This window comes from Pseudonocardia petroleophila (genome assembly GCF_014235185.1).
Lineage (GTDB): Bacteria > Actinomycetota > Actinomycetes > Mycobacteriales > Pseudonocardiaceae > Pseudonocardia > Pseudonocardia petroleophila.
Map to the genome: position 1 here is coordinate 5,251,992 of NZ_CP060131.1, position 111,460 is coordinate 5,363,451.

The window sequence follows — 111,460 nt, forward strand, 5'->3', positions numbered from 1 at the left end:
GAGCGCCCTGCTCGACCGGCTGGCCGCGATGCCCGAGGTCGTCCAGGACGGGCCGGGCGACCCCCGCGTCGGCGTGACCGGGGCGTCCTACGGCGGCGCGCTGTCGCTGCTGCTCGCCGGGTACGACCCCCGCGTCGACGCCATCGCCCCGGTGATCACCTGGAACGACCTGGGGCAGGCGCTGTTCCCCAACGCGGCCGCCACGACCGCACCGCCTGCCGACACCGCCGCCCGCGGGGCGTTCGCCCCCGACGGCGTCTTCAAGCGCGGCTGGGCGGGCGTGTTCTTCTCGGCGGGCCTCGGGGCGGGGTCCGCGGGCGCCGACACCGGGTCCGACGCGACCACCGGGTCCGACTCGACCACCGGGTCCGACGCGACGGGCCCCGCCCCCGGGGCCGGGGCGGCCGCACCCGCGGGGGCCGACCCCGTCTGCGGCCGCTTCACCGCCGAGGTGTGCGCCGCCTACACCGACGCCGCGACGACCGGGCGCCTGTCGACGACGACCGCGGCGCTGCTGGAGCGCTCCTCCCCCCGCACGGTCACCGACCGCATCACCGCCCCGACGCTGCTCGTGCAGGGTGAGCGCGACACGCTCTTCGGCCTCGACCAGGCCGACGCCAACGCCCGCCAGATCGCCGCGAACGGCACACCGGTGCAGGTGCGCTGGTACGCGGGCGGCCACGACGGCGGCGCCCCCGACGACGGCGTGCGCACGGCCGTCGGCGACTGGTTCTCCTGGTACCTCACCGGCACCGGCGAGGACCCCGGCACGGCGTTCCCCTACGCGGTGGAGAGCGGGATCCGGGCGGGGAGCAACACCCCGACCGGGCGCACCGTCGTCGCCGCCGGCTACCCGGGCCTGCCCGGCACCGGGGCGCTCGGCACGCAGGTGCTCCCGCTCGACGGCGACCCGGCTGTCGTCGCCACCCCGGCAGGCGGCAGCCCCGCCGCGATCACGGCCCTGCCCGGGCTCGGCGGCGCGCTCGGCAGCCTGAGCGGGCGGATCTCCTCGCTCACCTCGGCCCTGCCGGGCCAGTCGGCGCAGTTCACCTCGGCCCCGCTCGCCGACCCGCTGCTGGTCACCGGCGCCCCGCGGGTCGACCTGACGGTCGCGCGGGTGGCGGGCCGGCCCGGGCCCGCCGACGCGATCCTGTTCGTCTCCACCTCCGAGGTCACCCCCGACGGCACCCGGACCCTGCTCGGCTCCGCCGTCGCCCCGGTCCGGGTCGCCGTGCCCGCCGACGGCTCCGCGGCGACGGCCACCGTCACGCTTCCCGGGGTCGTCGCGCCGGTCGAGGCGGGCAACCGGCTCGTCGTCACGGTCGCCACCACCGACCAGGCCTACGCCGGGGGCACCGAACCGGCGGCGTGGACCGTCGCCGCCGGGGCGGACCTGACCGTGCCCGTCGTCCCGGGCGAGGCCGTCACGGCGAGCACCGTGCCCGTCGGCCCGGCGATCGGGATCGGCGTCGTGCTCGCCGTCGCGCTGCTGGCCTGGGGCGGCGCGGCGCTCGTCCGCCGCCGGGGGGCCGCCGCGCACGACCCGGACCCGACCGCCCCGCCGCTGGAGATCCGCGACCTGGCCAAGACCTACCGCGGCGGGTTCTCCGCCGTGCAGGGGGTGTCGTTCCGCGTCGAGCCCGGGCAGGTGCTCGGGCTGCTCGGCCCCAACGGCGCGGGCAAGACCACCGTGCTGCGCATGCTCATGGGCCTGATCCGCCCGACCGCGGGCACGATCACCGCGTTCGGCGAGCCGGTCGGCCCCGGGGCGCCCGTGCTGGCCCGGATCGGCGCGTTCGTCGAGGGGCCGGGGTTCCTGCCGCACCTGTCCGGGGCCGACAACCTGCGCCTGTACTGGGCCGCCACCGGCCGCCCCACGGCCGAGGCGCACCTGCCCGAGGCCCTGGAGATCGCCGGGCTCGGGGCGAGCGTCGAGCGCCGCGTCGGCACCTACAGCCAGGGGATGCGCCAGCGCCTGGCCATCGCGCAGGCCATGCTCGGGCTGCCCGAGCTCCTCGTGCTCGACGAACCGACCAACGGGCTCGACCCGCCCCAGATCCACGCCATGCGCGAGGTCCTGCGCCGCTACGCCGCGGGCGGGCGCACCGTGCTGGTGTCCAGCCACCTGCTGGCCGAGGTCGAGCAGACCTGCGACCACGTCGTCGTCATGCACCACGGCAAGGTCGTCGCCGACGGCTCGGTCGACGACATCATCGGGGGCGGCGGGGCGGCCACCTTCGCCGTCGACGCCCCCGACCGGGCCGCGGACGTCCTGGGTCGGCTCGACGGCGTCCACGCCGTGGAGGTCGACGGGGCCTCGGTGCACGCCGAGCTCAACGGCACCCCGCGCGCGTCGGCGGTGCGGGCGCTCGTCACGGCCGGGGTCGACGTCGCGTCGGCCGGGCCGCGGCGGCGCCTGGAGGACGCGTTCCTGCAGCTCGTCGGAGAGGACTCGGGGTCGTGACGGACAACCGCTCCACCGTGACCGGCACCGTCGGCGCGCTCGCCGCCGGTCCGCCGCCGTCGCAGTACCGGCCGGGACGCACCCTGCCGCTGCGCGTCGAGCTGGTGCGCCAGCTCAAGCGCCGCCGCACCCAGGTGACCTTCGGGCTGGTCGCGCTGCTCCCGGTGATCCTCTGGATCGCGTTCGCCCTCGCCCCGGACGGCCCGCCCACCGGGTCGCTCAACCTCGTCGACCTGGCGAAGGCCGGCGGCGCCAACTTCGCGGTGTTCGCCCAGTTCGCGTCGGCGTCGTTCCTGCTCGTCGTGGTGGTGGCGCTGTTCTTCGGCGACACGGTGGCGGCGGAGGCGTCCTGGTCGAGCCTGCGCTACCTGCTCGCCGCCCCGATCCCCCGCGCCCGGCTGCTGCGGCAGAAGGCGGTCGTCGCGGCCGGGCTGTCGCTGGCCGCGATCCTCGCGCTGCCGCTGGTCGCGCTGCTCGTCGGCGGGCTGGCCTACGGCACGGGCAACCTGGTGAGCCCGACGGGCGAGTCGCTGCCGTTCTGGACGGGGGCGGGCCGGCTGCTGATCGGCGCGCTGTACGTGGCGGTGCAGCTGAGCTGGGTGGCGGCGCTGGCACTGCTGCTGTCGGTGTCCACCGACGCCCCGCTCGGGGCCGTCGGGGGTGCGGTGATGGCGTCGATCGTCAGCCAGATCCTCAACCAGATCACCGCGCTGGAGGACCTGCGCGACGTCCTGCCCACCCGCTACGCGACGGCGTGGTCGGACCTGCTGGCCACCGACGTCGACTGGGGCGGCATGACCCGCGGGGTGTTCTCGTCGCTGACCTGGGCGCTCGTCCTCGGGGCGGCCGCGGTGTACCGGTTCGGTCGCAAGGACGTCACGAGCTGAGTTCCGCGTGTGCCCGGTCACCGGGCCGGGTATCCCCGCGGACCTGCCCGTGACCGACGGGCGTGACGAGGGAGAGCCTCATGACGTCCGGAACCGACCACGGCCCGACCACCCCGATCGCCCCCGTCGAGCAGACCCCGCCCACCGCCCGTGAGCAGCGGCGCGCCGCGAAGCAGGAGCAGCGGCGGCAGTTCGGCGGCACGAAGTGGGGCTCGGCGTTCTTCGGCTGGCTCACCGCCCTCGGCACCGCGGTGCTGCTCAGCGGCATCGCCGCCGCGGTCACCCAGGGCTACGGGCTGACGGCGGTGCCGGGCGGGCCGCCCGCCGGGGTCGTCGCCGGGATCGTGGCCGCCGTCGTGCTGTTCGTCGCCTACTTCTGCGGCGGGTACGTCGCGGGCCGGATGGCGCGGTTCGACGGGGCGCGGCAGGGCGTCGCGGTGTGGCTGTGGGCCGTGCTCGTGGCCGTCGCCGTCGCCGTGCTCGTCGCCGTCTCCGGCACGCCGGTCGACCTCACGCCGCTCGCCGCGCTCGTCGGGGGCGTCCTCGACCCGGCGTCGCTGACCATCGGCGGGCTGATCCTGCTGTCCGCGGTGCTGCTGGTCGGGCTCGTCGGCTCGGTGCTGGGCGGGCTGGCCGGCATGCGCTTCCACCGGCGCGTGGACCGCGCGACGGCCCCGGTCGTCCCCACCGTCTGACCGGCTCCGGGCGCGCACCGTGCCCACGGCGGTCAGCGGGAGCTGGGGCGGCGGCCGGTGGACGGCGGCGCAGCGCCTCGATGCGCGTGCGCAGGGACCGCTGCAGCAGGACCGGGTGCACGTGGATCGCGAGGCCCAGCAGCACGGCCCCGGCCCCTCCGCGGCGGGCCACCAGCAGGGTCCCGGCCACCGCACCGGCCAGGTGCGTCACCTCGCTGAGCCGGGTGTGCCGGTCCAGGGCCGCCAGGCCGGCGCGGGTGCCGTCGAAGGACCGCCAGCGCGTCACCACCGGCTCCCACCCGGCGGCGCGCAGCAGCCGCCGGTACCCGTGGACCCCGGCCCGCCGGTGCAGCGTCCGCTCCCCCGCCCGGACGCGGAACCACGGCCCGTCGAGCGGCGGGCGCAGGGCGCGCAGCAGCAGCGACACCACGACCGTCGCGACGGTGTGCCGGACCAGCACCGCGACCGCCGCGGCCGCCCGACCGCTCACCTCAGGCGCGCCGCCACCGCAGGAACAGGGCGATCATCAGCAGGACCGTGAACCACACGTAGGTGCTGCCGACGACCTGCTGCCAGACCGACCAGCCCAGCTCGACCTCCCCCGCACGCGGCAGCCCGAGCCGGTGCGGGGCGACGACGAACACCGTGCCGGCCAGCAGCGTGACCACCGTCCAGCCGACGGACCGCGCCCGCCACGCCGAGGCGGCGGCCACCAGCAGGGCGGGCGCGACCCACACCCAGTGGTGCGACCACGACGTCGGCGACGCGAGCAGGGCGACCCCGGCGACGGCGACGAGCGCGAGCGGCGCGGGCGCGCGGCGGACCACCGGCACGGCGATCGCGAGCAGGGCCGCCGAGAGCAGGACCCACGTCACCGTGCGCGCGGTGCCGTCCACCCCGGCGCGCACGAGGACCGCCTCCAGGGTCTGGTTGGTGAAGAACGGCGACCCGCTGACGCCGCCGGTCGGGTTGCCCAGCCAGAACGCGAGCGACTCGCGCGGCGCGACCGCGAACCCGATCCCGGTGGCGACGATCCCGGACACCACCGCGACGACCGCGGCCCGGACGTCGCGGCGCAGCAGGAAGAACAGCACGAACGCCGCCGGCGTCAGCTTGATCGCCGCGGCGATGCCGATGAGCGCCCCGCGGGGCCAGCGCGGGTGGTCGACGAGGCAGTCCAGCGCGACCAGCGCCATCAGCAGCAGGTTGATCTGGCCGAACTCGATGGTCTGCAGCACCGGGTCGAGCGCGAGCGGGACGGAGTCGGTGGGGGTGTCGAAGTCGATCGGGCTGCCCGGGGTGACGGCCAGCGCGAGCGGCAGCGCGATCGACGCCGCGGCCAGGGCCCCACCCGGCCCGCCGGAGGGCCACAGCCGGCGCGCGACGACGTACAGCGTGGTGCCCAGCGCGAGCACCGACAGCACGAGCAGCGCCACCCACGCGACGGTCCACGGCACGAGGGCGAGCGGGGTCATCAGCAGCGCGGCGAACGGCGGGTAGATGAACGGCAGGGCGATGTGGCCGGAGGTCTCCGGGAGCGGGCCGTACATGTCGCCGCCGGACAGCCACGCCTGCACGCCGAACCGGTAGACCTCGAGGTCGATGTGCCGGCCCCCGGTGTGCACCACCAGCCCGGCCAGCACCAGGGCCAGCAGCGGCACGGTGACCGGCAGGACGCGGCGCGGGGAGCGCAGCCACGCGGGCACGCGCCCCGGGGATGCGACGGGGTCGGCCGTCGACGGGCTGGTCACGCCGTTCCCCCTCCTGCTGGACGCTCCACGGTAACCGGCCCGGCCCGGTCCACCGCGCCCGGCCGGGACGTCGTGCCCGAGCGGGCGCCCGATCCGGGACCGGCCTAGCGTCACCGTCCGTGGACGACGACCGACAGCAGCCCCGGTGAGGGCCCGATGGATCACGGTGCGCGACAGCTTCTGGCTCCTGCCGGGGTTGCTGTGCCTGCTGGCCGCGGTGCTGGCCGAGGCGCTCATCGCCCTCGACCAGCAGGTCGACGAGCTCGATCTGGGACCGTTCGCGGTGCTCGCCACCCGGATCGGCGAGTCCGGCAGCCGCGACGTGCTGGGGGCGATCGCGGGGTCGGTGCTGGGCGTGGCCGCCACGTCGTTCTCCATCACGATCGCGGTGCTGGCCACGGCGTCGTCGACCTACGGTCCACGGCTCGTCCGCAACTTCATGACCGACCGCGGCAACCAGTTCGTCCTGGGCGTGTACGCCGCGACGTTCGTGTACTGCCTGCTCACCCTGCGGTCGATCCGCGAGCCGGGCGGGGCCGACGAGGTCTTCGTGCCGCACCTCGCGGTCAACGTGGCGGTGCTGCTCGCCGTCCTGTCGATCGGGGTGCTGATCTGGTTCATCAACCACATCGCCGACTCCGTGCAGGTCGGGACCCTGTCCCGACGGGTGCGCGCGGAGCTGGTCGACACCGTCGACCGCCTCTACCCCGAGCAGCTGGGCCGCGCCCCGTCGGAGGTGCCCCGCGGGGCGGGCGCCCACGACGTGCCCTCCGGTCTGCGGTCCGAGGGCGTCGAGGTGCGCGCGGACACGATCGGCTACGTGCAGGGCGTGGCCGAGGACCGGCTGCTCGACCTCGCCACCCGCCACGACGTCGTCATCTCGCTCCGGGTCCGGCCCGGGTCGCACGTCGTGGAGGGCGACGTCGTCGCGCTGGTGTGGCCGCCGGACCGCGTCGACGACCGGCTCGGCCCGGCGGTGCGCTCCGGGCTGACGGTCGGCCGGGCCCGCACCCCCGACCAGGACGTCGACTACGCCGTGCTGGTGCTGGAGGAGATGGCGGTGCGGGCGCTGTCCCCCAGCACCAACGACCCGTACACGGCCGTGAACGCGCTGGACGACCTCGCGGCCGGTCTCACCCACATGGTCGGCCGGGACGTGCCCTCGCCGTACCGCTACGGACCGGACGACCGGCTCCGCGTGATCGCCCCGCGCACCGGACCGGTGGAGCTGGTCGACCGGGTCTTCGACGCGATCCGGTGGCACGGCACCGGACACCCGCCCGTGCTGCACCGGATGTGCGGGCTCGCCGAGCAGCTCGCCGGGGCCGCCCGGGACCCCGAGCTGCGGGACCGCCTGGTGGCCCACCTCGAACGGCTCCAGGAGGCGTTCGAGCGGACCGCGCCGCAGCGGTGCGACGCGGCGGAGCTGCGCCGGCGGGCCGCGCAGTCGGTCGCCGCCGTCCGGGCGAGCGCCGACCCGACCGGCGCCCGCCCTAGCTGATGCCCGCCGCGTCCATCCCGCGCAGCTCCTTCTTGAGGTCCTGGATCTCGTCGCGCAACCGCCCGGCCAGCTCGAACTGCAGGTCGCGGGCCGCGGCGAGCATCTGGTCGGTGAGGGACTGGACGAGGTCGGCCAGCTCCGCGCGCGGCATGGACTTCGTGTCGCGCCCCGACACCACCCCGCTGCTGGCGCGGCCCGGCTCCCCGGCCGCCCGCTTGCCGCGGGACTGGTTGCGTCCCGACCCGCCGATCGGCACGACGTTGGAGTCCTCGGCCTCCTGGTAGACCTGGTCGAGGATGTCGGCGATCTTCTTGCGCAGCGGCTGCGGGTCGACGCCCTTCTCGGTGTTGTAGGCGATCTGCTTCGCCCGGCGGCGATCGGTCTCGTCGATCGCGTGCCGCATCGAGTCGGTGATCTTGTCGGCGTACATGTGGACCTCGCCGGAGACGTTGCGCGCCGCGCGCCCGATCGTCTGGATCAGCGACGTGCCGGACCGGAGGAAGCCCTCCTTGTCGGCGTCGAGGATCGCGACGAGCGACACCTCCGGCAGGTCGAGGCCCTCGCGCAGCAGGTTGATGCCGACCAGCACGTCGTACTCCCCCAGCCGGAGCTGGCGCAGCAGCTCGACGCGGCGCAGCGTGTCGACCTCGGAGTGCAGGTAGCGGACCCGGATGCCCAGCTCGAGGAGGTAGTCGGTGAGGTCCTCGGCCATCTTCTTGGTGAGCGTGGTGACCAGCACCCGCTCGTCGCGCTCCGCGCGCTCCCGGATCTCGTGCACCAGGTCGTCGATCTGGCCCTTCGTCGGCTTGACGACGACCTTCGGGTCGACCAGGCCCGTCGGCCGGATGACCTGCTCCACGAACTCCCCGCCGGTGCGGCTGAGCTCGTAGGGGCCGGGCGTGGCCGAGAGGTAGACCGTCTGGCCGATGCGGTCGGCGAACTCCTCCCACGTGAGCGGCCGGTTGTCGACCGCGGACGGCAGCCGGAACCCGAACTCGACGAGGTTGCGCTTGCGGGACATGTCGCCCTCGAACATGCCGCCGATCTGCGGCACCGTGACGTGCGACTCGTCGATGACCATGAGGAAGTCGTCGGGGAAGTAGTCGATCAGCGTGGCCGGTGCGGTGCCGGGGCCGCGGCCGTCGATGTGGCGCGAGTAGTTCTCGATGCCGGAGCAGAACCCGACCTGGCGGATCATCTCGATGTCGTACTGGGTGCGCATCCGCAGCCGCTGGGCCTCCAGCAGCTTGCCCTGGCCCTCCAGCTGCGCGAGGCGCTCCTCCAGCTCCTTCTCGATGTCGCGGACCGCCTGCTCCATCCGCTCCGGGCCCGCGACGTAGTGGGTGGCCGGGAAGATCTGCAGCTCGTCGACCTGGCGCACGACGTCGCCGGTGAGCGGGTGCAGGTAGTACAGCGACTCGACCTCGTCGCCGAAGAACTCGATGCGCAGCGCCAGCTCCTCGTACGCCGGGATGATCTCCACGGTGTCGCCGCGGACCCGGAACGTGCCGCGGTTGAACGCCATGTCGTTGCGCGTGTACTGCACGTCGACCAGCAGGCGGAGCAGCTGGTCGCGCTCCACCGTGTCGCCCACCTGCAGCTTCACCGACCGGTCGAGGTAGGACTGCGGGGTGCCCAGGCCGTAGATGCACGACACCGACGCGACCACGACGACGTCGCGCCGGGACAGCAGGTTGTAGGTGGCGGAGTGCCGCAGCCGCTCGACGTCGTCGTTGATCGACGAGTCCTTCTCGATGTAGGTGTCGGTCTGCGCGATGTAGGCCTCGGGCTGGTAGTAGTCGTAGTACGAGACGAAGTACTCGACCGCGTTGTTGGGCAGCATGTCGCGCAGCTCGTTGGCCAGCTGCGCCGCGAGGGTCTTGTTGGGTGCCATCACCAGCGTGGGCCGCTGCAGCTTCTCGATCAGCCAGGCCGTGGTGGCCGACTTGCCCGTGCCGGTGGCCCCGAGCAGCACGACGTCCTGCTCACCGGCGTGGATGCGCCGCTCCAGCTCGGCGATGGCCGCGGGCTGGTCGCCCGCGGGCTCGTACTCGCTGACCACCTCGAACCGGCCGCCGGTGCGGGGGATCTCCCCCACCGGACGGTGCTCGGAGTGCGCCAACGGCATGCCCTGCTCGCTGTCGCGGGCGGAGCCGGGGACCTCGGTTGCGAATGCCACGTACCCCAGGGTACGAGCCCGGTCTGACATCCTCTGGAGGATGCACCCGCCGAAGACCGCGACCTTCGACGTCCCCGCCCGGACCAACATCGACTCCAAGGGCCACGAGCGGGCGGTGGACGAGTACCGCGTCACCCCGTTCGGCCTCTACATGAGCCGCGCGATGGTGGGCCGCCCGACCGCGCACTGGCTGCAGACCTGGCTGCTGCCCGACCTCGGGCTGGCCGTCACCGACTTCGCGTGGAACCCCGGGCACGAGCGCGACCAGGACTTCTACCTCGACGTGTGCGAGATCGCCCGCGACGGCGACCGGTGGCTGCTCACCGACCACTACCTCGACATCGTGGTCCGCAACGGGCGCGACGCCCGCGTGATCGACGTCGACGAGTTCGTCGGGGCGGTGGCGTGCGGGGTCCTCGACCCGGCTGCGGCGGAGGCGGCGATGCACGCCACCCACCGCGCCGTCGACGGTCTGGCCGCCCACGGGCACGACCTCGACGCCTGGCTCGGCGGCCTCGGCGTGGCGCTGACCTGGCGGGAGCGGCCGCAGGGTCAGGCGACGCCGGCCTGACGGCCCGCCTGGCTGCCGGGGGCGACCGACTCGGCCTCGGCGGTGGTGGTCGTCGGCTCCGTCGTCGTGGAGGACGGCATGGAGCTGGTCGTGGTGGTGGGGGTGGGCCGCGTGGTCGTCGTCTGCTCCGGCGGCTCGGGGTCCTGCGTACCCTCGTCGATCGGCGGGTTTGTCGTCACCGGCGGCCGCGTGGTCGTCGGCGGCGCGACGACGGGCGGCGGGGCCACGGGCGGCGCGACCGGGGCCGCGGTCCGGGACGGGGCGCGCTCGGCCGTCTGCCGCCGGGTCGTCTCCGACCGTCGCGGCCGCTCGGCCGGCGCGGCCTCCGCCGGCGTCGGGACGACGGTGGTGGTCGGGGCGACCGACTCCGGCAGCACCGGCACGACGTCGGGGGTTCCCGACGCGGCCGGGGCGACCTGCGCGGCGGACGCGGCCGGGGCGTTCGCGATCTGCGCCACCGCGGTGACCCCGCCGAGCGCGCCCACCGCGATGACGGCGACCGCGGCGGCGGTGCTCGCGCGGTTGGCCGAGCCGGTGTGGCGGATGACGTCGTCGACCGACGGGAGCGTGACGGCGGCCGCGAGCTCGTCGTCGAGCCGCCGGAACTCGTCGGTGACTCGGGTCAGGGCGTCCATCAGTACTGCCTCTCCGCACCCGCGTGGGGTGTGTAGGGATCGTCGTAGGCCGGGGCCACGCCGAGAACGCTCGGCAGCTCGTCGGCCATTCCTTCGGTGACCACCTGGTGGGCGCGCCGGAGCCGGAGGCGGACGGTCTCCTCGGGGACCTGCTCGAGCGCCGCGATGTCGCGCCGGGAGGTGCCGACCATGTGGAACAGGACCACGGCCCGGCGCTCGGCGATCGTCAGCCGGCCCAGCGCGGCGAGCAGCGCGGCGGTGCGCGGGTCGCCGTCACCGACGGGGCGCGCCTTCGCGAGCCCGACCCGCTCCAGCACCCGGCGCCAGCCCCGCTGCGTGGACCGGACGGCGACGCGGCGGACCCAGCCCGTGGGGTCGGGACCGACGCTGATCTCCGCCCACTTGCGCCAGGCGCGCGAGTAGGCCTCCTGGACGACGTCGTGCGCCTCGCCCGGGTCGAGCGTGATCGCGTAGAGCTGGGCGACGAGCCGCTGGTAGTTGGCCTCGAGGTGGGCGCCGAAGTCGACGCGCAGCGAGGCCGGGGATGCCGACGGGGCGTCCTGGACGACGACGGGCGCGGACGGCTCGGCGTACACCGTCGGCCCGCCGTGCACGGGTGGTCCGGCGGGAGCGGGCGGTTCGGCGGGAGCGGGGGGCTCGGCGTAGGCGGGCGCGCCGATCACCGTCTCCGCGTACGCGTCCTCGTGAGCGGGGACCGCGTCGCCCTTGACCAGGCTGACGCGGGCGTCCTGCCCCACCTGCGCGCTCACTCCCCCACCCCGTCCCGATCCGTTCGTGGCTCTCCTGCTCACCCCATCGTGGCGGCGTCGCTCTGCGTTACCGCAGGGTCCGTCCACTCAGCCCAACGAGGGCGCCCACCCCGACGATACTGCCCATGCCTCGGCACGGGCCGCCGCCCCGTCGAGCCAGGGCTCCTCGACCGCGGCGTACCGCGCGGCGTCGCCCCCCGACTCCGCCTGCGCCCGCCGCGTGACCGCGAGGTACTCGTCGCGGGCCGCCCGGTCGGCGCGGAGCCAGTCGCGCAGCAGCAGCGCGTACCGCCACCCGGGTGACCCGGTCTCGCGGACGTGCAGGTGGACGGGCCGTCCGGGGTCGGCGGTGCCGTGGCACTGCTCCGGCCGGACGGGGCCGGGCGGCGTCGGGTCGTCGTGGTCGATCTCCGGGCGCCACGGGAACCCGACGTCGGCCAGCGCGTCGCGGAACCCGGCGGCGTCGGCCAGCGCGTCGACCGAGAGCTGCAGGTCGATCACGTCCCTCGCCGGCAGGCCCGGCACCGCGGTCGATCCGATGTGGGTGACCTCACGCCCGCCCGCCGCCGCGGAGATCCGGGCCGCGAGCCGGGCGGCGTGGGCGGGCCAGGCCGGGTCCGGGTCGACGAGGACGGCCCCGGCGGAGCGGGCGGGCTCGCGGCGGCGCAGGTTCGCCTCGAACGGCACCAGGCGCCCGTCCCACAGGGCGTCGACGGCGGCGTCGAGGTCGTCGGGCGCGCCGCCGTTGTCGAGCCAGACGTCGGCGGCGGCCCGGCGGGCGTCGTCGTCGGCCTGGGCGGCGATCCGGGACCGGGCGTCGGCCTCGGGCATCCCGCGCTGCCCGACCAGCCGCCTGACCCGTTCCTCCGCGTCGGTGTGCACGACGACGACCAGCGGGAACAGCGGCGCCATCCCCCCTTCGACGAGCAGCGGCACGTCCTGCACGACGATCGCGTCGGCGGGCGCCCGCGCGATCAGCTCGTCGGAGCGGGAGCGGACGCGGGGGTGCACGATCGCGTTGAGGCGGGCGCGGGCGTCGGCGTCGCCGAAGACGACGGAGGCGAGCGCGGGGCGGTCGAGGTCGCCGTCGGCGGTGAGCACCCCGTCGCCGAACGCCGCGACGATCTCCGCGAGACCGTCGGTGCCGGCCGCGACGACCTCGCGGGCCAGCGCGTCGGAGTCGACGAGGACGGCACCCCGGCCGACGAGCCGGCGGGCGACCGTCGACTTGCCCGATCCGATCCCACCGGTCAGCCCCACGCGCAGCATGGCCGCGACGCTATCCGGCCGCGACCGCCGGGTCCTCGCCGGGGACGGGTTCGGCGGGTGCCGCGGTGCGCGGCGGGCCGACGACCGGCAGCACGCGCAGCGCCAGGTCGACGAGGACCTCGCCGCGGGGCCGGTCGCCCGGTCGCGGACCCTCCGGCAGCACGAACGTCAGCGTGTCGTCGTCGTAGGTGACCATGAGGACCGACTCGCGGGCCCGGTCGAACAGGGCGGCCGGGGCGGCGCCGATCGACAGGTCGCGCCGGTCCCCGTCCTCGACGCCGGTGTTGGTGGTCCACTGCTTGGTCGCCGCGGCGGCGTCGGTGTAGCGGGCGACGTTGAGGTCGAGCAGGACGCCCCGGGAGCTGCCGGTGCCGCTGTAGCGGCAGGCGACGCGCTCGGTGCGGCCCACCGACGGCTCGGCGACGCCGATCGTGGTGCGCACGGTGACGCTGTCGAGCGGGCGGCCCAGCAGCGCCCCCAGATCGGCCGCGGACAGCATGTCGCCGCACTCGGTGGGGATGGCTCCGTCGCGGTCGGCCTCCCCCGGTGCCCCGGCGCCGGTGGCCGAGGGCGCCGCGAACGTCGGGACCGGTGTGGTCTCCGCGTCCGCCGTCGCACATCCCGCGCTCACCAGGAGTCCCACGAGCACCACCAACAGCCGCGTGCCGCCCGACCGTGTTCCCCCACCCACAGCACAAGGGTAGTGCGCTCCGCCCGGTCCGGGACGCCATGGAGCGGCGCGTTCGCAGAACGGCGCGGAACCGTAACCGGAAGTGGCTCCCGGACGCCGAACGGCCCCGGCGACCGTGGTGGTCGACGGGGCCGTTCGGGTGTGGATCAGCTGATCAGGCGCCGCCCGACAGCTTCTCGCGCAGGGCCGCGAGCTGCTCGTCGCTGGCCAGCGAGCCACCGGACTGGGCCGGCGCGCCGCCGCCACCGGTCGAGGCGCCCTCGGCCGCGTCGGCGGTGTCGGACGAGTAGCTGGTGCCCCCGCCGTCGGCAGCCGCCTCGGCCTCGGCCTCGGCCGACTTCTTGATCTGCGTGATGTGCTGCTCGTAGCGGACGTGGGCCTCCGCGTACTCCTTCTCCCACGCCTCGCGCTGGGCCTCGAAGCCCTCCTGCCAGTCGCCGGACTCGACGTCGAAGCCCTCGGGGTAGATGTAGTTCCCCTGGTCGTCGTACTCCGCCGCCATGCCGTAGCGCGTGGGGTCGAACTCGGTCTCGGCCGTCATGCCCTCGTTGGCCTGCTTGAGCGAGAGCGAGATGCGGCGCCGGTCGAGGTCGATGTCGATGACCTTGACCATGGCGTCGTCGCCGACCTGCACGACCTGCTCCGGGATCTCCACGTGGCGCTCGGCCAGCTCGGAGATGTGCACCAGGCCCTCGATGCCCTCCTCGACGCGCACGAACGCACCGAAGGGGACGAGCTTGGTGACCTTGCCCGGCACGATCTGGCCGATCGCGTGGGTGCGGGCGTAGAGGCGCCACGGGTCTTCCTGCGTGGCCTTGAGCGACAGCGAGACGCGCTCGCGGTCCAGGTCGACGTCGAGGACCTCGACGGTGACCTCCTGGCCGACCTCGACGACCTCGGACGGGTGGTCGATGTGCTTCCAGGACAGCTCGGAGACGTGCACCAGGCCGTCGACGCCACCGAGGTCGACGAACGCACCGAAGTTGACCACCGAGGACACGACGCCCTTGCGCACCTGGCCGCGGGCCAGCTGGTTGAGGAACTCGCTGCGCACCTCGGACTGGGTCTGCTCCAGCCACGCGCGGCGGGACAGGACCACGTTGTTGCGGTTCTTGTCCAGCTCGATGATCTTGGCCTCGATCTTGCGGCCGACGTAGGGCTGCAGATCGCGCACGCGGCGCATCTCGACCAGCGAGGCCGGCAGGAAGCCGCGGAGGCCGATGTCCAGGATGAGACCACCCTTGACGACCTCGATGACGGTGCCCTCGACCGGCTCGTCGGCCTCCTTGAGTGCCTCGATCGTGCCCCAGGCGCGCTCGTACTGCGCGCGCTTCTTGGACAGGATCAGGCGGCCTTCCTTGTCCTCCTTCTGGAGGACGAGGGCCTCGACGAACTCACCGACGGACACGACCTCTGCGGGGTCGACATCGTGCTTGATGGACAGTTCGCGCGAGGGGATGACGCCCTCGGTCTTGTAGCCGATGTCGAGCAGGACCTCGTCGCGGTCGACCTTGACGATGGTGCCCTCGACGATGTCGCCATCGTTGAAGTACTTGATCGTCTTATCGATGGCGGCGAGGAAGTCCTCTTCCGACCCGATGTCGTTGACGGCGACCTGAGGGGTCGTGGAGATCGGGGCGGCGGTGGTGTCGGTGGACATGTAGTGGGGTGCTCCGGTGATGGATGTCGGCGTGGTGCTGGTCTGGTGGAGTACGGCTCGTGACGTGGTGCTGTCACCCTTGATCTGATCGGTGCGAGAAGCCCGTGGTGGACCCGCGGCGCGGACGCCGCGACGTTGACCACAGTGCTTTCACCATGCTACGCGTGCCGTGAGCGCGGGCACAACGCGGGTCAGGTGCCGCGAGCTGCGACGATGAGCCGGTGAGTGCCGAGGAGGAGCTGAACACCGTCGGGGTCGCCCGGCGGGCCGTCGACGGGGCCGAGTCGCAGCGCGCGAGCCGGGCGTGGTGGGACGCCGACGCCGACGACTACCTGGCCGAACACGCCTCCGACATCGGCGATCTGGACTTCGTCTGGTGCCCCGAGGGGCTGCGCGAGTCCGACGCCGGGCTGCTCGGCGACGTCGCGGGGCGGGCGGTGCTGGAGATCGGGTCCGGGTCGGCGCCGTGCGCGCGCTGGCTCGCGCTGCAGGGGGCGCGGGCCGTCGCGCTCGACCTGTCCGGGTCGATGCTCCGGCACGCCGCGGCCCTCGGCGCGTCCACCGGCGTGGCGGTCCCGCTGGTGCAGGCGGGCGCGGAGCGGCTGCCGTTCGCCGACGCCTCCTTCGACGCGGCCTGCTCGGCGTTCGGCGGCGTCCCCTTCGTCGCCGAGCCGGACCGCGTCATGCGCGAGGTGGCGCGGGTCCTGCGGCCCGGCGGGCGGTGGGTGTTCGCGGTGAACCACCCGATGCGCTGGATGTTCTCCGACGACCCCGGCCCCGAGGGGCTCACCGTCGTCCAGTCCTACTTCGACCGCACGCCCTACGTCGAGGTCGACGAGGCCGGCGACGCCACCTACGTCGAGCACCACCGCACGATCGGCGACCGCGTCCGCGACGTCGTCGCGGCCGGGCTGGTGCTCGACGACGTCGTGGAACCGGAGTGGCCGGAGGGCCGCGAGCGCGTGTGGGGCCAGTGGAGCCCGCTGCGCGGGGCCCTGTTCCCCGGCACGGCGATCTTCGTGTGCCACCGGCCGTGGACCTGACCTGGCGGCAGGTCCGGCGGTGGCGGATCCGCCGGCAGCTGCTGCTGTCCCCCGCTCCGTCCGCCGTGGAGGCGGCCCGCGCACTCGGCGGGATCCACGCCCAGGTGACCTCGTGCAGCGCGCTGATCGCCGGGATCCGGTGCGGCGGCCCACCCGACCTCGCCTCCGGGCTGGTCCGGACCTGGGCCGCGCGCGGCACCCTGCACCTGCTGCCCGCCGACGAGCTGGACCTGTGGGTCGGCGCGCTCACCGCCCGCGACGCGCGCCGGAGGTTCCCGCCGTCCTGGGAGCGGGAGCACGGCGTCACCGCGGCGCAGCTGCACGCGGTCACCGACGCGATCGGCGCGGTGCTGGGGGCCACGCCGCTCACCCGGGCGGGGCTGGCCGACGCCGTCGTCGCGCACCTCGGCGACCCCGCGATCGCCGGGCCGCTGTCGACGGGCTGGGGTGCGCTGCTCAAACCGGCCGCGGCGCGCGGGCTGCTGTGCTCCGGACCCCCGACGGACGACGGGACGGTCACCTTCGTCTCCCCCGCGGCGCGGCTGGGCCGCCCGCTCGATCCGCTGCCCGCCGGGGAGGCCGAGCGCGCGGTGCTGCTGCGCTTCCTCGCGGCGAACGGGCCGGCCACCGCCGTCGACGTCGGGCGCTGGTGGGGCGAGCAGCCCGCCCCGGCGAAGCGCACGATCCGCGCCGCGGGCGACGCCGTGACCGCGGTGACCGTCGCGGGCGAGGCCGGGTACGTCGTGCGGACCACGGACGTCGACGAGCTGGCGGCGGTCCCCGACGGCGGCACCGACCCCGCCGACGCCCCGCTGCTGCTCCCCGGCTTCGACCCGTGGGTGATCGCCCCGCTGAGCCACCGCACCCGCGCGATCCCGGACGGCCGCACGGCGGAGGTGTCGCGGACGGCGGGCTGGATCTCCCCCGTCCTCGTCGTCGACGGGCGGGTGGCGGGGGTGTGGGAGCACGACGGCCCGGCCCTCACCGTCCGGCCGTTCGCGCCCCTCCCGGCCGCGACCCGGCAGGGCGTCGAGCGGGCGGCGCAGCGGTACGGGCCGCTGCTGGGCGCGGGGTCGGTGGACGTGACCTGGGCCTGACCGCGACCCGGCAGGGCGTCGAGCGGGCGGCGCAGCGGTACGGGCCGCTGCTGGGCGCGGGGTCGGTGGACGTGACCTGGGCCTGACCGCGACCACCGCGCCGCCGCACCCGGCGAGCGGCCCGTCGCTCAGGCGCGCGACGCCCGGGCCAGGACCGCCGCCAGCTCCCCGACCGCCGGCGCCTCCGCGGCGTGCACCGCGTGCAGCCGGGCGCCCAGATCGGCGAACAGGGCGTCCCGGTCGTCCGGGGTGAGCGGCGGAGCGGCGTCCAGCCGGGCCCGCAGCTCCCACAGCTCGGCGGCGGCCGCCGCGGCGGCCGGCGCCCCGGCGTCGCCATCGGCCTGCACCGCCTCCTCCACGGCCGCGGTGAGCTCGCGGAGCCGGGCGAACTCCGGGACGTCGACGGGCAGGGCCGCCTCGGCGACCGCCGCCCACGCCGCCCCGGCCTCCCGCCAGGCGGCCGCGGCGGCCGCGGTGGGGACGTCGAGGACGGGGGCGGCGGCGTCGAGGCAGTCGGCGGTGAGGTCGCGCAGGTGCCCACCCGTCGACCCGGCCGGGGAGGCGCCCTCCCAGACCGACGCCAGCGCCCCGGCCAGCCCGCGGCCGTCGGCGAACACCCGCGGCCAGCCCTTCGCCGCCCTCCCGTCGGTCACCAGCCGCGCCCACTTCCGCCAGGCGGGCAGGGCGAACGACGCGGACGTGCCGCCGAGCCGGTCCGCCGCCTGCGACAGGCCCGCGACCAGCGCCGACCGCAGCACCGCGGGCGCGAGGTCCCCCGCGGGTTCCGGGACGACGAGCAGGTTCCGGTAGGACCCGACCCGGGCCCGCGCCGCGTCGAGCACCGGGACGGGCACGGTGAGCGGGGCGAGCGAGCGGTCGTCGACGAGGTAGCCGTCGCCGGCCCGGCCGTGGACCACGACCACGTGCCCGCCCATCCCGTCGAGCGCGGCGGGCAGGTGCCGGTACCCCAGCCCGTGGCGGTCGGGCCAGACCAGGGCGGGCCGCCCGCCGTCGACGGCCCCGGCCAGCGCGCGGGCCGCGCCGGCGGCTCCCCCGGTCCGCTGCACCGACGCGGCCACGCCGAGCCGGTCCAGCGCCGCGAGCGTCGCGCGGCCGGCGTACTGCCAGTCGGCGGAGAACCCCAGCACGACGGGCCGCGAGCCGTCGTGGGCGAACTCCCACAGGATGTAGCCCGCGCCGGGCCCGCCCGCGGCGCCGAACAGCAGCGCCTCGGACAGCTCGGCCCCGGCGCAGCGCACGCCGTGGTGCGCGAGCACCCCGGCGAGCGCGGCGGAGTCCGGGTGCTGCCCGCCGCGCAGCCGGTAGCCGGCCGAGGTGGCGGGGGCGGGTGCGGGACCGGCGACGTGCCGGTGCGCGGTCGTGTAGCTCTCGCCGGTGCGGGCCATCCGCGCGCGGATCCGGGCCTTGAGCTGCTTGCGACTCGTCATGACTCTCCACGGCCACGCGACGGCACCCGGCCCCACGCCCCGTGCACCGCCCGGCCGGGGTCACGGCGGGTAGCCACGATCACGGTGGGGGTCACCGAGGCTCACGAGGTCCCCTGCGCCCCCGCACGGCCGGGCCGCGTGGGTGGCCCGATCAGGAGGTCCGGCGTGGTGATCGCCGGGAGCGAGTCTGCCATAGGGTGCGCTCCGTGCCCATCGATCCCGCGGACCTCCCCGCGATGCAGACGACCGAGCAGCTCGCCGAACGCATGGGCATCGAGCTCGTGACGCTGAGCCTCGAGGAGGTCGTCGGCCGCATGCCGGTGGCCGGCAACAAGCAGCCGTTCGGGCTGCTGCACGGCGGCGCGAGCGCGGTGCTCGCCGAGACGCTGGGCTCCACGCTCTCCGCGCTGCACGCCCTGCCCGAGCGGTTCCCCGTCGGCCTGGAGCTGGCCTGCACCCACCACCGGTCGGCGACCGGGGGGTACGTCACCGGGGTGGCGCGCCCGATCCACGTCGGCCGCAGCACCTCGACGACCGAGATCGTGATCACGGGCGAGGACGGCCGGCGCACCTGCACGGCCAAGCTGACCTGCCTGCACCGCGACACGCAGCCGTAGCCCCCCGGATTGCAGCATGGCCACCTTCACGCAACCTGGTGGCGTGAAGGTGGCCATGCTGCAACGGCCGGGACGTCAGTTCGCGACGCCCTCCCCCAGGTACGCCTCCTGGACGCGCGGGTCGGCGAGCAGCTCCGGCCCCGTGCCCGAGAGCGTCGTGCGCCCCAGGTCGATCACGTACGCCCGGTCCGACAGCGCCAGCGCCGCCAGCGCGTTCTGCTCCACCAGCAGCACGGTGGTGCCCTCGGACCGCAGCTCGCGGACCGTCGAGAAGATCTTCTGCGTCATGATCGGCGAGAGCCCCATCGAGGGCTCGTCGAGCATCAGCAGCTTCGGCCGCGACATCAGCGCCCGCCCGATGGCCAGCATCTGCTGCTCGCCCCCGGAGAACAGGCCCGCCTTGTTGCGGCGGCGCTCCCCGAGCACCGGGAACAGGTCGTAGATCCGGTCGAGGTCGGACAGGATGCCCGGCTCGTCGGAGCGGGTGTACGCGCCGAGCCGGAGGTTCTCCTCCACCGTCATCCGCGCGAACAGCCGCCTGCCCTCGGGGCTGTGCGCGACCCCGAGCCCGAGGATCTCGTGCGCGGGCAGCGCGTGGATCGGCTTGCCGTCGAGCAGGACCGTGCCGGCGACCGGCCGCAGCAGCCCCGAGATCGTCCGCAGCGTCGTGGTCTTGCCCGCGCCGTTGCTGCCGATCAGGCTGACGATCTGGCCCTGCTCCACCGAGAACGTGACGCCGCGGACGGCCTGGATCGCGCCGTAGGCGACCGTCAGGTCGGTGACCTCGAGAAAACTCACGGTGTCTGCTCCCCGGCGTGGATCTGCGCTTCGACTTCCTCCGGCGGCGCCCCGAGGTAGGCCTCGACGACGCGCGGGTCGCCCCGCACCTCGTCCGGCGTGCCCTCGACGAGCAGCTCGCCCTGCACCAGCACCAGCACCCGGTCGCACAGCGTGAAGATGAACTTGGTGTCGTGCTCGATGACCACGACCGAGATGCCCAGCTCGCGGATCGCGAGGATGAGCTGCCGGGTCGCCTCGGTCTCCTGGGCGTTCATGCCCGCGGTGGGCTCGTCGAGCAGGAGCACCGACGGGTCGGTGGCCAGCGCCCTGGCGATCTCGAGCCGGCGCTGGTCGCCGTAGGGCAGGTTGCGCGCGAGCTCGTCGGAGAACTTCGTCAGCCCGACGAACTCGAGCAGCTCCGCGGCGCGCCCGGCCGCCTCGGCCTCGCTGCGCCGGAAGCCCGGCCCGTGCAGCAGCGAGGAGAACGGGTTCTGCTTCATCCGGCAGTGCCTGCCGACCAGCACGTTCTCCTGCGCCGTCATCGACGGGAAGAGGCGGATGTTCTGGAACGTCCGCGCGACGCCCAGCTCGGTGACCTTCGCCGGGTCCTCGGGCAGCCGCTCGCCGCGCAGCGCCACCTCGCCCGCGGTGGGCGAGTACAGGCCGGTCAGGCAGTTGAACAGCGTGGTCTTGCCCGCGCCGTTCGGCCCGATCAGCCCGATGACCTCGCCCTCGGTCAGGTCGAAGGAGACGTCGTTGAGGGCGGTGAGCCCGCCGAACCTCATCGTGACGCCCGTGGCGGCCAGGATCGCGTCGGTCACGGCTTGTGCTCCTTCGCCTCGGCGGCGACCTTCTCCTCGGCGGCCACGATCGCGGGGTCCGTCTCCGGCGCCAGCTCGGCGCGGCGGTGCGCGTCGGGCAGGATGCCCTGCGGCCGGAACCGCATGATGAGCACGAGCGCGATGCCGAACAGCAGCAGCCGGTACTCGGAGAACTCGCGCAGCTTCTCCGGCAGCACGAACAGCACCGACGCCCCGAGCACGGCACCGGGGATGGTGCCCATGCCGCCGAGGATGACCGCCGCGAGCAGCGTCACCGACTCGAGGAACCGGAAGCTCTCGTAGGACACGGTGCCGAGCTTGTGGGCGTAGAACGCCCCGGCCAGCCCGGCCAGCATCGCCCCGATGAGGAACGCCAGGATCTTGATCGGGCCCGTGCGGATGCCCATGGCCCGGGCGGCGTCCTCGTCCTCGCGGATCGCGATCCACGCCCGGCCCAGCCGGGAGAACTTGAGGTTCGCGAACACCACCATGACCGCGGAGATGATCAGCACGATCAGCACGTAGTAGAGGAAGCCCGGCGGCAGTTCCAGCCCGCCGATCTGCAGCCCCTCGTTGAAGTCGTTGCCGAACAGCGACACCGCCGGGATGTTGGGGATGGCGTTGGAGCCGCCCGTCAGCCCGCCGATGTTGTTCTGCGCGCTGCGGACGAAGATCTCGCCGAACGCCAGCGTCACGATGGCCAGGTAGTCCCCGCGCACACGCAGCGTCGGCGACCCGACGATGGCGCCGAAGATCCCGGCCACGATCGCCGAGATGATCATGACCAGCGGGAACGGGAGCGCGATCCCGATCTGCGACGCCGCCGCCCCGGACAGGTTCGCCGCGACGAACGCGCCGATGCCGAGGAACGCGACGTAGCCGAGGTCGAGCAGGCCCGCGAGCCCGACGACGATGTTCAGCCCGATCGCGGTCGCCGCGTACACGCCGATCGTCGCCGCGACCGTCATCCAGTACTCGGTGCCCGCCGACGTCAGCGGCAGCAGCAGCGCCGTGACCAGCAGCAGCACGACGCTGTAGATGCGGTGCCGCTCGGTGAGCGCGGTGATCCACGCGAACAGGCCCGACGCCGACAGCGCGGCCATCAGCCCGCCGACCGCGCCGAGGAAGGACAGGAAGATCGCGCCGGCGTAGGCCGCCCCGCCGCCCTGGCCGCCGCTGGTCAGCACGGCGGCGACGAGCAGGAGCAGCAGCAGGAAGATCACGATGAGCAGCGCCCGCTCGACCCAGGGGTTGAGCCGCCAGGTCCACACCGGCTGGCGCTCGATCCCCCCGGCGTTGGCGCCGACCACCAGCAGCGCGCCGCCGAGCAGCGCGACGATCGCGCCGAACGCGACGCCGTCGGCGACCGTGATCGCGCCCAGCCCGCCGCCCTCGGCGACGATGTAGAGCCCGTTGACGACGCTGATCGCGAGGACGCCGATGCCGACCGCCCGGAGGATCCGTCCCTTGGCGGGCACGGCGGCCAGCGCCACCACGATCGACGCGATGCCGAACAGCAGCAGGTGCAGCCGGAACCCGGTGACCCCGAAGGGCACCGTGAAGAACTCCAGCGTGGCCTGCTCGGGGTAGGCGCCCTCGTTGAGCACGAACGTGGCCCAGGGCAGGTAGGCGCCGACGACGGTGAGCACGCCACCGGCCACGCGCAGCGGCGTGGCGTAGGCGGCGAGCCCGGCGAGGCGCCCGGTCGGCACCGGGGCCGGGGCCGCCTGCTCCTTCTCGATGGTGGTCATGCGCGCACCCGCTCGGTCTCGCCGAAGAAGCCCTGCGGCCGGAAGACCAGCACGGCGATCAGGACCACGAAGATCCAGACGTAGTCGTAGGGGCTGCCGCCGGGCAGGTACTGCCCGCCGAGCGTCTTGACCAGCCCGATCACCAGGCCGCCCGCGACGGCGCCCTTGATGTTGCCGATCCCGCCCAGCACCGCGGCGGTGAAGGCGAACAGGCCGTTCTGCAGGCCGATGTTGATGTTGATCAGGCCCAGGTCGGCGCCGTACAGGATGCCCGCGACGCCGGCCAGCGCCGCGCCGAGGACGAAGGTCAGGACGATGACGCGGTCGGGGTCGATGCCCATCAGGCGCGCGACGTCGCGGTCCTGGGAGGTGGCCCGCATGGCGCGACCCATCCGCGACCCGTTGACGAACGCGTTGAGCGCGAAGGCCAGCACCAGCGACACGACGATGATCAGCACGCCCGTGTAGCGGATCGGCACGATGCCGTCGCCGACCGGGACGGCGAGCGTGCCCTCGACGAAGACCTTGGGGAACGGCACGGCGGCGGTGGCGTTCGGGTAGAACACCCGCACCGCCTCCTGCAGCGCCACCGAGACGCCGAGCGCGGTGATCAGCGGGGCCAGCCGGGGCGCGTTGCGCAGCGGCCGGTAGGCGAAGCGCTCCATCAGGACCGCGACGATCACCGCGATCCCCGCACCGGCGACGAGCAGCAGCGGCAGCGCGAACCACCACTGGTTCTGGATCGCGGTGGGGAGCAGGTAGGTGAACATGGCCAGGCCCCCGTAGGAGCCCACCATGAAGATCTCTCCGTGGGCGAAGTTGATCAGCTGGATGATCCCGTAGACCATCGTGTAGCCCAGGGCGATCAGCCCGATCAACGATCCCAGGATCAGGCCGTTGACGACCTGGGACAGGAACGTGGACAGCAAGAGGGGTCCCTCCTACGCCGCAGTGGGGGTGGGCTCTTGGCCCACCCCCACCGCTCGGCTCAGACGCGTCGGTCCCGATCGGGACCGAGGATCAACTGGCTCTGATCAGCCCTCGTACGTGCCCGTCTCCAGCGGGACGAAGGCGTCACCCTCGACCGTGTAGACCGTCAGCAGCTTGTTGGTCGTGTCGCCGAACTCGTCGAACGTGACGGGACCCGCCGCGCCCTCGTAGTCGGTGGCCTGCACCGCGGCGACGACCGCGGAGCGGGTGTCCTCGGACCAGTCACCACCGTTCAGGGCCGTGACCAGCGAGTTGATGATGATGTTCGTCGAGTCGTAGGTCAGCGCGCCGTAGGTCTCGTAGCCCTCGACGTAGTTCGCCGCCTCGTAGTCGGCGATGAACTGCTGCGCGCTCTCCAGGTCCTCGGCCGGGGCGCCGACGCTGGTGCCCAGGTCGCCGACCCGGCCGCCCAGCGGGACGTACTCGGCGTTGATCAGGGCGTCGCCGCCCATGACCGGGATGTTCAGGCCACCGGCGGCGATCTGCGCCGACAGCGGGCCCGCGGCGGGGTACTCGCCGCCGTAGTAGACCGCGTCCGGGTTGGCGGCGCGGACCTGGGTGACGACGCCGGAGAAGTCGGTGTCGTTCTCGCCGACCTTGCCGGTGAAGACGATCGTGGCGCCCAGGCGGGTGGCCTCGGCGGCGAACGCGGCCGCGAGGCCCGCACCGTAGGTCTTGCCGTCGTCGATGACCGCGATGGCCCGCTTGCCGGCGGTGTTGACGAGGTACTGGGCGCCGAACGGGCCCTGCACGGCGTCGGTGGTGGCCACGCGGAAGTAGTTGTCGAAGCCGCGTGCCGGGGCCGTCTCGTACGCCTCGCCCTGGGTCAGGGTGGGGTTGGTGTTGGCCGGCGAGATCTGCACGATGCCGCGCTGCTGCAGGATCGGCTGGACCGTCTGGGCGGTCGAGGAGTTCAGCGTGCCGACGACGCCGACGACGTTGGGGTCCGACGCCAGGCGCGTGGCCGCGTTGGCCGCGATGGCCGGCATCGACTGGTCGTCCTCGGCCTGCAGCCGCAGGGCGTAGCCCGGGACGGTGCAGTTCTGGTTGGCCTGGTCGACCGCGAGGTCGGCCGAGTTCTGCATGCCGAGGCCCAGGGCGGAGAGCGGGCCGGACAGCGGGGCGACGAGGCCGACCACCAGGGTGCCCTTGCTCGTGTCGCAGGCCCCCGCGGCGGCGCCGCCACCCTCTTCCCGGTTGGTACCGCAGGCCGAGAGCGCGAGCGCTCCGGCGAGGATCGCGGCGGTGACGACTGCGCGCCTCCGACTCATCTTGATGTCCTTCCCGTACTGCACGTCTTCGGTGTGCGGTGCCCGATCACCGCGCCGCTCCCGCCTGTCGAGAGCGACGGGGACGTTAGACGGACGCCCGTCACCGCGTCACCACCTCGCCGCCGTCCTTTACCGGACCGCAACTCGGACACAGCGGTCCGTGAGCGGGTGGACAGCCGTACGTGAGGGGAAGATCAGGCCCTGGGCGGGTTGAGACCCTCGACGACGGCCTCCGCGACGGCCTTCATCGTCGTGCGCCGGTCCATCGCGGTGCGCTGGATCCAGCGGAACGCGTCGGGCTCCGACATCGACTGCCGGCTCATCAGCAGGCCCTTCGCCCGGTCGACGAGCTTGCGCGTCTCCAGTCGGTCGGTGAGCGTGGCGACCTCGTCCTCGAGCGCCTTCTTCTCGGCGAAGCGGGACACGGCCAGCTCGATCGCGGGCACGAGCTCGTGCCGGGCGAACGGCTTGACCAGGTACGCCATCGCGCCGGCGTCGCGCGCCTGCTCGATGAGCTCGCGCTGGCTGAACGCCGTGAGCATCACGACGGGCGCGATGCGCTCCCCCACGATCTCGCCGGCCGCGGCGATGCCGTCGACCTTCGGCATCTTGACGTCCATGATCACGAGGTCCGGCGTCAGCTCGCGGGCCAGCTTGACCGCCTGCTCCCCGTCACCCGCCTCACCGGCGACGACGTAGCCCTCCTCGCGGAGCATCTCGGTGAGGTCGAGGCGGATCAGCGCCTCGTCCTCGACCACCAGCACGCGCAGGCCGGTGGTGTCGCCCACGGGCTTGCTCTCCTCGGAAACCGACTGGGTCACCGTTTCTCCCTTACACCGGACGGGGTCGAACCGGAAGGATTCAGAATAGCCGGAGGCCGGGTGGCGACGCGCTGTGATCTCGGGTGAGCCGGTATCGTCATTCTCACGGCTCCCGTATCCCAACGGCAGAGGAAGCGCTCTCAAACAGCGTCAAGTGTGGGTTCGAATCCCACCGGGGGCACCATGCCGACGGGGACGCCGGACGGATGGCACGGTGGACCGATGACGAGCCGCGACCGCGACGGGGCCGGCCGGGCCCGCAGCGCCCGCCCCCGGGACGTCACCGGGCGCCCGCTGCCGCACGGCGCCGCCGGGGTGGAGCGGGTGCCCGAGGACCAGGTGCTCACCGCCGACGAGGCCGTCACCAAGGCGCAGCGCCTGCTCGACGGCGGCAACCCGTTCGGCGCGCACGAGGTGCTGGAGGGCGCCTGGAAGGCCGCGCCGGAGCCCGAGCGGGAGCTGTGGCGGGGCCTCGCCCAGGTCGCCGTCGGGCTGACCCACGCCCAGCGCGGCAACGCCCGCGGGGCCGTCGCGCTGCTGGAGCGGGGCGTCGACCACGTCCGGCGCTGGGTCGGGGACGCCCCCGCCGGCCTCGACCTCCCCGGCGTCGCGGACCACGCCGAGGGCCTCGCCGCCCGCATCGCGGGCGGCGCCACCGCGACCCCCGACGACCTGCGGCCCCGCCTCCGCGCGCCTACCGTCGGCCCGTGACCGACGCCGTGTTCCCCCCGGGCTTCTTCGACCGCGACGACCCCTCCCCCGACGCCGGGTTCTACGGCCCGCCGCGGCTGGTCACCCACATCGACGACCGGGCGATCGCCGCGGTCGGGGCGCTGTACGCGGAGCTGGGCGTCGACGGGGACGTGCTCGACCTGTGCTCGTCGTGGATCTCGCACTTCACGACCCCGCCGCGCCGGCTCGTCGGCCTCGGGATGAACGCGGCGGAGCTCGCCGCCAACCCGGCGCTCGCCGGGCACGTCGTGCGCGACCTCAACGACGACCCCACCCTGCCCTTCGACGACGCCTCCTTCGACGACGCCGTCTGCTGCGTCTCCGTCGACTACCTCGTCGAGCCGGTGGCGGTGTTCCGGGAGGTCGCGCGGGTGCTGCGGCCCGGCGGGCGGTTCGTCGTGACGTTCTCGAACCGGTGCTTCCCGACCAAGGCGATCCGCGGCTGGCTGCACACCGACGACGAGGGGCACCTGCAGATCGTCAACGCGTTCTTCGTGCTCAGCGAGTGCTTCGGCGAGGTGCGCGGGGGGCGGCGCACGCCGCCGGGCCCCGGTGACCCGCTCTACGCCGTGTGGGCCGCCCGCCGCTAGCGGGGCATGCGGCGCCACAGAGCCCGGGGCGCGTGCCGCAGCAGCCCGAACAGCGGGCGCAGCACCCCCGGCACCCACACCTCGCCGCGGCCGGAGCGCAGCGCGCGGACCGTGGCGTCGGCGACCTGCGCGGGCGTCGAGGAGAACGGGGCGGGCGTCATGCCCGCGGTCATCCGGCCGGTCACGAACCCGGGCCGGACCAGCAGCAGCCGGACGCCGGAGCCGTGCAGGGCGTCGGCGAGGCCGGAGGCGAACCCGTCGAGGCCCGCCTTCGCCGACCCGTAGACGTAGTTGGCGCGCCGCACCCGGGCCCCGGCGACCGAGGAGAACACGACGAGGTCCCCGCGGCCCTGCCCCCGCAGGATCTGCGCGAGGTGGGTGAGCACGGAGACGTGCGCGACGTAGTCGGTGTGCACGACGGCCAGCGCGTGCTCGACGTCGCGCTCGGCGCGCGCCTGCTCGCCGAGTATCCCGAACGCGACGACGACCGTGTCGAGCGCGCCGTGCGCGGCCACCACGGAGTCGAGGACGGCGCGCTGGCCCGCCACGTCGTCGGCGTCGAACCCCACCCGGTCGACGGCGGCGGCGCCCGCGTCGGTCAGGGCCGCCTCCTCGTCGTCGAGGTCGTGCGGGCGACGCGCCGCGAGGACCACCGTGGACCCGGGCGCGAGCCGGCGCGCGACCTCCAGCCCGATCTCGCTGCGACCGCCGAGCACCAGCACCGTTCCCATGGCGCGAGCATGCCCTAGCGTGTCGGGGTGCCGGAGATGCTGTTCGAGGTGCGGTGGCCCGACGGGGCGCTGCAGACGTTCTACTCGCCGTCCCTGATCGTGCAGGAGTACCTGGAGGCGGGCCGCGAGTACCCGCTCGCCGACTTCGTCGACCGCGTCCGCACGGCGATGGGCGTCGCCGAGGTGCGGGTGCGCGCGAAGTACGGCATGGGGTGCTCGATGGCCCCGGTCGCGGTGGCGCAGGTCGAGGCGGTGCAGGCCGAGCTGGCGGCCGCCGGCCTCGCCGACGGCGCCGTGCGGGTCGAGCGGTTCCGGACGTGAGGCGGGCCGCCGTACTCGGCTCCCCCGTCGCCCACTCCCTGTCCCCCGTCCTGCACACCGCGGCGTACGCGGCGCTGGGGCTGGACGACTGGCGCTACGACCACCGCGAGTGCACCGAGGACGGGCTGGCGTCCTTCCTCGACGGTCTGGGGCCGGAGTGGGCGGGGCTGTCGCTGACGATGCCGCTGAAGCGGGCGGCGCTGGACCTGGCCCACGGCGCGTCCGAGCTGGCCGTCGCCACCGGCGCGGCCAACACCCTCGTCCTGCGCGACGGGCGGCGGTTCGCCGACAACACCGACGTCGCGGGCATCGTCGCCGCGCTGGGCCCGGTGTCGGGGCGGGCCGTCGTCCTCGGGGCGGGCGGCACGGCGCAGGCCGCGCTGGCCGCGCTGCGCGGGCTGGGGATCGACGACGTCACCGTGCTCGTCCGCTCCGCCGCCCGGGCCGAGGACCTGCGGGCGGCGGCGAAGCGGCTCGGCGTCGACCCGCTCGTCGACGACGCACTGGCCGACCCGGCCCGGGCGAGCGCCGTGCTGGACCGCGCCGACGTCGTCGTCTCGACGCTGCCGGCGGGCGCCGCCGACGACCTGCGCGGCGCCGCGGGCGTCGTGCTCGACGTCGTCTACGCGCCGTGGCCCACCGCGTTCGCGGCGGCGGCGCAGGCGGCGGGGGCGCGGGTCGTCAGCGGGCTGGAGATGCTGCTGCACCAGGCGGTCGCGCAGGTGCAGCTGATGACCGGCCACCCCGGACCGGTCGACGCCATGCGCGCCGCACTGGACGACGCGGTGGCCGCCCGTGCCTCCTGAGCCCAAGGCGTGCGTCGCCTGCGGGCGGCGGATCACCTGGCGCAAGAAGTGGGAGCGCGACTGGGACGAGGTGCGCTACTGCTCCGCCGGGTGCCGCCGCCGCGGGGTCTCCGACGTCGACCGGGACCTGGAGAAGGCGATCACCGACCTGCTCGGCGCGCGGTCGGGCACCATCTGCCCGTCCGACGCCGCCCGCCGGGTCGCCCCCGACGGCTGGCGCGAGCTCATGGAGCCGGCCCGGCGCGCCGCGCGACGGCTCGTGGAGGCGGGCGAGGTGGAGATCACCCAGGGCGGCCGGGTGGTGGACCCGTCGACGGCGAAGGGGCCGATCCGGATCCGCAGGCGCTGACGTCGGCCGCCGCGACCCCGGCGCGCACGTGCACGGCGACCACGTAGTCGCCGCCCTCGTAGGGCAGCCGGTCCCAGGTGGACCAGCGGGCGTGCGGGCTCAGCCCGGCCGCGGCGCACCAGCCGTCGTACTCGGCCAGGGTCGGCCAGCCGTCCTGGAGCTGGAAGCCCGCGACCAGCCGCCCGCCCGCGACGAGGTGCCGGGCGCACCCGGTCACCACCTCGGCCCGGCGCGTGGCGTACGGGATCACGTTGCCGGCCAGCACCGCGACGTCGAACCGCTCGGGGCGGTCGAGGTCGGCGAGGTCCAGCTCCAGCCACTCGACGCCGGGCGCCTTCTGCCTGGCCGCGGCGACCATGTCCGGGTCGGGGTCGACGCCGAGCACCGCGATGCCGTGGCGGGCCAGCTCGATGCCGACGCGGCCGGTCCCGCAGCCGCCGTCGAGGACCGAGCGCGGGCCGAAGGAGCGCACGAGGTCGGCCTCGCCGTGCGGGTTGCCGCCCTCGGCCTCGATCCGGGCCCAGCGCTCGTCGTAGCCGTCGAGGTCGACCTGGTCGCGCCACTGCGACCAGTCGGGGGGCAGCGTCACGGGGCCACCTCCGCCGGGGGCGCCGGGCTGAGGGCCGTCAGCGCGCGGACGAACGCCTCCGCCCGCGCCGACTCGGTGACGGTGAACGGGGCCCACTCCCGGCGCGCCACCAGCCAGCCCTCCCCCGGCGCCGGCACGGCGAGCTCGTGCGGGTCGGTGTCGGGTTCGGCGTCGACGGTCTGCACGGAGTCGGCGTGCAGCAGGGCGGCCAGCGCGGCGCCCGGGTCACCGTTCTGCACGGCCTGCGCGGCGAGGTCGAGGGCGCGGGTCTGGCCGTCGACGAGGTCGTGCGGGTCGGCCTCGGTGACCAGGACCGCCCCCGCCGCCCTCCCGACGGTCGCGCGCACCGAGCCGGCGAGCAGGTCGCGGTCGGTGGCCCCGCTGACCACCAGCTCGTCGACGACGGACTCCGAGTCCTGCCCGTGCACCGAGAACGCCACGATGTTGCCCCCGGCGGACGCGACGGCCTCGGCGAGGCGGGCGAGCGCACCGGCCTCGTCGGGCACCCGGACGCGGACCCGGTGCAGCGCGGCCGTCCCGGCGGGGCGCGCCAGCAGCGGTGACGGGTCGGGGACGGCGCGCAGGTGCGGGCCGCGGGCGGCGTCGCTGGCGATCAGGCGCTGGCCGGGACCGAGCGCGCGCACGCCGATGGCCTGTAGCGCGGCCCACATCGTCACCTGGTTCGCGGTGAGCACGGGCTTGCCGAGCTCGCGCTCCAGCGGCGCGATGACGTCGTAGGTGGCGAGGTTGGTGCAGGAGATGAACACGGCCTCGGCGTCGGGGTGGTCGGCCGCGCGGGCGGCGGCGACCACCTCGTCGTAGGACACGCGCCAGATCTGGCCGAGCAGGCCGAGCCCGACCGCCGACGTCGAGGTGATGCCGTGGGCGGCGAGGAACGCGCCGAGCAGCTCGGTCAGCGTGTCGACGTACGGCGTCACGATCGCGACCCGGCTCGCGCCGACCGCGCCGAGCGCGGAGACCAGCGCCCCGGCGGTGGTGAGGGCATGCCGCGCGCCCGCCTCGTGCATGACGTCGATCAGCGCCCGCTCGCCCGCGACGCCGTCGACGAAGCTGCCCGAGGTGCACGCGTAGGCGACGATCCGGGTGCCCGGCTGGAGCAGGTCGCGGGTGGCGCCGCGGACCGGTTCGGGGTCGCTGATCGCCCGGGCCATCTCGGCCGTGACCGGCGACGGGACGAACGGCGTGCGCGTCAGGTGGAGCTCCACGGGCTCCGGCACCCAGCGCCACAGCTCGCGGTCGAGGGCGAAGTCGAACGGGACGATCACCCCGATCCCCCCGGCCGGGTCGGGGGGCGGGACCACACCGGTCTCCTGCTGCATGGCGACACGGTAGGGCCCACTCCATTTCGGGGGTGTTGCGAGGGGGTAAGGCACGATCGGGTCGTGGACGTCCATCAGTCACTGCTCGACGCCGTCGGCGCGACGCCCCTGCTCCGCCTGCGCCGCGTGACGGCCGGGCCGGGCCCCGCCGTGTACGTGAAGCTGGAGTTCCTCAACCCGGGCGGGTCGGTGAAGGACCGGGCCGCGCTGTCGATGGTGCGGGCCGCCGAGGCCTGCGGCGACCTGCCGGCGGGCGGCGGCGGGGTGATCGTCGAGGGGTCGTCCGGCAACACCGGGGTGGGCCTGGCGATGGTGGCCGCGCAGCACGGGCACCGGGCCGTCGTGGTGGTGCCCGACAGCATCGCGGCGGAGAAGATCGCGCTGCTGAAGGCGTACGGCGCGCAGGTGGTGCCGACCGAGCCCAAGGTGCCCCTCGAGCATCCCGAGCACGTCAACAACCTGGCGCGGCGGATCGCCGCCGAGACCCCCGGCGGCTGGCACGCGAACCAGTACGACAACCCGGCCAACCCGCGCGTCCACGAGCTGACCACCGGTCCCGAGATCTGGGAGCAGACCGGCGGGCGGGTGACGCACCTCGTCGCCGGGGTGGGCACCGGCGGCACGATCAGCGGCACCGGCCGCTACCTCAAGTCGCGCGGGCCGGTCACGGTCGTCGCGGCCGACCCGGAGAGCTCGCGCTACGGCGGCGGGGACGGCAGCCCGTACTACGTCGAGAGCGTCGGGCACTACCTGCACCCCGGCACCGTCGACGACCTGTGGCCGCAGTCCTACGACCGGGGCGTCGTCGACCGGTTCGAGCGGATCCCGGACCGCGAGTCCCTGGAGGTGGCCCGGCGCCTGGCCCGCGAGGAGGGCCTGCTGGTGGGCGGCTCGGCCGGGACCGCCGTCGCCGCGGCGCTGCGGGTGGCGGCCGGGCTCGGCCCGGACGACGTCGTCGTCGTGATCGCGCCGGACTCCGGCCGCAACTACCTGTCCAAGTACTTCGACGACGGCTGGATGACCCGGCTCGGCTTCCTGGACTCCCCCACCGGGCCGCGCGTGCGCGACCGGGTGCCCGCGCGCGGGGTCGCGGTGGCCCCGGCCGGGACGACCGTCGCCGAGGCGCTCGCGGTGCACGGCGCGGGGCCGGTCGCGGTGGTCACGCCGCGGCAGTCCGACCGGCCCACGCGGTCGGCGCCGGAGGTGCTGGGCGTGGTCGCGCTGGACGCGGCCCTCCCGCCGGGCGACGACGTGTCCGCGCACGTCGGCGGCCCGCCGCCGGCCGTCGGGGACGGCGAGGAGGCCGCCGCGGCGCACGCCAGGGTGCCCGACGGGCCGGTGCTGGTCCTCGTCGACGGGCGGGTGGTGGCGCTGGCCGACCGGACGGACCTGGAACACGATCCGGCCGCCGGTGGTTGACCACGCACATGCAGGTGGAGATCTGGTCCGACGTCGTCTGTCCCTGGTGCGCGATCGGCAAGCGCCGGTTCGAGGCCGCACTGGCCGAGTTCGAGCACCGTGACGAGGTGACGGTGCGCTGGCGCAGCTTCGAGCTCGACCCCACCGCGCCGCAGGAGCGCGAGGGCACGCTCGTGGAGCACCTCGCCGAGAAGTACGGCACCGCGCCCGACCAGGCGCAGACCATGATCCGGCAGATGTCGGACACCGCGGCGGCCGACGGCTGGGAGTTCGACCTCGAGCACGCCCGCGGCGGCAACACCGTCGACGCGCACCGGCTCATCCACCTCGGCGCCGAGCACGGCGTCCAGGACGCGGTCAAGGAGCGGCTGCTCCGCGCGTACGTCGCCGAGCGCGAGCCGATCGGCGACCACGCGACGCTGACCCGCCTCGCCGTGGAGGCCGGGCTCGACGAGGCGGAGGTCCGCGACGTGCTCGCGGGCGACCGCTTCCTCTCCGCCGTCCGCGCCGACCAGCGCCAGGCGCAGGCCTACGGCATCAGCGGGGTGCCGTTCTTCGTGGTGGACGCGAAGTACGGCGTGTCCGGCGCGCAGCCCGCCGACGCGCTGCTCCACGTCCTGGAGACGGCCTGGGCCGACGCCCACCCGATCCAGGTCCTCACGCCGGCCGGCGGGGCGGGCGAGACCTGCGCCGACGGCAGCTGCGCCGTCTGAGCCCCCCGCGGCCCACCCGCCGGGGCCGGTGGCGACCGGCGCGCCGACCATCGCGAGCTCGGTGCCGGCCCGGGGGCTGGCCCCCGGTGGACCGGGCGCCTCGTCCGCAGCGGGGTCATCGCACGAGGCGCAGGTGCGGGCGTCCGGGCACGGGCGGGCCGACGGGGTGGTCGGCCCCGCGGCACCGGCCCAGGGCCAGCCCGACCACGAAGTCGGCGACGACCCCGGCGTCCGGGAGCAGGTCGGGACGGAGGTGGCGGGGACCGGAACCGTCGTCGAGCCGGACGCTCCAGCCCTCCTGCTCGTCCCACACCGCGGCCACGGGCGTCGGCTGCCCGGGACCGACCGCCCCGCCGACGGGCGGCACCCGCGGCCCGGCGGTGCGGACGGCGCTGCAGTCCAGGACGACGGAGCCGACCAGCCGGTCCGCGGCGTCGGTGCGTTCCGGGGCCCCGGTGCGGACGCCCCGGTCGTGGAGCGCCGCGACGACGCCGTCGAGGTAGGTGTCGAGACGGCCGCCGACGGCGCTGGGGTGGCGGGCGGCCGACCCGGCGGGCGTGTCCGCCGCGGGTGACGGGACGGGGCGCGACGGAACGGCGTGCGGTCCCGCGTCACCGGGGACGATCGTCACGGTCTCGGCCGCCGGTCCCGGGGCGTCGGGACGGACGGCGGGGTCGGGTCGGGTCGGGTCGTCCGTGGTCGGTGCTCATGCGGTGCCGCCGCTCCCGCCGGTCGGCGGAGCCCGTACGACCGGCGTTCGTGGATCGATGACCGCCGAGGTCCGAGGCGGAGGACGTGCCCATCATGCGCCTCCCCGGGCGATCCGGTCGGTCGGACGGGTTCGGGCCGGGCTCGTTGCGGAGCGGGCGGGGCCGCGCCTAGTGTCGCGGCCGCCCCACGGAGTGCTCGCCGAGCGGGACGGGGAGGGCCATGGCCGGGTCGTTGATCGCGTCGAAGATGCGTGTCCCGGTCGTCCGGGGCGGGTCGGTGCGCCGCGACCGGCTCGACGGACCGCTCGACCGGGGGGTGGCGGGCCCGCTGACGCTCCTGTCGGCCCCCGCGGGGTTCGGCAAGACGACGCTGCTCGCCGACTGGCTGGCCTGCACCGGCCGGACGTCCGCGGCCTGGCTCTCGCTCGACGAGCGCGACGGCGACCCCGTCCGCTTCTGGACCTACCTGGTCACCGCGCTGCGCACCGCCCCCGGGTCCCCGGCCGGCTTCGGCGACGCCGCGCTCGCACTGCTGACCGCGCCCCGCCCGTCGACGGAGGCGGTCGTCACCGCCCTGCTCGACGACCTGGCCGCGCTGCGCGACGACGTCGTCCTGGTCCTCGACGACCTCCACGTCGTCGACGCCCGGGAGATCCGCGACGGGCTCGCCCTCCTGCTGGAGCACCTCCCCCCGGCGCTCCACCTGGTGGTCGCCTGCCGGGCCGACCCCCCGTTCCCGCTGGCCCGGATGCGCGCCCGCGGCGAGCTCGTCGAGGTCCGGGCCGCCGAACTGCGCTTCACCCCCGACGAGGTCGCCGCGTACCTCGCCGACGCAGCCGGGCCGGGCCTCGCCCCCGCCGACGTCGTCGCGCTGGAGGAGCGGACGGAGGGCTGGATCGCCGCGCTGCAGCTCGCCGCACTCTCGCTGCGGGGGCGCGCGGACGTCGGCGGGTTCATCGCCCGCTTCGCCGGTGACGACCGGTACGTCGTCGACTACCTCGTGGAGGAGGTCCTGCGCCACCTGTCCCCCGACGTCGGTGACTTCCTGCTGCGGACGGCGGTGCTCGACCGCTTCACCGCCCCGCTCTGCGACGCCGTCACCGGCCGCGACGACGGCGCCCGGACACTGCCGGCGCTGGAGCGGGCCAACCTGTTCCTCGTCCCGCTGGACGACCACCGCGAGTGGTACCGCTACCACCACCTGTTCGCCGACGTGCTGCGCGCGCGCATCCCCGCCGGGCGGCTCCCGCTGCTGCACCGCCGCGCGGCGGACTGGTTCGAGCGTCACGACCTCGTCGAGGAGTCCGTCGAGCACGCGCTGGCCGCCGGTGACGTCGACCGGGCGGCGCGGCTGATGGAGCGGGCCGTGCCGGCGATCCGGCGCTCCCGCCACGACACGACGTTCCGTGGGTGGCTCGCCCGGCTGCCCGACGAGGTCCTGCGGCGCAGCCCGGTCCTCGGCGTCTTCCGCGGGTGGTCGCTCATGGTCGCCGGCGACCTCGAGGGGTTCGCGGCCCGCCTGGACGACGCCGAACGCGCGCTGGCCGCCGTGCCGCCCGGGTCGGAGCCGCCCTGGGCCGACACCGAGGAGCTGCACACGCTCCCGGCGACCATCGCCGTGTACCGCGCCTCGATCGCGCAGGCCCGGGGCGACGTGGCCGGCACGGCGGCGCACGCGCGGCGCGCCCTCGACCTCGCCCGGCCCGGCGACCACCTCTCGCTCGGCAGCGCGTCGGGCCTGCTGGGGCTCGCCTCCTGGGCGGAGGGGGACGTCGCGTCGGCGCTGCGGACCTTCGGCCGGGCCGTCACCAGCCTCCGGGCGGGCGGCAACGTCGTCGACGAGCTCACCTCCACCGCCGTGCTCGCCGACATGTGGCTCGCGGCCGGCCGGCCGCTGACCGCCCGCCGGGTCTGCGAGCGCGCGCTGCGGCGGGACGGCGGCGCACCGCCCGCCGCGGCGGCGAGCCTGCACGTCGCGCTGAGCGGGCTGCACCGCGAGGCCGGTGACCTCGGCCGGGCCCGCGAGCACCTCGGAACCGCCGACGCGCTCGACGACCGCGGGTCGGTGGTCGAGGGCCGCCACCGCCGGCACGTGGCCGCGGCCCTGCTCGCCGCCGCCGAGGGCGACCCCGACGCCGCGGACGTGCTCCTGGACCGGGCCGAGCAGGACCACCTGCCGGGCTTCCTACCGGACCTTCACCCGGTCCCCGCGATCCGCGCCCGCATCCTCCTGCGGCGGCAGCGGCCGCTCGAGGCCGCCGACCTGGTCCGCGGCCGGGGCGTGACCCCCGACGACCGGGCCGACCCCCTGCGCGAGTACGACCACCTGACGCTGGTGCGCCTGCTCCTCGCCCGGCGGCGTCCCGACCGGGCCACCGGCCTGCTGGAGCGGCTGCTCGACGCGGCGCAGAGCGCGGGCCGCGCCCGCAGCGTCCTGGAGATCGGCATGCTGCAGGCCCTCGCCCTCGACGCGCGGGGCGACCGGCCACGGGCCCGCGAGACGCTCGACCGGGCGCTGACCGGGGCCCCCGAGACGGCGGGCCACGTGCGGCTGTTCCTCGACGAGGGCACCCCCGTGACCGATCTCCTGCGCGACGTCGAGCGCCACGGCACCGCGAGCGAGCAGGCGCGCCTGCTGCTCGGCCCGTCCCCGGACGTCGCGCTGACCGGACGGGAGATCCAGGTGCTTCGGCTGCTCGACGGCGAGCTGACCGGGCCGCAGATCGCCCGGGCGCTGTACGTCACGCACAACACGCTGCGCACCCACACCAAGCACATCTTCACCAAGCTCGACGTCACCACCCGCCGGGCGGCCGTCGCGCGGGCCCGGGAGCGCGGCGTCCTGTAGCCCCGTGGGTCACATCGTCGTGTGACGCGCCCGCACCCCCGCCGTTCCTACCGTTCGGGACAGCCCGCGGCACCCCGCCCGGGCACCCGACACCGGGAGCCGTACATGACCGTCACCACCACGAAGCTGACCCGGGCGGCCGGCCTCTGCGCCGTCGCGGCCGGCCTGCTGTTCATCGCCGTCCAGATCGCCCACCCGCCGGTGGACGCCGCCCTCGTCACCACGACCGAGTGGGCGGTCCGGCAGAGCGCGAAGGTGCTCATGGCGGTCCTCGCGCTCGCCGGCATCACCGGCATGCACCTGACCCAGGTGCGCCGGGCCGGGCTGTTCGGCCTCCTCGCCTACCTGGTGTTCGCCGCCGGGTACCTGGCGATGCTGGGCGTCGAGCTCATCGGGCTGTGCGTCCTGCCGTCGGTCGCGTCGAGCGCACCCGGTTGGGTCGACGACGTCCTCGCCGCGGCGACGGGCGGCACCCCGGCCGGGGACATCGGCCTGTTCGCGACGCTGAGCCTCGTCTCCGGCCTCACCTACATCGGTGGCGGCACCCTCTTCGGCATCGCCCTGTTCCGCGCGGACGTCCTCGCCCGGTGGGCCGCCGCGCTCCTCTCCGCCGGCGCACTCGCCACCGCCACGATCCCGCTGTTCCCCGGGGTCAACCAACGCCTGTTCGCCGTGCCCGTCGCCGTCGCGCTGATCGGACTCGGGATCTCGCTGTGGCGGTCGCCACGCGTCGCTGCCCTGCCGGCCCCCGCCCCGCGGCTCGACCCGGCCCCCGCGCCGTGACCCGGCCGACCGGCTACCGGATCCGGGTCGACGGGCACCTCGACGACCACTGGTCCACCCGGCTCGGCGGCCTCGACCTGGTGCGCGAGCAGGACGGGACGACGACCCTCGGCGGGGAGGTCCCGGACCAGGCGGCGCTGCACGGGCTGCTCGCCGTGCTCCGGGACCTCGGCGTACCGCTGATCTCGGTGGCGGCCGTCGGCGGGGGGCCCGGCCCCGGGCGCCCGCGGCACCGCTGACGCGGTGCGCCGCCCGGTGGGTCCGGTCCGCGCACCGACCGTCGCTGTGACCTGCGTCGCCTCCGCTGGAGCATGCCGCGGCGGCACAGCCCACGGTGGTGCCCACACCGACCGGCTCCCGAGGAGACACCGTGACCACCGACCTGCCCGCCGCCCACCCCGACCGCGGAACGCGGCCCGGGCCGTTCGGCAGGGCGCTCCGGACCGTCCGCGACAACCTCGGCGCCTACCTCGTCGTCAACGCCGTGATGTACGGCCTGTCGATCGCCGGGTTCGTCACGGCACTGGTCTTCCCCGAGCTCAACGCCGCGCAGGTGGCGTCCCTGCAGGCCGACGGGACCGCCGACCTGGTCCTGTCGCTGCTCGGCAACGTGTGGTTGTTCGCCCTGGTCATCCTGGGGGTCAACACGGTGACGGTCGGTGCGCTGTCGATCCTGCTGCCGTCGATGATCGTGCCCTTCGCCGGCATCGCCGTGTTCGCCTACCGGGCCGTCGACATCGGCCTGACGCTCGCCCCCGCCGACCGGACCGGCTGGGTCGTCCTCGTCCCGCACTCCCTGACCTACCTCATCGAGTTCCAGGCCTACGTCCTCCTCGTCCTCGGCGCCTACCTCCTCGGGAGGTCCTGGCTCCGCCCCGCGTCCGTCGGCGCCCCGAACCGCCGGGCGGGCTACGTCAGCGGGCTGCGGCAGATCGGCCGGCTGAGCCTGCCCGCCCTGGTCCTGTTCGTCGTCGGCGCGGTCTACGAGGCGTTCACGCTCAGCTACCTGGTTCCCGTGCTGGTCCAGGCCATGAGCTGAGCACCGGCTCGACGTCCCGCCCTCCGGAGCCCTGACCCACCTGGAGCCACGATGACCACCGGCACGAGCGCGGAGACCGTCGCCGGCCCGGCCCGGTCGCCCTGTACCGGACCCCGCGCCGGTCGGGCCGCACGCGCTGTGAAGCGCTGGTTCGACCGGTCGTCCGCGGCCCTACTGCTGGTCCTGCTCCTGCCGCTGCTGCTCGGGGTGGCCGTCGCGGTCAAGCTCGACGGCGGGCCGGTGTTCTTCCGCCAGATCCGCGTCGGGCGCCACGGCGAGACGTTCCGGATGGTCAAGTTCCGGTCGATGGTCGTGGACGCGGAGAAGCTGCGCGCCGACCTGGTCACCATGAACGAGGGCGCGGGGCCGCTGTTCACGATGCGCCGCGACCCGCGGGTCACCGCGGTGGGGCAGTGGCTGCGCCGCTACTCCCTCGACGAGCTCCCGCAGCTGTTCAACGTGCTCGGCGGGTCGATGTCGCTGGTCGGGCCGCGCCCGCCGCTGCCGGCGGAGGTCGAGGGCTACTCCACCGAGACCCACCGGCGCCTGCACGTGCGTCCGGGGCTGACCGGGCTGTGGCAGGTCAGCGGGCGCAGCGACCTGTCGTGGGACGAGTCGATCCGGCTCGACCTGCGCTACGTGGAGAACTGGTCGCTGGCGCTGGACGCGCTGATCCTGTGGAAGACCGTCGGGGCCGTGCTCCGCGGCGACGGCGCCTACTGACCCTCCCGGCGCAGGCCCACCTCCGGCCCGACGCCACCACCGCCCACCCGACGAGCGAGGAGAACCGATGAGCACCCCACCACCCGACGCAGCCGCACCGGCCCGGACCCTCGCCGGCCCGCACCTCCTCGACGGGCCGGCGTCGTGACCACCCGCACCCCGGCGGGGTCGACCACCTCCACGACGCGGGGCGGGACCGGCGTGAGCGGCCGCGACCTGCGATCCATCGGGGTGTTCACCGCCGTCGCGTTCGCGCTCTCCTGGCTGCTCGCGCTGCCGCTCTGGTTCGGCGAGGGGCTCGCCTCCCCGTGGTTCCCGCTGGTGTCCGTCTCCGTCATGGCGACCCCCGCCGTCGCCGCTCTCGTCGTCGTGTTCGTCGTGGAACGGCCGCGGCACCGGGCGAGGACGCTCGGGCTGTGGCCGTTGACGCCGGTCCGGAGGCTGCTCGGCTTCGCCGCACTGGGGATCGTCGTGCCCATCGCGCTCGTCCTGGTGGCGCTCCCGATCGGTGCACTGCTCGGCGTCTACCCGGCCGACGTCGTCGGCTTCTCCGCGTTCCAGCAGCTCCGCGACGAGCAGGCGGCCGCCGCAGGTGCGGGCGGGCTCCCGATCTCGACCGGTGCGCTCGTCGCCCTCCAGCTCGCCGTACTCCCGGTGGCGGCCGTCATCAACCTCGTACCGGCCCTCGGGGAGGAGCTGGGCTGGCGGGGCTGGTTGCTCCCGAAGCTGATGCCGCTCGGCCCGGTGCCGGCGATCCTGGTCTCCGGCGTGCTGTGGGGCGTGTGGCACGCCCCGCTCGTCCTCCTCGGGTACAACTACCCGACCGCGCCGGGCTGGCTCGGCGTGACCGCGATGGTCGGCACCTGCATCCTGCTCGGAGCGGTCTTCGGCTGGCTCCGGCTCCGGTCGGGTTCGGTGTGGCCCGCCGCCCTCGCCCACGCCTCGATCAACGGGGCGGCCGGGAGCTCCCTGCTCTTCGCCGCCGCAGGCGAGCCCGTCGACACCACGCAGGCCACGATCCTCGGCTGGAGCGGGTGGATCGTGCCGTTCGCCCTCGTCGCGGTCCTCGTCGCGACCGGGCGGTTCGCTCCGGCCGAGCCCTCGTCCGCCCCGCAGCCGGGGACGGCGTCGCCGCACCCCTGACGCGGGCGGGCAGCGATCCGTCCCGCACGCACGTCCGCGGCGCAACGGGGTGGAACAACGGGCGCGGAGGCCCCGTTGGTCGGGAGGTCGTCACGACCCATCGGGTCGTCGCAGCGAAGGAGAGCCGCATGCCGACCCCCGACGTCCCGCTGGAGAAGCTCGGCTTCCTGACCATCGGGCTGTTCGACGGCGCCGACCCGGCGCCGGGGCACGAGAACGTGCTGCAGGTCATCGAGCTCGGCGAGCAGCTCGGGTTCGACAGCGTCTACCTCCGCCACCGGCACTTCCAGACCGGCATCTCCTCGCCCGTCGCGATCATGGCGGCGGCCTCGCAACGCACCCACCGCATCGCGATGGGCACGGCGGTGACCCCGCTGGGATGGGAGAACCCGCTGCGCACGGCCGAGGACCTCGCCACCGTCGACATCCTGTCGGGCGGGCGGGTGGAACCCGGCTTCTCCGTCGGCCCGCCGACCCACTGGGACGACGTCAAGCAGGCGCTCTACCCCGACACCGCCGACGCCGAGGACCTCTCCTTCGAACGGGTCGCGCGGCTGCTGCGCATGATCAGGGGTGAGGCCGTCAGCACCTTCTCCGGCACCGCGGGCTTCGAGCAGTTCTCCGCACGCGTGGAACCGCACTCCCCCGGTCTCGCCGACCGCGTCTGGTACGGCTCGGGAAGCGGTCGCTCCACCCGATGGGCCGCCGAACAGGGGCTCAACCTGCTGACCAGCAACATCACCAAGCCCGAGCCGTCCGATCTCGAGGCCGACGGCCGCTGGGACTTCGCCGCCATCCAGCAGCGCCAGATCCGGCTGTTCAAGCAGCACCACCCCCTCGGTGACGCCGCCCGGGTCTCGCAGGGCCTCGTCGTGATCCCCACCGACACCGCGACCAGCGAGCAGAAGGCCAAGTACCGGGCCTACGTCGACGCGCGCACGCCCCGGACCAGCGCACCGATGGGCCCGCCCGGCCCGGGCCTGCTCGCCGCGCCCGACATCCTCGGGACGTCGCAGGAGATCGCCGAGAGGCTGTACGCCGACGCCGCGTTCCGCGAGGTCCGCGAGGTCGTGTTCGCGTTGCCGTTCAGCTTCGAGCACGCCGACTACGTCCAGATCCTGACCGACACGGCGACCTCGCTCGGACCGCTCCTGGGCTGGAAGCCGCCGGTCTGAACCGGGCCCCGGTCAGGTCGCCGTGCGTGGCGTGCTGGCCGACGTCGAGGAACGCCCCCGTTCCGCACCCGCCGGCGCGATCAGCAGGCGGGCGAGCGGCGAACGCCCCGTGTCGGTCCCCCTGGACAAGTGCGTGACCGCTCGTTGTCCGACGGGGACAACGGTCCGGGCGCGTCCCCGACCTAGCCTGGGGCCCTGTCACCGTGCCACGAGGGAGTCGCGATGTCCGGTCCGGGTGGGGCTCTCGGCATGATCGAGACCAAGGGACTCGTCGGGGCGCTCGAGGCGGCCGACGCAATGGTCAAGTCCGCGAACGTCGAGATCGAGGGCTACCGCACACTGCGCAACGGGCAGGTCTCGATCCTGGTCCGGGGCGACGTCGGCGCCGTGCAGGCAGCCGTCGACGCCGGCTCGGCCGCCGCGGCCGCGGTCGGGGAGCTCTACGTCGCCCGGGTCATCCCCCGGCCACACGGAGAGACCGAGACGGTGATCGGCGCCGCCATCACACCGACCTGACCGAGCGCCCCGGCAGGTCGGTGGCGTCGGCGTCGGCATCCGGCTCGTCCACACCGCTCACCTGCAGCAGGCGCAGCGCGAAGTCGGCGCGCATCCGGTCCTCGTGCCGGCTGAGGTCGAGCCCGGTCAGCTGCTTGATCTGCTCCAGCCGGTAGCGCAGCGTCTTGTGGTGGACGAACAGCCGCTCGGCGGCCACGCGCTGGGAGCAGTCGGCGTCGAAGAAGGCGCGCAGCGTGCGGATCAGCGACCCGTCGTTGTCGCGGTCATAGGCGAGCAGCGGCCCGGTGGCCTCCTCGATGAAGGTCTGCAGGTCCGGGTCGTCACCGGAGCCCAGCAGCAGGCGCACGATGCCCAGCTCCTTGACCGACCGATGGGCCGTTCGGATAGAAGTGGTCGGGTGGCTTGTCTCGGCCGGACAACGCCGTCGGAGGTGGGTGCCGCTGCACTCGGGGCACGACGAAGGAGGGTGCCGTGTACGGGCCCGGCGGGGTTCCGACGCAGGCGGCGGCCCGATTCGGTGACGAGGTCGCGCTGATGGCCGCGACCCGGACCATGGGGTTCCACGAGCTGGACGACGAGAGCGAGCGGTCAGGGGATGTGACATCCGTCGGGACCGGTCCGGCTCCACGGGTCGCCGCCATCGAGTCCGTCGGGGGAAGTGATCCACAACCGGCTGACTATCGCCCGAGATCAGGACGCCTGGTGGTGGACGCCGACGGATCCTCTGAGGCTCTGGGCTGCGGGGTGGGTGAGGTGCATGGCCCGCGGAATGCGTGACACGGGGAGGGCTGCAGTCAGATGTCGGCTGACAACACCTCGGACACGACGGATCGGAGCTGAGTGAGGGCATCGTCGTCGTTCCAGGTGGCCGCGGGTTGGCGCCAGGCGATGTAGCCGTCGGGACGGACGAGCAGTGCGCCGGCTTCGTGGATCTCGCGGATCCGGGCCCAGTCGCGGTAGACGTCCTCTGCGCCCTTCTCCCCGATGACGACGGTGCGCAGGAACGGGAGGTCGAGCTTCATCGCGGCACGAACCCAGGAACCGCCGGCCAGGCCGGTGACCAGTGACAGCCTGCCCTTGCCGGTGACGTCGAGGGTGGAGACGCGTTGTCCTTCTGCGCCGAGGAGCCACGCGTGGGGCAGCTTGGCCCCTGGACGGGTGGTGGCCTGGAGGTGGAGCTGGGGGTCGCGGACGAACTCCTCCTCCCCCACGGATTCGTCGGGGAGCACGGCGGTGGAGGTGTAGCGCTGGTTGAGCTCGACGCCCTGGGCGTTGAACTCGTAGTTCTTGAGTTCGAGCGCCGCGGTCAGCGCCTCGCGCACGGCGACGCCGTCCGGGCCGGGGTCGCGGAGCTTGGCCAGGCCGGCGGCGACGGGGTCGGCCTCGCCGGTGGTGCGGAAGCACTCGTTGAGCGGGGCGTAGTCGACGCGGGACTGGTTGGCCCTGGCGACGACCTGCTTGCCGACGGGCATGCGCTCGTCGGAGTAGGTCTCCAGCAGCTGGGGGCCGGCGTGGCCGTGGATGACGAAGGCGAGTTTCCAGGCGAGGTTGAACGCGTCCTGGATGGAGGTGTTGGAGCCCAACCCGGACGACGGAGGGTGGCGGTGCACGGCGTCGCCGCCGCAGAACACGCGACCCTTCGAGTACTTCGTGGCATGGGCCTGGTTGACGAACCAGCTCGAGCAGGACTCGATCTCGATCTCCAGGTCCGGGTCGCCGACGTAGCCGCGGATCCGGGCTCTGACCGACTCCGGGTCGAAGTCCGGGGCCGGGCCGGACAGGTCGTAGCCCCAACCGGCGATCCAGGTGTGCCACGGCCGGATCGCGCGCAGCAGACCCATCCCGATCTCGCCGAAGTTCGCGCTGGGAGTCATCAGCCAGTGCAGGATCGACGGGCGGTGCTCGACGAACCGGCTCAGGTCGGCACGGAAGAGCACGTAGGCGGTGGCGGCGCGGGCGAGCTCGCCCTCCAGCGGCAGCTCCAGCTCGTCGACGACCTGGGACTTCGCGCCGTCCGCGCCGATCATGTAGCGAGCGCGCACGGTGTGCTCGCGGCCGGTCACCAGGTCCTTGAGGCGGGCGGTGACGCCGGCGTCGTCCTGGGTGTGGCCCAGGTACTCGGTGTTGAACCCGAACGTCGCCCCGCGCGCGGCGGCGTTGCTGACCAGGACCGGTTCCAGGTAGGGCTGCGGGATGTCCAGCAGCGGGCAGGGGCTGCCCTTGATGTAGTCACCGATGCGGTCGTCCCCGGTTCCCCAGGTACGTAGCCGTGCGATCTCGTCGCCGGCGAGGCTGGTGGTGAACAGGGTGTCGCCCATCTGCTCCCACGGGGTGGCGTGCTTGGTGGCCTCGGCTTCGACGCCGAGGTCGCGCAGGACCTCGACGGTGCGCTGGTTGGTGATGTGCGCGCGGGGGGTGTTGGCCAACCAGTTCCAGCGAGTCACCGCGTGCGCGCGAACGCCGTAGGTGGCCAGGGCGAGCGCGGCGGCGCCTCCGGTCGGTCCGGTGCCGATGATGAGGACGTCGGTGTCGAACCCGGTTCCCGGCCCGGAGGTGGAGTCCGATGTCGGGCTGGGCGCGACCTCCGGTGGGTTCACGACTGCTCCCTGAGGAACTCCAGCGCGAGGGCGTTGAACTTCTCGCGCTGCTCCCACTGGGGCCAGTGCCCGGCCCCGGTGATCAGCTCGAACCGCCCGTCGGTGATCTTCTCGGCCATCTCCAGGCCGGCTCCTGCCGGGCCGGACGGGTCGTCGCTGGTCCAGATCACCAGCGCCGGGCCGGGCACGGCGGCCAGGTCGGCGTCGGTGACCATGTTCCTGCGCCGGACATCCGCGTCCTGCAGGCACAGGATGTGGCGCATCGAGTCGGCAAACCCGGGCCGGGAGTAGATCGCCTGCCGAATGGCGACGAGCTCGTCGGTGACGGTCGCCGGGTCGGCCATGAGCCACTGCAGTCGGGCACGGATCCGCGCGTCGGAGGGATCGTCGGCGGCGGCCTGGGACAGCCCGCGGATCCTGTCCATGACCTCTGGGCTGGCCATCGTGCCGCCGGGGGTGTTGAGGATCAGCTTCCCGGTGCGTTCCGGGTGGGCGGCGGCGAACTTGATCGCGACCCACCCGCCGAGGGACTCCCCGTTGAGGTGCGCCTTCTCGATCCCGAACGCGTCGAGCAGGCCGGTGAGGTGCTCGACGTAGGTGTCGAGTTCCAGGTCCGCCGTGGCGTGGGTGGTGTAGCCGTGGCCGGGGTAGTCGTAGGCGATCACGTGGAAGTGCTCGGCCAGCGCGGCGACGTTGTGGGCGTAGGCCTCCAGATGCCCACCCGTGCCCGGCATCAGGACCAGCGGATCACCGCGTCCGGCTTCGAGGACCCGGGTGCGCCACGTCGTTCCCGCTTGAGTCCCGACCTCGACGTAGTGGACGCGGTGCTCGACCGCGCCGAGGGCGACCCACACCGGGGTGTCCTCGCGCTGGATGACGGACCCCGGATCGGTCTGTGCACCGCTCATGCGTTGGCCTCCGCGGGCGCGGCGAGCCCGGCGAGCAGGTCGTCCGTGGTGACGATCTCGGCGAGCAGCCCCAGCGAGCCCAGCGACGCCTCGTGCGCCTCGGGGGAGCCGGCCGAGCAGGCGTCGGAGACAACGACGGTGCGGTAGCCCAGGTCCGATGCGGCGCGGGCGGTGCCCTCGACCGAGGCGTTGGTGGCGACCCCGATGAACACGACGGTGTCGATTCCGGCGCGGCGCAGGGTGGCGTCCAGGTCGCTGCCCTGGAAGCCGCCGACGCGGGTGTGGGTGACGACGTGGTCCCCGTCGCGGGGAGCCACCTCGGCGGTGATGTCGGCGCCCGGGGTGCCGTCCTCCAGGCACTTCGCCTGGGCCACCATCCCCAGCAGCGGGGAGTTCGGGTTCAGGTCGCCGTGGCCGGGCTGGAACGCCACGCGGGTGTGGACGACGGTGGCGCCGGCGGCGCGGGCGCCGTCGAGCAGCCGCGTCGCGGTGTCCAGGACGCCGGTGCGCTCGACCTCGGCGCGGAAGAACCCGGCGAAGGCGCCGGCCGGGCCGACGATGTCGTTCTGGAAGTGCACCGCGACGACGGCGGTGCGGGCGGGGTCGAAGCTCATGGGAGGACCTCCGGATCAGGCGCGGGCGAGGATGGACGAGCCGATGTCGGCGATGTCGCGATCGGCGGTGAAGGGGTTGGACAGGAAGACGCTGACCATGTCGCAGCCGGCCTCGCGCATGAGCTGGGTCTTCTCCAGCAGGTCGTCGGGGCTGCCGTAGAGGCACCAGTAGTCGACGAGCTCCTTGGTGATCAGCGGGCGGTGCACCGGGTCCAGGCCGCGCAGGTACTTCGCCCAGACGTCCAGGTAGTGCGGGGCGTCCGCGGCGGTGGGGTCACCGAGGTACGCCATCGCGGCGTCGGTGGAGGCCTTCACGATGCCCTCGCCGAGCTCGTCGACGTGGCCGTTCATGAACCCGGCGTTGGTCAGGCACGAGCTGATCGGGCCCGAGCCGAACCCGTTGTCGATCCCGTCCTCCCAGGTCTCGCCGTTGCGGAGCTGGTAGAACCACGACAGGGCGACGAGCTTGACCGCGCCGGGCGGGCGTCCCGCCTCGGCGACGGCCTTGTCCAGCTCGCGGCGGACCACGCCGATCATCTCGGGGTTCGGCCCGAGGCAGTAGGTCATGTAGTCGGCGTGCTTGGCCGCGACCGCGAACCCCTTCGGCCCGCCGGCGGACATCCACACGTCGATCGGGTCGTCGAGGTTGTACCAGAGCCCGCCCTTGTCCAGGAACTCGATCTCCCGCTGCTGGCCGAGCCAGTTCTGGGTGACCCGCTCCCCGGCGAGCAGGCCGCGGGTGACGTCGAGGGCGGTGTCGAGCTCGGCGACCTTCGCGGGGCGACTGCCCATGGAGCGCAGCGCGTTGTTCGCCGTCCCGATCCCCAGGAACGTGCGGCCGGGGGCGAGCGAGTTGAGGGTGGCGATCGAGTTCGCCGTGACCGGCGGGATCCGGGTCAGCGGGTTCGTCACCCACGTCCCCAGCTGGATCGTCGAGGTCTCGCGGGCCGCCAGCGCCAGGTACTGGTAGGGGTCGCTGAACAGCAGCGGCCCCTCCCCCACACCGAAGTGGCTCGCGCCGACGTCCTCGGCCTGCTTCGCCCAGCCGACCTTGTCGATCTTCGCGCAACTGCCGATGCAGAACTCCATGACTGCTCCCTGATGGGTTCCTGAGAGGTGGGTCAGACGGTGCGTGCGGTGGTGACGCCGAAGCCGGCGATCCACTCCGGGATGGGGCGGTAGAAGGAGGACCGGACCTCGTAGGGACCCGCGGTGGACAGCGCGGCGTAGGCAGCGATCCAGGTGCGAACCTCGTGGCTGGAGTGACCGCCCTGCTCGACGAACTCCGCGTTCGTCCAGCGGTCGATCTGGGCGAAGTCCCCGGCGGCGAGCAGCGCCATCAGGCGCTGGTCCCAGGCCGGGTTGAGCGGCGCGATCGTGGCCGTGCCGGCGGCGAACGCGCGTCCGGCCGCGTAGACCCGCTGCTCGTGCTCGGCCCGCTGCGCCGCGGTCGGGTGGCGCCCGGCGATCAGCCTCTCGGCCACCTGCGGCGAGGCGCTCTCCAGCTGTGGCACCGGCGGGTCATGCGACAACCCACCCGACCCGACGACCAGGACACGGCGATCCAGGGCCGCGGCCGCCCGGCCGAGCGCCTCGCCGAGCTGCCGGACCCGCGATACCGGACCCAGCGGTTCGGCGACCGAGTTGATGAACACCGGCACCACCGGCACCGCGTCCAGGCCGCCGAACAGGATCTCCAGCGGCTGCGCCAGACCGTGGTCGACGAACATCCGCTCCGAGTACGCCAGGTCCAGCCCCTCGGCCAGCACATGCCGGACCAGCGCGTACGCCGCGTCCCGGTCCACCGACAGCGGACCCTCCGCGGTGCGGTAGTCCCCCACCGAGGTCGCGCCGGTGCCCAGGCAGAACGGGGGCATCATGTCGTAGAAGAAGCCGTTGTAGTGGTCCGGCCCCAGCAGCAGCACCAGCTCTGGGGCGAACTCCGCGATGAACGCCCGCGCTTGCGCGAACGCCGCGTCGACCGCGGCGGCGACCTCGGGAGCGGGGTCGTTCTCCCCCATCAGGGGCGAGTGCGACAACGTGCACACGGCCAACGCCATCAGTGGCTCTCCGTCTCGTTCTACTACTGTCCGTAGCTGACATGCTAGCGTGCTGGCAGCACAGTAGGTCGTGGGTCACAACATCGCAAGGGACGGTTCTCGTGGATCCGGTGTCGTCTGACGCGGTGAGCGGCCACGGCTACCCTCGGTTGGTGACCCGCCCCCAGCCCGTTCGCCTCGACCGGGCCACGAGCCGGCTCAACCACGCCGTCTACGACCAGCTCAAGGAACGCCTGCTCGACGGCGTCTACGCGGCAGGCGAACAGCTCTCGACCGAGCGGCTACGCCTTGAGTTCGGCGTCAGCAAGCAGCCGGTGATGGAGGCCATGCGGCGCCTCTCCGGCGACGGGCTGATCGACATCTACCCGCAGGTCGGATCCCGGGTCGCGATCTACCCGCCGCAGGAGGTCGGGGACTTCTTCGTCATGTTCGGTGGCTTCGAAGGCACCATCGCTGGCATCGCGGCCACCCGCCGCACCCCCGAGCAGCTCGCCGACATGGACGCGATCTCCCGCCAGATCGACCAGCTCCGCTCCGAGGACGACCCCGCCACCCGCGCGCGGGGCTATCGACTGCTCAACCGCCGCTTCCACGAGGCCATCCACCTCATGGCCCACTCCCGCGTCATGGCCCAGACCAGCAGCCGCATGTGGGACCTCTCCGACTTCCTGATCAACACCACGGGCACCTCCAACCCGCTCAGCGCCGCACTCGACGGACGACACGACGACCACGAACGCATCCGCGCAGCGCTGCACGACGGCGACCAGGCCGCCGCACGCAAGGAGATGGAGCACCACATCGTCGGCACCGTGGACGTCATCCGCGAGCACGAGGAATGACACCTGACAACAGAACGACCACGGGTCGACCACGACCGAATCCGCCTCGACACCCCGAGGGATGAACAGCGGCGGAGATCGACATCTGAGGGCCCGATAGAGGGACGATCGACCCGCACGTGCCCGGTGATCAATGGAGGGCGACGGACCCCGACAGGTCGCTGAGCAGCGCAAACTAGTTCGGAACGCCTGCAGCGGTCAACGCCCGCGGCGACGGGCGGTGGGTCCGGAGGTGCTGGAGCCGGCGCGCGGCATCACCCGCGGTGGGACGCGTCCCGGCCGGGACCCACCACAGAGCCGTCGAGGGCTGCCGGGTCGTGGTGAACCACCGGGAGCGGTTCCGCACGAACCCGCCGTGCCCGCTGCGGTAGACGAACCCGTGCCGCGCCGCGTAGTCCTCCCAGAGCGAGAGGTTGAGGAACGCCGGCCCCCCGTCAACGGTGACGACGACCAGGCCGTGGTCGGCGCCGGTGCCCAGCCGCCACACGAACCCGAGACCGGCCTCGGCGAGCCGGTGGATCCCGTCGAGCGCGTCGACGAAGCCCCTCATCGACGGATCGTCGAGTAGCGCGCGCAACCGCGCGAGGTTGACCTGCGCGAGCTCACTCACGGCGATCGAGGATACGGGTGGCGAGGGCCGCAGGACCGTCGGCGCAGCGGCGCCGACGCAGTGTCCGAGGCTCTCCCCTGTCGGCGGATCAGCGCCTGGGCCCGTCGGGCTCCCGCACCTCGTCCACGAGTCCCAGGCGCAGAGCCGTCTGCGCGTCGACCGTCGTACCGCGCAGAGCCAGGTGAAGGGTCCGCCAGCGCCCGATCCGGCGCGGGATGCTCACCGTTCCGCCGGCGCCGGGAATCAGCCCCATCCCCACTTCCGGGAGACGGAACGTGGCGTCCGGCCGGGCGACGATCCGGCCGGCGAACGCCGGCAGCTCGATCCCCGCCCCGACGCAGGCGCCGTGCACCCAGGCCTCCGTCCGGGCTGCGAGGAGGTGCAGCGGGCGGGCAGGCCCGCCCCGGGTGCGCACCAGGTGCGCGGTGACCGGATCCGGCGTGGTGCCGAACTCGTCGAGGTCGCCGCCCGCGCAGAACGCCGGGCCGGCCCCGTCGAGCACGATGCGGGTGACCGTCTCGTCCATCAGCGGGACCTGCAGCGTTCGTGGTCGAGGCCACCCACCGCTTGAGGTTCTCGCGGGTCATGTCGGCCGGCTGAGCCCGGCCGACCGAGGCCCGCAGCCACTCGCAGAACTGGGTGATGGAGAGCTCGTGGTCGCGGATCGTCAGCGAGTGAGTGCCGAGCCGGTGCTCCGGTCAGCCCGCCACCGCCTCCACACGCAGTGTGCGCTGCAGGAATGCGACCTGAGCGTCCACGGAACGCTGGAACATCTCGCCTGAGTAGATGTCGAAGTGGCCCGAGGGCAGCTCCAGGATCTCCGAGCCCGCCCCGGCCTTCGCGGCCACCGCGCGCACGGCCGACGGCGGCGCGATGTTGTCGTCGGCCGCCACCACCAGGAAGATCGGCGCCCGCAGCTTCGACGCCGCCGTGACCGGGCGGTTGAGCGGGATGAGCAGCGCGCCGCGGGCGCACATCTCGTTGCGGAACGTCGGGCCCATGATCGAGCGGTACCCGGTCTCGGCGCCGTCGGCGGTGATGGCGGCGAGCGAGCCGGGCGGGCCGACGACCGGGATGAGGTGCGGCTCGCGCCCCAGCAGGGATCCGACGATGTCGCGCAGCGCGTGCCCGGTCAGCTTGAGCAGCTGCCCGACGCCCGCGTACCGGCCGATCTCCAGCAGCGCGGCGAGGCCGTCCATCGCCGCACCCTGCGAGATCACGGCCGCCACCTGGCCGTCCTTGGCCGCCACCGGCACCACGTGCCCGCCGGAGTAGGAGCTGCCCCAGAGCACGATGCGGTCGGCGTCGACGCCGGCGAGGCCCCGGGCGTGGGCGATGGCCGCGTGGTAGTCCTCGCGGTGCCGCACGTGCCAGACGTTCTGGCGCGGGGTGCCGTCGGAGGTGCCGTAGCCGCGGTAGTCGAAGACGAGGACGTCGGCCCCGGCGGCGGCGAAGCGCTCCGCGAACGGCAGCAGCCCGGCGTCCCTCGTGGCCCCGAACCCGTGCCCCATCACCACGCACGGGCGGCCGCGGGAGCCGGTGAGGGCGTCGGAGGTGGCCTCCAGGTACCACGCGGCGCACCGCGTGCCGTGGCTGTCGAACCCGGTCTCGCTGACCATTCCCGCTCCCTCGTGTCCCTGTGGCGCCCACCACACCTTCGCTGGGGGGAGGCTATCGGTTCGCGCACTACGGTGATCGCTGTTCACCGCCGAACCCGAGGAGTCCCCCGTGTCGATCCCCACCGACGAAGACCGCAGCCTGCTCACCGTGGTCGCCACGATGCGCGCCCAGCCGGGCAAGGAGGAGGAGCTCCAGGCCCTGCTCGAGGGCCTCATCGAGCCCACCCGCGCCGAGGCCGACTGCACCACCTACGCGCTGCACCGGGGTTCGCAGGACCCGGCGGTCTTCATCTTCATCGAGCACTGGACCGACCAGGCCGCACTCGACGCCCATCTGGGCACCCCGCACCTGCAGGCCGCCCTGCCGAAGATCCCCGAGCTGCTCGACGGCGAGCTGGTGATCACCACGCTGAACCGCGTCGCCTGAGCGGTCGCCCGGCGGCGGTCAGCTCCCGGTGAGGAAGCTGGCCGTCGTCGGGGTGCCGGACTCGAGGCCGCGCAGCCAGTCGAGGTCTCCGTCGCCGAACACGGCCACCGACCCGGCCAGCAGCCACACCAGCGACGGCACGAACTCCGTCATGAGCACCTGCCGCACCGCGGGGACGTCGGCGGTGGCGGCCTCGCTCTCCAGCACGCCGGTGACGTACCGCGCCCGCGCCGCGTACCGCTTCCCCATCGACGCGGTGATCCACGCGAGCACCTCGTCGACGCGCTCCGGGCGGTCGGCTGCGGACTCGCGGACCAGGCTCAGCAGCCGGATCAGGGTCAGCGTGCCCATCAGCTGCGCGGGGCCGCTGTCGCTCTCGGGGACCGTGCGGGAGTCGACGTCGTAGAGCTGCGCCGCGGCCTGGCGGGCCGGTTCGGGGGCGGGCTCCTCCAGGGTCGCCTCCACCGCGCGGTAGAGCAGGTCCCCGATCGCCTCGGCGGCCTGCGCGATCTCCCGGGCTCCACGCTCGTCGGTCATGCGGCCACCCTAGGCAGCCGCCCGGCCCGCCGGTCCCCCCGCCCCTGGCCGGTGCAGGGAGGCGGCACCGCCCCGGACGGCGAGTTTGCCAACGGCGCCCGGCGAGTTCGCCGCTGCTGCCCGGCGGGTTGGCCGCTGCCGCCCGGCGGGTTGGCCGCTGCCGCCCGGCGGGTTGGCCGCTGCCACCCGGCGAGTTGGCCGCTCTCCACCGGAGAGTTTGCTGGTGCTGCCCGGCGAGTTGGCCGACTACCCCCGGCGAGTTCGCCGACGGCGCGCGGCGAGTCGGCCGGCGGCGCACCGACGAGTTGCCCGACCGTGTCGGGGTAGCTCGCGACGATGCGCCACCCGCCTTAGCCAGCGGGACACGGCCGGTCTGCCGACAGAGCCTCCGACCGCCGGTGTCTGAGTCGACCGTCGTGACCTTCCGGGTCTGCTGCACCGGCGCCGACTGCGCGACGGCCGTCGGTGGCGGACGTAGGTGGGCTGCGGTGTCGGCTCGGCCACGGATCCCGCTCCCCGGCCGGATACCGGAAGAGTCGCCTGGTCGGGTGCGTCATGTGACCGTCTGCCGGTCGTGTCGTGGTCTGGCCTACCGAGGCCGGGACGCCAACCGGTCATGCACGGGGTGATCCGGGCGGTGGGGTCGCGGTTCGGGACCACCGGACGTCTCGCCCGACCCGGCCGAGCCTCCGAGCCCGGGTCGGGCACGTCGGTCGGGGACGGCCGCCCACCCCGCCACGTCATCCGGTAGTTCACCTCAGACGACCCGCACCCGACCGGAACCAGCGCACCACGCCGAAGAAGGCCGGGCAGCCCATCATCCAAAGCGCCCAGCCATGCGCCGAACGGTCCCTGAGCTGCGACAATCCACTCACGCTCGAACGCATGTTCTAGTAGAATCAGGGCATGGCCGGCGACACCCTCCGAGACGCGCACCAGCACCTCGCTGCCGCACTCGACGAGCTCGCCGCCGCCACCACCCACGCCTCCGAGAACGACCTGATCTCGCTGCTGACCCTCTGCGAGGGCGTCACCCGGCGGGTCGAGGCGATCTCCAGCGCAGCAGTCGCCGTCCTGGATGACCGAGGCACGTTCCTGTCGCGTGGTTATCCGAGCACCGCTGCCGCGGTGTCGGACCTGCTGTCCTGGGACCAGCGCCAGGCCCGGTCCTTCACCTCCGCGGCCACCGACGTCCACGGCCGCACCACCCTGAGCGGGGAACAGCTCCCGGCCCGGATGCCCGCCACCGCCGCCGCGTTCGGCGAGGGAACGATCGGGTGGCGGCACGTCGAGGTCATCCACCGCGTCCTGGGCACCCGGGCCGCCGAACGGCTCACCACGTCAGCGTGGACCGGCGCAGAGGCGCAGCTCGCCGACTACGCCCTGCAGGCCAAGCCCGGACAGCTCCTCAGCTTCGGCACCTTGCTGATCGACCGGCTCGACCAGGACGGGCCCGAACCCGACGACACCCCGCCACCGGTGAACGAGCTGCGCCTGACCCGCCACCGCGGCGGCGCAGGCGGGTCGATCAAGGGCCGGTTCGAAGACCCCGCCCTCTACGACGCCATCGCCGCGGTCATCGATGCCAAGGCCAAACCGCTGACCGCCGACGACGACCGAACCGCGGCCCAGCGACAGGCCGAAGCACTCGCCGACGTGTGCGGGTACGTCCTCGACCACGGCGACGACCTGCCCGAGACCGGCGGTCGCCGCCCCCACCTCACCGTGATCATCCGACTGGAAGACCTCGAGGCTCGAGCCAGAGGCGCGATGTTGGAGTTCGGCGGCACCATCACCCCCGCCACCCTGCGCACCCTGGCCTGCGACGCCGGAGTCGTCCCCATCGTCATGAACGGCGACAGCCAACCCCTCGACGTCGGCCGGGAGAAGCGGACCATTCCCGACGGGCTCCGCAAGGCCATTACCGTCAGAGACCGCGGCTGCGCGCATCCCGGCTGCGACCGGCCACCGTCGTGGTGCGACGTCCACCATGTGGATCACTGGGGACGTGAGGGACCGACGGAGCTCAACAACCTGGTCATGCTGTGCAAGGCCCACCACCGCCAGATCCACCACTCGGACTGGACCGTCCGGATCCGCGACGGACTACCCGAGTTCGTCCCACCACGATGGATCGACCCGACCGGGTCTCCCCGCCGCAGACCGCTCCCGGTCTGACGATCACCGGTATCAGTACCGCGGCCGCCCGGAGGCCGGATGAGGGTGCTGGAGACGACCGAGGCTCGGGAGCGGTTCCGCCGGAGCCGGACGCCGACCGGACTGACGGTGGAACGCCTGACCGCCACCTGCACCGGCCGGATCCAGGACCACCGCCGAGATCGCGGCCGCCGCCGCACCCGACGACCACCACGACCGGCGGGTGGAGGCGCTGCGCGGGGCCTGCTCCGGATCCCCCGCCCGGTCCGTGCGCGCCGCACCCGGCACCCCGGACGGAGCCGTCGCCTGCGCGCTCGCCACCCACTGGACGCCGCGACGTGACCGGGTCAGTACCCGGGCTCGCAGGCCACCTTCCCGCGCTCGACGGCCGACACGAGCGCGGCGTGGTCGGCCTCGGTCTGGTCGGCGTAGCGGCGGGCGAACGTGCTCAGCGCGCGGTCGAGGTTGTCGCCGCGCCCCACGTACCCGGAGATCATCGACGCGCCGCTGGTGCGGGCGTGTCCCTTGGCCAGCAGGTGCCCCACGACGCCGGCGTAGTCGACGAGCGCGGCGGGGCGGATGCCCTCGAGGTCGATCGAGCCCTTCATGTCGCGGAACTGGCGGACGTAGAACTGCATGTCGCCGACGCTGGTCCAGCCCAGCAGCGGGTCGCTGACGGTCTGCAGCGCCTGCTGGTACTCCACGACCCGCTGGCCCTGGTGCGCGTGCTGCGCCGAGTCGCCGTGCACGTGCCGGGCCAGCACGGACCGCCGTGCCTGCTTGAGCTGCAGGAACACGACGTCGTCGGGTGCGGACCCCTCCAGCAGCGCGACGTAGGCGCGCAGGCCGACGCTGCCGACGCCGACGACCTTGTGCCCGACGTCGAGCAGCGTGTAGCCGCCGAGCACCCGGCGCCAGTGCGGGGCGAGGGTCTGCAGGTAGTCGTCGAGCGCGGCCGCGACGAGATCGGCCTCCGCGCCGGGCAGCCGGGTGATCAGCGGCGGCTCCTCGACGAGCCGGCGCGTGTCCTCGACCTCCTCGGTGAACCGCGGCAGCGCCCGGTCCCCGGTCCGCCGCCGCGCCCGCCGGGCGGCCCGGACGACCTCGGCGCGCAGCGCGCGCGGGCTCTCCTCGGCCAGCCGGTCGACGTCGAGGCGCTCGTAGGACCGCGACAGCAGCGGCATCTCGGCGAGGAACCGCACCTCGTCGCGGTAGGCCGAGACGCAGGTGCGCACGGCGTCGGCGCACTGCTCCTCCGACGCCGACCCGTGCCGTCCGGCCACCCACATGCTCGCGACGAGCCGGCGCAGGTCCCACTCCCACGCGCCGGGGTGGGCCTCGTCGAAGTCGTTGAGGTCGATCACGAGGTCGCGCTCGGGCGAGGCGTAGAAGCCGAAGTTGCCCAGGTGGGCGTCCCCGCAGACGACGGGGGTGATGCCGGTGCGCGGCAGCGCGGCGACGTCGGTGGCCATCACGACGGCGGTGCCGCGCAGGAACCCGTACGGCGACGCGACCATCCGGCCGACCCGGATCGGGACCAGGGACTCCACGCGCCCGACGTGCGACTCGACGATCTGCGCGACCGGGTCCGGGCGCTCGGGGCCGGGCGCCCAGTCGGCGAGCGAGGACCGGGGCACGCGCTTGCGCAGCGCCTTGCCCATCGCGTGGCGCTCGGCGCGCTCCACGGGTCGCTGGCGCAGCGAGGCGTAGGCGGTGCCGTCGGCGTCGGCGAGGACGGTGTGTCCGGGGGCGCGAGTCACCCGCGCAGGGTACTCAGAGGCCGAGGACGACGAGCCCGACCAGGAACAGCGCGACGGTGAGGGTGAACAGGACGCCGACGACGCGGTCGACGGCGGGGACGGCCATCAGGTGCGGGCCCGGGGCGACGGCACGGGAGGACGTGGCGGGGGCGGGTGCGATCACGGTCATGCCTGCTCATCGCCGCAGCGGACTCCGCCATTAGCAGGAGTCATCACTTCTGGTGAGGTCCGGTCCCCCGTGTAACGCCGGGATGGAGCAGGGCGCGACCGGTGACGGCGTCGAACACGTGCGCGCGCCGGGCGTCGACGACGAACTCGACCCGCTCCCCCGTCCGCGGCGGCTCGGCGGTACGGGCGACCAGCCGCGCCCCGTCGGCGTCGCCGGGGACCGCCACCTCCCCGACGACGGTGGCCCGGTGCCCGGTGTGCTCGACGCGCCCCACCGTGACGGGCAGGCGCACCGATCCGGGGTCGGCGCCCGGCCCGGCGACGCCGACCACCTCCGCCCGCAGCCCGAGCACGACCCGCCTCCCCGGGACGAGCCCGGCCGACGGCGGCGCCCACAGCGGCAGGGTGCGCGCCCCGACGGCGAACCCGGCGCGCTCGTCGGCCACGACGACCCGCGCGGGCAGCAGCCCGATCCCCGACTCGGCGACGACGTCGGCCACGAACACGTCGACGGGCCGGTCGTAGACGCGGGTGGGGGTGTCGGTCTGCACGACCTCGCCGTCGCGCAGCACCGCGAGCCGGTCGGCCACCGCCATCGCCTCGGTCCGGTCGTGGGTGACGTAGAGCGCCGCCACCCCGGCCCGCGCCACCGCCGCGGCGATCACGCGCCGGATCCGGGTGCGCTCGACGGGGTCGAGGTGGGCGAGCGGTTCGTCGAACAGGAACGCGTCGGGGTCGCGGACCAGCGCCCGGCCCACACCGACGCGGCCGCCCTCGCCCGGGGAGAGCGTGCGGGCCATCCGGGGCAGCAGCCCGCGCAGCCCGAGGCGGCCCACCTGCTCGTGGCGCTCGCCGCCCGGCGCGGACCGGCCCAGGTGGGCGGCGACGTCGAGGACGGGCAGCAGCGCCGTCTCCTGGAAGACCATCGCGATCCGGCGCTGCGCCGTCGGGACCGCGGTGACGTCGCGCCCGGCCACCAGCACCCGGCCCCGCCGCACCCGTTCCAGACCGGCGACGGCGCGCAGCACCGTCGTCTTCCCCGACCCCGACGGCCCCAGCACCGCCAGCACCTCGCCGGGCCCGGCCAGCAGCGTGACGTCGCGCAGCACCGGGGGCCCGTCGCCGAGGGCGACCGTGACCTCGCGCAGGCCGGTGAGCGGCAGGTCCACGCCCCGACGGTAGGGCATCCGGGGCAGGATCGACCCCATGAACGCCCCCGGTCCCGTCGCCCGCACCGTCGACCGCGTCGCCTCGCGCGCGCTGGGCCTGCCCGGCGCCCGCACGGGCTACACCGTGCGCACCGAGCGGGTCCCCGTCCGCGACGGCGTCGTCCTGCTGGCCACCCACTTCGCGCCCGACACCGCGTACCCGCTCGGCACGGTGCTGGTGCGCACCCCCTACGGCCGCGACTCCCCGCTCGACGTCGTGTCGGCGCGCACGCTCGCCGCCCGCGGCTACCACGTGCTCGTGCAGAGCTGCCGGGGCACGTTCGGGTCGGGCGGGGTGTTCGAACCGATGGTGGACGAGGCCGCCGACGGGCTCGACACCGTCGCGTGGCTGCGCACCCGGGACTGGTTCGACGGCCGCCTCGCCACCATGGGCCTGTCCTACCTGGGCTGGACCCAGTGGGCGCTGATGACCGACCCGCCGCCGGAGCTGAAGGCGTCGGTCGTGGTGGTCGGGCCGCACGACTTCGCCGAGGTCACCCACGGGCGGGGCGCGTTCACGCTCAACGACTTCCTGGGCTGGAGCGCGATGATGACGACGCAGGAGGACGGCGGGCTGGTGCGCCGCACCGTCCGCAGCCTCGCCGGGCGCCGGGCGATGACCCGGGCCTATGCCGGGCTCCCGCTGGTCGACGCCGCCGAACCGGTCCTGCGCGGCGGCGCGGGCTGGTACCGGGGCTGGGCCTCGCACCCCGACCGCACCGACCCGTTCTGGGAGCCGCGCCGCGTCACCGACGCGCTGGAGAAAGCCGCCGCACCGGTGCTGCTCATCGGCGGATGGCAGGACCTGTTCCTCGACCAGACGCTGCACCAGTACGCCGCGCTGCACGACCGCGGCGCCGAGGTCGCGCTCACCGTCGGGCCGTGGACGCACCTGCAGGTCGGGGTCTCGCGCGAGGTGGCGCAGGAGACGCTCGGCTGGCTCGACCAGCACCTCGCCGGCGTGGGTGCCCGCCCCTCCCCCGTGCGCATCCACGTCACGGGCGCCCGCGAGTGGCGGGACCTGCCGGAGTGGCCGCCGCCGACGACCGGGCGGGTGTGGCACGCCGCCGCGGGCGGCGCGCTGCTCCCCGACGGGCCGGAGGTCCCGGCGCCCGCCACCCGCTTCCGCTACGACCCCGCCGACCCGACCCCGACGGTCGGTGGCCGCCTCCTCACCGCGGGCGCCGGCGTGCGCGACAACGCGGCGCTGGAGGCCCGGCCGGACGTCGTCGCGTTCACCGGGGCGCCGCTGGCCGCCGACCTCGAGGTCGTCGGCGAGCCGACCGTGGAGCTGCACCACACCACCGACAACCCGCACGCCGACGTCTTCGTCCGCCTCTGCGACGTCGACGCCCGCGGCCGCTCCCGCAACGTCACCGACGTGCTGCTGCGCCTGGATCCCGACCGCGCGCCGGGCCCGGTCCGCCTGACCCTCGACGCGTGCGCGCACCGCTTCGCCGCCGGGCACCGGCTGCGGCTGCTGGTGGCGGGCGGGTCGCACCCCCGGTTCGCCCGCAACCTCGGCACCGGGGAGCCGGCCGCGGAGTCCTCGCGGATGGTGCCGAGCGTGCACACCGTCGGCGGGGCGCGGCTGACGCTGCCGGTGCCGTCGTGACCCGCGTCCTCGGCGCGGCCGTCCTCGCCCTCGCCTCCGCCGCCTGCTGGTTCGGCTGGCTGGCCTGGGACCGCACCTACCGCGTCGACCCGGCCACCGGCGTCGCGAGCGGACCGTACGAGGCCTGGCAGGTGATCGGCTGCGGGGTGTCCCTGGTGGTGCTGGTGGTGCTGGCGACCGGGCGGCTGCCGTGGTGGACCGTCGTCCCGGTCGTGCCGGTGGCCTTCGCCGCGGCGTGGTCGCTCACCGCGTCGACCTACGACACCAGCGGGCTGTGGCCGGTCGGGGCGCTCGTCGTGCTGGTCGGGACGCTGCTGGCGACCGCGCTCGTCGCCGGGGTGACCGCGGCCGTCCGGCGCCGGGCGCGCGTGCGGGTCAGCCCGTGAGGTGCCGGTAGTTCGCCGGGCGCAGGCGCATGGCGTGCAGCACGACGGGCGGGTCCCCGTCGGCGACGACGACCTCGACCAGGTCGCGGTCGGCGGTGAGCCCGATGTGCAGCACGACCCCGCCGTCCGGCGAGGGCTGCGGGACCGACCGGAGCGGGGCGTCGAGCACCCGGCGCACGTCGTCGGCGGTGAAGCCGTGCTTGCGGGCGCTGCGCGTCAGTCGCACGTGGCCGATCCTACGGCGGCCACCACGGGTGCACGGAACCTCACCGGAGGTAAGAGTTCCGCCGAATGTCCCACATCGCGGTCACACCAGTGGACGATCGACCGGGCCACTCGATACGTTCCGTGACATGGCCTGGTGGAACCGCAAGGACGACCGCGGCAGCTCGGCGCCCCGGCACGGCACCCGCGCCGAGCGGGTCGAGGCGCTCGCCGCCCGCAACGCCGAGGCGGTCGACCGCCTCGCCGACGGCGATCCCGACGACGCCGTGCGCCTGCTGACCACCACCGTGGTGTCCTGCCGCGCGCTGCTGGGCGAGGACCACCCCGACACGCTCGTCGTGGAGGGCAACCTGGCCGTCGCCACCGCGGCCGCCGACCGGCCCCGCGACGCCGTCGACCTGATGCGCACCGCGGTGGACGTCCGCACCCGCCTGCTCGGTCCCGACGACCCCCGCACCGTCGACGCGCGCGACGCCCTGGCCACGGCGTACCGGCTGGCCGGGCGGCACGCGGAGGCCGTCGACCTGGCCGCGCTCGTCGCCGACGTCCGGCGCCGCGACCTCGGCCCCGCCGACGCCCGGACCCTCGCCTCCCGCACGGGGCTGGCCCTCGCGCAGGCGGCGGGCGGGCACACCACCGCCGCCGTCACGGTGCTGGAGTCGGCCCTGCGCGACGCCGACTTCGCCCTGGGCTCGCGGAACCTGCACACGATCACCGTCCGGGCCACGCTCGCCACCTGCCACGCGGTGCTCGGGCGCGTGCCCGAGGCCGTCGCGGAGCTGGAGCGGGCGCTCGCCGACTGCACCGAGCTGCTCGGTCCCGACCACCCCGACACCCGGGCCGTCGCCGCCGACCTCGCCGACGTGCACACCCCGCAGCGCCTCGGCCTCAGCGCCTGACCACCCCCGCAGGGCCCTGATCACTCCCGCAGGGCCGCCAGCAGCTCCGCCTCCAGCCCGACGAACGCGGGCGAGGTGACGGCGCGCGGCCGCGGCAGGTCCACCGCGACCTCGCGCCGCACGCGGGTCGGCCGCGGCCCCAGCACCACCACCCGGTCCGACAGCCGCACCGCCTCGCGGATGTCGTGGGTGATGAGCAGGACGGTCCAGCCGAAGCCGGCGCGCACGTCGTCGAGCCAGGTCTGCAGGTCGGCACGGGTGAGCGAGTCGAGCGCGCCGAACGGCTCGTCGAGCAGCAGGACCGCGCGGTCCTGCACGACCGTGCGCAGCAGCGCCGCGCGCTGCCGCATCCCGCCGGACAGCTCGGCGGGCCGCGCCTGCTCGAACCCGGCCAGCCCGAACGGGCCGAACAGCTCCCCGGCCCGGCGCCGGGCCTCGCGGCGCGGCACGCCCGCCACCTCCAGGCCGAGCGCGGTGTTGTCGAGCACCGTTCGCCAGGGGAACAGCAGGTCCTGCTGGGGCATGTAGGCGAACGGGTCGACGCGGCCGGTGGCGTCCTCCCCGTCGACGACGACGCGCCCGGCGTCCGGCCGGTGCAGGCCGGCGATCACGTCGAACAGCGTCGACTTGCCGCAGCCGCTGGGCCCGATCAGCGACACGAACTCCCCCGGCGCGACGTCGAAGCTGACGCCGTCCAGGACGTCGAGCGCACCGAAGGCGAGGTGGACGTCGTCGACGACCAGCTTGACCTCACCCATCCCGGCTCCAGGGGGCGAGTGCGCGCTGCACCAGGAACGTCAGCGCGAACAGCGCGACGCTCAGCAGCGCCGTCACCACGACGGCGGCGAGCACGAGGTCGGTACGGAAGGAGTTCTTCTGCACGCTCATGAAGATCCCGAGCCCGGCCGTCGCGCCGACGTACTCGGCGAAGATCGCGCCGGTCACCGCGTAGGTGATGCCGATGCGCAGGGACGTGAAGAACCGGGGCATCGCGCCGGGCAGCCGGACGTACCGGAACTGCGCCCAGCGCGACGCCCCCATGCTCCGCAGCAGGCTGGTGGCCTGCCGCGGGGTCGACGCGAACCCCTCGATCAGGCCGACCGTCATGGGGAAGAAGGTGACCAGCGCGATCACGACGACCTTCGGGGCGAGCCCGAACCCGAGCCAGATGATCAGCAGCGGGGCGATCGCGATGATCGGCAGAGTCTGCGAGGCCACCAGCAGCGGGGTCAGCGCGCGGCGCAGCCACGGCGAGAAGTCGACGGCCACCGCGAGCGCCCAGGCCAGCGCCAGTGACACGGTGAACCCGACGGCGGTGGCCTGCAGCGTGGGGACCGTGTTGGCCCACAGCTGCTCGCGGTAGGCCCAGCCCTGCTCGAGCACCCGCAGCGGCGAGGGCAGCACCTGGGGCCGCACCCCGGACACCTCGACCCCGACCTGCCAGGCGACGAGCAGCCCGGCGACGACGAGCAGCGCCGGTCCCGTCCTGCCCACCCCCCGCGGGCCGGGGTCCCGCCGCGCGCGGGCCGGGGTCGCGTCGCGCGCGAGCCGGGTCGTCACGGCGCCAGGTAGTCGTTGGTGAACCACGTGGCGAAGTCCGGGCGCTCGGTGAGCGGGGAGCCGTCCGGCCCCGTCAGCACCCCGGAGTCGACGACGAACCCGGAGTAGCCGCTCCAGCGCTCCAGCGTCTGCGGCCCCACGTCACCGGACTCGTCGCGCAGGTACTCCGCCGCCAGCAGGTCCTGGCTGCGCGTCACCAGCTCCGGCTCGGTGAAGAAGCCCGGGTTCGCGTCCATGAGCAGCTGCGCACCGCGGGCGGGGTCGTCGGCGGCGAGCCGGTAGCCGCGCTGGGCCGCCTGGACGAAGGAGCGGGCGTCGTCGGGGTTCGCCGCGAGCCACGGCGAGTTGCCGATCAGCACGACGCTGTAGGCGTCCGGGAAGCCGTAGTCGGTGTAGGCGAACGTCTTGAGCGGCTCGCCCCGCAGATCGGCCTCGATGCCCTCCCACGCGACGAACGGCTCGGTGAAGTCGACGTCGCCGGAGTACAGGGCCTCGTACGCCGACGTGCCGAGCACGACGGTCTCGAAGTCGCCCGCACCGCCCGCGTCGCGGATGACGGCCTGCATCTTCGGCACCTCGCCGGGCCCGCCGAACCCGCCGTAGACCGCGCCGTCGAGGTCGGCCGGGCTGACGATGTCGGCGCGGTCGGCGCGCACCGCGATCTCGGTGCCCCAGTGCTGCAGCACCGCCATCACCGAGGTGATGTCGGCTCCGGCGGCCTTGGAGAAGGTGAAGGAGTCCTGGAAGGAGATGCCGAACTCCGCGGCGCCGGAGGACACCAGCGTGTCGGGCGAGGTCGAGTTGTAGGGCAGGAACTCGACGTCGAGGCCGGCGTCGGCGAACCACCCCTGCACCTGCGCGACGTAGAGGCCGGTGTGGTTGGTGTTGGGCGTCCAGTCCAGCGCGATCCGGATCGTGCGGTCACCGGATCCGCCGGAGCAGCCGGCCAGGACGAGGCTCAGTGCGGCGAACAGCACGGCGAACAGACGTGTACGGGCCATGACGGTCCTCCCTACGCCGGTGCTAACCGGGTCAGGTTCGAACGGTCGACGGCCGGCCTGCCGCCCTCTCAGCCTCGGATCGTGGGCTCCCGCGGGTCGGACCGGACTCTACGCGACCGGGACCCCTCCCGCCGCCGTCGGTGAGACTGACGACCCCGACCCGACCACCCCGGAGCCTCCCGTGCGCGCCCGCATCCCCGCCGTCGTCCTGCTCGCCGTCGCCCTGCTCACCGCAGTCGCCCTGTCCGCCTGCACCGCCACCTCACGCAGCAGCAGCTGCGTCAACGGTGTGTGCACCGTCTCGCTGAGCGGCGAGCAGACCGTCGAGATCGAGATCGGGTCGTTCGAGCGCGACCTGCGCGTCGCCCCCATCACGCCGGAGTCCGTCACCGTGTCCGCGCGCGGCGACTCCGCCGACCTCACGCCCGGCGAGAGCGCGGAGGTCGGCGGCCTGGTCGTGCGCGTCGACTCGATCGCAGGTCGCGACATCGGCCTGCACGTCGAGCGGGCCTGACCGCCGCCCCGGCCCTCAGACGGCCCCGAGCACCGGCTCGAAGGCCAGCTCGGCCGCCCCGACGAGCTTCGCGTCGCGCCCGAGCGGGCTGGTCTCGATCCGCGTCCCGCCGACGGCTCGGCTCACCAGGCTGCGTTCGTGGACCAGGCCGCGGACGTGGTCGACGACGCCGGGCGGCAGCGCGGTGAACAGGTCACCGAGCACCACCAGCTCCGGCGCCATCATGTTGACGACGGTGACGAGCCCCGTGGCCAGCCACTCCGCGAACTCGTCGAGCGGGCCCGGCACCGGGGCCGTCGCCAGCGACCGCAGCTCGGCGACGACCACGCCGCGCGGGGTCTCCTCGGGCATCCCGAGGGCCCGGCACAGCGCCCGCTCCCCCACCTCGGTCTCCCAGCAGCCCCGCGAGCCGCAGTAGCAGTGCCGGCCGCCCGGACGCACCACGAGGTGCCCGAGCTCGCCGACGTACCCGCGCGTGCCGCGCAGCGGGCGGCCCGCCGAGATCACGCCGCCGCCGACGCCCTTGTCCGCCGAGATGTAGACGAGGTCGGCGACCTCGCGCGCGATCCCCCGCACGTGCTCGGCCAGCGCACCCATCTCGGCGTCGTTGGCCACCTGCACGGGCACCTTGAGCACCGCGGCGAGCCGCGTGCCGAGTGCGATGTCGCGCCACTCGAGGTTGGGCGCCTCGTGCACCCAGCCGTCGTCGCGGCGGACGACGCCGGGCACCGAGATGCCCGCGCCGGCCGGGGTCACCGCCAGCTCCTCGGCGAGCAGCTGCGCCGACTCCGCGACGTGCGTGATCACCTCCCCCGGCGTGCGGGTGGCGCGGCGCAGGTTCCAGCTGTGCCGCCCGATCACCTGCCCGCCGAGTCCGACCATCGACATCGCGACCTGCTCGACGCGGACGTCGACGGCCAGCACCACGGCCGACTCCGCCTGCGGCAGCACCATCAGCGACGGCCGCCCGGCCCCGGTCCGGCGGGCCGGGACGGCCTCGCTGACGACGCCGGACTCCGCGAGCCCGTCGACGACGGCCTTGATCGTGCTCCGGTTGAGCCCCAGCTCCGCGGCCAGGACGGCCCGCGTGCAGGGGCCGTCGACGTGCAGGCGGCGGAGCAGGGCGGCCCGGTTGTGGCGGCGCGCCTCGTCGGGACGCGCCCCCGAGGAGGCGCCACCGTTCTCCCCCGCCCACGCCCGGTTCACCACGCCTCCGTGCGGTTCCGCTTCACCTGCCGGCGACCGCCGAGCGACGACGGGAGAGTACGTCGACCGACGCGGCGAGCAGCAGCACCAGGCCCGTGACGACGAACACGACGGCCGCGGGCTGGCGCAGCAGGCCCAGCCCGTTCTCGACGGTCGCGAGCACAGCGCCACCGATCACGGCGTTGCTGATCCGCCCGCGCCCGCCGAACAGCGACGTGCCGCCGATGACGGCCGCGCCCACCGCGAACAGCAGCGTGTTGCCGCCACCCGCGCCGGGGCTGACCGACCCGACCTTCGACGAGTAGACGATCGCGCCGATCGCCGCGAACGCCGAGGCGATCACGAACACCGACGCGCGGATGCGCACGACGTCGATGCCGGCCCGGCGCGCGGCCTCCCGGTTCCCGCCGACGGCGTAGACGTGCCGGCCGAAGCGGGTGCGGTCGAGCACGAACGTGCCGACGACCAGCAGCGCGAGCACGATCGGGACGACGTAGGGCACGCCCATGATCGGCAGGTCGCCCGGCGACCGGTCGAGCGTGAGCAGGAACGTGGCGATCGCCCCGAGCAGGACCACGGCCCCGACCTTGATGAGCACCAGCCCGGTCGGCTGGGCCACCAGGCCGAGCCTGCGGCGCGAGACCTGGCGGTTGAGCAGCACCGCGGCGTACCCGCCCGCCGCGACGACGAACAGCACCCAGCTGCCGACCGTCGACAGGTTGCCGTTGGCGACCGCGTTGATCACGGGGTCGCGCAGGCCGAGCGTGCCGCCGTCGCCGATCAGCGCCAGGATGATGCCCTGCCAGGCGATGAACAGCGCCAGCGTCACGACGAACGACGGCATGCCGATCTTCGCCACGAGGAACCCGGTGATGCAGCCGATGACGACGCCGACGCACACGGCCAGCAGCATCTGCAGCCACGGGTTCGGCGGGAAGCCGATCACCATGAGCCCGAGCGCGACCGCGCTGAGCGCCGCCCCCGCCCAGATCCGCAGCAGCAGCGCCAGCACGATCGCCAGCACGATGACCAGCATGAACAGCACGAACACCGTGGTGCCCATGCCGCCGAGCAGGTTGCCGCCGCTGACCAGGTGCAGCGCCATCACCGCGGCCGCGAGGCCGGACGCCGTGCCCGCCGCGAGGTCGATCTCGCCGGTGAGCAGGACGAACACCAGGCCCATCGCGATGATCGTGCGACCGGCGCCCTGCTGGAGCAGGTTGGCGATGTTGAGCAGGCTGGGGAAGGTCCCCGTCGAGTCCAGCGCGCTGAACAGGATGAGCAGGGCCAGCAGGCCGAGCAGGGCCGGCAGGGCCCCGAGCTCGCCGGTCCGCAGGCCGCGCAGGTAGCCCGCGACGGCCTGGCCCGTCGTCCGGGCGGTGGTGTCGATGCCGAAGTCGGCGGCGCGGCTCGACGCCGGTGCCGCCCGCTCGGCTGCGGACTTCTTCTCGAGGTCGGGCTTCTCCGGCGCGCTCACACCGTCACCGCCTCGGGGCGCTGCAGGCCCAGGTCGCCGGAGCGGCCGGCCGTGATCAGCTCCACGACCTGGCCGTGGCTGACGTCCTTCGTCGGCACCTGGGCCACCATCCGTCCGAGGTAGAGGCAGGCGATGCGGTCGGAGACCTCGAACACGTCGGCCATGTTGTGACTGATCAGCACCACGCCGAGACCCTGCTCGGCGAGGCGGCGCACCAGGTCGAGGACCTGGCGGGTCTGGGCGACGCCCAGCGCGGCGGTCGGCTCGTCGAGGAGCACGACCTTGGAGTCCCAGAGCACGGCCTTGGCGATCGCGACGGTCTGCCGCTGCCCGCCGGACAGGGCCGCGACCGGCATGCGCACGGAGGTGACCGTGCGGACCGACAGCGACGCGAGGGTGTCGCGCGCGGCCTGCTCCATGTCGGCCTCGTCGAGCAGCCACGGCTTGCCGCGCTCCCGCCCGAGGAACATGTTCTGGACGATGTCGAGGTTGTCGGCCAGCGCGAGGTCCTGGTAGACGACCTCGATGCCGAGCTTCGCGGCGTCCGCGGGGGCCGCCACGGTCACCGGCTCGCCGTCGAACAGCACCTCGCCGCCGTCGATCGGGTGGATGCCGGCCACGCACTTGACCAGCGTGGACTTCCCCGCGCCGTTGTCGCCGACGAGCGCGGTGACCTCACCGGCCCGGACCGTGAAGTCGACGTCGTGCAGCACCTGGACGGCGCCGAAGCTCTTGTTCACCCCGCGCAGCTGCAGGATCGGGTCACTCACTCGGCACCTCCGGTGCCTGTGCGCGGAAACGGCGGCCAGGGCCGCCGTTTCCGCGCACGAGGGGTAGTCGGGTCAGCTGATGCCGAGCTCGGTGCAGGCCGCGGCCACGTCGGCGACGCAGACCTCGGACGCCGGGACGGCACCGTCGTCGATCACGGTCTTGACGTTGTCACGGGTGATCAGCTGCGGGGTGAGCAGGACCGACTTGACCTGGCGGTTGCCCTCCGGGTCGTCGACGGTGCCGGTCGCGATGGCGTCGGCGGCGGCGGTGTCGTCGGCGGCCAGTGCGGCGGCGAGCTCCGCGGTGGCCTGGGCCTCCTGCTGGATCGGCTTGTAGACCGTCATGTACTGGTCGCCGCGCAGGATGGCCTGGAGACCGTCCGGGGTGGCGTCCTGGCCGGTGACGGGCACGGAGCCGTTCAGGCCGTACTTCTGCAGCACGGTGATGATCGCGCCGGCGAGGCCGTCGTTGGCCGCGAGCACGCCGCCGACCTGGCCGCCGTTGCTGGTGAGCAGCTGCTCGAAGGTGGTGCCGCCGATCTGGTTGTCCCAGTCCTCGATCGGCTGGCTGGCCGTGCGGACCAGGGCACCGGAGGCGTACAGCGGGTCGAGCACCGTCAGCGCGCCGTTGTAGAACAGCGTGGCGTTGTTGTCGGTTGGGGCACCGCGGATCTCGATGACCTGGGCGCCCTGCTGGCCGGACAGCGCGTCGGCGAGGCCCTGGCCCTGCAGCGCGCCGACGCCCTCGTTGTCGAAGGAGACGTAGTAGTCGCTGGAGCCGCCGAGGCTCAGGCGGTCGTAGTCGATGGTCGGGATGCCCTGGGCCTTGGCCTTGGCGGCCACCGCGGCACCGGACTCGCTGGTGATGGCGGCGATGACGAGCACGTCGACGCCGCTGGCGATGAAGCCGTCGGCCAGCGTCGTGAAGGTCTGCTCGTCGCCCTGCGCGTTCTGGATGTCGGCGTCGAGGCCGGCCTCGGCCATCGCCTGCTCCAGCAGCGGGCGGTCGAAGCCCTCCCAGCGGGCCGAGCTCTCGGTCTCCGGGAGGATCACGCCGACGCGCGGCGCGTCGGCGGCCACCTCGGCGCCGGGGGCGGCGCTCGGGGCCGCCGCGTTCTGCCCGCACGCGGCGAGCGTGAGGGCGACTCCCAGCCCGAGAGCGAGCTGGGCGGTTCTCCTGGTGCGCATGCTGGTCCTTCCACATCGTCGGGGGGAGGGGAATGTTGTGACCGGCAACGTATGCCCCCACTTGGAGTGGTGCCAAGCACACTGAACCGTTCAAGTCATCGCGTTTCGGTCACGTTTCGATGACGTAGGTCCGAGTTTGTTGTGACGCCCACCGTCCGGGCGTCCTGATTACTCCGTTCGCCGAGGTGCTGCGACGCCCGGCCCCGGACCACCGCCGTTCACCTGACGGCCATCCCCACCCGCGAGAGTGCCCACGTGGACCTCCCCGACCTCTCCGCGCTGCGCGTCGACGACACCGACGACGACGACCCCGTCCTCCTCGGGCCCGACGGCGCCCGCGTCGACACCTGGCGCGAGGGCTATCCCTACGACGAGCGCCTCTCCCGCGAGGAGTACGAGCAGCACAAGCGACTGCTCCAGATCGAGCTGCTGAAGCTGCAGAACTGGGTCAAGGAGACCGGGCAGCGGCTCGTCATCCTGTTCGAGGGCCGCGACGCCGCGGGCAAGGGCGGCACGATCAAGCGCTTCATGGAGCACCTCAACCCGCGCGGGGCCCGGGTCGTCGCGCTGGAGAAGCCGACCGAGCGCGAGTCGTCGCAGTGGTACTTCCAGCGCTACATCGCCCACCTCCCGGCGGCCGGGGAGATCGTGCTGTTCGACCGGAGCTGGTACAACCGCGCCGGCGTCGAGCGGGTCATGGGCTTCGCCGAGGCGCGCGACTACATGGAGTTCATGCGCGAGGCCCCCGAGCTGGAGCGGATGTTCGTCCGCAGCGGGATCCACCTGGTCAAGCTGTGGTTCTCGGTGTCGCAGAACGAGCAGCGCACGCGCTTCACGATCCGCCAGGTCGACCCCGTCCGGCAGTGGAAGCTCAGCCCGATGGACCTCGCGTCGCTCGACAAGTGGGAGTCCTACACCGAGGCGAAGGAGGCGATGTTCTTCTACACCGACACCGCCGACGCGCCCTGGACGGTGATCAAGAGCAACGACAAGAAGCGGGCCCGGCTCGAGGCGATGCGCCACGTGCTGCGCCTGTTCGACTACCCCGGCAAGGACCTCGACGTCGCCGTCGAGCCGGACCGGCTGATCGTCGGGCCGGCCGCGGAGGTGTTCGAGTTCGGCGAGCGGCCCGGGCACTTCCCCGCGCTGTCCGGACGACCGCGCCGCCCACCGCAGCCCTAGGCCGGATCCTCCCGCATCCTGGGAATCCGGCGGTCCGTCCAACGGGTCGATTCTCGTCACTCAACGTCACATCAGAGTGGACTACAGTCCGTGAACGGGTTATCGATGGTCCGCCGGTGGCGGTGCGCCGAGGTCGCCGTCGCGCGACCGCAGCGCCACCGCGGCGATGACGGCCAGGATGCCGAGCCCCTCGAGCAGGCCCGGCACCTGGGCCAGCCCGACCAGCCCGACGACCGTCGCGGTGGCCGGGAGCAGGGCGAGCAGCACCGCGAACCGGGCCTGGCCGACGCGGCGCAGGACGAGCTGGTCGAGCACGTAGGGCACGACGCTGGACAGCACCCCCACCCCGACGGCGAGCAGCAGGACGACCGGGTCGCCGAGCGCGTCGAGGGAGCCGGGACCGCCGAGCAGGAGCACTGGCGACAGCACGACGGCCGCCACCGCGAACCCGACCGCCATGTCGTCGAGCCCGTTCCCCGCGGAGGCGACGCGCTTGCCGAGGAGGATGTACGCGGCCCACATCCCGGCGGCCGCGAGCGCCCACAGCACCCCCGACGGGCTGCCTGACCAGCGCACATCGGCGATGAGCGCCACGCCGAAGGCGGCCAGGACCACGGCGGCGACGTCGCGCGGGCGGCGGGACGCCACCGCCGCGACCGCGACCGGGCCGACGAACTCGATCGCCACCGCGGTGCCCAGCGGCAGCCGCGCGATCGCCTCGTAGAACGCGAGGTTCATCAGGGCGGTCGCCAGCCCGAACGCGACGGCTCGCGCCAGACGTGATCCGCGCCACGCCGCGCGGCCCGGACGGCGCCACGCCAGCAGCACCGCGGCGGCCCCGAGCAGGCGCAGGACGGCCACCGCGCTGGGCGGCAGGACGTCGAACAGGCCCACGGCCAGCGCCGCGCCGACGTACATCGACACGCCGCCCACGACGAACAGCACGGGGGCGGGGATCCGCTCGCGCGTCGCCGTGGTCATGACTCCAGAACGTAACAAGCGCGCGGGAAGTCTTCCCCCGCGCCACCTTGCGGTGTCACTGCAGGGCACGCATCATTCACTCGTAGTCAACGAAGGTCCCGCATTCGCCACCGCGGCTCCATCGCCCCGATCACTCACCGTCAAACGTGATGGTCGTCGCGACTCGCCTCGGGAACACGTGCGGGGGTGTGCAACGTCTGGGAGAGTGGACACACCGCGCAAGCGGTCGTCCAGGAACGCGGCTCCGGGTCCCCGGAGCCGAGACGGAGGGAGACCGCCATGCAGCCAGGAACCCTGACCCGGCCCGAGTTGACCCTTGCCGACCGCTGCGACCGTTGCGGCGCGGCTGCGAAGGTCCGTGCCGTACTGCCGTCCGGTGGAGAACTGCTGTTCTGCGGGCACCACGGCCGGGCACACGCCGACAAGCTCCGCGAGCTCGAGGCGAGCGTCGAGACCGGCAGCTGAGCGGAGCCGGCCCGACGCCGGCACACCACCCACCTACTTCGACACGACGGGGCGGGGACCACACGGTCCCCGCCCCGTCGCCGTCCACCCCCCACGCGGCGAGTTTGCCGACCCCACCCCGCGAGTCTGCCGACCCCAGCGCGCGAGTTTGCCGATCACGTCCGGCGAGTTTGCCGACCCCACCCCGCGAGTTGTCCGGTCGGGCTCCGGAACGTTGCCACTCACGCAGCGCACGGCGCGGCACGACCACGCAGGGGCGCAGCGGCGGCCACCACGACCGGGCCGCAGGGCAGCCTCACCGCCCGCAGCGACAGGCTGGCCGAGCGTGACCGGCGCACTCGCCGAGGCCGAGCGGCACACTCGCCGGGGCAGGGCGGCCAACTCGCCGTGCATGGGCAGCCAACTCGCCGTGCCTGGGCGGCAAATTCGCCGAGGCCGGGCGGCCAACTCGCCGTGCCTGAGCGGCACACTCGCCGGGGGTGTGGCGGCACATCCGGCGGGGTGGGTCAGCGCCAGCTGCGGAGGGTCGCGATGCGCTCCTCCAGCTGCTCCATGTTGGCCATCGCCGTGGGCGGGCCGCCGCAGCTCGTCCGCAGCTCGCTGTGGATCTTCCCGTGCGGCTTGTTGGTGCGGTGGTGGTGCAGCGCGACGAGCGTGTTGAGCTCCTTGCGCAGCGCCGCGATCCGCTCGCGCACCGACTGCTGGGGGCGCTCGGCCGGGGCCGGCGGGGGCACCACGGCGGGCGCCGCGCGGCCCGAGCGCGACAGCCACTCGGTCTGGCGCTGGTTGAGCAGGGTGCGCACCTGCTCGGGCTCGAGCAGCCCGGGCAGGCCGAGGTAGTCCTCCTCGTCGGCGGAGAACGAGGTGCCCTCGTAGATGAGCTGGTCGAGCTCGGCGTTGGCGCCCAGGGCGGTGAACGACGGCTCGTCCTCCCCCGGCTCGTCCTCCTGCCGGTTGGCGGCCGCGAGCTCCTCGTCGTTCCACTGCTCCTCGGCGCGGTGCGGCTTGCCCAGCACGTGGTCGCGCTGGGCCTCCAGCTCGCTCGCCAGGCCCAGCAGGACCGGCACGCTGGGGACGAACACCGACGCCGTCTCCCCCGGCCGCCGCGACCGCACGAAGCGCCCGATCGCCTGCGCGAAGAACAGCGGGGTCGACGCGCTCGTGGCGTAGACGCCGACCGCGAGCCGCGGCACGTCGACGCCCTCGGAGACCATGCGCACCGCGACCATCCACCGGTCGGTCGACGCGCTGAACCGCGCGATCCGCTCGGAGGACCCGGCCTCGTCGGAGAGGACCAGCACGGGCGGGGTCCCCGTCACGTCGGTGAGGATCGCCGCGTACGCGCGGGCGGTGGTCTGGTCGGTGGCGATGACGAGCCCGCCCGCGTCGGGCATGCCGCCCGCGCGGTGCCCGGACAGCCTCCGGTCGGCCGCCGCGAGCACCGCCGGGATCCACTCGCCGCCCGGGTCGAGCGCGGTGCGCCAGGCCCGCGCGGTCTGCTCGGCCGTCAGCGGCTCGCCCAGCCGTGCCGTGATCTCCTCCCCCGCGCTCGTGCGCCAGCTGGAGACGCCCGAGTAGGCCAGGAAGACGACGGGGCGCACCACACCGTCGGCGAGCGCCTCCGCGTAGCCGTAGGAGTGGTCCGAGCGGCTGCGCAGGGCCCCGTCGGCGTCGGGCAGGTAGTCGACGAACGGGATCGGGTTGTCGTCGCTGCGGAAGGGCGTCCCGGTGAGCGTGAGGCGGCGCGTGGCGGGGTCGAACGCCTCCTTGACCGCGTCGCCCCAGGACCGGGCGTCGCCCGCGTGGTGCACCTCGTCGAGGACGACCAGCGTGCGGCGGTTCTCCGTGCGCATCCGGTGCAGCGCCGGGTGCGCCGCCACGCCCGCGTAGGTGACGGCGATGCCGGTGTAGTCCGACGACGTGCCGCCCGTCGAGTTGCGGAACTCCGGGTCCAGCGCGATCCCGACGGCGGCCGCGGCCTGGGCCCACTGGTACTTCAGGTGCTCGGTGGGCGCCACGACCGTGACGTGGGTGATCGTCTTGTCGGCCAGCAGCTCCGCGGCCACCCGCAGCGCGAACGCGGTCTTCCCGGCCCCGGGGGTGGCGACCGCGAGGAAGTCCCGCGGGCCCGCGGCGAGGTAGCGGCTCAGCGCCTTGCGCTGCCAGGCGCGCATCGGACGGGCCGACGGGGAGATCCGGGCCGGGTCGATCTGATCGGCCGCGATCTGGTGGGCCTGGGACACACGACTCCCTGACGTCAACGGCTGCTGGAGGACCGCGCTGCGCTGTCGCGGACGAGACCGGGACCAGGGTAACGGGGCGGTATCGCCCGGCGCGCCGAGACCCGCCGTGCCCGGCGCGGGGGACCCTCGTGGTCCATCCTGGGCCCACCATGAGCGATGCGCCGACCAGCAAGGACCCCGCCCCGACCGTCCGGCGGGTGATCGGCCGCACGCTCGGCAACGCCTGGGACCAGGACATCTTCTCCCACTCGGCCCAGGCCGCGTTCTGGCAGGCGCTCTCGCTGCCCCCGCTGCTGCTGGCCCTGCTCGGCTCCCTCGGCTACGTCGGGGAGTGGTTCGGGACCGACACGGTGGGGGTCGTCGAGGAGGCGATCGTCGACCTCGCGCGGCAGGTGTTCACCCCCGACGTCGTCGACGAGATCATCGCGCCGACCGCGTCGAGCATCCTCACGATCGGACGGGCCGACGTCGTGTCGGTCGGCTTCGTCATCGCGCTGTGGGCCGGGTCCTCGGCCATCGCCTCGCTCGTGGACTCGATCACCGAGGCGCACGGGCAGAAGCTCGTGCGCCACCCGGTCTGGCAGCGGATCTTCTCGCTGCTGGTCTACCTGCTCGCCCTGGTGGTGGCGGTGTTCGGGCTGCCGGTCATCGTCCTGGGGCCCGACCTGCTCCCCCAGGTGCTCCCGCCGTCCTGGCAGGGCCCGGCGACGTCGCTGGTCAGCGCGTTCTACTACCCGGGTGCGGCGCTGCTCACGGTCCTGGTGCTCACCGCGATGTACCGCCTCGCGCTGCCGCACACCCTGCCGTGGCTGCGGCTGCTGCCCGGCGCGCTGCTCGCGATGGTGGTGTTCATCGCCAGCGCCACCGGTCTGCGCGTCTACATCGCCGTCCTGACCAGCACCGGCTACACCTACGGCGCGCTGGCCACCCCGATCGCGTTCCTGCTGTTCGGCTTCCTGCTCGGCCTGTCGATCGTGCTCGGCGCGCACCTCAACAACGCCGTCGAGGAGGCCTGGCCAGCCCGCCCGGAACCGGCGCCGCGCCGGATGGACCGCCTGCGCGCGATGACCACCGCGCCGGAGGTGCCGGCCGCCCGGACCGGCTCCGACTTGCCCGCGACCGGGCCCGCCGCCCATGCTGCGGGGACCGTCGGCACCCCCGTCGACACCCCCGCCACCGACGCCGCGAAGGAGCCCCGATGACCGAGGAGCAGGACCCCACCGACGCCGACGTCGCGACCGGTCTGGACATGCTGCTCTCGGACGGGGCGCTGGGCCCGCTGCGGCGGATGCTCCCGGCCGCGGCCGGGCTCAGGCTGGCCGCCTCGCTCGCGGCGAAGCCGGTGACCCTCACCCGGCGCGGCGCGGGCCTCGCCGCCGAGCTGGCGAAGATCGGCGTCGGGGCCTCGGAGGTCGCGCCGAACCCCAAGGACAGGCGCTACGCCGACCCGGCCTGGACCGAGAACCCGGTGCTGCGCCGCCTCGTGCAGGCCCACATCGCCGCGGGCGGCACCGCCACCGAGCTCGTCGAGGACGCCGACCTGGACTGGGCCGACCACGAGCGCCTGCAGTTCGCCGTCGGCAACGTCGTCGACGCGCTCGCACCCAGCAACAGCCTGGTGAACCCGGCGCTGTGGCAGGCGGCCAGGGAGACGCGCGGCGCGAGCATCGTCAGCGGCGTGAAGCACCTCGTCGGCGACCTCGCGGCGGCGCCGCGGGTGCCGTCGATGGTGGAGCCCGACGCGTTCACCGTCGGCGAGGACCTGGCCTGCACCCCCGGGGCCGTCGTGCTGCGCACGCCGGTGTTCGAGCTGATCCAGTACCTGCCGCAGACCGCCACCGTCCGCGAGATCCCGCTGCTGCTGGTCCCCCCGACGATCAACAAGTACTACGTCGCCGACCTGGCACCCGGCCGCAGCATCGTCGAGAACCTGGTCCGCAGCGGCCAGCAGGTGTTCCTCATGTCCTGGCGCAACCCCGACGCCGAGCACGCGGCCTGGGACCTCGACACCTACGGCGCGGCGATCCTCGACGCGATGACGGCGTGCGAGCGGATCAGCCGCCGGTCCAGCACCGCGCTCATGGCGTTCTGCTCCGGCGGGATGATCACCTCGATGCTGCTGGGCCACCTCGCCGCCACCGGCGCCCAGGAGCGCGTGGCGTCGGTCACCTTCGCGGTCACCGTGCTGGACCAGGCCAAGGCCGGCACGACCGGCGCGCTGCTCGACCCGGAGACCGCGCGCCAGTCCGTGGAGGCGTCGCAGAAGAAGGGCTACCTCGACGGCCGCACGCTGGCCGAGGTGTTCGCCTGGCTGCGGCCCAACGACCTCATCTGGAACTACTGGGTCAACAACTACCTGCGCGGCCGGGCACCGAAGCCGTTCGACATCCTGTTCTGGAACGCCGACACCACCCGGATGACGGCCGGGCTGCACCGCGACTTCATCGACATCGCGGTGTCGAACGCGCTGATCACCCCGGGCGGCACGACGATGCTGGGCACGCCGGTGGACCTGTCGAAGGTCGACCGCGACGCCTACGTCATCGCCGGGATCGCCGACCACCTCTGCGCCTGGCAGTCCTGCTTCCGCACCACCCGGCTCCTCGGCGGGGAGAGCCGGTTCGTGCTCTCCACCAGCGGCCACATCGCCTCGCTGGTCAACCCGCCGGGCAACAAGAAGGCGAGCTTCCGGGTCGCGCCGCCGGAGTCGCGCACGCCCACCCCGACCACGGCCGAGGCGTGGCTGGCCGTCGCCGAGACCGTCCAGGGCTCCTGGTGGCCCGACCACGCCGAGTGGCTCGGGGAGCGCAGCGGCGACGAGGTCGACGCCCCCGCGGAGCTCGGCGGGCGGGGGCTCCACGCTGTCGTCCCCGCGCCGGGCGACTACGTTCGGGTGCGATGAACACCGCGATGACCGACGAGATCTTCGAGATCGACGTCCGGGGCCGGCGCCTGCGGGTGTCCGTGCGCCGGGCCACCGGGGCCGCCACCCGCACGCCGCTGCTCCTGATGAACGGCATCGGCGCGAGCCTGGAGCTGCTGCAGCCCTTCGTCGACGAGCTGCCGCCCGAGCTGGAGGTCATCCGCTTCGACGTGCCCGGCATCGGCGGCTCCCCGATGCCCCTGCTGCCGTACCACATGTCGACGTTCGCGCCGCTGGTCGGCTCGCTGACCAAGCGGCTGGGGTACTCCCAGCTCGACGTCATGGGCTTCTCGTGGGGCGGCGGCCTCGCGCAGCAGTTCGCCGCGGTGAACCGGCGCCGGTGCCGCAAGCTCGTGCTGGCCGCCACGGGCACCGGCTCGCTGATGGTGCCGGCCAGGCCCAACGTGCTGGCGAAGATGCTCACGCCGCGGCGCCACCGCGACCCCGAGTACGCGCGCACCATCGCCGGGGAGATCTACGGCGGCACCATGCGCACGCACCCGGAGCGGGCCTCGGAGGTGCTGCACACCTACACCCGCAAGGGCCCCAAGCGCGGCTACTACTACCAGCTGCTCGCCGGGGCGGGCTGGAGCAGCCTGCCCGGCCTGCCCCTGATCCGGCAGCCCACGCTGATCGTCGCCGGCGACGACGACCCGATCATCCCGATCGTCAACGCCCACATCATGCACAAGGGCATCCCGAACTCGCGGCTGCACGTCTACTCCGGCGGGCACCTCGCGCTGCTCACCGAGGCGAAGGAGCTCGCCCCGGTGATCGACGCGTTCCTGGCGGAGTAGCCGCTCAGGCGGCCGCGCTGCGGTCGTCCCCGTCGGGGACGGCCACGGCGAGGCGGTACGACGACGCCCGCGTGGTGCCGAGCGTGACCAGCTCCAGCACCTCCAGGTCGGCATCGGCCAGCACGCGCCGGAAGTCGTCCTCGTAGGTGACGGTGCCGAAGTCGATCGTGGTGACGTGCCGCACCAGCGGCTTGAGCTTCTCCCGCAGCGGCGAGCGCCGGTGGTGGAAGGTCTGGGTGAAGAACAGCTGCCCGTCGGGCTCCAGGAGCCCCGCGACGTGCCGCAGCGCGGCCACCGGGTCGGGCAGCAGCATCAGGCTGGCGCTGAAGTACGCGGCGTCGTAGGGGCCGCCCTGGTGGTCGTAGACCGACTCCAGCAGCGGCGTGACCCGGCCGGACAGGCCCGCGCGCGTCATCTCCTCGACGCAGCGCCGCAGGTAGTCGCGGTCGATGTCGAGCCCGGTGACGTGCAGGTCCTTCGCGCGGACGCGGTCGCCGCCGCGGGCCAGCGCCGTGCCGGTGCCGATCCCGACGTCGAGGATCCGGGCGCCGTCGGGCAGCCGGTCGAACACGGCGCGGTACCAGCCGGCCGTCAGACCCGTGATCGCACGGTCGTACAACCAGCCGCGCACGGCGCCACGTGTGGGCATGTCGGGATCAGTCGTCCCCACCGGGGCGGAGCCCCTCGAAGATCTTCTTGCAGTCCGGGCAGACCGGCGATCCCGGCTTGGGAGAACGCGTGACCGGGAAGGTCTCGCCGCACAGCGCCTGGACGAGGTTGCCCAGCACCGCGCTCTCGGCGATCCGGTTCTTCTTCACGTAGTGGAACATCTTGGGCTCGTCGGTGCCCGTGCTGTCGGTGCCCTCGGGCCGCGTCTCGACGTCGGGCAGAACCTGGGTCGCCATGTCGTCCATGATGCCCCACGTGTCCCGTTCCGTCTTCCCGCCCGTCCCGTCCCCCGAGGTCTGTGACGCACTCGCGACCGGCGGCGCCGTCGTCGCGCTGGAGAGCACGATCCTCGCCCACGGCCTGCCCGCACCGCAGAACCGGGCCGCCGCCGACGAGCTGGAGGCCGCGGTGCGGGCGCACGGCGCCGTCCCGGCCACGGTCGCGGTGCTCGACGGCGTGCCCCGCGTCGGGCTGTCGGCCGCCGAGCTCGACCGCGTCTGCGGCGGTGACCTGGACAAACTCTCGGTGCGCGACCTCGGCGTCGCCGTCGGGCTGGGCCGGGACGGGGCGACGACGGTGGCCGCGACCGCCGCACTGGCCGCCGCGGCCGGGGTGGCGCTGTTCGCGACCGGCGGGCTGGGCGGGGTGCACCGCGGCGCCAGGGAGTCCTGGGACGTCTCCGCCGACCTCGCCGCGCTGGCCCGCACCGGTGTGCTCGTCGTCTGTTCCGGGGTGAAGTCGATCCTCGACGTCGCCGCGACGCTGGAGGTGCTGGAGACCGAGTCGGTGCCGGTGCTCGGCTACGGCACCGACGCCTTCCCCGGCTTCTACCGGCGCGACTCCGGCCACCCGGTGCCGTGGCGCGTCGACTCGCCGGAGCAGGTCGCCGCGGTGTGGCGCGCGCACCGCGACCTGTCCCCGGGCGTCGGTGCGGTGCTGGCCCAGCCCGTCCCCGTCGACGACGAGCTCGACGCGGCCCTGCACGACCGCCTGCTGACCGAGGGCCTCGCGCTGCTGGCCGAGCGCGGGATCACCGGCAAGGACGTCACCCCGGCCCTGCTGGAGCACTTCCACGCCGGCAGCGACGGCGCGAGCCTGCGCACCAACCTCGCGCTGGTGCTCGCGAACGCGGGGCTGGCGGCGCGGGTGGCCGTGGCCGTCGCACGATGATCGTCGTGGTCGGCGACCTCGCCGTCGACGTGCTGGTCACCCCCGTCGCGCCGCCGGTGCCCGGTGCCGACGTCCGGGCCCGGATCCGCACGGTCGCCGGCGGGGCCGGGGCCAACACCGCCGCGTGGCTCGCCCACCTCGGGGCGGCCGTCACCCTGGTCGCCCGGGTCGGCGACGACGCCGCGGGGCGCGCGGCCGCAGCCGACCTGCCGGGTGTGGACCTGGCGCTGGCCGTCGACCCCGACGAGCCGACCGCGACCGTGGTGGTGCTCCTCGACGGCGACCGCACGATGCTGTCGGACCGCGGAGCCGCCGCCCGGCTGTCCCCCGCCGACCTGCCCCCGCTCGACGGCGCCGACCACCTGCACCTGTCGGGCTACGTCCTGCTCGACCCGTCGTCGCGGGCCGCCGGGCTGGCCGCGCTGGCCGCCGCCCGCGCCGCGGGCCTGAGCACGTCGGTCGACCCGCAGTCGGCCCCGGCACTGACCCCGGAGTTCCGGGAGTGGGTGCGCGGGGCCGACCTGCTGCTCCCCAACGCCGACGAGCGGGCCGCGCTGGGGCACGTGCCGGAGGTCGGCGCGGTGGCCGCGACCGCCGGGGCGCGCGGCGCGACCTGGACCGACGCGCGGGGCACCTGGAGCGTGCCCGCCCCCGCCGTGCCGGTGTGCGACCCCACCGGTGCCGGCGACGCCTTCGACGCCGGCCTGCTGCGGGCGTGGCTGGGCGGGGCGGCGCCGGAGGACGCGCTGCGGGCCGGGTGCGCGGCGGGGGCTGCGGCGGTCCAGCACCCGGGCGCCCGCCCCCCGCGGCGTCGGCGCGGGCGGGGGTCCGCGCGCTGAGCCGGGCCCCGCGCGGGACCCGTCGGCTCAGCCCAGCAGCCCCAGGTCGACCAGCACCACCGCGCACAGGTTCGGGGTGCGCGAGCAGGTCGGCTGCACCTGCGGCCCGCCCGAGTAGTACCGGCGCAGCTCCTCCGAGAACGCGACGGCGCCCACCTCGCGGTGGCCCAGCAGGTCCAGCGCCACCTGCAGCTCCGAGCGCGTCACCTCGGAGCGCCACAGGCGCTGGGTGACGGCCAGTGCGTCGCCGGCGACCTCCACCTGCAGGGTCGAGCTCCCGACGAGCGGGCGGACCGCCCGGCCCCCGTCGTACCGGGAGCGGACGGCGGCCCAGTCGAGGGCGGTCATTCCAGGAACCCCAGGTCCTTGAGCACGTGCGCCGCCGACGTCGCCCGCACGTCGGCCACCAGCGCCCGGTACTCCTCGACGAACAGCCCGGCGTGCCTACTCATCCGGTCGGTCTCGATGAGGTCGACCGCCTTCTCCAGGTGCTCGCGGGCCAGGGTGTCGCGCCACAGCGAGTGGCGGATGTGCACGCCGGCCGCGTCGGCCCCGGTGATCTCCAGCGTCTTCCCGCCGGCGACCGTCGGGATCCGCGTCCCGTCGCCGTAGCGGTCCTCGACCCACGCCCAGTCCAGCGCCACCGTCAACCCCTCTCGATGCCGACCGGCGCCGTGCCGGGCCGGGCCAGCTCGCCCACGCACGTGAGCATCGCCTCGTTCCGGAGCTCGGCCGCGGCCGGATCGCAGCCCAGCGCCGCGGCCAGCTCCTCGACGTCACCGCCGCGCAGGCAGGTCACCACGAACGGCTCCCGGTGCTCGGACGGGAGCCCGGCGATCCGGTCGCGCAGCTCGGGCCACCCGCACACGACGGCCAGCTCACCCGCGTCCGCCGCCGCGATCAGCCCCTCGGCCAGCTTCGCGATCCGGCCGGAGAACGGGAGCCCGAAGTAGCGGAACACCGACGGCCGCGCCACCATCCCCGCCACGACCTGCACGCTCACCTGCTCCGCGAGCGACGGGTCGGCGAGCCGGTGGGTGCAGGTGAACCGCACCGCCTCGAACAGCGCGCGGACGCGGTCGAGCCACTCGTCGAACTCGGGCGGCGACCTGCGCTCGGGCGGCGGCTCGGACACGGGTGGCTCGGTCACGGCGTCAGAGCCTCGCCAGCACGGCCTCGGCGGTGCTGACCTCGTGGTCGACGAACCGCTCCTCGACCTCCAGCGAGGTGATCACACCGTCCCGGATGATCGCCGCGTAGCGCTCCGAGCGGGTGCCGAGGCCGAACGAGCTCGCGTCGGTGTCCAGGCCCATCGCCGTCGCGAACGCGGCGTCCGGGTCGGCGATCATGAGGAACTCCTCCCCCGCCTCCTCCGAGCGCCCCCACGCGCCCATCACGAAGGCGTCGTCGACGGAGACGACCGCGATCCGGTCCACCCCCTCGGCCTTCAGCTGCTCGGCCGCGAGGACGAAGCCGGGCAGGTGGAAGTCGCTGCAGACGGGGGTGAAGGCGCCGGGGACCCCGATCAGCACGACGGTGCCGCTGCCCAGCAGCTCCGCGGAGCTGGCGGGCCCGGGGCCGTCGGCCGGGGTGATCATGACGGTGGCGTCGGGGACCCTGTCTCCGATGGCGGGCATGGCTGTCTCCAGGTCGGTGGCGGTGCAGGAGGGGCGACCGGCCGCGCCGACGGCCGCCCCCGGGGTCCGGTCAGGGGGTCGGGACGACCGTCTTGACCATCATCGCGATGTGCTCGGCCTGCACGATGGTGACGTCCTTCGAGATGGGAGCATCGCCGCGGATCGCCTCGTGCGGGATGACGACCCAGCAGGCGCAGCCCCAGATGCACTCGCCCGCCATGCCGTCGAAGCGGATCGACTGCTCGGACAGGATCACGCCGAGGTCGAGCAGCCAGGAGTGCATCATCAGCTTCTCGTCCCACGACTCGATCGCGTCGTAGGCGTCGCGCGCGGCGTAGAACGCCGTGAAGTCGGTCTTCGCGACGCCCGGGATGATGATGTTGGAGTACGCCGTGAGCTCGTCGAAGAACTCGCCGACCGAGGTGTTGACCGTGCCGTCGTCGCCGTCGAGGACGAAGCCCTGCAGCGTCTCCTTGAGCTTGGTCTCCAGCGTCTCGTTCCACAGCTCGCGCGGGGCCACGGTGTGGGCCTCAACGTAGTCGGTCTTGAAACCCTCCTTGAGGCCCGACCACTGCGGGATGTAGCCGATCCACTTGCTGACGACCGCGCGCCACTTGCTGCGCGGCTCGCCGGGCAGCACCTCCACGCCCGGGTGGGTGTACTTGGCGACGTCGAAGACCGTCCAGGTGCGGTCGCCGGAGATGTTGCGCTCGTGCGGGGCCCCGGTGAAGCCCATCGGGCGCAGCATCTTGAACAGCAGGCGGCCGTAGTCCTGCACCACGAAGCGCATGAACGAGTCGTTGACGAACTTGCGCGTGACGCCCTTGCGGAGCGCGTCGCGGATCGCCGGCTTCCCGGTCTTCGTGTACGAGCCCAGCCGCTGCCAGGAGTGCTCCTGCGGCAGCGCGAAGAAGCCGCCGGTGAACGGGTTCTTGTAGAGGTCGCCCCACACCGCCATGACGCCCTGGTTCTTGGCGTCGTCGAGCATGCAGTCGATCTCGTTCATGGTCGGGTACAGCGCGGCGTCGCCGCCGACGTGCGCCTCGTCTCCGGAGAACGGCATGGCCGCCACGCCGACCACCGGGATGCGGCGCCCGAGCTTGACGTTGGACAGGTGCCGCGCGAGGTCGACGACCATGCCCGACCCGGTGCCGCCGGACAGCGAGAAGAACACGAGCACGAGCGACGGGAGCTTGGTCTGGTTGATGCTCCCGACGAAGTCGTCGAGCTCCTTCTCCAGCGACTTGTCCTCGCCGTAGTAGTAGTGCCCGTAGATCGCCTTGGCGATGGCGCGGGGGATGGAGTCCCCGGCCTTCGGCATCTCGGTGTCGCTCGGCAGCCACGGCTCGTAGTTGGGGTTCCAGTAGTACCGGGGGTACTCCATCTTCAGGTACTCGCGCCAGCGGTTGAGGCTGGTCATGAGGTCCTTCTTCGCCGGCACGTCCAGGGAGACGGTGCGGACCTGGGCGCGCTCGGTGGGGATGCCGCGCTCGGCGAGGCGCTGGTCGAAGCCGCTCACGTACTCCTTGAGCTCGTGCTGGTCCTGGTCGCCGATGTCGATCGAGAGGCCGGTGAACCGGGCGCGCGGGTCCTCCAGCATGTCCTCGATCTCCCCGGTGCGCAGCAGCGCCTCCACCATGTAGGCACCCATCTTGCCGATGCCGATCGCGTGGATGCAGTGCGGCGACTGCGCGCCGGTCGCACTGTGGTACATGGACAGTCCCATTGCGTTTCCTCCTGTTTCGGGCATGCGGCAGCGCGGTACGTCCCCTGAGGTGCGGACGGTCGTCAGTCGAGGTAGCCGAGGTCCTTGAGGATCGTGGCGGCCGTCGTCGGCCGTTCGTCGGCGATGTAGGTGCGGTAGTGGTCGATGACGTCGCCGTAGTTGCGGGTCATCTTCCCCTCGTCGAGCAGCGTCATCGCCTTCTCGAGGTGGGCGCGGGTGATCTTGTCCTGCCAGAGCCGGTGCGACACGTAGATGTAGCCGTCGTCGGCGCCGGTGACCTTCAGGGTGCGGGCTCCGGGCATCGACGGGAGCTCGGCCCCGTCCCGGTAGCGCGTCACGACGTCGGCCCAGTCGGTGGCCATCAGCCGGACGCCGCCACGCCGGCACCGGAGGTGGCGATGGCCGTGACCTCCGCGTCGGTCACCGGGGAGGCGATCTCCTCCCCGCGGATCGCGGCGTGCGGGACGACCACCCAGCACGCGCAGCCCCAGATGCACTCGCCGCCCATGCCGTCGAACCGGATGGAGGGCTCGCAGAGCATCACCCCGAGGTCGAGGATCCACGAGTGCAGGAGCAGCTTGTCCTCCCACTCCAGCGGGTCGTAGAGCTCGCGCGACGGGACGAACGCCTCCAGGTCGAGCTTGGTGGCGCGCGGCAGGACCACGCTGACGAAGTCGGCGCCCGGCGCGGTCTTGACGACGGGGGCGACGCGGGTGGTGGCGACCTCGCCGATCGCCCCCACCACGGCCTCCGCCGCGGCCGAGGCCGCCGCGCCCGAGCCGAACACCCGGGCCTCGGCGTAGTCGGTCGAGAAGCCCTTGGCCAGGCCGAGCTCGCCGAGCGAGCCGGCGTCCTCCAGGGTCCTGACGGCCAGGACGTTGATCCACTTGTCGCTCTGCTCGCCGCGGATGGCCGGGTGCCACTGGTCGCCGGGCACGGCGAGCCAGTTGAGCGCCTTGAGCGACTCGTAGAGGTCCGTGCCGCCGCCGGCCGCGAGGAACTTCGCGACGCCGGGGGCGACGTCGGCACCCGGCGCCTCGGGCACGGAGAAGAAGCCGCCGGTGAACGGGTTCTTGTAGAGGTCGCCCCACACCGCCATGACACCCTGGTTCTTCGGGGTGTCGATCATGCAGTCGAGCTCGTTGATCACCGGGAAGAACTCGGCGGACGGCGTGGTCGGGGTGATGCCGACCCCGACCACCCACGGGCGGCGGCCCAGCTTGATCGACGACAGGTGGCGGGCGATGTCGACGACCAGACCGCTGCCGACGCTGTCGCCGAGCGAGAACGCGACCACGACGACGGGGGTCCTGTCGCTGGCCAGGACACCGGCGGCGAAGGCGTCCAGCGCCGCCGTGATCTCCTGGTCCTGGTAGTACTCGCAGTTGTAGATCGCCTTGGCGATCGCCCGCGGCACGACCTCGCCCGGGCCGGGCAGGGCCAGGTCCCCGGGCAGCCAGGGCTCGTAGTTCGGGTTCCAGTAGTAGCGCGGGTACTCCATCTTCAGGAACTCGCGGTACCGGTTCAGCGACGCCGACAGCCCGGCCCGGCTCGGGATCGGCAGGTCCACCGTGACGATCCCGGGCGTCTCCCCCGCCGCGGCGCGGACGGCGGCCAGCGGCTCGTCGCCGATGTTCACCGCCAGGGCCGTGAAGCCCTCCGGGGCGTCCTCCAGGATCTGCGCGACGACCGCCGCACCGGGGGCGCCCAGGCCGAGGACGTGCAGCGAGAACGGGCCCTCGTGGTCGCCCGCGTGGTGGACGTTCTCCTTGCTCAGCGCCTCGATGCGGGCCAACGTCGTGTCGTGCGGCTCGTCGTGTCCGTGCCCGTGTCCGTGGTCGTCCGACATGATCTGCAAGCTCCTCGACTGGTGGTGTCTGGGGTCAGCAGGCGCGCGCGAGCGCGCGCGTCCGCAGCGTGCGTTCCAGCTGCGACCGTCCGGCCCGGGCCCGGCGCAGCGCGCCGACCGAGAGCTCGGCGTACTGGAACTCGTGCTCCTCGTCGCCGCACTCGCCGAGGGTCACGCCGTCGAAGCCGACGATCGCGGAGTGGCCCGACCAGCGGCGCGGACCGGCCCGGCCGGCGGCGTTCGGCGCCACGACGTAGCAGGTGCCCATCCAGGCCGCCGCCCGCGCGGCCTGCACCTGCGCGGCGGCGGGGACGTCGGGCTCGGCCTGGAACCGGATCAGCAGCTCCGCACCGCGGATCTGGCAGTCCGGCGCGAACGCACCGTCGCCGCGGCAGATGCTGATGCCGGTGCGCAGACCGCCGGGACCCGTCACGACCTCCGGCGGGTCCCCGCCCCGGCGGCCCGCGGCCCGGCTGTGCCGCTGCACGACCGCGCCGCGGTCGTCGATGAGCACGACGGTGTTGTCCGGATCGGGCCGGCAGCACCCTCCGGTCACGGAGAACACGCCCCAGACCCGGGCGGCGCGGCAGGCGGCGGCGAACACCTCGACGTCCTCGCCGGGCATCGTCAGGTGGTCGGGACCGCACGCCCCGAAACCGTGGGTGCCGTACTCCGGGAACACGATCAGGTCGAGGCCGCGCTCCCCCCGCTTCATGCCGACCACGAGGTCGGCGATCTGCAGGTAGTTGCGCCGGACGTCCGCGCGGGTGCGCGGGGCGGGCACGGTGTGGCTGAGCACCGCGACGCCCGTCACGAGGAGACCGCGCACGCCCCGCGGTCGGCCCGGACCGGGCCGGCCGCGGAGGGGGTGATGTCGAAGTCGAAGATCGCGGTGGGCAGGTAGAGCGAGCAGCAGGCGTTCGGGATGTCGACGACGCCGCTGACCCGCCCCTCGATCGGCGCCGAGCCGAGCAGCAGGTAGGCCTGCGGGCCGGAGTAGCCGAACTTCTTCAGGTACTCCACCGCGTTGAGGCAGGCGTTCTTGTAGGCGAGCGTGGCGTCGTTGTAGCGGTTGGTGTTCGTCTCGTGGTCGACCGAGATGCCGATGAACGTCACGAACTCGCTGTAGCGGGGCTCCACGTTCCCGGGCATGAGGATCGGGTTGGTGGTGACGCCGTAGGTCTCCATGCCGCCCTTGATCAGGTCGACGTGGAAGTCGATGAACCCGCCCATCTCGATGGCGCCGCAGAAGGTGATCTCGCCGTCGCCCTGGCTGAAGTGCAGGTCGCCGCCGGAGAACAGGGCCCCGGGGTGGTGGACCGGGTAGAACACGCGCGACCCGCGGGTGAAGTTCTTGATGTCGTGGTTGCCGCCGTTCTCCCGCGGCGGCACGGTGCGGGCCCCGTCCCGGGCGATCCCCGCCAGCACGTCGCCGGAGGCGGTGCCCCCCAGCACCAGCGCCTCCAGCGGGGGCAGGGCCAGCGGGGGCACGCGGTCGGGATCGGTGGCGATCAGCGCCCGCTCGCGCTCGTTCCACTTCGCCAGCAGCTCCGGCGACGGTGCGGTGCCGAACAGGCCGGGGTGCGTGATGCCGGTGTAGCTGACGCCGGGGATGTGCCGCGAGGTGGCCTTCTGGCCGCTGAAGTCCCAGATCGCCTTGTAGGCGTCGGGGTACTCCTCGGTGAGGAAGCCGCCGCCGTTGCCCGTGGCGAAGATGCCGGTGTAGCCCCAGCCCTGGCCGGGGGCGTCGCCGATCTCCTGGGGCACCGGGCCGAGGTCGAGGATGTCGACGACGAGCAGGTCACCCGGCTCGGCGCCCTCGATCGCGATCGGGCCCGACAGCATGTGGCAGCCGTCGAGCTCCACGTCGCGGACGTCGTTGGCCGAGTCGTTGTTGCCGATCTGCGAGTCGGTCCACTCCCGGCACTCGATGCGGATCGACGAGCCCGGCCGCACCGTGGCGGCGGGCGGGATGTCGGGGTGCCAGCGGTTGTGACCGGGGACGACCTGGTCACGCATCGACTTGGCCTGATCGACACTGAAGACGACGTCGGGCACGACGGACCTCCTGGTAGAGCCGCTTCGGGCAGGGGAAGGACGGACGCCGCGGGTCTAGGGGCGCGGGAGGCGCAGCTGCCGGGGGTCGGTCGCGCGACGCTGGGTGCGCCCGGACCGTCCCGGCGGTGTCGTGACGACCTGCGGGGCGTCGGCACTGCGGTGCTGGGCGTCGAGCGCACCGCGCAGGCCGGCGGGCAGTGCGCGGAGTGCCGGTGCCCCGAACACCCGGCGGGACGGTGCGGTGCAGGTGGGGCACGTGGCGTCCGCTCCGGACTCACGCATCGGACGGATCACGTCGAAGGCCCCGCACTGCACGCAGTGGTGTCGGTAGGTCGGCACGGGCCCTCCTCACGCGGTCAATTACTGTCAAATCAAACTATGTCTGACGGAAGTAGATGTCAATCCCCCGGAGGTCCGTCGCTCCGCAGCCAGTCGACGGTGCGCCGGTGCCGGCCGAGACCGGCGACGACGAACTCGTCGCGCCGGCCGGTGGCGACGACCCCGAGCGCACGCAGGGCGACCGACACGGGCGCGGTGGCCGACACGAACTCCTCCCGGCTCCCCAGCAGCAGCGGGCCCGCGACCAGGGCACCGGCGCGCCACACGGCCGCCGTCTGACGCCCGTCCCGGCCCAGGTAGTCGGCCTCGACGTAGACCAGGGGCCCGCGCACCGACGCGGCCTCGACGAGCACGGCCAGGCCGGGCGTGAGGACGCCGAACCCCGACTCCGGGCCCGTCAGCAGGCTCTCCCGGCGCTGCGCGTCGAGCGGAGCGCCGCCGGGGAGGGACGCCGACCCGAGTCCGCACAGCGCGGCGGGCGTGGCCCGGGCCGAGAGCTCCGGAGTGACCGGCAGCAGCGCGAGGCCCGCCGCGTCCAGCGGCACGGCGGCGGCCCCGAGGACCGCGGCCAGTGCGGCGAGCGCGTCGGCTCCGCCGATCACGCCGGCCAGCTCGTAGCGCAGGCCCTGGTCCGGGGTCATGACGCCGCTCGGGTCCGCTGCACGGGTACAGTGTACGGAAATAGTGTCGTTCGGAAGTACTTGTGCGATGTCCGTTGCTCTACGATGACGACGGTCCCGACCGACGGTCCGGACCACGCGATACCAGGGGGCGGCGTGACGGCGACAGGTCGGGACTCGGCGCGACGCACCCCGCTCGACCGGCTCCTCGGTCGCGCCGAGTACCGGGTCGCGCGGCGCGTCGAGGCGGCGGCGGCCTCCGAGGGACTGACCGTCGACCACTGGCGGGTGCTCGACCTGCTCGCCGACGGCGAGGGTCACACGATGACCGGCATCGCCTCCTCCGTCGGGGTCCCGGGCCCGACGCTCACCAAGATCGTCGACCGGCTCGTCGACACCGCACGGGTCTACCGCCTCGCCGACGCCCGCGACCGCAGGCGCGTCCTGGTCTTCCTCTCCGACGACGGCCGGGCCGTGCACACCCGCCTGTCCCCGGCCGTGCACGACGTGGAGGCCGACCTGCTCGGCGTCCTCGGGCCGGACGCGCCGGTGCTGCTGGACCTGCTCGACCGGCTCGCCGCCGACGACTGACCGGCGCGCGCCTCAGAGCCCGCCGCTGATCTCGGCGAGCACGTCGAACTCCAGCCCGTCGGCCCGGGCCAGGTAGATCCGCTGCATCAGGTGCCGGTCGTGCACGCGCACCGCACCCCGCGGGCCCTCGTAGGACACCGACTCGGCGGCCGCGCTGATGGGGGCCACCTCGGTGCTCCGCGCCGCCGCGGCGAGGTGCGCCAGCAGGGTCATGCCCTCGAAGCAGGACTCGCCCGGCGAGGTGATCGCCGGGGCGGTGGGGCCCAGCCGGTCGAGGTAGCGGCGCTCGAAATCGAGCCCGTGCGGCGTGCCGAGGGCCTCGAAGAAGCCCGCGGCCGAGTACAGATCGTGGGTGTTCGCGGCGCCCGTGGCCAGGAGCATGTTCTCGTCCATCAGCGGGCTCAGCCGCACGCGCTGGTCGTGCAGCCGCATCTCGGTGAACGCGCGGTTGAAGCGCACGGCGTCGGAGCCGAGCAGGAACATGAGCACGCCCTGCGCGCGCGAGCGCTCCACCCGGCGCAGCGTCGGGCCGAACTCCTCGGTGCCCAGGCCCACGTAGATCTCGTCGCAGACCTCCGCGCCCACCGACGCTGCGAAGGTGCGGGCGACGCGGGCCGACGCGCGCGGCCAGACGTAGTCGTTGCCGACGATGCACCAGCTCCGGACGCCCAGCTCGCGCGCCATCCAGCCGAGGGCGGGCAGCAGCTGCCCGGCCGGGGTCTCCCCCGTCAGGAACACCCCCGGTGTGCACTCGCCGCCCTCGTAGAGGGCGGTGTAGACGTAGGCGACCCGCCCCTCCAGGCGCGGCGCGACGGCCTGGCGGACGGCCGAGGTGTGCCATCCCGCGACGGCGCCGACGGCGCCGCTCGCCACGAGCGACCCGACCTCGGCGGCCACCGCCTGCGGTGCGCGCCCGCCGTCGACCGCGCACAGCCGGACCTCGCGGCCGAGGATGCCGCCGTCGTCGTTGATCTCCGACACCGCCAGCCGGCCGCTCGCCCAGCACGACGGACCGTAGATCCCGGACGGCCCGCTGCTCGGCACGACGAACGCCACGTCGAGTGCGTCGACGACCATTGGGGACCTCCCCGGCTGCCCCCGGGGCCGGGGGCCGCACCAGTCTGGGAGCAGCGTATTACCGTGGTGTTGACGGCTGCTGGGCCGTTCGAGTGGTATCTGCGCAGCTGCGCATGCATAAGGTGGACACCGTGCCGCGTCGCCGCTCCTCCCCCTCATCCCCCGCCGGATGCACCGTGACCGTGTGCCGCGGGTGCTGCTGCGGCACCGACCGCAAGCACCCCGGCGTCGACCACGCGGGCCAGGTCGCGGCGCTCGTCGACGGGGTCGCGGGGGCCGGCCGGGTGCGCGTCACCGACTGCCTCGACGCGTGCGAGCGGTCCAACGTCGTGGTCGTCGGGCCGTCCCCGGCCGGGCGGGCCGCGGGGGCCCGGCCGGTCTGGCTGGCCAACGTGCTGCACCCGGAGACCGTGGACGAGGTCGTCGAGTGGGTGCAGGCGGGCGGGCCCGGCGTCGACGATCCACCCGGACTGCTCGACCTGTGCGCGTTCACGCCGTCCCGGCGGGCCCGGGCCGAGGCGGGCGAGATCTAGAAAACTTCCGTTCGGAAGCATTATGCTCCCGGCATGACCCCGCCACCCGTCGTCGACGAGCTCGCGACGTCCGTCCGCAGCGACCCGTCCGGACCGAACCTGGTCCGGCTGTGGGAGGCGGTCTACGGGCTGGAGCACTGGTGGCTGGTGCCGACCGGCACCGCCGAGGACCCGCGTCCGCTCGTCGGCGTCGTCGGGGAGCAGCGGTTCCTGCTCGCCTTCACCGGCCGGCACCACGTGGCGGCGTTCGCCGGGGCGCGCCCGGGGGCCGACGCCGCGGGCGCCACCGCCGCCATGACGATCACCCCGGCCGACCTCACCGGGCTCGCGGGCACCCTGGCCGCAGGCGGCATCGCCGGTGTCCTGTTCGACCGGGGCGTGCACGACCTCGTGGCACCGATCGCGGGCCTGCAGTCGATGTGGACCCGGTTCGGCGCCGCGGCCTGACCGTCAGTCCTGCTCGATGATGCGGTGCTCGCGGTTCTCGATCTGCGTGCGGTCGGCGTCGTAGCGGTTGACGTCCTCGCGCTTCTTCGGCAGCCGGTCGTTCGCGATCAGGACCGCCATCCACGGCAGCGGGATCGACAGGACCAGCAACGAGACCGCGAGCCACGGGATGGAGTAGAAGACCGCCGCGAGGATCATCAGCGGGATCCGCATGCCCATCATGATCTTGTACCGGTGCTTGCGGGCGGCGAGCTCCTCCTCGTAGGACATCGCCGCGTCCGTGATCAGGACCGGGTTCGCCGCATGCTGCGGGTCGGCCACGGTGACTCCTTCACTTGCCTCACCGGCGGCGCTGGGGACCAGCGGTGACCACGGGAACCGGGCCACTCGACCGCCACCCGTCATGGTGCCACCCGACCTCCACCACCGCCCGCCGACCCGGACCGGACGCCGGTGTCCTGCGCCACGCCGGCCAGGAGCGCGTGCAGCTCGGCCGCGGTGCGCGGGCGGGCGTCGGACCCCGCCGCGGCCAGCAGCCGGTGCACCGCGGGGGCCCACGCCGGGCCGAGGCGGGCGGTGCGCAGCAGGGCTGCGTCCGCCAGCACGTCCGCGGCCGGACCGGTGACGACCCGCCCGTCGACGACGACCGCGACCTCGTCGGCCCAGCGCTGCGCGAGGTCGACGTCGTGCGTGGACAGCACGGGGGTCGTGCCGGCCGCGTGCAGCCCGGCGAGGGTGACGAGCAGCTCCTCGACGCCCGCCGGGTCCAGCCCCGCGGTCGGCTCGTCGAGGACGAGCAGCCGCGGCGCCATCGCGACGGCCCCGGCGATCGCGACGCGCTTCTTCTGCCCGAACGACAGCAGGTGCGTCGGGCGGTCGGCGAGCCCGCCGATGCCCAGTGCCGCGAGCGCCCCCTCGACCCGGGCCCGGACCTCGTCGGGGGCGAGCCCGAGGTTGACCGGCCCGAACGACACGTCCTGGCCGACGCTCGCGGAGAACAGCTGGTCGTCGGGGTCCTGCAGGACGAGCTGCACCTGGGTGCGCAGCGCGGTGAGGCCGCGGCGGCTGCGGACGACCGGCGCGCCGTCGAGCAGCACCTCCCCCGCCGAGGGCGCGAGCGCCCCGGCCAGCAGCCGGAACAGGGTCGTCTTGCCGCCGCCGTTGGCCCCGAGGACGGCGACCCGGCGCCCGGCGTGCAGGGCGAGGTCGGCGCCGTCGAGGACGGGCCTGCCGGGCTCGTAGGAGAAGCGGAGGCCGTGCGCCTCCAGCACCGGCGTCACGCGAGCACCAGGGTGGTGGCGACGACCGCGGCGACGAGCGCCGCCGAGGCGACGACGAACGGCACCGACAGCGGCCGCTCCTGCACCTGCACCCGCAGCGAACCGGTGTAGCCCCGCAGCGCAAGGCCCTGCTCCAGGCGCCGGGCGCGGTCGAAGGACCCGACGAAGATCGCGGCGGCCTGGCTCGCGACGCAGCGGTAGGTGGTGCGCCAGCTGCGGAACCCGAGACGGCCCGCCTGCGCCTCCCGGACCGTGCACGCCGTCTCCAGCAGCAGGAACAGCAGCCGGTAGACCAGCGCCGCGACCTCGGTCACCGCGGCGGGCACGCCGAGGCGCTCCAGCCGCGGCAGGGCGTCGGCCAGCGGGGTGCTGGCCGCGAACAGGATCAGGCACAGCAGCGCGGCCGTGCCCCGGCCGGCGAGCGCGGCCGCCTGGCCCAGCCCCTCCGGGGCCCAGCGGACCAGCGGGTCGCCCCCGACCGCGACGAGCAGCGGCACCGACCCGACCACGACGAACGCCATCGGCGCCCGCACCGCCCGGAGCACCTGGCCGGGCCGCAGCCGCAGCGGGCCGAGCAGGATCGCGAGCGCGACCGCCCCGACGATCGGCGCACCGGGCCACGGCGGCAGCGCGACCGCGGCCCCGACGAGCCCGAGGGCCAGCAGCGCCTTCTCCCCCGGGTGCCGCAGCCGCCACGGGGTGGTGTGCGCCAAGGCGTCGAGCCCGGGCATCAGGTGGGGTCGTCGGGCTGGGGCGCGGGCCGCGGGGTCGCGAGGCGGCGCCGCGTGTTCAGGGTGCCGAACAGGTAGCCGAGGAAGCCCGCCCCGATCGCCGCCTGCAGCGCGAACAGCGTGGACGCGGTCTCCGCCTCCGGCTCGAACAGCGGCGTGAACCACGGCTCGTAGCCGGGGTTGTCGGCCTCGATCTGCTCGACGGCCACCCCGTCGGCGCCGCCGAACTCGGTCTCGCTGCCGATGAACACCAGCGGGACGACGGCGATGACGAGCACGGCCAGCACGAGCAGCCAGTTGATCAGGGTGGAGCGCGACACGGTCAGACCTCCTGCTGGGCGGGGGCGGGGGTGCGCAGCACGCCGAGGCGGCGCAGCTCGTCGGGGCTGACCTTGATCAGCAGCCGCACGATCAGCACCGTCAGCAGCCCCTCGCAGACCGCGAGCGGGATCTGGGTGATCGAGAAGATCGCGCCGAACTTGACGACGGACCCGAGCACGCCGGACGTGGCGTCCGGGTAGGCGAGCGCGAGCTGCACCGACGTCGTCGAGTAGGTGGCGAGGTCGGCCAGCGACGCGGCGAGGAAGACCCCGACGGAGAGCCCTCCGCCGAGCCGCCCGGCCAGGCGGTACACCCCGTAGGCGACCCAGGGGCCGACGATCGCCATCGAGAAGGCGTTGGCGCCGAGCGTCGTGATCCCGCCGTGCGCGATCAGCAGCGCCTGGAACAGCAGGACGATCGTCCCCAGCAGGGCCATCACCGGCGGCCGGAACAGGATGGCCCCCAGCCCGGTCCCGGTGGGGTGCGAGCTCGACCCCGTGACCGACGGGATCTTCAGCGCGGACAGCACGAACGTGAACGCGCCCGCCGCCCCGAGCAGCAGCTTGGTGTCGGGGTCCTCGCGGACCTGCCGGACGACCGCGCGCGCCCCGTGCACGACGAACGGGGCGGCGACCACCGTCCAGGCGGCCGCGTGCAGCGGCGGGAGGTACCCCTCGGCGATGTGCATGACGGCTCCAGGGGTCGTGGCGTCGGCGGATCGGTCGACCCTAGGACGGTGACCCCGGGAGCTGCAAGACTGAACACGTCTTCATCTGTTGACGTTCATGTGACGTCGCCGGTCGACCGGTCAGCCGACCGCGGGGTCACCGTGCGCGTGCAGGGCCACTTCCCCCACCACCCCGTCGGACACCACGTCGAGCAGCCGCTCGGTCAGGGCGCCGGTCACGCGGTAGCGGACCAGCCTGCCCTCCCGGTGGGCGAGCACCATGCCGTGCGCGCGGAGCAGGCGCAGGGCGTGCGAGACCGCGCTGTCGCTCATGCCGACGGCGAACGCCAGGTCGGACACGCACAGGTCGCCCGCGTGGTGCAGCGCCAGCAGGATCGAGAGCCGGTTGACGTCGCCCAGCGCGTCGAGCACCGCGGCGGCCTGCTGGACCTGCTCGGTGTCGGCGAGCACCGCGGTGGCGTCACATACCTGGTCGGGGTCGATGACCCGGACGTCCCGGCGCTCGTCGGAGACCTTGTGCACGCCTATCCCTTCGCGGCCTTGGCCGCGGCCTTCGCCGCCTGCTTGAACTCGCGGACCTTCAGCAGCGACCCCGGGTCGACGACGTCGGCGACCGAACGGTGCGCGCCCTCGTCGCCGTAGGACCCGGCGGCCTCCCGCCAGCCCGCCGGGGTGACCCCCCGCTGCTTGCCCAGCAGCGCGGTGAAGATCTGCGCCTTCTGCTTGCCGAACCCGGGCAGCGCGATCAGCCGGGACACGAGCTCGGCGCCGTCGGGGACGTCGGCCCAGACCAGCGTGACGTCGCCGTCGTAGGTCTCGACCAGCGCCGCGCACAGCGCCTGCACCCGGCCCGCCATCGACTTCGGGTAGCGGTGCAGGGCCCGGGGCGTCGCGAAGATCGCGACGAGCGCGTCGGGGTCGTACGCGGCGATCTCGCGCGCGTCGAGCCGGTCGCGGCCCAGGCGGCGGGCGAGCTCGGCGGGCGCCCAGAACGCGTGCTCCATCGGGATCTGCTGGTCGAGCAGCATCCCGATCAGCAGGGCGAGCGGGTCGCGGTCGAGCAGCGCGTCGGAATCGGGGTCCTGGCTCAGCTGCAGCGGCACCCCACGAGAGTAGCGGCGGGACCGGGCGCGGCTGCTCCCGATCGGGTGGACGGCGCAACTCCGCGGGCCGATCGGTCGAACCGGGTGCCCGGCGCCAACGAACCGTGCAGGGGGCGGTCGGGCGACCGCCGCGATGCCGACGAGGAGCGGAGGTCGACGATGTGGCATCCCGATGCCGACCTGCTCTCCCGCGCCGCGCTGACCTCGACGCCCCGGGACGAGCGCGTCGACCGGCACCTGGAGACGTGCCCGCCGTGCCACGCGCACGTGGACCTGCTGCGGCGAAGCGTCGACCTCGCCGTCTCCGGCCGGGCGGGTCCCGAGGACGAGCCGCCGCCGGACCGCGTCTGGACCGCGATCACCGGGGAGCTGGGGCCGCGCCGGCGTCGGTGGGTGGCGCCCGTCGCGGCCGCGCTGGTCGCGCTGCTGCTCGGGACCGGCGCGGGCTGGCTGCTGGGCCGCGCGTCCCCCGCCGAGCAGCCGCTGGGCACGCTCGCCGCCGTCGGGGGGTCGGGGGCGACGGGCACCGTGGCGCTCGCCGACCGCGACGGGGTCCGCGAGATCGTCATCCGCGTCGAGGGCCTCATCGCCCCGCCCGGCACCGACTACCTCGAGGCGTGGCTGGTCGACGGCGGCGGCACCGGGATGCTGTCGCTGGGCGCGCTGGCCCGCGACGGCGGCGGGTACGAGGGCACGTTCACCGTGCCCGCCGACCTGCCGATGGACCGGTTCCCGACGCTGGAGGTCTCGGCGGAGCGGTTCGACGGCGTGCCCGCGCACTCCGGCGACGGGCTGCTGCGGGGCACCGTCGGCTGACGGGGCCGGACCGGTGGCTGCTTGGATCGCGAGGTGGAACCCGCACTCTCCCCCGCCGCCGCCGACGCCCTGCGCGCCGCGCTGACCCGCCACCGCTACACCACCGACGCCGTGCGGGAACTGCTCGGGACGGGCGCCCACGCGGCGCTCGGCCGGGGCGAGGTCGAGCCCGCGCACCGGGCCGCCCGCGACGGCGGGGAGCTGGGCGTGCTGGTCCGGCTGCTGCTGCTCGGGGCCGTCGAGCCGGACGCCGCCGTGGCCGCCGCACTCGCGCCCCTGTCCCCCGCCGACGCCGCCGCGGCGGGCCTGCTGCGCGCCGCCGACGGCGGGTGGGCGGCCGCGCTGGACCTGCGGCCCTACGGGATCGACGACCCGGACGACCCCGCCGAGTGGTGGGTGCTGTCCGACCTCGACGCCCGTCGCCAGGAGCGCGACCACGTCACCGGCGTCGGCGGCGCGTCGCTCACGCTGGCCTCGGCCACCGACCGCCGCCCGGTCGGCACGCTGCTCGACCTCGGCACCGGCTGCGGGGTGCAGGCCCTGCACGCCACCCGGCACGCCGGGGCGGTCACCGCCACCGACGTGGCCCCACGCGCCCTCGCGCTCGCCGCGGCCACGTTCGCCCTCAACGGGCTCGACGTCGAGCTGCTCGACGGGCCGTGGCTCGCGCCGGTGGCCGGACGCCGCTTCGACCGGATCGTGTCCAACCCGCCGTTCGTGCCGGGGCCCGCGCGCGTCGACTACGTCTACCGCGACTCCGGCCGGGCCGGCGACGACGCGCTCGCCGCACTGGTGGCCGACCTGCCCGCCCACCTGGCCGACGGCGGGGTCGCGCAGCTGCTGGGGTCGTGGCTGCACGTGCGGGGCGAGGACTGGCCGGACCGGGTGCGCTCGTGGCTCCCCGACGGCGTCGACGCCTGGGTCGTGCAGCGCGAGGTGGCCGACCCGGCGCTGCACGTCGGCACCTGGCAGCGCGACGCCGGGCTCGACCTCACCTCGCCGCAGGCACGCGCGCAGGCCGGGGCCTGGCTGGACTGGATGGACTCCGCGTCCGTCGAGGCGGTCGGGTTCGGGTACCTGGTGCTGCGCCGCACCGACGGCGCTCCCGAGGTGGTCGTGGAGGACCTGCTCACCGAGGTGGCCGACCCGCTGGGCCCGGAGGTCGCCGGCTGGCTCGACCGGGTCGACTGGCTGCGCGCCCACGCCGCCGACGCCGACCTCCTCGGCGCCCGGCTCGCCGTCGCGCCGCAGGTGGTGCTGGAGACGTTCGCGACGCCCGGCGACGAGGGCTGGGCCGACGCCGGGTCGGCCGTCGCGCGGCTGGACGGGCCGCGCTGGCGCCACGAGGTCGACGGGCCCGCCGCGGCCCTGCTGGCCGGCTGCCGGGGGGCGCTGCCGCTCGAGGAGCTGCTCGAGCTGCTGTCGTTCGCGCACGACCGCCCGGTCGGCGAGCTGGTGGCCGCGACCCTGCCCGCCGTGCGGGAGCTGGTGCGGCACGGCCTGCTGGTGCCGGCGTGAGGGCGGTGCCGGCGTGAGGGCGGTCGTCGCCCGGGTCGCCCGGGCGTCGGTGACGGTCGACGGCGCCGTCGTCGGCTCGATCGGCCCCGGGCTGCTCGTCCTGCTCGGGGTGCACCGCGACGACACCGCCGCGGCGGTCCCGGTGATGGCGCGCAAGCTCGCGGAGCTGCGGATCCTCGACGGCGAGCGGTCGGCCGCCGAGACCGGCGCCCCGGTGCTGGTGGTCAGCCAGTTCACCCTCTACGCCGACACGCGCAGGGGTCGCCGCCCGTCCTGGTCGGCGGCGGCGCCGCCGTCGGTCGCCGCCCCGTTGGTCGACGCGGTCGTGGCGGCGCTGCGGGACCGCGGGACGACCGTCGAGACCGGGGTCTTCGGGGCGGACATGGCCGTGGAGTCGGTCAACGACGGCCCGTTCACCCTGATCGTCGACACCTGATCGGCCGCTCGCGGCCGTCGCCGCCGAGGTCTACCCTGCCGCGATGCGCCGCCGCCTCCCGCTCCTCGTGGCGGTGCTCGCCGCCGCCCTCACCGCCTGCGGCACCGGGGCGGCCCCCTCCGCGTCCCCGGCCGATGCCCCCGCCGACGCCCCGGTCGGGACCGCCGGCACCGGTGAGACCCGCGAGGTCGGCGGGTTCACCGGGGTGGAGCTGAGCACCGTCGGCACCCTGCTGATCGACCGGACGGGCACCGAGTCCCTGACGATCGAGGCCGAGCCCGCCGTCCTCCCGCTGCTGACCAGCGAGGTGTCCGGCGGCGTGCTGCGGCTGGGCGTCGCACCGGGCGAGGAGGTCGCCACCCGCGAGCCGATCGTCTACCGGCTCACGGTCGCCGCCCTGGACTCCCTGTCGGTCTCCGGGGCGGGCGACGCGACCGCGACGAACCTGGACACCGACCGGCTCGTCGTCGACGTCGACGGGGCCGGTGACGTCACGCTGTCCGGCACCGCGGACACCCAGGTGGTCACGCTCGGCGGCGCGGGCGACTACGACGCCGGGGACCTGCTCAGCGCCACCGTGGAGATCACCGTCGACGGCGCGGGCGACGCGGTGGTGAACGCGAGCGACCGGCTCGACGCGACGGTCGGCGGCGCCGGGTCCGTCGAGTACGTCGGCGACCCGCAGGTGACGCGCGACGTCAGCGGCGTCGGGTCGGTCGAGCCGCGCTGACGCGACCCTCTCTCACGACGGGTCGTCGACGAAGCTGCGGTAGACCGACAGCAGAGCGGAGCGCTGAGCGGGGCTGAGCCGCGGGTCGCGCGCGATCACGTCCTCGGTGGTCTCCGGGTCGGGGGCGGGCCGCGCATCGCGCCATCCGGCCTGGGTGAGCAGCTGCTCGGTGGAGAGCTGGAGGGCGTCGGCGATCGAGTGCAGCACCTTGAGCGACGGCTGGTGCAGGCCGCGCTCGACCTGGCTGAGGTAGGCGTTCGACACGCTGGTCAGCGCCGCCATCTCGCGCAGCGACAGCTTGGCCAGCTGCCGCTGCGCGCGGATGAACCCGCCCAGGGCGTTGATCGACCACGAGCCGGGCTGGTCGTCGGGCTGTTCTGCCGCACTCATGCCCGCATCATGACGGTTCCGGGGCTCAGGTGCCCAACACGTAGCTGCCGGGCGCGGCCATGAGGACCGGGTGGGCGTCGCTGCCCAGGCGCGGCGGGTCGGTCATCTCACCGGCACGCTCGCCGATCCACGGCGACCAGTCCTCCCACCAGCTCGCGCGGTGCTCGCCCGCGTCGTCGCGCCAGTCGTCGGCGCTCGCGGGGAGGTCGGCGCCCTCACCGAACCAGTGCTTCGACTTCGGCGACGGCGGGTTGACGACACCGGCGATGTGTCCCGAGTTCGAGAGCACGAACCGGACCGTGCCGCCGAGGTGGCGCAGTCCCTTGTAGACCGAACGCCACGGGGCGATGTGGTCGGCCTCCGCGCTGACGACGTAGGCGTCCTGGGTGACGGCGCCGAGGTCGAGCCGCTCCCCCGCGAGCTCCAGCTTGCCCTCGACGAGCTGGTTGTCGAGGTAGAGGTTGCGCAGGTACTCGGTCTGCATCGCGGCCGGCATGCGCGTGGAGTCGGCGTTCCAGGCGAGCATGTCGAACGCGGCGGGCTCCTCGCCGAGCAGCCAGTCGTTGATCACGTAGTTCCACACCAGGTCGGTGGCGCGCAGCAGGTCGAACGTCGACTTCATGCTGCTCGCGGGCAGGTAGCCGGTGCGGCGCATGGTGCGCTCGAGGCGGTCGACGGTCTTCTCGTCGGTGAAGACGCCGAGCTGGCCGGGCTCGCTGAAGTCGAGCAGCGTGTTCATCAGCGTGATCGAGTTGATCCGCTGGTCGCCCCGCGCGGCGAGCCACGCGGCGGTGGCCGCGGCGAGCGTGCCGCCCAGGCACAGCGCGGCGACGTTGACCTTCTCGGCGCCGGTGATGTCCCCGATGACGTCGAGCGCGGCGAGCGGGCCGTCCTGCATGTAGTCGGCCATCACGACGTCGCGCATGCTCTCGTCGGGGTTGCGGTAGGAGATGACGAACACGGTGTGCCCGTGCTGCACCGCCCACTCGACGAGACTCTTCTGCGGCGCGAGATCCATGATGTAGTACTTGTTGATCCACGGCGGCGAGAGCAGCAGCGGGATCTCGTGCACCTGCTCGGTCTGCGGCTTGTACTGGATGAGCTCCATCAGCCGGTTGCGGTGCACGACGACGCCCGGCGTCGCCGCCAGGTCCTTGCCCACCTCGAACTCGCCCGGCGTGGTCTGCCGGGGCATCCCGCCCGAGCCGACGGAGTCGCGCAGCAGGTTGCGGGTGCCGCGGAACAGGCTCTGCCCGCCGGTCTCGAACGCCTTCTTGACCATCGTCGGGTTCGACCAGGGCCAGTTGACCGGCGAGGTGGCGTCGACGGTCTGCCGCACCAGGAAGTCGATCTTGCGGCGGGCCACCGGGCTGAGCTCGACGCCGTTCGCGACGGCCTCGAGGTACTCGGCGAACAGCGCGTGCTGCTGGCGCAGGAGGTAGTAGTAGGCGTTGCCCTCCCACGCCGGGTCGGCGTAGCGGCGGTCCTTCTCCGGCAGCGCGGCCGGTCCGGCGCCGTGGCCGCCGACGCTGCGCGCGAGCGCCGCCACGGTGGCCCGGCCGGTGCCCGCGGCGAGCCCGGCGGTGCGGCGGGCGACCGGGAGGGGCCGCGACAGCAGGCCCTTGGCCACCTCACCGAGCGCCCCGCCGAACGCCACCGGATCGATCCGGGCGGCCAGCGCCCCGGGGTCCAGCAGGTCCTTGACGCCGTTCACCACGTCCGTCGCGGTCTTCCGGATCGTGGTGGTCGGGTCGCTCGAGGGGGTCACGGCAACTCCTTCGTCGTCGGTGGCGGTGCTCGTGGCACTCGGGGAGTACCCGATGGTGACGCCTTACCCACGGGTAGGCATAAGTGCTGGTCACAGGTCACGTGCGAGCGTGGTCACCTTTGCGCTTGGTATCCCTAGCGTTACTTCCGAGTAGCCCACCTGTTGCTACACATGCCGATCGCCACCTACCGTCGGGGTGACGACGGCGACGCAGCCGTCCGAGCCTCGGGAGCAACCACGATGACCGCACCCACGACCGGAATCGGTGGCGCTCTGCGCCACCTCGCGGCCTACAACGCCACCGCGGCGGCCCGCACCACCGTCGAGCTGACGCGCTCCGCGGGCCATCTCTGGCTCGACGCCGTCACCCGACCCCGCACCCCGCTGGCGAACGCGGCCCGCGGTGCGCTGTGGTGGAGCACGATGCTCGACCGGCGCGAGCCGCGCTGGCACCGCGCCAGCACGATCACGCTGTCGACGCCGTTCGCCCACCTGCGCGACTTCACCGCCCCCGCCGACGCCGACCACGACGTGGTGCCGACGCTGGTGCTGCCGCCGCAGGCCGGGCACTCCAGCCACGTCATCGACTTCTCCCCCCGGCAGAGCCAGCTCGCCGTGCTCGCCGCGGCGGGCCTGACGAAGCTCTACGCGCTGGAGTGGCGCCCGGCCACCACCGCGACCCGCGACGTGTCCATCACCGACTACCTCGACCTCATCGACCGGTCCATCCGGCGCATGGGCGGGCGCGCCAACCTCGTCGGCGACTGCCAGGGCGGGTGGCTGGCCGCGATCTACGCCGCGCTGCACCCGGACCGCGTGCACACCCTGACCCTCGCCGGCGCGCCGATCGACTTCCACGCCGGCGAGTCCGTGATCGCCTCCTCGACCCGCGCCATGACCGGCGCACTCGGCCTCGCGCCGTACAAGGCGCTGGTCAAGGTCGGCGGCGGCAACATGCCCGGCCGCGCCGTGCTGGCCAACTTCATCGCGATCCAGCCGCAGTCGGAGGTGTCGCGGCAGCTCCAGCTCTTGGAGAACATCGACGACGAGGCGCACGTCGAGCGCTACCGCGTGTTCGAGGACTGGTTCAAGCACACGCAGGACATCCCCGGCGCGTTCTACCTGTGGCTCGTGGAGCACCTGTTCCACGGCAACGAGCTGATCTCCGGCGACCTGGTGGTCGACGGCCGCCGCGCCGACCTCGCGAACATCACCTGCCCGCTGTTCCTGCTCGCCGGGTCCACCGACCACATCACGCCGCCCGCGCAGCTGTTCGCCGCGGCCGACGCCGTGGGCACCCCGGCCGCGCAGATCACGCGGCGCACCGCACAGGGCGGGCACCTCGGGCTGTTCATGGGCCGCGACGCGCTGCGCGACGACTGGCCCCCGCTGATGGAGGCCGTGTACGCGCTGTCGAGCGCGTCCGCGTCGCGCCCGGAGCGTGCGGCCGCCGTCGCCGACCCCGGGGACACGCCCCGCCTGCCGGCCCCGTGACGCGGGTCCGGTGATCGACTGAGGGTGCGCTGAGAGCGCGTCCGCTCCCGGGAACGATTCCCGGGACGGGCGCGTTCACCCCATGAGAGCCCCGGCGACGACGGACCACCGCATCCGTCCGACGCCCGGGTCGCGCAGGGGAGGAAGACACCATGACAGCGCCCACCAAGGCCGCGCCCACGACCGCAGCGCCGAAGAAGACGACCCGTTCCACGAAGGCCCGTGCGGCCGCCGTGAAGACCGTCCCGAGCCAGCGTACCGGCTCCGGGCCCGCCGCCGACTCCGCCGAGCCGGTGGTGAGCTCGGTGTTCGCGAACGCCGCCCCCGGTGAGCGTCCCGAGATGAGCGCGGAGGACCTCGACGCGCAGAGCCCCGCGGCCGACCTCGTGCGCGTCTACCTCAACGGCATCGGCAAGACCGCGCTGCTCACCGCCGCGCAGGAGGTCGACCTGGCCCGGCGCATCGAGGCCGGGGTGTTCGCCCAGCACGTGCTCGACAGCGCGGCCGCCGAGGGCACCGAGCTGGAGAAGCAGTACGCGGCCGACCTGCGCTGGATCGTCCGCGACGGCCGCCGGGCCCGCAACCACCTGCTGGAGGCCAACCTCCGGCTCGTCGTGTCGCTGGCCAAGCGCTACACCGGCCGCGGCATGCCGTTGCTCGACCTCATCCAGGAGGGCAACCTGGGCCTGATCCGCGCGGTCGAGAAGTTCGACTACGCCAAGGGCTTCAAGTTCTCCACCTACGCCACCTGGTGGATCCGGCAGGCGATCACGCGCGGCATGGCCGACCAGGCCCGCACGATCCGGCTGCCCGTGCACCTGGTGGAGCAGGTCAACAAGCTCGCGCGGATCAAGCGCGACCTGCACCAGAAGCTCGGCCGCGACGCCACCCACGAGGAGCTGGCCGAGGAGTCCGGCATCCCCGAGGGGAAGATCGCCGACCTGCTCGACCACGCCCGCGACCCGGTGAGCCTGGACATGCCGGTGGGGTCCGAGGAGGAGGCGCCGCTGGGCGACTTCATCGAGGACGGCGAGGCCACCGACGCCGAGACCACGGTGATCTCGCACCTGCTGCACGACGACCTGCGGCGCGTCCTGTCCACCCTGGAGGACCGCGAGCAGCACGTGATCCGCATGCGCTTCGGCCTCGACGACGGCCAGCCGCGCACGCTCGACCAGATCGGCAAGCGCTTCGGTCTGTCCCGCGAGCGGGTCCGCCAGATCGAGCGCGAGGTCATGGCCAAGCTGCGGATCGGCGAGCGCGCCGACCGGCTGCGGGCCTACGCCAGCTGACCGTCCTCTGAACCGGCGCCACCCGCTGGGCTCCCCTGAGCGCGGGTGGCGCCGGCTCGGGACGTTGTCTACTCCCCCGCCGCCACCCGGCGCGAGCCGCCGCGCCCATGCCAAATGGAGTTCACTCCAACGTGGTCGTCAGACCTGGGGGACCAGCGCGGACAGCGCGGCCGAGCCGCGCACCGCGGTGGCGAGGTCGACCAGTGCCGCACCGTGGCTCGCCGCGAGTGCGGCACTGTCGTCGGTGAGGGTGGTGCGGTCGACGTAGCCGCCGTGGTCGAAGTAGAGCCCGGGGCTGAGCACCTGCACCGCGAAGAACCCCGCGAGGACGTTGCGCAGGTCGTTGCTGGCGAGGAAGTGGTGCCCGCTCGCCCCGGTGATCACGGTGGCGGCGACCTTGCCCTGCAGGGGCTGCGTCCGCTCCCCCCACCGCCCGCGCTCCGTGCCCTCCAGCAGCGTCTTGAGCAGCGCCGAGTACGTGGCGCGGTAGACCGGGCTGCCGAACACGACGGCGTCGGCGGCGTCGATCGCGGCCACGACGTCGGCGAGCTCCGCTCCCCCGAGCTCGATCAGGTCGGTCGCCGCCCCGGCCCCCGCGGCCCCCGCCAGCACCGCCGCGATCGCGGTGCTGGTGCGCCCGCCCGCGTCCGGTCCACCGGCGATCCCCACGACCCTCATCGGCCCTCCCCCGAGGTGACCGCGTAGCGCCCGCGGTAGAACAGCAGCGGCAGGCGGGCCGCGTCGGCCCCGAGGTCCTGCACCTGACCGACGACGATCGTGTGGTCGCCGCCGTCGAACTCGTCGCGCAGCGCGCAGTCGATCCACGCGCTGACGCCGTCGAGCACCGGCGCCCCGGACGGGGCGGGCCGCCACGACACGCCGGCGAACTTGTCGACGCCCGACCGCGCGAAGCCCGAGGACAGCTCCTGGTGGTCGGCGGCCAGGACGTTGACGCAGAACGCCCCGACCTCGCGGATCCGCGGCCACGTCGTGGACGTGCGCGACGGCGCGAAGCTCACCAGCGGCGGCTCCAGCGACAGCGACGAGAAGGACTGGCAGGTGAAGCCCAGCGGGCCGTCGGGCCCCACGGCGGTGATCACGACGATGCCGGACACGAAGTGCCCGAGCACGTCCCGCATGACCGCGGGCGACACGGGTCCGGGTGGCGCACTCATGACCCGACCCTAACCAACTTCCGGCGCCACGAGTAATTCATCAACCGTTGAACTGCAGCCCGTGCGGCGCTACCGTGGCCCATGGCCACCGTTCTCGGTCTCGACCAGGCGGACGACCCCGCCCTCGTCGGCGGGAAGGCGGCGAACCTGCGCGCCCTGACCGCCGCCGGGTTCGCCGTGCCCGACGGGTTCTGCGTCACCACCGACGCCTACGCGCGGGTGGCCCGCGACCTCCCGCCCGGGGGCGAGCGCGCCGCGCTGCTGGCCGCCGCCGTGCCCGCGGACGTCGCCGCGGAGATCACGGCCGCCTACGCCGCGCTCGGCCCGGACGTCCCCGTCGCCGTGCGCTCGTCGGCGACCGCGGAGGACCTCGCCGACGCCAGCTCCGCCGGGCAGCAGGACACGTTCCTGCACGTCGTGGGCCCGGACGCGGTGCTCGACGCCGTGCGTCGCTGCTGGGCGTCGCTGTGGAACGACCGGGCCGTGCACTACCGTGCCGCGGCCGATCGGGACGGGGGCGACGACGTCCGCCTCGCCGTCGTGGTGCAGCGGATGGTCGACGCGCGGGTCGCCGGGGTGCTGTTCACCGCCGACCCGGTCAGCGGGCGCCGCACCCGCAGCGTCCTCGACGCCGCGCCGGGACTCGGGGAGTCGGTCGTGTCCGGGGCGGTCGACCCCGACCACGTCGTCGTCGAGGGCGGGGTGGTGACCGAGCGGCGCACCGGCCGGAAGGCCGTGGCGGTCCGCGGGGTGTCCGGCGGCGGCACCGAGCGCGTGCCGGCCGCCGATCCGGACGCCCCCTGCCTGACCGACGCGCAGGTCCACGCCCTGGTGGCGCTGGGCCGACGGGTCGAGGCCCGGTTCGGGGCGCCGCAGGACCTCGAGTTCGCGATCGACGCGGCCGGCACCGTCTGGCTCACCCAGGCCCGGCCGATCACCACCCTGTACCCGCAGCCCCCCGGCCGCGGGCGGGTGTTCTTCTGCGTCAGCCTCGCGCAGGGGCTGACCCGGCCGATCACCCCGATGGGCCTGTCCGCGTTCCGGGTGATCGGCTCGGCGATCGCGGCCGGGGCGTTCCGCGTGCCCGTCGCCGACCCCACCGCCGGGCCGCCCGCGTTCGCGACGATCGGGGCACGGGCGTTCGTCGACGTCACCGCCGTGCTGCGCAGCCGGGCGGGGCGGGCGCTGGTGCCGCGCGCGCTCGACGTGATGGAGGCGCGGTCGGCGGTGGTGCTGCGCGGGCTGTTCGACGACCCGGACCTCGCGGTGCGGCGCGGGTCGGTGCTGCCGGTCGTCCGCGCGGTCGCCGGGGTGCTCACCCGGTTCCGGGTGCCACCGCTGGTGCTGCGCTCGCTGGCGTCGCCCGCGGCGGGACGGCGGCACGTCGACCGGGTCGGCGCGCGGCTCGGGACCCTCACCGCGGTCGACCCCGGCGCGTCCCCCGTGCAGCGGCTCGACCACGTCGAACGGGTGCTGACGGGGGTCTTCCCGGTGCTGCCGTCGACCGCGCCGGTCGCCGCGGCCGGGTTCCTGATGCTCGCGCTCGCCCGGAGGCTGGCCGGGCCCGACCTCGACGACCGCCGCACGCACGAGGTGCTGCGCTCGCTGCCGCACAACGTCACCACGGAGATGGACCTGGAGCTGTGGGCCGCGGCCACCCGGATCCGGGCCGACGCGGCGTCGGCCGACGCCCTGCGCCGCGGGCTCCCGCGGCCCTGGCCGCCGGTCCTCGCCCGCGAGGTCGACGGGTTCCTGCGGCGGCACGGGCACCGGGCCGTCGCCGAGATCGACGTGGGGATGCCGCGGTGGTCCGACGACCCCGCCCACGTCCTCGGCGTGCTCGCCAACTACCTGCGGCTCGACGACCCCGACCGCGCCCCGGACGCCGTGTTCGCCCGCGGGGCCCGCGCGGCGGACGAGGCCGTGGCCGGGGTCGTCGCGGCGGTGCGGCGGCGGTCGCGGGTGCGCGCCGCGGTGGTGGCGTTCGCGCTGGGCCGGACGCGCCGGCTCACCGGGATGCGCGAGACGCACAAGGACCTCCTGGTCCGGCTCCTCGCGCACGCCCGCGCCCAGCTCGCCGTCCTCGGCGCGGAGCTCGCCGCGCGCGGCCTGCTCGACGCGGCCGACGACGTCTTCCTCCTGGACCTGCCGCAGGTGCGGAGCGCGCTGGGCGGCGCCGACCACCGGTCCGCGGTCCGCGACCGCCGCGCCGAGTACGCCGGGGAGCTGCGCCGCAGGCGCGTGCCGCGGGTCCTGCGCTCCGACGGCACCGAGCCCGAGGCCCTGGCCGCCCGGCCACCGGACGGGGCGCTGGTCGGGACGCCCGCGTCGGCCGGCGTGGTCACGGCCCCGGTGCGGGTGGTGCTGGATCCGGTCGGGGCGCACCTGGAGCCCGGCGAGATCCTCGTCGTGCCGTCCACCGATCCCGGCTGGACGCCGCTGTTCCTCACCGCGGGCGGACTGGTCATGGAGATGGGCGGCTCCAACTCCCACGGCGCGGTGGTCGCGCGGGAGTACGGCATCCCCGCCGTCGTCGGGGTGCCGGACGCGACGCTGCGGCTGACCACGGGCGAGGTGGTCACCGTGGACGGGGCCGCGGGTGCGGTGACCCTGCCCTGAGCCGTCTCGTTTCTGAGACACCTCGTCCGCGGATCGTGCACGACACTGTGCCGGTGTCCCGCCCGAAGCGGACACGAGAACCGTTCCGCCGCCCATCTCGCGGGTGGGCGGCGGACGGTCTCCTCCCCGTCACCGGTGCATCCGGTCACCGGCCCGCAACGAGAACACGCCGGGCCGCGTGTGCGGCCCGGCGCGAGTTCCCCGGTCGGACTACGGGGACGTCAGGCGTCCCCGGCACGACTCCTCGAACTGGAGGACTCTCAGTCCTCGAAGTTCGCCTGGTTCACGCTGTCGTCGTTGACGCAGGCGGCGGAGCCGTCGGCGTCGGCGTCGGCAGCACCGGTGCCCAGGATGCCCAGGATGTTGCCGATGCCCGCGGCGACGGGGATCGCCGGGCAGACGTTGACGTCGTTGAGGGCGTTGACGTCGCCGACGTTGACGAGGCCCACCTGCGAGCTGTCGCGGTCGTTGTCGACGCGGTTGACCTGACGGTCGTTGTTGCCGTCACGGTCGCCGTCCCAGCCGCCCTTGTCCCCGGCGAAGGCGAGCGGGCTCACCGCGAGCAGACCAGCGGCGGTTGCGGCAACGAGGATGCCAGCCTTCTTCAGCACAGTACTTCTCCTGTCGAGTGATCCGAATGCCAGCCTGTGAGGGGGAGCCTCGCTGACAGGAAGAAAGCTATCCGGATTCACCCGCGGCACCACTATCAACTACCACCATCGGATGAAGACAAATACTCGACGTGAGGATACTCGTCTATTCCGGGAGGCTCCCGCTCCCGGAATACCCCCGGGTCACCGCGTTACCGTCACTCTCCGCACCTGCGCATCACCCGATCGTCCGAACATCGAATCCCGGAACTACGCACCGTGTTGCACCCCCCGAACGGGGATCACCCGTCACCCGGGTCGAAGGGGGCCCGAAGAGGGGGTTGACGGGTCGAATTGACGGTGCGTCGTGCATTTCCGGCCCCGATCGGTCCGCCCCGGTCAGGACAGCGGCGGAATACTGGGGAACTTCGGCAGCTTCGGGACCAGATCCGTGACCGGGTCGAGCACCTCGAGGCGCTCCACCTCGCCGCACGCCACGAGCGTGTAGCTCACCGGGTTGACGGGCAGCGCCGTCGCGGTGGAGAAGTCGTGCTGGACCTCGCGGATCGAGATCGTCCCGGCCTGCAGCGTGTAGCGGGCCCCGAGCGGGTTGGCCGCCGAGAGCGTGCCGTTGCCGTCCTCGTCGACGTCCCACTCCCCGATGGTCTGGTCCGAGGGCAGCGGGTTGGTGCCGTCGAGGATGCAGGGGTTGTTGTTCGTCGCGCTGCTCGTCGCGCCGTAGAAGAAGCTGACGTAGCGCGAGTCCGGGTCCAGGCCCGTGGCCGTCGCGACGACGCGCTCGGCGTCGATCGTGGCGCTGCCGGTGACGCCGGACCCGTTCTTCTCCAGCAGGGTCACGTCGGTGGAGCCGGCCTCGGCCGCGGGGAGTGCGGCGGCGGACTGCTCCTGCTCCGCCTCCTCCGTGGCGACCGCACCGCTGTCCTCGACGACGTCGGCCCCGGTGACGGGGGCGGAGTCCGCGTCCGGGTCGGAGTCGGTGGACGCGTCGGTGTCCTCGGCCGTGTCGTCGGCCGCGTCGGAGGGGTCCGGGCCGGTGCCCAGCGCCGAGCCGAGCAGCGTGCCGGCGTCGTCGACGGGCGCGGGCGGCGGCGGGTCGTCGTCGGCGAGGGCCACACCGGGGCCCGCGACGAGCAGGGCCGCCGCGAGCGCCATCGGGGCCGCCGGGGCGAGCCCGAGGGACGCCCGGGGCGCGGCGTGCCGCGGTCGGCCGGGGCGGGGGACGGGACGGAGCCGGTGACGGCCCATGGCTGGTCTCCTTCCACCCTCGGGAAGGATTCGTCGCGGGGAGCGTCCGAGGGCTGGGAACCGACCGTACGAACGGGCGCGGGACCGTGGCCGAATCTGAGAACGGAGGTTGCGTCCGCACGGCCAGATGCCGTCGTGGCGCGACGACCGACGGCCCGGATGACCCGATCGGCTCAGCGCGGTGCGCCGTACGCCGAGAGCGTTCTCAGGAACGCCGTTCGTCGCGACCGGCGGGCGTCCAGGGCGCTCGGTGTGGTCAACGAGCGAACCCCCTCCCCGTGACGCCCGATGTCGCTACGGTCTACGACTGGTGCGGTGGCCACGCCGCCCTGCTCCGCCTCACGGAGGTGCTCACCGACCCCGTCCTCGAACCGGTGTTCCGCCACATGAGCCCCGACCACCGCGAGCACGTCGCCCGCTGGCTCGGAGAGGTCTTCGGCGGCCCGCCCGACTACACCGACCACCTCGGCGGCTACCCCGCGATGCTCGCCCACCACATCGGGCTGGCCGTCACCGAGGAGCAGCGGTCGCGCTGGGCGGCGCTCATCGCGGGCAGCGCCGACGAGGCCGGGCTGCCCGACGACCCGGAGTTCCGGTCGGCCCTGGTCGCCTACGTCGAGTGGGGCACCCGGATCGCGCGGGCGAACTCCGCGCCGGACGCGGCGCCGCCGCCGGACCTGCCCGCCCCGCGCTGGGGCTGGGGCGAGGCCCCTCCGTACACCGGGTGAGCGGTCAGCCCGTGCGCCGCGTGCGGGGGTCGCCGCCCAGGTCGGCGAGCAGCGGGGCCTGCAGCGCGGCCCAGGGCGACAGCTCCCCCGCCGCGGCGGCGTCGAGGAACCGCTCCCAGCCCCACCACTCCCACGCCTCGACCTCGCCCGGTCGCGGGCGGGGGTCGGCGTCGAGGGTGCAGACGAAGACGGGGCAGAACTCGTGCTCCTCGATCCCGCCCGCGTCGGACGCCCGGTAGCCGAAGTCGGGCAGGACCAGGCGCAGGTCGTGCGCGCGCACGCCGAGCTCGTGGTCGAGCCGCCGGTGCACCGCGTCGGCCAGGTCCTCCCCCGGCGCCGGGTGCCCGCAGCACGTCCCCGTCCAGACCAGCGGGAACGCGCGCTTGTCCCGCGCCCGCTGCGTCACCAGCAGGCGGCCGGCGGCGTCGAACCCGTAGCAGGAGAACGCCAGGTGCCGCGGCGTGCTGGGGCCGTGGACGGTGGCCTTGTCGGCGACGCCGACCGGGCGCCCGTCGTCGTCGACGAGGACGACCTGCTCGGGGGTGGGAGGCATGGCGTCCAGCCTGCCACCGCGGCGTCAGGCCCGCCCTCCCACCGTGTCCCGCCCCACCGGGCCGCGCAGCACCATCCCCCGCAGCAGCGCGGCCTGCCCGACGTGCTGCAGGTCGTCGTTCACGACGCTGACCAGCCGAACCCCGAGCGTGACGGGCGGATCCCACTCCTCGTCGACGACCCGGTCGAGGTCGGTGGCGGTCAGCGTCGCCAGGTACTCCCCGGTCCGGTCGAGGACGGCGTCGAGGTAGCCGGTGAGCAGGTCGGGCCCGTCGGGACGGACCGCGGCGACGTCGTCGGCGTCCTGGCCGTAGCCGATCTCGGCGTCGTCGAACGGGAGCGCGAAACGCGCCGCCCAGCCCTGCCGGGTCCACACCTGCTCGCTCCCCGCGACGCCGGCCACGTGGTCGTCCTGCACGCGGGCGAGGTGCCAGACCAGCCAGGCGACGGTGTTGGCCGACGGGTCGGCGCGCCACGCCAGCTGCTCGGGGGTGAGGTCCGCGACGGCGGCGTGCGCGCCGCCGCGGACCCGGGTCAAGGCGTCGGCGAGGACGTCGATGGCGTTCATCCCCCGAGGATGCCCCCTACGGGAGGTGCCCGGCCCTACGAGAGGTGCTTGGGCCGCGGGTGCTCCTTCTCCCCCTCCTCGGAGTCGACCCCGTTCTGGCCCGACGTGACGCCCGACGAGGACGTCGAGTCCGCCCGGGACAGCGAGACGATCACCGACTTGGACGCGGGCTGGTGGCTGCCCTCCGCGACGTGGTCCAGCGGCACCAGCGGGTTGGTCTCCGGGTAGTACGCCGCCGCCGTGCCGCGCGGGGTGTCGTACTCCACGATCCGGAAGTCGCGGGCGGTGCGCTCGATGTCGTCGTCGTCCCAGCGGGTCGACAGGTCGACGTGGTCGCCGTCGTCGAAGCCGAGTGCGGCGATGTCGTCGCGGTGCAGGAACACCACGCGGCGCCCGCCCTCGATCCCGCGGTAGCGGTCGGAGAGCCCGTAGATCGTGGTGTTGAACTGGTCGTGGCTGCGCATCGTCTGCAGCAGCAGGTGCCCGTCGGGCACGTGCAGCACCTCCACGGGCGACACGACGAACTCGGCCGCCCCGGACTCCGTCGGGAACGTCCGGGAGTCGCGCGGCGGGTGCGGCATGACGAACCCGCCGGGGCGCCGCGCGTTGACCTCGTAGCTCTCGCAGCCCGGCACGACGCGCGCGATGTGCTCGCGGATGCG

117 protein-coding genes, 1 tRNA gene and 3 pseudogenes (2 of these 121 only partly in view) are annotated in these 111,460 nt (G+C 74.2%); 49 read left to right on the forward strand and 72 right to left on the reverse strand.

What is annotated here, in order from left to right; translation table 11 throughout:
* The 3 genes from H6H00_RS25750 to H6H00_RS32510 form a co-directional block, all read left to right on the forward strand.
* On the forward strand, positions 1-2,464 hold the 3' portion of the coding sequence (locus H6H00_RS25750) for an alpha/beta fold hydrolase (protein WP_185718245.1). 335 nt of this gene lie to the left of the window's left edge; 2,464 of the gene's 2,799 nt are visible here — the last part of the coding sequence; the start codon falls outside the window, past its left edge; it ends in the stop codon at positions 2,462-2,464.
* On the forward strand, positions 2,461-3,351 hold the full coding sequence (locus H6H00_RS25755) for an ABC transporter permease (RefSeq protein ID WP_185718246.1): 891 nt from the start codon (positions 2,461-2,463) through the stop codon (positions 3,349-3,351). The genes H6H00_RS25750 and H6H00_RS25755 overlap by 4 nt, the downstream gene beginning before the upstream one ends.
* An 80-nt stretch (positions 3,352-3,431) precedes the next feature.
* A complete protein-coding gene (locus tag H6H00_RS32510) occupies positions 3,432-4,046 on the forward strand; it encodes a hypothetical protein (protein WP_255425371.1) in 615 nt (204 codons plus the stop codon).
* Positions 4,047-4,119: 73 nt separating this feature from the next.
* Here the strand turns inward: H6H00_RS32510 and H6H00_RS32920 are convergent.
* Together H6H00_RS32920 and H6H00_RS25765 are read right to left on the reverse strand one after the other, a co-directional pair.
* Positions 4,120-4,536: pseudogene (locus H6H00_RS32920) on the reverse strand (glycosyl-4,4'-diaponeurosporenoate acyltransferase CrtO family protein); the annotation flags it as partial.
* 1 nt (position 4,537) lies between these two features.
* A complete protein-coding gene (locus tag H6H00_RS25765) occupies positions 4,538-5,797 on the reverse strand; it encodes a glycosyltransferase family 87 protein (protein ID WP_255425373.1) in 1,260 nt (419 codons plus the stop codon).
* 145 nt (positions 5,798-5,942) lie between these two features.
* On the opposite strand from H6H00_RS25765, the gene H6H00_RS25770 reads away from it, so the two are divergent.
* Complete coding sequence (locus tag H6H00_RS25770; RefSeq protein WP_255425374.1) at positions 5,943-7,298, forward strand: DUF2254 domain-containing protein; 1,356 nt, start codon at positions 5,943-5,945, stop codon at positions 7,296-7,298.
* Here H6H00_RS25770 and uvrB read toward each other — a convergent pair.
* Positions 7,291-9,477 (reverse strand): excinuclease ABC subunit UvrB, encoded by a 2,187-nt coding sequence (uvrB, locus tag H6H00_RS25775; RefSeq protein WP_379539856.1) that lies wholly within the window; start codon positions 9,475-9,477, stop codon positions 7,291-7,293. The two genes, H6H00_RS25770 and uvrB, sit on opposite strands and share 8 nt — an antisense overlap.
* Before the next feature lie 40 nt (positions 9,478-9,517).
* On the opposite strand from uvrB, the gene H6H00_RS25780 reads away from it, so the two are divergent.
* Positions 9,518-10,048 carry a ribonuclease FAU-1 family protein gene (locus H6H00_RS25780; protein ID WP_185718249.1) on the forward strand — a complete coding sequence of 177 codons (531 nt, stop codon included), beginning with the start codon at positions 9,518-9,520 and terminating at the stop codon, positions 10,046-10,048.
* On the opposite strand, the gene H6H00_RS25785 is transcribed toward H6H00_RS25780, so the two are convergent.
* The 5 genes from H6H00_RS25785 to rpsA form a co-directional block, all read right to left on the reverse strand.
* A complete protein-coding gene (locus H6H00_RS25785) occupies positions 10,030-10,683 on the reverse strand; it encodes a hypothetical protein (RefSeq protein ID WP_185718250.1) in 654 nt (217 codons plus the stop codon). The genes H6H00_RS25780 and H6H00_RS25785 overlap by 19 nt on opposite strands.
* The gene (locus tag H6H00_RS25790; RefSeq protein ID WP_185718251.1) at positions 10,683-11,453 is read right to left on the reverse strand and encodes an RNA polymerase sigma factor; all 771 of its coding nucleotides are present in this window, start codon (positions 11,451-11,453) and stop codon (positions 10,683-10,685) included. The genes H6H00_RS25785 and H6H00_RS25790 overlap by 1 nt, the downstream gene beginning before the upstream one ends.
* Before the next feature lie 87 nt (positions 11,454-11,540).
* The gene (gene coaE / locus H6H00_RS25795) at positions 11,541-12,722 is read right to left on the reverse strand and encodes a dephospho-CoA kinase (RefSeq protein ID WP_185718252.1); all 1,182 of its coding nucleotides are present in this window, start codon (positions 12,720-12,722) and stop codon (positions 11,541-11,543) included.
* 10 nt (positions 12,723-12,732) lie between these two features.
* Positions 12,733-13,413 (reverse strand): hypothetical protein, encoded by a 681-nt coding sequence (locus H6H00_RS25800; protein ID WP_185718253.1) that lies wholly within the window; start codon positions 13,411-13,413, stop codon positions 12,733-12,735.
* 154 nt (positions 13,414-13,567) lie between these two features.
* Positions 13,568-15,073 (reverse strand): 30S ribosomal protein S1, encoded by a 1,506-nt coding sequence (gene rpsA, locus H6H00_RS25805; protein WP_185718254.1) that lies wholly within the window; start codon positions 15,071-15,073, stop codon positions 13,568-13,570.
* A gap of 221 nt (positions 15,074-15,294) precedes the next feature.
* On the opposite strand from rpsA, the gene H6H00_RS25810 reads away from it, so the two are divergent.
* Both H6H00_RS25810 and H6H00_RS25815 read left to right on the forward strand, forming a co-directional pair.
* Positions 15,295-16,116, forward strand: a complete 822-nt coding sequence (locus H6H00_RS25810; RefSeq protein WP_185718255.1) for a class I SAM-dependent methyltransferase — start codon at positions 15,295-15,297, stop codon at positions 16,114-16,116.
* Positions 16,107-17,213 carry a DNA glycosylase AlkZ-like family protein gene (locus H6H00_RS25815; RefSeq protein WP_185718256.1) on the forward strand — a complete coding sequence of 369 codons (1,107 nt, stop codon included), beginning with the start codon at positions 16,107-16,109 and terminating at the stop codon, positions 17,211-17,213. Before H6H00_RS25810 ends, H6H00_RS25815 begins: the two co-directional genes overlap by 10 nt.
* A gap of 128 nt (positions 17,214-17,341) precedes the next feature.
* Here the strand turns inward: H6H00_RS25815 and H6H00_RS25820 are convergent, their stop codons facing one another.
* Entirely contained in the window at positions 17,342-18,661 is a 1,320-nt protein-coding gene (locus H6H00_RS25820; protein ID WP_255425375.1) for a BtrH N-terminal domain-containing protein, read from the reverse strand.
* Between the two features lie 206 nt (positions 18,662-18,867).
* Between H6H00_RS25820 and H6H00_RS25825 the strand changes: the two genes are divergently transcribed.
* Complete coding sequence (locus H6H00_RS25825; protein ID WP_255425376.1) at positions 18,868-19,278, forward strand: PaaI family thioesterase; 411 nt, start codon at positions 18,868-18,870, stop codon at positions 19,276-19,278.
* Between the two features lie 75 nt (positions 19,279-19,353).
* Here H6H00_RS25825 and H6H00_RS25830 read toward each other — a convergent pair whose 3' ends face one another.
* The 6 genes from H6H00_RS25830 to H6H00_RS25855 form a co-directional block, all read right to left on the reverse strand.
* Positions 19,354-20,076, reverse strand: coding sequence for an ABC transporter ATP-binding protein (locus H6H00_RS25830; protein ID WP_185718257.1), 723 nt, complete (start codon positions 20,074-20,076; stop codon positions 19,354-19,356).
* A complete protein-coding gene (locus tag H6H00_RS25835) occupies positions 20,073-20,879 on the reverse strand; it encodes an ABC transporter ATP-binding protein (protein ID WP_255425377.1) in 807 nt (268 codons plus the stop codon). Before H6H00_RS25835 ends, H6H00_RS25830 begins: the two co-directional genes overlap by 4 nt.
* Positions 20,876-22,630 (reverse strand): branched-chain amino acid ABC transporter permease, encoded by a 1,755-nt coding sequence (locus H6H00_RS25840; protein WP_185718258.1) that lies wholly within the window; start codon positions 22,628-22,630, stop codon positions 20,876-20,878. The genes H6H00_RS25835 and H6H00_RS25840 overlap by 4 nt, the downstream gene beginning before the upstream one ends.
* The gene (locus tag H6H00_RS25845) at positions 22,627-23,559 is read right to left on the reverse strand and encodes a branched-chain amino acid ABC transporter permease (protein ID WP_255425378.1); all 933 of its coding nucleotides are present in this window, start codon (positions 23,557-23,559) and stop codon (positions 22,627-22,629) included. The genes H6H00_RS25840 and H6H00_RS25845 overlap by 4 nt, the downstream gene beginning before the upstream one ends.
* A 105-nt stretch (positions 23,560-23,664) precedes the next feature.
* Positions 23,665-24,891, reverse strand: a complete 1,227-nt coding sequence (locus tag H6H00_RS25850; protein WP_185718259.1) for a branched-chain amino acid ABC transporter substrate-binding protein — start codon at positions 24,889-24,891, stop codon at positions 23,665-23,667.
* A 194-nt stretch (positions 24,892-25,085) separates the two neighbouring features.
* Positions 25,086-25,712 carry an ANTAR domain-containing response regulator gene (locus H6H00_RS25855; RefSeq protein WP_185718260.1) on the reverse strand — a complete coding sequence of 209 codons (627 nt, stop codon included), beginning with the start codon at positions 25,710-25,712 and terminating at the stop codon, positions 25,086-25,088.
* A gap of 108 nt (positions 25,713-25,820) precedes the next feature.
* Here H6H00_RS25855 and H6H00_RS25860 point away from each other — a divergent pair.
* From H6H00_RS25860 to H6H00_RS25870, 3 genes are all read left to right on the forward strand, one after another.
* Positions 25,821-25,896: transfer RNA gene (locus tag H6H00_RS25860), tRNA-Leu, on the forward strand.
* Positions 25,897-25,934: 38 nt separating this feature from the next.
* A complete protein-coding gene (locus tag H6H00_RS25865; protein WP_185718261.1) occupies positions 25,935-26,423 on the forward strand; it encodes a DUF309 domain-containing protein in 489 nt (162 codons plus the stop codon).
* On the forward strand, positions 26,420-27,034 hold the full coding sequence (locus H6H00_RS25870; RefSeq protein WP_185718262.1) for a class I SAM-dependent methyltransferase: 615 nt from the start codon (positions 26,420-26,422) through the stop codon (positions 27,032-27,034). The genes H6H00_RS25865 and H6H00_RS25870 overlap by 4 nt, the downstream gene beginning before the upstream one ends.
* Here H6H00_RS25870 and dprE2 read toward each other — a convergent pair.
* The gene (gene dprE2 / locus H6H00_RS25875; RefSeq protein ID WP_185718263.1) at positions 27,031-27,765 is read right to left on the reverse strand and encodes a decaprenylphospho-beta-D-erythro-pentofuranosid-2-ulose 2-reductase; all 735 of its coding nucleotides are present in this window, start codon (positions 27,763-27,765) and stop codon (positions 27,031-27,033) included. The two genes, H6H00_RS25870 and dprE2, sit on opposite strands and share 4 nt — an antisense overlap.
* Positions 27,766-27,801: 36 nt before the next feature.
* Here dprE2 and H6H00_RS25880 point away from each other — a divergent pair, with 36 nt between their 5' ends.
* Genes H6H00_RS25880 through H6H00_RS25890 form a run of 3 tightly spaced genes read left to right on the forward strand, consistent with a single transcriptional unit; the run spans position 27,802 to position 29,241 of the window.
* The gene (locus H6H00_RS25880; protein ID WP_255425878.1) at positions 27,802-28,086 is read left to right on the forward strand and encodes an MSMEG_0570 family nitrogen starvation response protein; all 285 of its coding nucleotides are present in this window, start codon (positions 27,802-27,804) and stop codon (positions 28,084-28,086) included.
* Complete coding sequence (locus H6H00_RS25885) at positions 28,083-28,892, forward strand: shikimate dehydrogenase (RefSeq protein ID WP_185718265.1); 810 nt, start codon at positions 28,083-28,085, stop codon at positions 28,890-28,892. Before H6H00_RS25880 ends, H6H00_RS25885 begins: the two co-directional genes overlap by 4 nt.
* Positions 28,882-29,241, forward strand: coding sequence for a DUF2256 and DUF3253 domain-containing protein (locus H6H00_RS25890; RefSeq protein ID WP_185718266.1), 360 nt, complete (start codon positions 28,882-28,884; stop codon positions 29,239-29,241). The genes H6H00_RS25885 and H6H00_RS25890 overlap by 11 nt, the downstream gene beginning before the upstream one ends.
* On the opposite strand, the gene H6H00_RS25895 is transcribed toward H6H00_RS25890, so the two are convergent.
* Entirely contained in the window at positions 29,174-29,830 is a 657-nt protein-coding gene (locus H6H00_RS25895) for a class I SAM-dependent methyltransferase (protein ID WP_221775670.1), read from the reverse strand. The genes H6H00_RS25890 and H6H00_RS25895 overlap by 68 nt on opposite strands.
* Positions 29,831-30,444: 614 nt before the next feature.
* Positions 30,445-31,170, reverse strand: a pseudogene (locus H6H00_RS32515) (maleate cis-trans isomerase family protein); the annotation flags it as partial.
* A gap of 63 nt (positions 31,171-31,233) precedes the next feature.
* Here H6H00_RS32515 and H6H00_RS25905 point away from each other — a divergent pair.
* Entirely contained in the window at positions 31,234-32,589 is a 1,356-nt protein-coding gene (locus H6H00_RS25905; protein WP_185718268.1) for a PLP-dependent cysteine synthase family protein, read from the forward strand.
* Positions 32,590-32,597: 8 nt separating this feature from the next.
* Complete coding sequence (locus tag H6H00_RS25910) at positions 32,598-33,302, forward strand: DsbA family oxidoreductase (RefSeq protein ID WP_185722789.1); 705 nt, start codon at positions 32,598-32,600, stop codon at positions 33,300-33,302.
* 115 nt (positions 33,303-33,417) lie between these two features.
* Here H6H00_RS25910 and H6H00_RS25915 read toward each other — a convergent pair whose 3' ends face one another.
* The gene (locus H6H00_RS25915; RefSeq protein WP_185718269.1) at positions 33,418-33,933 is read right to left on the reverse strand and encodes a hypothetical protein; all 516 of its coding nucleotides are present in this window, start codon (positions 33,931-33,933) and stop codon (positions 33,418-33,420) included.
* Between the two features lie 299 nt (positions 33,934-34,232).
* Here H6H00_RS25915 and H6H00_RS25920 point away from each other — a divergent pair, with 299 nt between their 5' ends.
* The 8 genes and pseudogenes from H6H00_RS25920 to H6H00_RS25955 all read left to right on the forward strand — a co-directional run bounded on the left by H6H00_RS25920 (position 34,233) and on the right by H6H00_RS25955 (position 42,239).
* Entirely contained in the window at positions 34,233-36,860 is a 2,628-nt protein-coding gene (locus H6H00_RS25920; protein ID WP_185718270.1) for a winged helix-turn-helix domain-containing protein, read from the forward strand.
* A 105-nt stretch (positions 36,861-36,965) separates the two neighbouring features.
* Complete coding sequence (locus H6H00_RS25925) at positions 36,966-37,643, forward strand: hypothetical protein (protein ID WP_185718271.1); 678 nt, start codon at positions 36,966-36,968, stop codon at positions 37,641-37,643.
* Positions 37,640-37,882 carry a DUF8691 family protein gene (locus tag H6H00_RS25930; RefSeq protein WP_185718272.1) on the forward strand — a complete coding sequence of 81 codons (243 nt, stop codon included), beginning with the start codon at positions 37,640-37,642 and terminating at the stop codon, positions 37,880-37,882. Before H6H00_RS25925 ends, H6H00_RS25930 begins: the two co-directional genes overlap by 4 nt.
* Positions 37,883-38,013: 131 nt before the next feature.
* Positions 38,014-38,682, forward strand: coding sequence for a stage II sporulation protein M (locus tag H6H00_RS25935; protein WP_255425379.1), 669 nt, complete (start codon positions 38,014-38,016; stop codon positions 38,680-38,682).
* 60 nt (positions 38,683-38,742) lie between these two features.
* Positions 38,743-39,405: pseudogene (locus tag H6H00_RS25940) on the forward strand (sugar transferase); the annotation flags it as partial.
* A gap of 144 nt (positions 39,406-39,549) precedes the next feature.
* Entirely contained in the window at positions 39,550-40,548 is a 999-nt protein-coding gene (locus H6H00_RS25945) for a CPBP family intramembrane glutamic endopeptidase (protein ID WP_221775671.1), read from the forward strand.
* A 128-nt stretch (positions 40,549-40,676) separates the two neighbouring features.
* Positions 40,677-41,723 (forward strand): LLM class flavin-dependent oxidoreductase, encoded by a 1,047-nt coding sequence (locus H6H00_RS25950; protein WP_185718274.1) that lies wholly within the window; start codon positions 40,677-40,679, stop codon positions 41,721-41,723.
* A 222-nt stretch (positions 41,724-41,945) separates the two neighbouring features.
* A complete protein-coding gene (locus H6H00_RS25955; protein ID WP_185718275.1) occupies positions 41,946-42,239 on the forward strand; it encodes a BMC domain-containing protein in 294 nt (97 codons plus the stop codon).
* On the opposite strand, the gene H6H00_RS25960 is transcribed toward H6H00_RS25955, so the two are convergent.
* From H6H00_RS25960 to H6H00_RS25985, 6 genes are all read right to left on the reverse strand, one after another.
* On the reverse strand, positions 42,226-42,585 hold the full coding sequence (locus tag H6H00_RS25960; protein WP_255425380.1) for a PucR family transcriptional regulator: 360 nt from the start codon (positions 42,583-42,585) through the stop codon (positions 42,226-42,228). The two genes, H6H00_RS25955 and H6H00_RS25960, sit on opposite strands and share 14 nt — an antisense overlap.
* A gap of 448 nt (positions 42,586-43,033) precedes the next feature.
* On the reverse strand, positions 43,034-44,836 hold the full coding sequence (locus tag H6H00_RS25965; protein WP_185718276.1) for an FAD-dependent monooxygenase: 1,803 nt from the start codon (positions 44,834-44,836) through the stop codon (positions 43,034-43,036).
* Entirely contained in the window at positions 44,833-45,744 is a 912-nt protein-coding gene (locus H6H00_RS25970) for an alpha/beta fold hydrolase (protein ID WP_185718277.1), read from the reverse strand. The genes H6H00_RS25965 and H6H00_RS25970 overlap by 4 nt, the downstream gene beginning before the upstream one ends.
* A complete protein-coding gene (locus tag H6H00_RS25975) occupies positions 45,741-46,358 on the reverse strand; it encodes a cysteine hydrolase family protein (RefSeq protein WP_185718278.1) in 618 nt (205 codons plus the stop codon). The genes H6H00_RS25970 and H6H00_RS25975 overlap by 4 nt, the downstream gene beginning before the upstream one ends.
* A 15-nt stretch (positions 46,359-46,373) precedes the next feature.
* Complete coding sequence (locus tag H6H00_RS25980; RefSeq protein WP_185718279.1) at positions 46,374-47,447, reverse strand: LLM class flavin-dependent oxidoreductase; 1,074 nt, start codon at positions 47,445-47,447, stop codon at positions 46,374-46,376.
* A gap of 32 nt (positions 47,448-47,479) precedes the next feature.
* Positions 47,480-48,418, reverse strand: a complete 939-nt coding sequence (locus H6H00_RS25985; protein ID WP_185718280.1) for a 3-carboxyethylcatechol 2,3-dioxygenase — start codon at positions 48,416-48,418, stop codon at positions 47,480-47,482.
* Between the two features lie 152 nt (positions 48,419-48,570).
* On the opposite strand from H6H00_RS25985, the gene H6H00_RS25990 reads away from it, so the two are divergent.
* A complete protein-coding gene (locus tag H6H00_RS25990; protein ID WP_221775672.1) occupies positions 48,571-49,260 on the forward strand; it encodes a GntR family transcriptional regulator in 690 nt (229 codons plus the stop codon).
* A gap of 175 nt (positions 49,261-49,435) precedes the next feature.
* Here H6H00_RS25990 and H6H00_RS25995 read toward each other — a convergent pair whose 3' ends face one another.
* The 3 genes from H6H00_RS25995 to H6H00_RS26005 all read right to left on the reverse strand — a co-directional run bounded on the left by H6H00_RS25995 (position 49,436) and on the right by H6H00_RS26005 (position 51,489).
* Positions 49,436-49,870, reverse strand: a complete 435-nt coding sequence (locus H6H00_RS25995) for a DUF3291 domain-containing protein (RefSeq protein WP_185718282.1) — start codon at positions 49,868-49,870, stop codon at positions 49,436-49,438.
* A gap of 88 nt (positions 49,871-49,958) precedes the next feature.
* Positions 49,959-50,396, reverse strand: coding sequence for an enoyl-CoA hydratase/isomerase family protein (locus tag H6H00_RS26000; protein ID WP_185718283.1), 438 nt, complete (start codon positions 50,394-50,396; stop codon positions 49,959-49,961).
* A gap of 172 nt (positions 50,397-50,568) precedes the next feature.
* Complete coding sequence (locus tag H6H00_RS26005) at positions 50,569-51,489, reverse strand: alpha/beta hydrolase (protein WP_185718284.1); 921 nt, start codon at positions 51,487-51,489, stop codon at positions 50,569-50,571.
* A gap of 109 nt (positions 51,490-51,598) precedes the next feature.
* Between H6H00_RS26005 and H6H00_RS26010 the strand changes: the two genes are divergently transcribed.
* The gene (locus tag H6H00_RS26010; protein ID WP_185718285.1) at positions 51,599-51,916 is read left to right on the forward strand and encodes a putative quinol monooxygenase; all 318 of its coding nucleotides are present in this window, start codon (positions 51,599-51,601) and stop codon (positions 51,914-51,916) included.
* 18 nt (positions 51,917-51,934) lie between these two features.
* Here H6H00_RS26010 and H6H00_RS26015 read toward each other — a convergent pair whose 3' ends face one another.
* Positions 51,935-52,453 (reverse strand): hypothetical protein, encoded by a 519-nt coding sequence (locus tag H6H00_RS26015; protein ID WP_185718286.1) that lies wholly within the window; start codon positions 52,451-52,453, stop codon positions 51,935-51,937.
* A 906-nt stretch (positions 52,454-53,359) separates the two neighbouring features.
* On the opposite strand from H6H00_RS26015, the gene H6H00_RS26020 reads away from it, so the two are divergent.
* The gene (locus H6H00_RS26020; RefSeq protein WP_185718287.1) at positions 53,360-54,631 is read left to right on the forward strand and encodes an HNH endonuclease signature motif containing protein; all 1,272 of its coding nucleotides are present in this window, start codon (positions 53,360-53,362) and stop codon (positions 54,629-54,631) included.
* Between the two features lie 326 nt (positions 54,632-54,957).
* On the opposite strand, the gene H6H00_RS26025 is transcribed toward H6H00_RS26020, so the two are convergent.
* Genes H6H00_RS26025 through H6H00_RS26035 form a run of 3 tightly spaced genes read right to left on the reverse strand, consistent with a single transcriptional unit; the run spans position 54,958 to position 57,707 of the window.
* The gene (locus H6H00_RS26025; RefSeq protein WP_255425381.1) at positions 54,958-56,370 is read right to left on the reverse strand and encodes a DUF2252 domain-containing protein; all 1,413 of its coding nucleotides are present in this window, start codon (positions 56,368-56,370) and stop codon (positions 54,958-54,960) included.
* Between the two features lie 13 nt (positions 56,371-56,383).
* On the reverse strand, positions 56,384-56,539 hold the full coding sequence (locus H6H00_RS26030) for a hypothetical protein (RefSeq protein ID WP_185718288.1): 156 nt from the start codon (positions 56,537-56,539) through the stop codon (positions 56,384-56,386).
* A 43-nt stretch (positions 56,540-56,582) separates the two neighbouring features.
* Positions 56,583-57,707, reverse strand: a complete 1,125-nt coding sequence (locus H6H00_RS26035) for an ABC transporter ATP-binding protein (protein ID WP_185718289.1) — start codon at positions 57,705-57,707, stop codon at positions 56,583-56,585.
* Positions 57,708-57,744: 37 nt separating this feature from the next.
* Here H6H00_RS26035 and H6H00_RS26040 point away from each other — a divergent pair, with 37 nt between their 5' ends.
* Together H6H00_RS26040 and H6H00_RS26045 are read left to right on the forward strand one after the other, a co-directional pair.
* Positions 57,745-59,361, forward strand: coding sequence for a CocE/NonD family hydrolase (locus H6H00_RS26040; protein ID WP_185718290.1), 1,617 nt, complete (start codon positions 57,745-57,747; stop codon positions 59,359-59,361).
* Complete coding sequence (locus H6H00_RS26045) at positions 59,358-59,747, forward strand: hypothetical protein (RefSeq protein WP_185718291.1); 390 nt, start codon at positions 59,358-59,360, stop codon at positions 59,745-59,747. The genes H6H00_RS26040 and H6H00_RS26045 overlap by 4 nt, the downstream gene beginning before the upstream one ends.
* Here H6H00_RS26045 and H6H00_RS26050 read toward each other — a convergent pair.
* Positions 59,737-59,973: a hypothetical protein gene (locus tag H6H00_RS26050; protein WP_185718292.1), complete on the reverse strand. Its 237-nt coding sequence runs from the start codon at positions 59,971-59,973 to the stop codon at positions 59,737-59,739. The genes H6H00_RS26045 and H6H00_RS26050 overlap by 11 nt on opposite strands.
* A 127-nt stretch (positions 59,974-60,100) precedes the next feature.
* Between H6H00_RS26050 and H6H00_RS26055 the strand changes: the two genes are divergently transcribed.
* Positions 60,101-60,871 carry a tetratricopeptide repeat protein gene (locus H6H00_RS26055; RefSeq protein WP_185718293.1) on the forward strand — a complete coding sequence of 257 codons (771 nt, stop codon included), beginning with the start codon at positions 60,101-60,103 and terminating at the stop codon, positions 60,869-60,871.
* A 20-nt stretch (positions 60,872-60,891) separates the two neighbouring features.
* Here the strand turns inward: H6H00_RS26055 and H6H00_RS26060 are convergent, their stop codons facing one another.
* Genes H6H00_RS26060 through H6H00_RS26070 form a run of 3 tightly spaced genes read right to left on the reverse strand, consistent with a single transcriptional unit; the run spans position 60,892 to position 63,432 of the window.
* The gene (locus H6H00_RS26060) at positions 60,892-61,629 is read right to left on the reverse strand and encodes an ABC transporter ATP-binding protein (protein WP_185718294.1); all 738 of its coding nucleotides are present in this window, start codon (positions 61,627-61,629) and stop codon (positions 60,892-60,894) included.
* Positions 61,622-62,431 carry an ABC transporter permease gene (locus tag H6H00_RS26065; protein ID WP_185718295.1) on the reverse strand — a complete coding sequence of 270 codons (810 nt, stop codon included), beginning with the start codon at positions 62,429-62,431 and terminating at the stop codon, positions 61,622-61,624. Before H6H00_RS26065 ends, H6H00_RS26060 begins: the two co-directional genes overlap by 8 nt.
* Positions 62,428-63,432, reverse strand: coding sequence for an ABC transporter substrate-binding protein (locus tag H6H00_RS26070; protein ID WP_185718296.1), 1,005 nt, complete (start codon positions 63,430-63,432; stop codon positions 62,428-62,430). Before H6H00_RS26070 ends, H6H00_RS26065 begins: the two co-directional genes overlap by 4 nt.
* A 181-nt stretch (positions 63,433-63,613) precedes the next feature.
* Here H6H00_RS26070 and H6H00_RS26075 point away from each other — a divergent pair, with 181 nt between their 5' ends.
* Positions 63,614-63,946, forward strand: coding sequence for a hypothetical protein (locus H6H00_RS26075; protein ID WP_185718297.1), 333 nt, complete (start codon positions 63,614-63,616; stop codon positions 63,944-63,946).
* Positions 63,947-63,961: 15 nt separating this feature from the next.
* Here H6H00_RS26075 and H6H00_RS26080 read toward each other — a convergent pair whose 3' ends face one another.
* The 4 genes from H6H00_RS26080 to H6H00_RS26095 all read right to left on the reverse strand — a co-directional run bounded on the left by H6H00_RS26080 (position 63,962) and on the right by H6H00_RS26095 (position 68,587).
* Positions 63,962-65,152, reverse strand: a complete 1,191-nt coding sequence (locus H6H00_RS26080; RefSeq protein ID WP_185718298.1) for an ROK family protein — start codon at positions 65,150-65,152, stop codon at positions 63,962-63,964.
* Positions 65,153-65,174: 22 nt separating this feature from the next.
* Positions 65,175-66,629, reverse strand: a complete 1,455-nt coding sequence (locus tag H6H00_RS26085; RefSeq protein WP_185718299.1) for a sugar ABC transporter permease — start codon at positions 66,627-66,629, stop codon at positions 65,175-65,177.
* Entirely contained in the window at positions 66,626-67,399 is a 774-nt protein-coding gene (locus H6H00_RS26090; RefSeq protein WP_185718300.1) for an ATP-binding cassette domain-containing protein, read from the reverse strand. Before H6H00_RS26090 ends, H6H00_RS26085 begins: the two co-directional genes overlap by 4 nt.
* A 72-nt stretch (positions 67,400-67,471) precedes the next feature.
* Positions 67,472-68,587: a sugar ABC transporter substrate-binding protein gene (locus H6H00_RS26095; RefSeq protein ID WP_185718301.1), complete on the reverse strand. Its 1,116-nt coding sequence runs from the start codon at positions 68,585-68,587 to the stop codon at positions 67,472-67,474.
* A gap of 255 nt (positions 68,588-68,842) precedes the next feature.
* On the opposite strand from H6H00_RS26095, the gene ppk2 reads away from it, so the two are divergent.
* Positions 68,843-69,769 carry a polyphosphate kinase 2 gene (gene ppk2, locus H6H00_RS26100; RefSeq protein ID WP_255425382.1) on the forward strand — a complete coding sequence of 309 codons (927 nt, stop codon included), beginning with the start codon at positions 68,843-68,845 and terminating at the stop codon, positions 69,767-69,769.
* A 99-nt stretch (positions 69,770-69,868) separates the two neighbouring features.
* On the opposite strand, the gene H6H00_RS26105 is transcribed toward ppk2, so the two are convergent.
* On the reverse strand, positions 69,869-70,750 hold the full coding sequence (locus tag H6H00_RS26105) for an EamA family transporter (protein ID WP_185718302.1): 882 nt from the start codon (positions 70,748-70,750) through the stop codon (positions 69,869-69,871).
* A 279-nt stretch (positions 70,751-71,029) separates the two neighbouring features.
* Here H6H00_RS26105 and H6H00_RS26110 point away from each other — a divergent pair, with 279 nt between their 5' ends.
* A complete protein-coding gene (locus H6H00_RS26110) occupies positions 71,030-71,215 on the forward strand; it encodes a DUF7455 domain-containing protein (protein ID WP_185718303.1) in 186 nt (61 codons plus the stop codon).
* 506 nt (positions 71,216-71,721) lie between these two features.
* On the opposite strand, the gene H6H00_RS26115 is transcribed toward H6H00_RS26110, so the two are convergent.
* The gene (locus H6H00_RS26115) at positions 71,722-73,389 is read right to left on the reverse strand and encodes a DEAD/DEAH box helicase (RefSeq protein WP_185722794.1); all 1,668 of its coding nucleotides are present in this window, start codon (positions 73,387-73,389) and stop codon (positions 71,722-71,724) included.
* Positions 73,390-73,607: 218 nt separating this feature from the next.
* Here H6H00_RS26115 and H6H00_RS26120 point away from each other — a divergent pair, with 218 nt between their 5' ends.
* Genes H6H00_RS26120 through phaZ form a run of 3 tightly spaced genes read left to right on the forward strand, consistent with a single transcriptional unit; the run spans position 73,608 to position 77,178 of the window.
* The gene (locus H6H00_RS26120) at positions 73,608-74,660 is read left to right on the forward strand and encodes a YihY/virulence factor BrkB family protein (RefSeq protein WP_185718304.1); all 1,053 of its coding nucleotides are present in this window, start codon (positions 73,608-73,610) and stop codon (positions 74,658-74,660) included.
* Entirely contained in the window at positions 74,657-76,360 is a 1,704-nt protein-coding gene (locus H6H00_RS26125) for a PHA/PHB synthase family protein (RefSeq protein ID WP_185718305.1), read from the forward strand. Before H6H00_RS26120 ends, H6H00_RS26125 begins: the two co-directional genes overlap by 4 nt.
* Positions 76,357-77,178: a poly(3-hydroxyalkanoate) depolymerase gene (gene phaZ / locus H6H00_RS26130; RefSeq protein ID WP_221775673.1), complete on the forward strand. Its 822-nt coding sequence runs from the start codon at positions 76,357-76,359 to the stop codon at positions 77,176-77,178. Before H6H00_RS26125 ends, phaZ begins: the two co-directional genes overlap by 4 nt.
* Positions 77,179-77,182: 4 nt before the next feature.
* Here the strand turns inward: phaZ and H6H00_RS26135 are convergent, their stop codons facing one another.
* Together H6H00_RS26135 and H6H00_RS26140 are read right to left on the reverse strand one after the other, a co-directional pair.
* Positions 77,183-77,827 (reverse strand): class I SAM-dependent methyltransferase, encoded by a 645-nt coding sequence (locus H6H00_RS26135; RefSeq protein WP_185718306.1) that lies wholly within the window; start codon positions 77,825-77,827, stop codon positions 77,183-77,185.
* Positions 77,828-77,834: 7 nt separating this feature from the next.
* The gene (locus H6H00_RS26140; RefSeq protein WP_185718307.1) at positions 77,835-78,083 is read right to left on the reverse strand and encodes a DUF3039 domain-containing protein; all 249 of its coding nucleotides are present in this window, start codon (positions 78,081-78,083) and stop codon (positions 77,835-77,837) included.
* Positions 78,084-78,093: 10 nt separating this feature from the next.
* Here H6H00_RS26140 and H6H00_RS26145 point away from each other — a divergent pair, with 10 nt between their 5' ends.
* A complete protein-coding gene (locus H6H00_RS26145) occupies positions 78,094-79,017 on the forward strand; it encodes a pseudouridine-5'-phosphate glycosidase (RefSeq protein WP_255425880.1) in 924 nt (307 codons plus the stop codon).
* Positions 79,014-79,856, forward strand: coding sequence for a carbohydrate kinase family protein (locus tag H6H00_RS26150; RefSeq protein ID WP_185718309.1), 843 nt, complete (start codon positions 79,014-79,016; stop codon positions 79,854-79,856). Before H6H00_RS26145 ends, H6H00_RS26150 begins: the two co-directional genes overlap by 4 nt.
* A gap of 27 nt (positions 79,857-79,883) precedes the next feature.
* On the opposite strand, the gene H6H00_RS26155 is transcribed toward H6H00_RS26150, so the two are convergent.
* The 11 genes from H6H00_RS26155 to H6H00_RS26205 all read right to left on the reverse strand — a co-directional run bounded on the left by H6H00_RS26155 (position 79,884) and on the right by H6H00_RS26205 (position 88,106).
* Positions 79,884-80,204, reverse strand: coding sequence for a hypothetical protein (locus H6H00_RS26155; protein WP_185718310.1), 321 nt, complete (start codon positions 80,202-80,204; stop codon positions 79,884-79,886).
* Positions 80,201-80,500, reverse strand: a complete 300-nt coding sequence (locus H6H00_RS26160; RefSeq protein WP_185722796.1) for a hypothetical protein — start codon at positions 80,498-80,500, stop codon at positions 80,201-80,203. Before H6H00_RS26160 ends, H6H00_RS26155 begins: the two co-directional genes overlap by 4 nt.
* Before the next feature lie 2 nt (positions 80,501-80,502).
* Positions 80,503-81,006, reverse strand: a complete 504-nt coding sequence (locus tag H6H00_RS26165; RefSeq protein ID WP_185718311.1) for a hypothetical protein — start codon at positions 81,004-81,006, stop codon at positions 80,503-80,505.
* 4 nt (positions 81,007-81,010) lie between these two features.
* Positions 81,011-81,493 carry a peroxiredoxin gene (locus tag H6H00_RS26170; protein ID WP_185718312.1) on the reverse strand — a complete coding sequence of 161 codons (483 nt, stop codon included), beginning with the start codon at positions 81,491-81,493 and terminating at the stop codon, positions 81,011-81,013.
* 70 nt (positions 81,494-81,563) lie between these two features.
* Positions 81,564-83,207, reverse strand: a complete 1,644-nt coding sequence (locus H6H00_RS26175; RefSeq protein WP_255425383.1) for an FtsZ/tubulin family protein — start codon at positions 83,205-83,207, stop codon at positions 81,564-81,566.
* Between the two features lie 74 nt (positions 83,208-83,281).
* Positions 83,282-83,581, reverse strand: a complete 300-nt coding sequence (locus H6H00_RS26180) for a hypothetical protein (protein WP_185718314.1) — start codon at positions 83,579-83,581, stop codon at positions 83,282-83,284.
* Complete coding sequence (locus tag H6H00_RS26185) at positions 83,581-85,068, reverse strand: hypothetical protein (RefSeq protein WP_185718315.1); 1,488 nt, start codon at positions 85,066-85,068, stop codon at positions 83,581-83,583. The genes H6H00_RS26180 and H6H00_RS26185 overlap by 1 nt, the downstream gene beginning before the upstream one ends.
* 34 nt (positions 85,069-85,102) lie before the next feature.
* The gene (locus H6H00_RS26190) at positions 85,103-85,882 is read right to left on the reverse strand and encodes a nitrilase-related carbon-nitrogen hydrolase (protein WP_185718316.1); all 780 of its coding nucleotides are present in this window, start codon (positions 85,880-85,882) and stop codon (positions 85,103-85,105) included.
* Positions 85,879-87,126 carry a formamidase gene (fmdA, locus tag H6H00_RS26195; RefSeq protein WP_185718317.1) on the reverse strand — a complete coding sequence of 416 codons (1,248 nt, stop codon included), beginning with the start codon at positions 87,124-87,126 and terminating at the stop codon, positions 85,879-85,881. Before fmdA ends, H6H00_RS26190 begins: the two co-directional genes overlap by 4 nt.
* A 54-nt stretch (positions 87,127-87,180) precedes the next feature.
* Positions 87,181-87,465, reverse strand: a complete 285-nt coding sequence (locus H6H00_RS26200; RefSeq protein WP_185718318.1) for an FmdB family zinc ribbon protein — start codon at positions 87,463-87,465, stop codon at positions 87,181-87,183.
* A gap of 59 nt (positions 87,466-87,524) precedes the next feature.
* Positions 87,525-88,106, reverse strand: coding sequence for a hypothetical protein (locus tag H6H00_RS26205; protein ID WP_185718319.1), 582 nt, complete (start codon positions 88,104-88,106; stop codon positions 87,525-87,527).
* A 135-nt stretch (positions 88,107-88,241) separates the two neighbouring features.
* Between H6H00_RS26205 and H6H00_RS26210 the strand changes: the two genes are divergently transcribed.
* Positions 88,242-88,676, forward strand: a complete 435-nt coding sequence (locus tag H6H00_RS26210) for a MarR family transcriptional regulator (protein WP_185718320.1) — start codon at positions 88,242-88,244, stop codon at positions 88,674-88,676.
* Positions 88,677-88,688: 12 nt separating this feature from the next.
* On the opposite strand, the gene H6H00_RS26215 is transcribed toward H6H00_RS26210, so the two are convergent.
* Complete coding sequence (locus H6H00_RS26215) at positions 88,689-89,753, reverse strand: substrate-binding domain-containing protein (RefSeq protein WP_185718321.1); 1,065 nt, start codon at positions 89,751-89,753, stop codon at positions 88,689-88,691.
* A 176-nt stretch (positions 89,754-89,929) separates the two neighbouring features.
* Here H6H00_RS26215 and H6H00_RS26220 point away from each other — a divergent pair, with 176 nt between their 5' ends.
* On the forward strand, positions 89,930-90,286 hold the full coding sequence (locus H6H00_RS26220) for a hypothetical protein (protein WP_221775675.1): 357 nt from the start codon (positions 89,930-89,932) through the stop codon (positions 90,284-90,286).
* 33 nt (positions 90,287-90,319) lie between these two features.
* Positions 90,320-90,733, forward strand: coding sequence for a hypothetical protein (locus tag H6H00_RS26225; RefSeq protein WP_185718323.1), 414 nt, complete (start codon positions 90,320-90,322; stop codon positions 90,731-90,733).
* A 3-nt stretch (positions 90,734-90,736) separates the two neighbouring features.
* On the opposite strand, the gene H6H00_RS26230 is transcribed toward H6H00_RS26225, so the two are convergent.
* The 7 genes from H6H00_RS26230 to H6H00_RS26260 form a co-directional block, all read right to left on the reverse strand.
* Positions 90,737-91,054, reverse strand: a complete 318-nt coding sequence (locus H6H00_RS26230) for a DUF3099 domain-containing protein (protein WP_255425384.1) — start codon at positions 91,052-91,054, stop codon at positions 90,737-90,739.
* An 80-nt stretch (positions 91,055-91,134) separates the two neighbouring features.
* Positions 91,135-92,013 carry an energy-coupling factor ABC transporter ATP-binding protein gene (locus H6H00_RS26235; protein WP_185718325.1) on the reverse strand — a complete coding sequence of 293 codons (879 nt, stop codon included), beginning with the start codon at positions 92,011-92,013 and terminating at the stop codon, positions 91,135-91,137.
* Positions 92,010-92,744 (reverse strand): cobalt ECF transporter T component CbiQ, encoded by a 735-nt coding sequence (gene cbiQ, locus H6H00_RS26240; protein WP_185718326.1) that lies wholly within the window; start codon positions 92,742-92,744, stop codon positions 92,010-92,012. Before cbiQ ends, H6H00_RS26235 begins: the two co-directional genes overlap by 4 nt.
* Positions 92,744-93,064 carry an energy-coupling factor ABC transporter substrate-binding protein gene (locus H6H00_RS26245; protein ID WP_185718327.1) on the reverse strand — a complete coding sequence of 107 codons (321 nt, stop codon included), beginning with the start codon at positions 93,062-93,064 and terminating at the stop codon, positions 92,744-92,746. Before H6H00_RS26245 ends, cbiQ begins: the two co-directional genes overlap by 1 nt.
* A gap of 2 nt (positions 93,065-93,066) precedes the next feature.
* Positions 93,067-93,753 (reverse strand): energy-coupling factor ABC transporter permease, encoded by a 687-nt coding sequence (locus tag H6H00_RS26250; protein WP_185718328.1) that lies wholly within the window; start codon positions 93,751-93,753, stop codon positions 93,067-93,069.
* Positions 93,754-93,873: 120 nt separating this feature from the next.
* On the reverse strand, positions 93,874-94,275 hold the full coding sequence (locus H6H00_RS26255) for an ArsR/SmtB family transcription factor (RefSeq protein WP_185718329.1): 402 nt from the start codon (positions 94,273-94,275) through the stop codon (positions 93,874-93,876).
* A gap of 2 nt (positions 94,276-94,277) precedes the next feature.
* Entirely contained in the window at positions 94,278-94,856 is a 579-nt protein-coding gene (locus H6H00_RS26260; protein ID WP_255425385.1) for an HhH-GPD-type base excision DNA repair protein, read from the reverse strand.
* A 159-nt stretch (positions 94,857-95,015) separates the two neighbouring features.
* Between H6H00_RS26260 and H6H00_RS26265 the strand changes: the two genes are divergently transcribed.
* The 4 genes from H6H00_RS26265 to H6H00_RS26280 are packed head-to-tail and all read left to right on the forward strand — an operon-like array spanning position 95,016 to position 98,356.
* Positions 95,016-95,672 (forward strand): anti-sigma factor, encoded by a 657-nt coding sequence (locus H6H00_RS26265; RefSeq protein WP_185718331.1) that lies wholly within the window; start codon positions 95,016-95,018, stop codon positions 95,670-95,672.
* Between the two features lie 33 nt (positions 95,673-95,705).
* On the forward strand, positions 95,706-97,190 hold the full coding sequence (locus tag H6H00_RS26270; protein WP_185718332.1) for a DUF7782 domain-containing protein: 1,485 nt from the start codon (positions 95,706-95,708) through the stop codon (positions 97,188-97,190).
* A 13-nt stretch (positions 97,191-97,203) separates the two neighbouring features.
* Positions 97,204-97,626 carry a D-aminoacyl-tRNA deacylase gene (gene dtd, locus H6H00_RS26275; protein ID WP_185718333.1) on the forward strand — a complete coding sequence of 141 codons (423 nt, stop codon included), beginning with the start codon at positions 97,204-97,206 and terminating at the stop codon, positions 97,624-97,626.
* A 43-nt stretch (positions 97,627-97,669) separates the two neighbouring features.
* Entirely contained in the window at positions 97,670-98,356 is a 687-nt protein-coding gene (locus H6H00_RS26280; protein WP_185718334.1) for a GIN domain-containing protein, read from the forward strand.
* Positions 98,357-98,368: 12 nt separating this feature from the next.
* Here H6H00_RS26280 and H6H00_RS26285 read toward each other — a convergent pair whose 3' ends face one another.
* On the reverse strand, positions 98,369-98,746 hold the full coding sequence (locus tag H6H00_RS26285; RefSeq protein ID WP_185718335.1) for a helix-turn-helix domain-containing protein: 378 nt from the start codon (positions 98,744-98,746) through the stop codon (positions 98,369-98,371).
* Between the two features lie 25 nt (positions 98,747-98,771).
* A complete protein-coding gene (locus H6H00_RS26290) occupies positions 98,772-100,514 on the reverse strand; it encodes a PHA/PHB synthase family protein (protein WP_185718336.1) in 1,743 nt (580 codons plus the stop codon).
* A 240-nt stretch (positions 100,515-100,754) separates the two neighbouring features.
* Between H6H00_RS26290 and H6H00_RS26295 the strand changes: the two genes are divergently transcribed.
* Together H6H00_RS26295 and H6H00_RS26300 are read left to right on the forward strand one after the other, a co-directional pair.
* Positions 100,755-102,008, forward strand: coding sequence for a DUF3141 domain-containing protein (locus tag H6H00_RS26295; RefSeq protein ID WP_185718337.1), 1,254 nt, complete (start codon positions 100,755-100,757; stop codon positions 102,006-102,008).
* Positions 102,009-102,349: 341 nt separating this feature from the next.
* Positions 102,350-103,300, forward strand: a complete 951-nt coding sequence (locus H6H00_RS26300; RefSeq protein ID WP_185722797.1) for a sigma-70 family RNA polymerase sigma factor — start codon at positions 102,350-102,352, stop codon at positions 103,298-103,300.
* Positions 103,301-103,438: 138 nt separating this feature from the next.
* Here H6H00_RS26300 and H6H00_RS26305 read toward each other — a convergent pair whose 3' ends face one another.
* Positions 103,439-103,978, reverse strand: a complete 540-nt coding sequence (locus H6H00_RS26305; protein ID WP_185718338.1) for an NAD(P)H-dependent oxidoreductase — start codon at positions 103,976-103,978, stop codon at positions 103,439-103,441.
* Positions 103,975-104,475, reverse strand: coding sequence for a flavin reductase family protein (locus tag H6H00_RS26310; protein ID WP_221775676.1), 501 nt, complete (start codon positions 104,473-104,475; stop codon positions 103,975-103,977). The genes H6H00_RS26305 and H6H00_RS26310 overlap by 4 nt, the downstream gene beginning before the upstream one ends.
* 81 nt (positions 104,476-104,556) lie before the next feature.
* Between H6H00_RS26310 and H6H00_RS26315 the strand changes: the two genes are divergently transcribed.
* On the forward strand, positions 104,557-107,094 hold the full coding sequence (locus H6H00_RS26315; RefSeq protein WP_185718339.1) for a PEP/pyruvate-binding domain-containing protein: 2,538 nt from the start codon (positions 104,557-104,559) through the stop codon (positions 107,092-107,094).
* 260 nt (positions 107,095-107,354) lie between these two features.
* Here the strand turns inward: H6H00_RS26315 and H6H00_RS26320 are convergent, their stop codons facing one another.
* Positions 107,355-107,705: a hypothetical protein gene (locus H6H00_RS26320; protein WP_185718340.1), complete on the reverse strand. Its 351-nt coding sequence runs from the start codon at positions 107,703-107,705 to the stop codon at positions 107,355-107,357.
* A gap of 378 nt (positions 107,706-108,083) precedes the next feature.
* Positions 108,084-108,950, reverse strand: coding sequence for a hypothetical protein (locus H6H00_RS26325; RefSeq protein WP_185718341.1), 867 nt, complete (start codon positions 108,948-108,950; stop codon positions 108,084-108,086).
* A 278-nt stretch (positions 108,951-109,228) separates the two neighbouring features.
* On the opposite strand from H6H00_RS26325, the gene H6H00_RS31995 reads away from it, so the two are divergent.
* Positions 109,229-109,678: a group II truncated hemoglobin gene (locus tag H6H00_RS31995; protein WP_221775677.1), complete on the forward strand. Its 450-nt coding sequence runs from the start codon at positions 109,229-109,231 to the stop codon at positions 109,676-109,678.
* Positions 109,679-109,682: 4 nt separating this feature from the next.
* Here H6H00_RS31995 and idi read toward each other — a convergent pair whose 3' ends face one another.
* The 3 genes in view from idi to H6H00_RS26345 are tightly spaced (at most 35 nt apart) and all read right to left on the reverse strand, a layout consistent with a single transcriptional unit that may run on beyond the window.
* Complete coding sequence (idi, locus tag H6H00_RS26335; RefSeq protein WP_185718342.1) at positions 109,683-110,231, reverse strand: isopentenyl-diphosphate Delta-isomerase; 549 nt, start codon at positions 110,229-110,231, stop codon at positions 109,683-109,685.
* Between the two features lie 24 nt (positions 110,232-110,255).
* Positions 110,256-110,798 (reverse strand): mycothiol transferase, encoded by a 543-nt coding sequence (locus H6H00_RS26340; protein WP_185718343.1) that lies wholly within the window; start codon positions 110,796-110,798, stop codon positions 110,256-110,258.
* Positions 110,799-110,833: 35 nt separating this feature from the next.
* Positions 110,834-111,460 carry the 3' end of an FdhF/YdeP family oxidoreductase gene (locus H6H00_RS26345; protein WP_185718344.1) on the reverse strand. The gene runs 1,749 nt beyond the window's last position, so 627 of the gene's 2,376 nt are visible here — the last part of the coding sequence; its start codon lies beyond the right edge, outside the window; its stop codon occupies positions 110,834-110,836.

Coding starts and splice junctions, on each gene's coding strand:
- H6H00_RS32510 (WP_255425371.1), top strand. CDS start 3,432: ATGACGTCCGGAACCGACCACGGCCCGACCACCCCGATCGCCCCCGTC.
- H6H00_RS25780 (WP_185718249.1), top strand. CDS start 9,518: ATGCACCCGCCGAAGACCGCGACCTTCGACGTCCCCGCCCGGACCAAC.
- H6H00_RS25785 (WP_185718250.1), bottom strand. CDS start 10,683: ATGGACGCCCTGACCCGAGTCACCGACGAGTTCCGGCGGCTCGACGAC.
- coaE (WP_185718252.1), bottom strand. CDS start 12,722: ATGCTGCGCGTGGGGCTGACCGGTGGGATCGGATCGGGCAAGTCGACG.
- rpsA (WP_185718254.1), bottom strand. CDS start 15,073: ATGTCCACCGACACCACCGCCGCCCCGATCTCCACGACCCCTCAGGTC.
- H6H00_RS25820 (WP_255425375.1), bottom strand. CDS start 18,661: ATGACGAGTCGCAAGCAGCTCAAGGCCCGGATCCGCGCGCGGATGGCC.
- H6H00_RS25840 (WP_185718258.1), bottom strand. CDS start 22,630: ATGACCACCATCGAGAAGGAGCAGGCGGCCCCGGCCCCGGTGCCGACC.
- H6H00_RS25850 (WP_185718259.1), bottom strand. CDS start 24,891: ATGAGTCGGAGGCGCGCAGTCGTCACCGCCGCGATCCTCGCCGGAGCG.
- H6H00_RS25865 (WP_185718261.1), top strand. CDS start 25,935: ATGACGAGCCGCGACCGCGACGGGGCCGGCCGGGCCCGCAGCGCCCGC.
- dprE2 (WP_185718263.1), bottom strand. CDS start 27,765: ATGGGAACGGTGCTGGTGCTCGGCGGTCGCAGCGAGATCGGGCTGGAG.
- H6H00_RS25880 (WP_255425878.1), top strand. CDS start 27,802: ATGCTGTTCGAGGTGCGGTGGCCCGACGGGGCGCTGCAGACGTTCTAC.
- H6H00_RS25910 (WP_185722789.1), top strand. CDS start 32,598: ATGCAGGTGGAGATCTGGTCCGACGTCGTCTGTCCCTGGTGCGCGATC.
- H6H00_RS25920 (WP_185718270.1), top strand. CDS start 34,233: ATGGCCGGGTCGTTGATCGCGTCGAAGATGCGTGTCCCGGTCGTCCGG.
- H6H00_RS25925 (WP_185718271.1), top strand. CDS start 36,966: ATGACCGTCACCACCACGAAGCTGACCCGGGCGGCCGGCCTCTGCGCC.
- H6H00_RS25950 (WP_185718274.1), top strand. CDS start 40,677: ATGCCGACCCCCGACGTCCCGCTGGAGAAGCTCGGCTTCCTGACCATC.
- H6H00_RS25955 (WP_185718275.1), top strand. CDS start 41,946: ATGTCCGGTCCGGGTGGGGCTCTCGGCATGATCGAGACCAAGGGACTC.
- H6H00_RS25970 (WP_185718277.1), bottom strand. CDS start 45,744: ATGAGCGGTGCACAGACCGATCCGGGGTCCGTCATCCAGCGCGAGGAC.
- H6H00_RS25975 (WP_185718278.1), bottom strand. CDS start 46,358: ATGAGCTTCGACCCCGCCCGCACCGCCGTCGTCGCGGTGCACTTCCAG.
- H6H00_RS25980 (WP_185718279.1), bottom strand. CDS start 47,447: ATGGAGTTCTGCATCGGCAGTTGCGCGAAGATCGACAAGGTCGGCTGG.
- H6H00_RS25985 (WP_185718280.1), bottom strand. CDS start 48,418: ATGGCGTTGGCCGTGTGCACGTTGTCGCACTCGCCCCTGATGGGGGAG.
- H6H00_RS26000 (WP_185718283.1), bottom strand. CDS start 50,396: ATGGACGAGACGGTCACCCGCATCGTGCTCGACGGGGCCGGCCCGGCG.
- H6H00_RS26005 (WP_185718284.1), bottom strand. CDS start 51,489: ATGGTCAGCGAGACCGGGTTCGACAGCCACGGCACGCGGTGCGCCGCG.
- H6H00_RS26015 (WP_185718286.1), bottom strand. CDS start 52,453: ATGACCGACGAGCGTGGAGCCCGGGAGATCGCGCAGGCCGCCGAGGCG.
- H6H00_RS26020 (WP_185718287.1), top strand. CDS start 53,360: ATGGCCGGCGACACCCTCCGAGACGCGCACCAGCACCTCGCTGCCGCA.
- H6H00_RS26030 (WP_185718288.1), bottom strand. CDS start 56,539: ATGACCGTGATCGCACCCGCCCCCGCCACGTCCTCCCGTGCCGTCGCC.
- H6H00_RS26040 (WP_185718290.1), top strand. CDS start 57,745: ATGAACGCCCCCGGTCCCGTCGCCCGCACCGTCGACCGCGTCGCCTCG.
- H6H00_RS26055 (WP_185718293.1), top strand. CDS start 60,101: ATGGCCTGGTGGAACCGCAAGGACGACCGCGGCAGCTCGGCGCCCCGG.
- H6H00_RS26060 (WP_185718294.1), bottom strand. CDS start 61,629: ATGGGTGAGGTCAAGCTGGTCGTCGACGACGTCCACCTCGCCTTCGGT.
- H6H00_RS26070 (WP_185718296.1), bottom strand. CDS start 63,432: ATGGCCCGTACACGTCTGTTCGCCGTGCTGTTCGCCGCACTGAGCCTC.
- H6H00_RS26095 (WP_185718301.1), bottom strand. CDS start 68,587: ATGCGCACCAGGAGAACCGCCCAGCTCGCTCTCGGGCTGGGAGTCGCC.
- H6H00_RS26105 (WP_185718302.1), bottom strand. CDS start 70,750: ATGACCACGGCGACGCGCGAGCGGATCCCCGCCCCCGTGCTGTTCGTC.
- H6H00_RS26110 (WP_185718303.1), top strand. CDS start 71,030: ATGCAGCCAGGAACCCTGACCCGGCCCGAGTTGACCCTTGCCGACCGC.
- H6H00_RS26115 (WP_185722794.1), bottom strand. CDS start 73,389: ATGCGCGCCTGGCAGCGCAAGGCGCTGAGCCGCTACCTCGCCGCGGGC.
- H6H00_RS26120 (WP_185718304.1), top strand. CDS start 73,608: ATGAGCGATGCGCCGACCAGCAAGGACCCCGCCCCGACCGTCCGGCGG.
- H6H00_RS26125 (WP_185718305.1), top strand. CDS start 74,657: ATGACCGAGGAGCAGGACCCCACCGACGCCGACGTCGCGACCGGTCTG.
- phaZ (WP_221775673.1), top strand. CDS start 76,357: ATGAACACCGCGATGACCGACGAGATCTTCGAGATCGACGTCCGGGGC.
- H6H00_RS26135 (WP_185718306.1), bottom strand. CDS start 77,827: ATGCCCACACGTGGCGCCGTGCGCGGCTGGTTGTACGACCGTGCGATC.
- H6H00_RS26140 (WP_185718307.1), bottom strand. CDS start 78,083: ATGGCGACCCAGGTTCTGCCCGACGTCGAGACGCGGCCCGAGGGCACC.
- H6H00_RS26145 (WP_255425880.1), top strand. CDS start 78,094: ATGCCCCACGTGTCCCGTTCCGTCTTCCCGCCCGTCCCGTCCCCCGAG.
- H6H00_RS26150 (WP_185718309.1), top strand. CDS start 79,014: ATGATCGTCGTGGTCGGCGACCTCGCCGTCGACGTGCTGGTCACCCCC.
- H6H00_RS26155 (WP_185718310.1), bottom strand. CDS start 80,204: ATGACCGCCCTCGACTGGGCCGCCGTCCGCTCCCGGTACGACGGGGGC.
- H6H00_RS26170 (WP_185718312.1), bottom strand. CDS start 81,493: ATGCCCGCCATCGGAGACAGGGTCCCCGACGCCACCGTCATGATCACC.
- H6H00_RS26175 (WP_255425383.1), bottom strand. CDS start 83,207: ATGTACCACAGTGCGACCGGCGCGCAGTCGCCGCACTGCATCCACGCG.
- H6H00_RS26180 (WP_185718314.1), bottom strand. CDS start 83,581: ATGGCCACCGACTGGGCCGACGTCGTGACGCGCTACCGGGACGGGGCC.
- H6H00_RS26185 (WP_185718315.1), bottom strand. CDS start 85,068: ATGTCGGACGACCACGGACACGGGCACGGACACGACGAGCCGCACGAC.
- H6H00_RS26205 (WP_185718319.1), bottom strand. CDS start 88,106: ATGACCCCGGACCAGGGCCTGCGCTACGAGCTGGCCGGCGTGATCGGC.
- H6H00_RS26215 (WP_185718321.1), bottom strand. CDS start 89,753: ATGGTCGTCGACGCACTCGACGTGGCGTTCGTCGTGCCGAGCAGCGGG.
- H6H00_RS26225 (WP_185718323.1), top strand. CDS start 90,320: ATGACCCCGCCACCCGTCGTCGACGAGCTCGCGACGTCCGTCCGCAGC.
- cbiQ (WP_185718326.1), bottom strand. CDS start 92,744: ATGCCCGGGCTCGACGCCTTGGCGCACACCACCCCGTGGCGGCTGCGG.
- H6H00_RS26250 (WP_185718328.1), bottom strand. CDS start 93,753: ATGCACATCGCCGAGGGGTACCTCCCGCCGCTGCACGCGGCCGCCTGG.
- H6H00_RS26265 (WP_185718331.1), top strand. CDS start 95,016: ATGTGGCATCCCGATGCCGACCTGCTCTCCCGCGCCGCGCTGACCTCG.
- H6H00_RS26280 (WP_185718334.1), top strand. CDS start 97,670: ATGCGCCGCCGCCTCCCGCTCCTCGTGGCGGTGCTCGCCGCCGCCCTC.
- H6H00_RS26285 (WP_185718335.1), bottom strand. CDS start 98,746: ATGAGTGCGGCAGAACAGCCCGACGACCAGCCCGGCTCGTGGTCGATC.
- H6H00_RS26295 (WP_185718337.1), top strand. CDS start 100,755: ATGACCGCACCCACGACCGGAATCGGTGGCGCTCTGCGCCACCTCGCG.
- H6H00_RS26300 (WP_185722797.1), top strand. CDS start 102,350: ATGAGCGCGGAGGACCTCGACGCGCAGAGCCCCGCGGCCGACCTCGTG.
- H6H00_RS26305 (WP_185718338.1), bottom strand. CDS start 103,978: ATGAGGGTCGTGGGGATCGCCGGTGGACCGGACGCGGGCGGGCGCACC.
- H6H00_RS26310 (WP_221775676.1), bottom strand. CDS start 104,475: ATGAGTGCGCCACCCGGACCCGTGTCGCCCGCGGTCATGCGGGACGTG.
- H6H00_RS26315 (WP_185718339.1), top strand. CDS start 104,557: ATGGCCACCGTTCTCGGTCTCGACCAGGCGGACGACCCCGCCCTCGTC.
- H6H00_RS26325 (WP_185718341.1), bottom strand. CDS start 108,950: ATGGGCCGTCACCGGCTCCGTCCCGTCCCCCGCCCCGGCCGACCGCGG.
- idi (WP_185718342.1), bottom strand. CDS start 110,231: ATGCCTCCCACCCCCGAGCAGGTCGTCCTCGTCGACGACGACGGGCGC.
- H6H00_RS26340 (WP_185718343.1), bottom strand. CDS start 110,798: ATGAACGCCATCGACGTCCTCGCCGACGCCTTGACCCGGGTCCGCGGC.